Genomic DNA, 113,749 nt, shown 5'->3' on the forward strand with positions numbered 1-113,749 from the left:
GTGGGCGAAGTCGTCGACGAAGTGCACCCGCCGCGGGGTGCCGGTCTGCACGGTCATGGGTGCCGTACCTCTCTTCGTGGGTTGTGCCGGGCCGTTCGCGGGATCGGGGCGCGGCGCCCGGGGCTGCCCGGGCGGGGCTCAGTAGTTGCCCAGGCCGCCGCAGACGTTCAGGGCCTGCGCGGTGACGGCTGCCGCGTCGTCGCCGACCAGGTACTCGACCATCGCGGCGACCTCGCGGGTCTCCACATAGCGGCCCAGCGGCACCCGGCCGGTGATGCGGTCGAAGGTCTCCTCCTCGCTGACCTGCCAGATCCCGGCGTAGTGGGTGCGCACCCGTTCGGCCATGGGCGTCTCGACGAAGCCGGGGCAGACGGCGTTGACGGTGATGCCGGTACGGGCCAGTTCCAGGCCCAGCGCCTTGGTGAAGCCGACCACGCCGTGCTTGGAGGCGGAGTAGGGGGCGGCGTGCACGACGCCCTGCTTGCCGCCGGTGGAGGCGATGTTGACGATCCGGCCGCGCTCCTTCGCGAGCATCCCGCCGGTGGTCAGGACCTCCTTCGTCATCAGGAAGACGCTGTTGAGGTTGGTGTTGACGACGTCGAACCACAGCTCGTCGGGGATTTCGTGGGTGGCGCCGCCGCCGCTGCGGCCGGCGTTGTTCACGAGGATGTCCACCGGTCCGTAGCGCTCCACCGCGGCGCGCACGAAGGCGCGGATCTGCGCGGGGTCGGACACGTCGCACACCGTGCCGTCGGCGTCGTAGCCCTGCTCCTGAAGCGACTTGACGGTCTCGGTCAGCTGCTCCTGGCCGCGGGCACACAGGTACACGCGGGCGCCGAGACCGGCGAGTCGGCTCGCCACCTCCAGGCCGATCCCGCTGGTCGCGCCGGTGACCAGGGCCACCGGCCGCGCGGACTCACTCATGCTGCCTCCTCGTGTGCGGTCTGCGGTCCGAGCCTGCGCAGGTGTTCTCGAAGGGGGCTCGAAGCGGCCTTGACCGCCGTTCCTCGAGCCGGGTTCTAGGGGCGGGGGCGAACGTGAGTGGCCGTTCGTGCCCACCACTTGCCTCCGGGAGACAGCCATGACCAGCACGGAGACCGCCATGACCAGCGGCCACTCGCCGGCCGAGCGGGCCGCGCGGGTGACGCCGGAGCTGTACGCACGCGTGCAGCACTTCTACGCCCATCAGATGCAGGCACTCGACTCGCTGCGGTTCGAGGACTATGCGGCGACCTTCACCGAGGACGGCACCTTCCAGCACTCGCCCGGCGTGGAACCGGCGCGCACCCGGCCCGGGATCGTGGCCGAACTGGTCGAGTTCCACAAGCGGTTCGACGGCGACCCGGTGCAGCGGCGGCACTGGTTCGGACACGTCGCGCTGGTACCGGGCCCGGACGGCGAGCTCCTGTCCACCACCTACGCCCTCGTGGTCACCGTCCGTCCCGGCGGCAAGCCGGAGATCGCCCCGAGCTGCGTCGTGCACGACGTACTGGTCGAGACGGAAGACGGCACGATCCGCACCCGCTCGCGGCGGATCACACACGACCAGATGTTCTGAGGAGGAGGCCCGGTGCGGCCCGGAGGGCGGGGACGGGGTGTGAGGGTGGAGGCCGGGCCGGAGCGGCCGGAACCGGTCTCGGTGGGTTCCGGGGGCGGGCCGGTACGGGTCGGCGTCCCGGCCCGGTGGGTACGCGCGGTGGCGCGGCGGGACGGCCGCGCGGCCGTCACCCGGGGCGTCGGTCCCGCCGTCGCGCTCGCCGCCGTGGAGGAGCACGGCACGCCGGAGCAGCGCGCGATCGCGACCCGGGCCGTCCTCGCGGGCGGCCGCCTCACGCTGCTCCTGCCCGAGGCACCGGTGGGCGGAAGCGATCTCGAGGGAACCGCCGGGTATGTGGAGTTCGCCCCGGCCGGGCCCGCCCTCGCGGGCGCCTCGCTCACGGCGCGCCTGGTGGTCCGCGGCGCCGCGGAGGGCTCCTTCCTGGGGGCGCCGGAGCACGGTGCCCAGGTGTTGCTGGACGCTCTGCGTTTCGGCTGGCCCTTGTTCGTGTCGGCGGGCATCGGCACCGCCGACACCGTGCTCCGCGAGGTCGTCGACGCCGCCGGGGCCGCCGGTGTGCGTCCGCTGGAGTCCTCGCTCACCCGGCGTGCGGTGACGGCCGCTTTCCTCGAACTGCTCGTCGTGGACTGCCTGGTGACGACGGCCGAACGCGCCCTGGAGCTCGCGCCGGCGCAGGCGACGGCGCTGTCGGCCGTGGCCGGACATCTGGGGCCGCGGCTGCTGCGGGACGGCGCCGAGGGCCTCGTACCGGTGCTGGGCCGGCACGCCCACACCGCGTACGGCGCGTTCGGCACGATACGCGCCCGGCTGCGGGGGCTCGCCGCGCCGTCGCGCCACGGGCCGGGAAGTCTGGGTGTGCTCACCGCGCTGTCGGCCCGCGGGGAGCACCACGCGGCCGTTCTGCCGGAGGCCGTGCACGCGCCGGACGGCCCGCCGACTCCGCCGGGGGTCCGACCGGTCACGGCCCCCGCAGCCTGGTTCGATCCGCGGTTGCCCGCCGAGGGCCTGTCCGGCCCGCTCGGCGCACTCGTACGGCTGCTGGCCCGCGAAGCCTCCGTGGTACGCGCGGAGTTCGCCGGCGCGCGGGCATTGGGGTCCGCACCGGCCCTGCGCGCGGCCGCCGACCGCTACGCCCTGCTGCACGCGGCGGCCTGCTGCCTCGGCGTGGCACGCAACGCGCCCCCGGGCTTCCTCGCCGACCCGGCGTGGCTCACCGCCGCCCTGGCCCGTATCGCGCACCGCCTCGCCCTCCCCCCGGCGCCCGGCAGCGGCCGACGGGACGACACCGTCCTCCAGGAGGTCCTGACCCGGTGCCGCGACGACACGACCCTCGACCTGTACGCCTCCCCTCTGTCCGGCACCGGGAGGCGGCCGTGACCGGCGACCGCACGCACGCCGGCACCGCCGCGCACCCCGGGGCCGCGGTCGCCGCCGGGCCCGTGCCGGGGCCGGCCCGAGTCGCCGGGCCGGACGCCCCGTGGGAGGAACTCGGCGCCGCCCTCGAAAGGTTCGGGCATACCGTGCTGTGGAGCCGGACACCGGACTGGCAGGTCGGGGACGAGCGCGAACTCGGACTTTCCCAGCGGGAGTTCACGCGGGCCGCAGCGCTGTCCGGGCGCAGGCGGCCGGCGTTCGTGACCTCCCGGCTGCTGCTGCGCCACGCCGCGGCGCACGCGCTCGGTGCCGCGCCCGCGGACATCGACGTGGCGCGCGCGCCGGAGGGCCGGCCCTTCCTGCGCGGCTGCGAGGAGCTCGACGTGAGCGTGAGTCACACCGGCGACCTGGCCGTGGTCGCGCTGAGCCGCTCAGGACGGGTCGGCGTCGATGTGGAGTCCGCGACGCGCCCGGTCGCCGGACTCGGCGCCGAGGTCCTGACGGCGCACGAACTGGCGGCGCTGGCCCAGCTGCCGGACCCGCACCGCGCCCGGGCCCTGCTGCGCCTGTGGACCCTCAAGGAGGCCTACGCCAAGGCCCTGGGCCACGGCCTCAGACTGCCCTTCGCGTCCTTCGGGTTCGCCCCGCTCCCCCAGGAGCGGGCCACCGCGTCCGCGTCCGCGGACGCGGACGGCCCCGTTCGGCTGGTCACCGCCGACGGGGCTCTCGTCGATGCACCGGGCTGGCGGTTCCGTACCCGCGGTGTGGCCGGTGATCACCTGCTGGCCCTGGCCCTCGGGCCCGGTCCGCACCCGTCGTCACCGGGGCTCGACGCCGCCCTGGCCGCGGCCGTGCTCAGTGCGCCGCGGCCAGCGGCGGTTCGAGGGACGGGTCCGCGGACAGCATCGCCCGGTACAGCCGCTGCAGCCGCGGCGACGGCTCGATCCCGAGCTCCTCGATGAGCGTGCCGCGCATCCGCTGGAACGCCTCCAGCGCCCGCCAGGCGTTGCCCGAGCGGTACAGCGCCAGCATGAACTGGGCGCACAGGCTCTCCTTCATGGGATACCTGGCCGCCAGCATCCCCAGCTCGGACAGCAGCGCCGCGTGCCGCCCCAGCCGCAGATCCGCCTCGATGCGCTGTTCGAGGACCCGCAGCCGGGACTCCTCCATGCCGATCAGCTCGACGGACAGCACCTCGCCGGTGGGCACGTCCACCAGGCCGGGACCGCGCCACAGTTCGAGCGCCCCGGCCAGCAGCACCGACGCGGCCGCCGCGTCCCCGGCCTCCAGCTCCTCCCCGCCCCGGGCCGCCTTGTGCTCGAACTCGGCGAAGTCGGAGCACAACTCGGCGGCGTCCAGGCGGTAACCGCCGTAGCAGGTCCTCAGTACGTCCTTGGCGCCACGGCCCGCATCGCGACCGAGCGCCGACGCTATCTTGCGGCGCAGCTGGAGTATGTAGGTCTGCAGCGTGGTGGTCGCGCTGCGCGGCAGCTGGTCGCCCCAGATCTCCTCCATCAGCACGGGCGCCGGCACGACACGGCCCGCGCGCAGGGCGAGCAGTGCGAGGATCTGCCGGGGTTTGCCGGCGCTGGGCACGATCGACACACCGTGCTCCTGGACGAGCAACGGGCCAAGGACCTTGATCTCCACGTGGATCTCCCCTGTTCTCCTGACGGACCTGTGAGGTCGGGCGTCCGGAAACGCATCCATCTTGCCGGGAGCCTCGCACCGATCGGCATCCCGGCCGTAGACCGTTCCTCATGATCTGCGACGGGAATTGCTCATATGAGGAATTCACACCCGGAGGCTGAACGGCTCACTGCCCCCGCGGCACGCTCTGATCCACACTCGTCGGACTTGGGCGCCCGACTAGGAGATGACATGCCCGACATCACCGAGACCCGGACGTCCGACGCCTTGACGCTCCCCCTGTGGTCCCTGCTCGACGAGGTCGTCGTGGAGGGCCGCGCCGACGGGTCCGTCGTGCTGCGCCGCGGCACGGAGGTCAGGAGCCTGTACCGGCCCGGGCTGCTGGTGCGCAACGCGCTGGACCGGATGACACTGGGGCCGGTGCGGCTGGACAACCTCACCGGAGTGCCGGTGCGGCCGGGCGACAGCGGCAGCTGCGGCGAAGTGGCCGAACTGATGTGGTCGTTGCGGTGCATCGCGGAACTCGTGGTGCACACCCTGGGCTACGACGACCCGCGCGGCCCGCTGCTGTCCGTGTACTGCTCGGCCGGTTCCGCCGCGTTCCGTCCGGCGCGGCCGTCCGGCGAGGTCCGGGTGCGGCTCGCGCCCGGCGTCGTGTGCCGCCGGGAACACGGCGAGCCGGTCCTGGCCTCCCCGCGCTCCGCGCACCGCGTGCGACTGCACCGCCCGGAGGCCACGGCCCTGGTGGCCACTCTGCACCGGCCGCTGGACGTCCGGGAGGCAGCCGCGGCCGTCTCCCTGCGCCGCGACGTGACCGAGGAGATCCTGGCCTACCTGGTGGGTGCCGACGTGGTCTGCTGAACCGGCCCGCGCCCGCCCGGCGGCCACCGGGCCCCGTCAGATGAGCCACCCCGCGTCCCGCGCGATCCGCACGGCGTCGAGGCGGTTGCGTGCGTTGAGCTTGGTCACCGCGGCGGTGATGTAGTTGCGGACGGTGCCCACCGAGAGATGGAGCCGGGCCGCGATCTCCGCCGCCTCCGCGCCCTCGGCGACGAGCCTCAGCACCTCCGACTCCCGTGCCGTCAGCGGGTCCTCCGAGGCGCCCCAGGCGGCCAGGGCGAGCTTGGGGTCGATGACCCGGTGCCCGGCGTGCACCCGGCGCACTCCCTCGGCGAGGTCCCGGGGCGGCGCGTCCTTGAGGAGGAAGCCGGAGACCTGGGCGTCCAGGGCCCGCCGCAGGGTCCCCGGGCGACCGAGGCTGGTGAGGATCAGCACCCGGCACCCGGGCAGTGCCGAGCGCAGCTCGCGCGCGGCCGTCAGACCGTCGACGCCGGGCAGGTCGATGTCGACGATCGCCACGTCGGGCCGCTGCCGCATCGCCTGCGGCACGATCTCGTCCCCTCGCTCCACTTCGCTGACCAGCTCGAAATCCGGTTCCAGACTGAGCAGTGCGGCCAGGGCGCCACGCACCATGTGCATGTCCTCGGCCAACAGTAGTCGTATCTTGCCCGCCTTCATGCTCCCCCATTTCATGATCGCAAGCGTGACCCGAATCCTACTCAAGTCAGTTTTCCGGTCGTACTCGACTGTGCGTGTGCAGTGTGAGGTACCCGACAGTCCACACACGTCTGGAGTTCTGATGACCGCGCCTGTCCAGCGGCTCGCGCCGCCCCGTACGCAGGAGGTCGCCGACCGGGTCTTCGCCTATGTGCAGCCGGACGGTGGGTGGTGTCTGAACAACGCCGGCATCCTGGCCGGGGAGGGGGTGACGGCCCTGGTGGACACCGCGGCGACCGAACGCCGCTCGCTCGCACTGCGGGACGCCGTGCGCTCCGTCACCCCGCACGCTCCGCGCTACGTCGTCAACACCCACTTCCACGGCGACCACACCTTCGGCAACTACGTGTTCACCCCCGGCGCGGTGGTCGTGGGCCACGAACGCACGCGTACGGAGATGACGGAGGCGGGGCTGCACCTGACCGGGCTGTGGCCGGACGTCGAGTGGGGCGACCTGGTGCTCGATCCGCCCTCGGTGACCTACCGGGACCGGTTGACGCTCCATGTGGGCGGGATCGAGGCCGAGCTGGTGCATGTGGGGCCGGCCCACACGACGAACGACACCGTGGTGTGGCTGCCCGCGCAGCGGGTGCTGTTCACCGGCGACCTGGTGATGGCCGGGGTCACCCCGTTCTGCCCGATGGGCTCGGTGGCCGGTTCGCTGGAGGCGATCGTGCGGCTGCGCGGGTTCGGCGCCGAGACCCTGGTCACCGGGCACGGCCCGGTGTGCGGTCCGGAGGTGTTCGACGTCGCCGAGTCGTACCTGCGCTGGGTGCACGAGCTGGCCGTCGAAGGCGACGCGGCGGGCCTGAGCCCGCTGGAGGTGGCACGCGAGACGGACCTGGGCGAGTACGCCGAACTGCTCGACTCCGAGCGTCTGGTGCCGAACCTGCACCGCGCCTACGCCGAGGTGCGCGGTGCCCGGCGCGGCGCACCGATGGACATCGGCGCGCTCTTCGAGGAGATGATCGAGCACCACGGCCGGCTGCCGGCCTGTCACGCCTGACCCGGGCAGCCGGCCCGCCCCGCACGACCGGGCCCCGCCGACCACCGGCGGGGCCCTCGGCAGGTCCGTCGGCTAGCCGTGCGTCGCCGCCAGTTCGGTCTCCTGGTGCCAGACGCTGTAGGTGCCGCGCTGGTAGAGCAGGGGCCTGCGCCGGTACACCTCGGCCGCCTCCACCCGTGCCACGAGGATCCAGTGGTCACCCGCCTCGACATGCTGCACGATGCGGCACTCGGCGTGGGCGAGCGCGACGTCCGCCAGCACGGGCGCGCCGCCGGCCAGTGCCGCGGGGCGCCAGCGCAGTCCCTCGAACTTGGCGTCGGCCTTGCTCGCGAACACGTCGGAGGCCGTACGGCCGTTCTCCGCGAGGACGTGCACCACGAAGGCGCCGGAGTGCCGGAGCGCCGACAGGGACTGGGAGTTGCGGTCCACGCACACCAGGAGCATCGGGGGCGCGGCCGAGACCGCCGTCATCGCGTTGCAGGTGAGGCCGCGGGGCGTACCGTCCGCGTCCACTGTCGTGACGACGGAGACCGAGGTGGGATAGGAACCGAAGAGCTCGCGGAAGCGCTGGGCGTCCACCGCCATTCCACTGCACCGCCAATCGGGATCGGGTTGTCTGCGGCCCTGGCTGAGAGCCCTTCGCAGCTTCCGTGTCCCGGGTGGAGCCCCGCTGGACGGGAGCTCGACCCGGGCGCCGGCGGTGTTCAGCCGACCCGGTGCACCGCCGCGACCCCGGCCGGGCGGGCGGGGATGACGGCCTCCAGCCGGAACCGCCCGTCGTCCAGACGGTCGGCCGCCAGGGTGCCGCCCACCGCGCCCAGCCGGGTGCCGAGGTTGTCGAGGCCGCTGCCGCTGTCCGGGGAGGAGTCCCGGCGGTGGGTGTCGGCACCGTCGTTGAGCACGGACAGCCGTACGGCTCCGTCGGCCATGCGCGCGGATATCTCGCAGTTGCGCACCTTGCTGTGGCGCAGCACGTTGGTGACGGCCTCCCGCAGGACGGTCGCGAGGACGGTCTCCACCCGGACGTCGAGGTCGGCGACGGCGACCATGACGTCCACGCTGACGTCGGCCGCGGCCAGCACCGACCGCGCGGAGGCCGCCTCGTCGGCCAGGGAGAGCCTGCGGTAGCCGCTGGCGACGGTGCGGACGTCGGCCAGGGCCTGGCGGGAGATCTCCAGCATTCCGGTGATCTCGGACTGGGCGCGCTCCGAGTGGGCCGGTACCAGGCGGTGGATGAGCTCGCCCTTGAGGGTGATGGCGGACAGGCTGTAGCCGAGCAGGTCGTGCAGGTCGCGGGAGAACCGCATGCGCTCCTCGATCACGGCCATCCGCGCGAGTTCCTGACGGGCCGTGTGCATCCTGACCACGAGTTCGGCGAGGCTGGTCAGGGCGAAGACCACCAGCCCGGTCAGGAGCGTCGACTCGCACAGGTAGACGCTGTCGAGCAGGGACCTGCCCACCAGCACCGGCTGCACGAGCATGCTCAGCCCGACCAGGCCGTACGCCGCCCAGTTGTACGGCCCGGGCAGCAGGAGCAGCAGCGATCCGGCCAGGAATCCCGCCATGCCGCCCCATTCCGACGCGTAGACGAGCAGCGGCAGATAGGTGACCAGGCCCTGCAGGCTCAGCGTGAGCGCTCTGCGCCGGGCGGACCGCTGCCGGGCCGAGGGCGCCGAGTGCCAGAGCTGGAGCACGAAGACCGCCGCCAGTCCGGCGACGCCGCCCGCCTCGTCGCTCGCGGGAATGTCCTGCCGGAACAGGTTGAGCACCGTGATCAACAGGTACGACAGCAGCACGGCGACCAGGATGCCGCGGGCCACGCGTGGCGCGGGGATGTCCCCGATACCCGGCTGCACGGCCGTCGCCTGCTGTAAGAGCGGGTTGCCTGTAGATGCCGAGGACCCTTGCGTCGAGTCCGTGCCGGTTCGACGAGGATCAACGCTGTGCGACACGGCACCCCTCCCCCAGGTGGTCGAACCATTTCGGCCTGCAACTATAGGCAGCCTTTGTGGCGTGCATGCAACACGCTTTCCCAAGGCCTGAGTTCAGACGAAGAGGGGCACCGGGTTGAGGTCCTCGTATGCGGTCGGCGTGTCCAGCCGGCCCAGCGTGACGGGGACGTCGTACAGGCGTCCGGGCGCGAACCGGGCCCAGAAGTGGCGCAGTCCGGGCACGAGGACCTTGACGACGGGCAGGCCGATGTCGGGCCGGGTCTGGTCCAGGACGAGCAGTTCCATGCCCCGCTCGGCCACCAGCGCCTCCGCTGCCGCGACGTCGTCGCGCAGATCGGTGCGCGGGGTGTAGGGCCAGGAGGCGGGCGTGCGGGCCGCGGCGGCCGGATCCGGGCGCAGGAACGGCCGGCCCTCGACCGTGGCCGTGCGCCACCAGGTGCGCGGCTCGGGGTCGTCGACGGCGTATCCGGTGCCGTCGGGGCGCGCCCCGGCCACCGCGGGCAGCATCTGGCCGAGTTCGGTCAGGGCGCGCCGCAGGGCGACGGCCGGGTCGAAGTGGGCGCCGAATCCGAACAGGATGTCCTCGGCGGGCTTGTCGACGCGCCGGGAGACGGCCGCGAGGGCGGGCACGCCGAGGTCGGTCGTGAGGTCGAGGACCCAGGTCTCGCGGCCGAGGGCACGACAGCCGTCGATCACGCGCCGCACCCAGGGGGCGTCGAAGGCGTCGAGGTCGACGGCGGGCTGGCGGGTGCGGTTGTACCACCACAGGGCGACGGCGTCGCGTTCGACGAGTTCCATGAATCCCTGGAGGACGGCGTCCTCCAGGCTGCCGCCCGCGGCGTTGCCGTTCGAATCGGCGCGCAGTCCGTCCCCGTCGGAGTCCCTGGGATCGAAGTAGAGCAGGGAGGTGGGCAGGAGCCGGTGCCGGCCGGCGGTGAGCGACCAGACCGGGGTCCACTCGCCGGGCCGGTTCTCGTCGAAGGGCGCGGGCACGTACTGGAAGTGCGCGGCGCGGGCGTTCCAGCGGTCGCGGTCGCGGAACTGCCGTTCGTCGTAGAGCTGGCAGGCGTTGGGGTGGATCGCGTCGGCGCCGAGCGCCCGGTAGGTGTCGCGGACGACGGGCTCGTCGCCGTGCCGGGTGGCGCTGTACCGCTCGACGGCCTCGCACAACGCGCTCACCTGCGCCTCGGCCGGGTCGAGCCCCTTGCCCCCGCTGAGCGCGCGCAGTCCGGCGCGCAGCCCGGCCAGGGTGTGCGCCTCGGTGGCGAGGTTGTGGCCGGACAGATAGCAGTCGACGAAGCCGGGAGCGCGCGGGTCGCGCCGCAGCTCCTTGACCACACCGCTGACGGGTCCGATCAGGTGGCCGTACTTCTCCAGCATCCGGTGCGCCGTCAGTGCACGGTGGCCGTTGCCCTCGACGGCCGTCTTGGGACGCGGGTGCGGTACGTACGGCCGGCATACCTGTCGGGCCACCATGCCCGGGTCTCCGCAGTCGGGGCACTGCGGGCGTCTGCGCACCGGGTGCAGGGTGGTGCGGCGCGTGAGCGTGTCGTAGGCGAGGAGGTCCGGCAGGGCCGGGTCGCGCAGACCGGCGACCCGGTGGGCGGCTTCGAGGGCCGCCAGCTGGAAGCCGAGGGCCCTGGTGGCCGGGAGCGAGGCGCCGGGCCGGGCCGCCGGTGCGTCCGTGCCGAGGGCGCGCCTCAGCGGTGCCTCGGAGCGGCGGTGTGTGCGCAGCCGCTGTGCCAGACAGGACCAGCACGGGCCGGGTGCGCCGAGGACGGGACCGATCCACACCTCGGGCCCGTGCACCCGCACCGGGAGCCACGGCACGCCGTCCGAGCGCAGGCGCACGTCCAGTTCGCCCAGGCGCGGATCGAGATGGTCCTCGCACACCACGAGCACGAGGGCCTCGGTGTCCGACGCGTCGGCGGCCACCCGCAGCCCCGCACCGGCACAGGCCGCGGCGAGGGCGGCGCGGTCGGCGTCACCGACGGCGTCCGGCGCGTCCAGGACCTCGACGCGGACGGCTTCGGCGGTCAGTTTGGCTTCCGCGGTGCGGGCGTCGGGGACCGCGTGGTCCCAGTACGCCTGGGCGGCGGGGTCGAGGCGCGACGGGGTGTGGCCGCGCACGAGTCCCGCCTCGGTGAGGGCGCGCACCGCCCGGGCACTCTGCTCGGGAGCGAGCTCCGGCGCGGCGGCGCGCTGGAGGTCGGGGAGGGTGCGGGTGCCGTCGAGGAGGGGCGCCACCACCTCGGCCGCCGGCCCGCGGACGGCGACCACACTCTCGGAGGAGAGCAGATAGACGGCCTCCCCCGGTACGACCACGCTGCGCAGATGACGCTTGAAACCGACGGGTGCCTCCTCGTCGGCCGTGTGCGCCCGCTCCGCCCCCCGTACCTCGCTCACGCCCGGATCACTCCGTGTGCCCGGCCGCCGCGGCTCCGTCGACCGCGGGCAGGGCGCGGACGCATACGCCGAACAGGGCGACGCCCCCGAGGTCGGGGCGGTCGAGGTTCTCGACCGTCAGCACGGCTTCCGTTGCCTGGAGTTGGTTCTCGGCGCCGTGGGAAGTGCGCGGAGAGTGCTGCATGGTTGCTTTCCTTTCCGACCGGATGACGGCCTCGCCGACCGGATGACGGTCGCGCGACGCCTTTGACAGGGATTCTGCGAAGCCTTGGCGGCAGAAGGCAGTGGCGCCGTCACGTCTTGGACCATGAACTTCTCACGTCTTCGCGCAACGCCGGAGTCCCGCACGTCCCGCGGGGCCATTCTCCCTACGGGCCTTGGCCGTTCGGCGCGTGGCGACATCCGTCCGTTGCACTTGCGAGGACATCGACAGCGATCGTACTGTTCGATGACTACCAACCTGATCGATGAACATCGAACCGATGAGAACGGACGAGGTGAGCACGATGTCCGCCACGGAGACGCGGGACACACCGAGTGCCACGGACCGGCACAACTGGCGCATGCTGCCGGTGATCCTGGCCGCCTTCTTCATGTACGGCTTCGACGGCAACGTCGTGAACGTGACGATCCCTTCGCTCCAGGCGGACCTCCACGCCGGCGAGGCGGCCCTGGAACTGGTCGTCGGCGGTTACGTCTTCACCTACGCGGCCGGCCTGGTGCTCGGCGGCCGCATGGGCGACCTCTTCGGCTACCGGCGCATGTTCCTGGTCGGCATGGCGAGCTTCACCGTCGCCTCCGTGCTCTGCGGCCTGGCACAGAACCCGACCCAGCTCGTCGTCTTCCGGATGCTGCAGGGGCTGACGGCAGCCGCCATGGTGCCGCAGGTGCTCGCCCTGATCACTTCCACGTTCCCGGCCGAGCAGCGGCCGCGCGCGCTGGCCTGGTTCGGTGTGACCGGCGGGCTCAGCGGCATCTGCGGACAGGTGCTGGGCGGTCTGCTGCTGGTCTCCGACCTGTTCGGCCTCGGCTGGCGCGTGATCTTCTTCGTGAACGTCCCGATCGGCATCGTCGTCATCGCCCTCGCCCTGCGGCTGCTCCCCACCACCGCCTCGGGCCGCCGCCCCGGCCTCGACGCCCTGGGCATCCTGGGCATCTCCGGATCGCTCGCCCTGGCACTGGTTCCGCTCGTCCTCGGCCGCGAGTACCACTGGCCGCTGTGGGCCTGGATCCTGCTGGTGGCCTCGGTGCCGGCGATGGCGGCCGCGCTGCTGTGGGAGCGCAGGCTCGCCCGGACCGGCGGACAGCCGCTGCTCGACCTGACGCTGTTCCGCAGCAAGGTGTTCAACGCCGGGCTCGCCATCAACGCGGCCTTCATGGCCTTCTTCACCAGCTACATCTTCGTGCTGAGCCTGATGCTCCAGACCGGCCTCGGCTTCAGCGCGCTCCACGCGGGCCTGGTCTTCGCCCCGACCGCCGTACTCGCCATGGTCGCCTCACTCAAGGGCAAGGGCCTGGTCGCCAAGCACGGCCTGCGGGTGCTCACCATCGGCTCGCTGATCACCGCCGTGAGCGTCCTGATCACCGCCGTCGGCCTGCAGGTCCAGGGCGGTGGCATCTCCCAGCCGGTGCTGCTGGTCTCCACGGCCCTGATGGGCATCGGCAACGGCCTCATCCTGCCCTCCCTGATCGGTGCCCCGATGGCCGGCGTCAAGCCCGCCCAGGCCGGCATCGCCTCCGGCATGCTGTCCACCACCCAGCAGTTCGCCAGCGTGACCGGCGTCGCCGTGCTGGGCGCGATCTTCTTCGCCAAGCTCGGCGATCGCGCCGGTGCCGGCGCGTACGCCGGCGCCACCGAGCTGGCCGCCTGGATCGCGCTCGGTCTGATCCTGGTGATGACGGCCCTGGTCACCGTGCTGGTGCGGGCCGCGGCGGCATCGGCGGCCGAGGCCCGGGCGGCGAGCGACGCGTCCCCCGGGGACGTCGCCCCCGCGAAGGCCTGACCGTGCGCGGTTTCGTCACCGACCCCACGGCCCCCGGCGGCCTCCGGCTGACCGACGGTCTGCCGGAGCCCGACCCGGCCCCGCACGAGGCCGTGGTGGAGGTCCGCGCGTTCTCCCTCAACCACGACGAGGCCAACCTCGTCCGGCGCAGGCCGCACGGCTGGCGCCCCGGCCAGGACACCGCCGGTGTCGTGGTGCGGGCCGCCGCCGACGGCACCGGTCCGCACGTGGGCGAGCGGGTGGTCGCCTACATGGACTGGGAGGGCTGGTGCGAGCGCATCCCGATCGCCGGCCACCGGACCGCCGTACTGCCCGACGAGGTCTCCTTCGAGCAGGCGGCGACCCTTCCGGTCGCGGGTCTGACCGCGCTGCGGGCGCTGCGGGCGGGCGGTGCGCTCCTCGGCCGGGACGTGCTGGTCACCGGGGCGAGCGGCGGCGTCGGACAGTTCGCGGTGCAGCTCGCGGTGGCGTCGGGGGCGCGGGTGACCGCGCACGTGACCCGCCCCGAGCGGGCCGAGGAGGTGCGCGCACTCGGCGCCCACCGCGCGGTGACCTCGCTCGCCGAGCACGCCGAAGGGGTTCCCGGCCCCTTCCACCTCGCCCTCGACGGCATCGGGGGGCCGCTCCTCCCGCAGGTGCTGCACCGCATGGCGCCGGGCGCGACGACCGTGCTGTACGGCAACATCGGCGGCCCGTCCCAGGTGCGCATCCTCGACTTCGCCGGATACGCGCCCAACAGCAAGGTGATGGGGCTGGTCAGTCCGATCCCGGACCACACCAAGGGTGAGGACCTGGCCATCCTCGTCGGCCTGATCGCCGACGGGCGCCTGGTACCGCGCATCGGTCTGCGCGACACGTGGGAGCGGACCGCCGAGGCGTTCGCGGCCCTGGCGGCACGCTCCTTCCGGGGCAAGGCGGTACTGGTCCTGCCGTGACCGCCTGTCCTCCTCCGACGCGGGCGGGGCGCCTACTTCCCCCGGGGCGCCCCGCCCGTTCCGCTGTGCCTCCACCGCTCAGCCGGTCGCCCCGAACCACTTCGTCAGCGCCGGCTCCAGGCCCTCACCGGTCACCTCGCCGGCCGGGGCCGCCCAGGCGACATAGCCGTCGGGGCGGATCAGCAGGGCACCGGCGCCGAGTTCGTCGGCCCGGGCGCGCACGGTGTCGACCGCGGCCCGACGCGACCCGGCCGCAAGGGCCGGTGCACCGTCGGAGAGGTCGAGCAGGACGCCGTGCCCGCCGTGCAGCAGCTCGTGGACACGGCGTTCGCCGTCCTCGGTCTTCAGCACCGCGTTGGGCACCCGGCGACCCGCCAGCGGGTGGTCGCCGGACGCCGGGTAGACCACGTCGAGGCCGTTGACCATGCCGGTGAGGAAGTCGCGCACCTCGTCGAAGTCCAGCAGCACGTCGAAGAGTTCGCGCAGCGCGCCCACCTTGTCGCCCGGCTCCATGAGGGCGACCTGGGCCCGGGTGTTGTGCAGCACGGCGGCGGCGACCGGGTGCCGCTCCTCGTGGTAGGTGTCCAGCAGTTCCTCTCCCGCGCGCCCCGCGAGGACGGCCGCGAGCTTCCAGCCGAGGTTCGCCGCGTCCTGGATGCCGAGGTTGAGCCCCTGGCCGCTGGCCGGGAAGTGGATGTGCGCGGCGTCCCCGGCCAGGAACACCCGGCCCACCCGGTACTGCGCCGCCTCGCGGGTCGCGTCCCCGAACCGGGACAGCCAACGGGCGCCGCGCATGCCGTAGTCCGTGCCGGCGATCGACCGGTAGGCGGTGCGCAGCACATCGATGTCGAGGGGTGCGTCCCGGTCCGTGACCTTGTCGAACTCGACGGTGACCACCCGGTAGAGGCCCGGCCCGAGCGGGAACTGCATGGCCACGCCGTTCGTGTGCCGGGGCATGGATCCGGTCACCGGCTGGTCCAGGCCGGGCAGTTCGACGTCGCCGACCATCGCGGTCAGCGTGGTGGGCGTGCCGGGGAAGCCGACGCCGAGCAGCTCGCGCACGGTGCTGTGCCCGCCGTCGCAGCCTGCCGCGTAGGCCGCCGGCAGGACGTACGCCCCCTCGGCTCCCTCGACCGTCAGCGCGACCCCTGCCGCATCCTGCGCAAGGCCCGTCACCCGGGCGTCGAAGCGGAGTTCGACACCGAGTTCCAGCGCCCACTGCTCCAGCAGGCGCTCCGTGTCCGCCTGCGGGATGCGCAGCATGTACGGGTGGTCGCCGGCGAATCGTCCGAAGTCGAGCTTGCGGATTCCCGCGAAGTGCCCGACCGGCACCTTGGGATGCCCCTCGGCCAGGAACCGCTCCACGATCCCGCGCTGGGCCAGGACCTCCAGCGAACGGGCGTGCAGCCCGAGCGCCTTGGAGTGCCCCGTGCGTTCCGGCAGCGCCTCGAGCACGACCACCTCGGCACCGGCCAGGCGCAGTTCGCACGCCAGCATCAGTCCGGTCGGCCCCGCACCCACGATCGCCACGTCCGTCATCCGTCACCCTCCCGAGGACCGCCCGCCCGACGGCGCCGGCCCCTGATTCGGAACCTCCCATGACACGTGCTCACGCAGCGTCCCGGGGCCCGCTGGAGACTGACTTGAGGCGGGTCGAGCCGGAGTTCGAAACGACTTCCCGCGCCGGGGCGACCGCGGACGGGGGCGGCCGCCGCCGGGCCCGACATTGCCGAGCGCGGTCAGCAGGTCCTCCTCGTCGGCGAGCAGCGGGGGTCAACTGACCGTGGTCACGGTCGCCGTCCCCGAGCCGCGACCGAGCCGTCACGTGCCTGTCGTCGAGCCGGGGCGGACGATCATCAGGACCACCACGACGAGCCAGACGAGGGCGAACATGCCGGTGATCATCGACAGCCTGGGCAGCCTGGCGATCAGGGACTCCGTGACGGTCGACGCCCGTTCGGGCCTGTCGAGCTGGGTGACCACGGCGTCCTGGGTGCCGAGCACCGCGATGCCCAGCAGGACGGCGGCCACCGCCGTCAGCGCCATGGAGGCGATGAGCCAGGCGCTGCCCATCACGCCCATCACCTGGGCGGTGCCGACACCGAGGATCGGGACGGAGATGCCGGCCACCGCGTAGACCCGGCAGATCCGGTGCAGCAGCTGGACCGAGCCCGTGGCCGACTGCCGCTCGGGTCCGTCGGCCAGTGCCTGGCGCGCGTAACGCGGAAACAGGCTCGCCGCGATGGTGACCGGCCCGATGAGCAGGATCGCCGCCAGCACGTGGACGCTGAGCAGGAATGTGGCCATGGCGGTGTCTCCTCTTGTCGCGCGCACGCCGGGTGGGGCATCGGGCGCACAGTTTCAGTCTGCCTTAAACTCGCCCGACGATAGCATTCCTCTTTCGAGAGCCCAGAGCTGCCGGTTGCCGGCATCCGGCCCTGGAAGGTGGGACAGGTGACGAGTGACCCGGCCGAGCGCCCTCCCCCGGGGCGCCCCGCGCTGCTGCTGATCGCCCTGGGGCGGATCGTGCGGGAGGAGGTCGAGCGCGCCCTCGAGGCCCAGGATCTGTCGCTGCGGCATCTGAGCGCCCTGGGACACCTCTCGCGCGAACCCGGGCTCTCCTACAGCGCGTTGGGGCGCCGCGCGGGAGTCACCGCGCAGAGCATGCAGGCCACCGTGCGACAGCTCGAGCAGGCCGGCGCCGTCCACCGCGTGACTCCGGCAGGACGCGGCCGCACCGCCGAACTGCGCGTCACCGACACGGGCCGCCGGTTGCTGCACGAGATGGACCATGCCGTCAGCTCGGTCGAAACCCCGCTGCTCGACGGGCTCACGGCCGAGGAGCAGGCCGACCTCGGCACACTGCTGCACCGTCTCCTGGCCAGAAACCTGCGCGCCGACGCGCCGAGCCGCTCCTGAACGGCTCCTCGCCTACGCCCACCAGCAGGACAGGGAGCACCGGCCCGCATGGACGGCGTTCAACCGACGAGCACGCGCCGGGAAGGGGCACGTGGGTATCTGGCACGAGACGTTCATCGTCCCGGCGGGCTCCTGCGAATCGGTGTACGTCGACATGCCCGCATACGGCCTCGGCGCCGCGACAGGCGTCGTACCGGTCGGCCGACGCGGGGACACGGCGGCCCAGCGCCTGAAGGCGGCAGAGAGGTAGGCGTCCGTCCCGCGGGGACCGCTCACGCTGAACCAGCGCCGACTGCACACAACGACGTCGCCCTGTCCACGCCGGACAGGGCGACGTCGTCTCACGCGGCGATCGTCAACGGCGCGCAGAGCGTCTGGCGAGCGTCATTTCCGGCTGGGGGTGTTTCGTGCTCACTGCCACCCTCCGGCGGCGAAGGTGGCGGGGAGCAACGGTGCGATGACCACAGGGTCGCCCGGGGAAGCCACAGACCACAGTCCACCATCGAGCTCCACGGCCGGCCTGCTGCTCGACGGCGCAGCCGGTACGACCCGAGCGCTTACGAACTCCCCCGTCCGGGGAACGGTGAGGCCGAGCTGACGGGCAACCTCCTGGTGCGCACGGTTGTCGCCCATGATGATGATTCCCTCGTTCCGAAGTACCGAGCGGGCCCCGCCGTTCCCACGGACGCGCTTCATGTAGTCCTGCTGCTGAACCACGGTGCGGAGCGCGTTGCGTCCGATCGGACGCTGCTGGACTCGGCGGAACAGTTCGTTGATCCGGGCCTGGCCGGAAGAACTCCCGAAAACCGCGTCTCGGTCAGCGGCAGGCATGTGCAGCAGGATGTTCTCCGGAAGATCCACGTCACGCCAGAGCCAGCGGATCTCTTTGCGGCGTTCGGCCTTGATCGTCAGCTTCACATCCCGGTTCCTACCGGAGGTGAGCCATTCCCTCCTGATGCGCACCAGGCCAGCACTCCAGCGGCTCGTGTGGTCGTCCGCCCAGACCAGCAGGCACACATGTCCCTGGGCTTCGGGCGGGATCATCCAGCCACCGAACTGCTGCGAGTACTTGCAATCCACCTCCACGCCGCCGATCAGGTAGTCCATCTCGGTTCCGTCAGGGAATCCGAACTCGCGCTGGATGGCGATCTCCACCAGGGTTCCGAAGTGCACCTTCTCCGTTTTGAGAAGGGTCGTCCAGTCGTAACGGCCCGTATGGGGGCCATCGAGCGCCGCATCGATGGTGCCCCTCAGGACATCGGCCATGCGGGTGCCCCCCGGGTCCAGAGCCAGCACGGCTTGGGCGACCGCGGTGAGCTCCTCGTCGTCCGCACTGGTGCCCACCAGTCTGTTGAGCACGTCTTCCGCGTCGGCCGGCCGGTCCGTGGGATTGACGGCGAGCAGTTCGGTGACGAGCGCGTCGAACGCGTCAGGAAGACCCGACCGGAGCTCCGGACGGAGGTGCCGCATGCCGTGCGCCCACGCATTGCGCAGTGCGCGGGCGTCCGGGGCGGGTGGGGCGCCGGTGGCCATCGCGTAGAGCAGGCAGCCGAGCGAGTACAGGTCACTGCGATGGTCGGCCGACGCGCCGAAAAGCTGCTCGGGCGCCCGATAAACGGGGAGTGGGCCGGACAGGTCGAAGGTGCTCCTCCGGTAGTCGCCACCGTCCACATCCGGCAGAACGTGGATGCCCAGGCCGGGATCGGTGACGGCCACTGTCCCGTCCCGGTGCACTACCAGGGCCGACGGGCTGAGGTCGAGGTGCAGCAGGCCGTTCAGGTGCAGCTCCGCAAGCGTCCCGGCGATCTGGCCGCCGATCGCCGTGACCGTCTCCGGGGGCAGTCCCCCGGGGGCGAGCTTCAGCCGTTGCTCAAGGCTCTCTCCGTCGACCGGATCCGTCACGACGTAGGGACGGCCGTCGTGGAACCCGAAGCCATTCACCCGTGCCAGCCCCTGGATTTCCAGCCCGGCCAGTCGATCCGCGTCGCCAAGGAACCCGCGCCTCCTGGCGCCATCCGTGATCGGTACGTGGAAGAGCTTGAGGGTTACGCCCCGGTCCAGTTGCTCGTCCGTCGCCCGCCAGGTCTCGGACGTCGGTCCGGCGTAGCCTCGCTCGTCCAACCGGTAGCGTCCGTCAACGAGGGTGCTCGTGCCGCCGGCGGCCGAGTCTGTCTCGTCTGTTCTCCTGCCGGAGCCGCCGCCCAGCCTCCGCAGGGTCTCCTCGGTCACCACCGCCAAGGGCTCCCCGGAGGGACGGCTCCCCGATCCTTCGAAGCCCCCGGTCGGCACTACGACAGGGAGCTCCCCCGGCCGGGACCCTGCGTGGTGCTGAATGACGGCGCCGATGCGGGCGACCGTCGAGCGGGGCAGAGCACGCAAGAGCACGTCTCGCACGCCCGGGCGGAACGCGTAGTGGCCTGAGGCGGCTGCCTTCCCGGGGACTGTCGTGAGCAGGCCGCTGAGCACCACCTCGGCCAGGTGCTGCGGCTCCGGCCGTTCCTCCGTGGCAGCCTGGATCAACCGCATGACAGGGAGGCTCGGTTCGCCCGCGGCCAAGTGCGCGGCGAGACGAAGCGCTTGTGGTGAAGCGTGGGCGCGAAAGTTGAGGACCAGCTCCTCCGACGAGAACGACCGGGGCGTGCTTCCCGCGGGTTCGAGAGGGGCTGTCGACAGATCTGCGGACAGTGTCGCGGCCACCCCCGGCACCTTGGCACCAGGACGGCCCGCCACGAGCTCCGCCCAGTGTGTGAACCAGCGAGCGGAGGGCGCCAGCAGCGGCAGCGGCAGCCCGGTCACCTCTGCTTCAGGTGTGTCGTACGGCGTGAAGCGCAGGGCCGAGTTGGCTGCGGCAGGTCCGCGCGCCGTCAGCAGACCCGCCGAACCGGGAAGTGCGGTACGCCGCCAGAGCCGCTCCGGCAGTGGCTGGACGATCGCCACCGGCATCGTGCGGGCCCAGCGGTCCAGCACTCGGTACCAGTGCGCGGTCGCCTCGCTGCCGGGGTACCAGTGGGGGCCGCTGCAGTCGCTGAGGACGAGCGTCACGGCACGGCCGTCACGCGGGGGCAGAGCAGCCGGCCGTCCGCCGGGGGACTTCCGCAACTGCCCCTCCTGGGTGAGGGTCAGCAGCCTGATCTCGCGGAATGCGCCTGCCTGGCCGATGACGCGGTGCAGCTCCCGCCACAGCGGGTGCCAGATGGGCATCGTCGGCCCCGCGTCGTAAACGAGGTACAGGGTGAGCCAGCGCTCGGGCTTCGCCCGGAGTACGGGTAGCCAGGTGCCTGGCAACGCTCCGTGCCGGGCGATCCGGTACGCCGTGCTCCGCTCGTCCAGCTCCGTCTTCCGGTACGACGGCACCCGTCGTCGCAGCGGACGCAGGGCCCGCTGGAGCGGGAGCGGGTGCGCCAGCATGGGTGGCAGCGGGGCCAGCAGCGACGCGTACGGGCCACGCTCCAGCGACTCGGCATCGGACCGATGAGACAGCGGAAGGCCAGGGCGTCCCGGCGCCGGTGGCGGGTCCGGATGGCTGACGGGCGGCGCGGACTGCGCGGCGTCAGCAGATACGGAGGGGGATGCTTCACTCGCCTGCTGTGCAGCACGCACGGGCGTGCTGCTGTGCCGCGCCAGCCAGATCAGCTCGGCAAGCTCCGTCGCGTTCGTCTCGCCATCGCCCGCCCGGCCAAGGACGTCGAGGAGACGCTTCACTTCAGAGGGGGACGACGGCTGCGCCGGATCAGAAGTCATGGAACTCCGCGACCGGGCCGAGATGGGTCATGAGGCTGGCGGCCAACGCGTCGCGGGATCCGGCCTCCAAACCGGGGATCCTCGAGAGGTAGATGGCGTTGAGCAGCTGGTCGGTTGCCAGCTCTCCGGTGCTGCTGCGCTCCAGGAACGTCGTGATCATCCGCTTCGTGTCCTCATCCAGCTCGCCGAGGTGCGCTCGCACGATCGCTTCCAGGTGGTCCGGCTCGGGCCGGCGAAGGTGCAGGGGCACGCATCGGCGCAGGAACGCGGGCGGAAACTCCCGCTCGCCGTTGCTGGTCAGCACAATGAACGGGAACGCGCGGCAGCGTACGAGCCCCCGGTCGACAGTGGCCCGGTCCGCGCTGCCTGAGACCATCAACCGCGCCGCGGGCGCATGCTCGGCGGAGCGGACCAGCTCCGGGATCTCGAACTGCCCTTCCTCCAGTACGTTCAGCAAGTCGTTCGGTAGGTCGAGGTCACTCTTGTCGATCTCGTCGATGAGCAGTACGCGAGGCCGCTCGTAGGGAAGCAGCGCGGTCCCCAACGGGCCGAGCCGCAGGTGGTCCTCGATGGCGTCGCCGGCGGATGCCCCCTCGCCGACCTCCTCCGGCCGCTTGTGCCCCGCACCCTTACTGGCCGCGTAGAGGCGGGCCATCGGGTCGTACTGGTACAGGCCGTCCTGGAGAGTGCTGCGGCTGGTGATGTTCCAGCGCAGGACGGGGCCCAGCTTCAGCTCTCTGGCCACGGCATACGGCAGCGACGACTTACCACTGCCCGGAGGACCGGTGACCAGCAGCGGCCTGCGCAGGACCAGGGCGGCATTCACCAACTCGACGCTTTCCCCAGTTGCCTGGTACGTGCCCGCCCGGTGTTTCCGGTCGGGCGACGCGGAGCCGTCCTCCTGCGGCGGCAGGGGCAGTGGCGGTCCGCCGTCGAAGGCCCGCCAAGGCGGGGGGTCGGGCAGGTGGGCCACGCCGTCGTGTGGCCCTTCCGTACCGGTGTACACAGGCCACATGGGCATGGGAGTTCTCCAGATCATTCAACTGCCGCTCAATCGACCGGGGACCGCGCGTAGATGCTCGCTGCCGGAAACCATCGCGGGTCCTCCCAGATCAGTGCCAGGCCGGCGGCCCAGTGCGGTTCCTCGGTCAGATACGCCTCGCTCCGCAAGTCACGGACATAAAGCGGGAGATTCGCCAGAGGCAGCGACGCCAGACGCCCTTTCAGGGCGTCGAGGAAGCGAGCACCAGCGCAGGAGTGGTCGGCCGTGCCGTCATCGTCATGCCGGCTCGAACAGCCCGACCGCGGCCAGACGATGACCGGCGCCGCCGCGTTGAGGCCGGCCTGCAGCAGCCCGCGCGCCTGGTCCGTCTCAGGGGACGACCCGTATCCCACGGCCGTTTCCAGCCCCTTGAGCCGGACGGTGAGCTTGGCCGGGTCCTCAGGACTGCCGCACGCGACCAAGTGCCAGTCGATGTCCGACCGGCCGTCGAGCTTCTGCCAGACCTTCTCAAGTTTGAACTGGAGCCTTGACTCCCGACGTCGAGCGAGATCCATCACCACGACGGGGGAGGAACATCCGAGCGGAGTGGCGTCGTCCACACCGGCGTGCCATTCGTCGACCGGTTCGCCAAGCCAGTCTCTCGGCAGCGCGAAGGCTATGAGCTCGTCGCCGCTGCGATCGATCTGCCGGAAGGCATGGTCGAGGCGCTCTCTCACGTACTCCTGCAGGTGCTGCCTCGCGAGGGTGGTGCCGGCCACGAGCTGCGCGCGCCCGTCGCGGATTGCGAAGACCGAGACCAGGTAAGCATCACGGTCGGCTCCGCTGCGTTCGATCTCGACGAGGATCGGGGACCACTTCGTGACTCCGTCCGGTACCGGCCGGGTCTCCGGCCTCTGTCGTGTCGTTCCCGGCCTCTGGTCTCCCGCCCACGCGTACAGCGCACGCCGGACGGCCGCGTCCTGGGCACGGTCGGCGAGGTATGCGGCGAAATCGGCCCAAGGCGCGGTGCCCGGCATCGGGTCGACCTCTGTCAGCAGGAACCAGGCCACGTCCCACAAGGACAGGAAACCGCCGGCAGGCGGGAGCGGGGGCAGCGGAGTCAGTGGTTCCATGACACTGCGATACACGTCCTCCGGGGTGCAGTCGTCCGCGTATCGCTGGACGAGGTCACGCAGCCGGGCCACCGTGCCAGAGCCGTGCTCGGGTACCGGCACCAGGTCCGCCGCATCCGGCCAGTATCGGACCAGCGCCCGGGAGGGGAGCATCCTCCCGCCCCCGCCTGCCGAGTACCTGGCGGTGACCATGCCCACCACCTCACCGGTGTCCTCCCGTACGACCGCCGCACCGCTGAACCCCTCTTCCAAGGGCGAGCCGTGGCTCGTCCATGCCTCCAGCTGCAGCCACTCGCCCGCGATCAGCTGGTCGCTGGTGCTCCGGAACTCACCGAGGATCCCCTCGTCGTAGCCGCGGGGAAAGCCGTACGCGGTCAGCTTGGCCGCCGGATGCGCGTACGACGCGTCGACGGCGGCGAACCTGGCCGGCGGTACGCCCACGGGTCTGTCGAGCTCAAGCACTGCGACATCGCCCCGGCCCTGATCGGCTCGGCTCCAGCCGCCTCCGGCGATCACAGTCGCTTCGAGCGGGCCGAGATCCGGGTACTGGGCGAACGTCACCTCAGCGCGCTCCGCACCGTCCACGACATGGGCGCAGGTCATCACATGACGGTCGGTCACCAGGAAGCCGGAACCGACGCCGTGCGCGGAAACCCGGACCTGCCAGGACTGGGAGCCCATCAGACGGCCGAGGTCCCCCCAGCAGCGTTCGGCGTCCAACTGAGCTTCACCACGAGGTGGCCTTCCATCGAGGTCTTGGCGATGACCGCCCCTGCCTCGGCGGTGAGTTTCACGCCGAACTCGATCTCGACGGCGTCGGGCTTGAGCTGACCGTCACGAAAGACACGAAGTGCCGACTCGGCCGCGGCGTGGATGCTCTCCAGGGCGCCGTCGAAAGTCTGCCCCGCCTGTCGCAGGACCCCGTCCCCGCGAGACACGGGCTGGGCACCGCGACGCTCTTCGTCAACGGCGACCACGACAGAAGCACCGCTGCCCGTCTTGAACTCGACCAGTTCGTCCATGGATCCCCCCGTGCCCCTCTTCGGTACCGCAGCGTCAGTCTAGGACCTCCGCCACCAGGCAAGAGCCGAGCGCTCCCCCACCGGCTGCCGGGACGGGAGTTGCCGAGCCTGACGGCAGGCAGGTCGGCCGGGCCGTGGGCGCTGCCGCTGACCTGGTGATTCCGGACGTCCACGGGCCGCCGCGGGGCCTCGGATCAGCCGGCCGCTGTCAACGGCCGCTCGGCGAGCGCCTGGGCGACTCCGCAGAGGTTGTCGGCCATCGTGCGGCCGGGGATCGTGCAGCCGATGTCCGCGAGCGCGCCGGAGATCTCGCTGATGACGTGGTGGGCGCCGTCCTCGTTCCCGGTGACGACCACGCCCGCGACCCGGTTGCAGGCGACGGGGCGGTCCTCGTCGTCGGTTTCGGACATCATCGCGTCCATGCGCTCCAGCACCCGCTGCGCCACGGAGGAGGGTCGGCCCAGCCAGGTCGGTGAGGCGCTGACCAGGGCTTTCACGGGGCTGTTCCCACACTGGTGGGGGAATGGGGGCGTGCCGGACGCCGTCGGCGGTGCCCCACGGGCACCCCTGGGGCAGCTGCCGTGACGACGGAGCCTCCCGCGGACGTCAGGGCAACTGGACGTCGCGCTTTTCCAGTGGCCGTACGGCCGGGCCCTGCAGGATGCTGCCGTCGGGGGCGAAGCGGGAGCCGTGGCAGGGGCATTCCCATGCCTGTTCCGCGCGGTTGAAGGCGACGAGGCAGCCGAGGTGGGTGCAGCGGGCCGAGACGGCGTGGAGCTGGCCGCTGTCGTCCCGGTGGACGGCGCACCGGTGTCCGCCGACCCGGATGACGACACCGTCCCCGGGGGTGAGGTCATCGGCTGCGGGGGCCGTGACGGGTGGGAGCCGGTCGCCCACGAAGTGCTTGACCACATGAGCCTGGTGCTTGAGGAACGACCCGCCTTCACGGACCACGGAGCCCAGTCGGCGGGGGTCGTAGAGCCTCGCCCATTCGACTTCCCGGCCCTCGATGAGGTCGCTGATCAGCCGGCCCGCCATGATGCCGCCGCTCAGGCCCCAACCCCCGAAGCCGGTGGCCACGTAGGTGTGATGGCTGCCGGGGTGGAGGGGGCCGACGAGGGGGACGGAGTCCGTGGAGTCGTTGTCCTGGGTGGCCCACCGGTGGGTGATGGTCAGTCCGGGGAAGCGGTCGGCGGCCCAGGCCGTCAGCCGGGCGAGGCGTTCCTCGACGTCGGCGGTACCGGGGGCACCGGGGGTGAAGTGCTCGCCCGTGACGATCAGCAGACGCTGCCCGTCGGTGAAGGGGGCGCTGCGCACGGACCGGGTGTTCTGCTCGGGCGTGATGTACATGTCGCGGGGCGCCACGTTCGCGTCGATGGGTCCCGCGACGACCAGTTCGCGGCGTGGGGAGAGCCGGGTGAAGAGCAGCGCCCGGTCGAAGACGGGGTAGTGCGTGGCGACCACGACCTCGCGCGCCCGCACCTCGATGCCGGCGTCGGTGGACAGGACGCAGGGTTCGCCCTCGGTGAGGCCGGTGACCCGGGTCCCTTCGTGGACGGTGCCGCCGCGGCCGCGCAGATCTGCGGCCAGGGCGTGCAGGTACCTCACGGGGTGGAACTGGGCCTGGCCGGTCACCCGCACCGCTCCGGCCACCGGATACGGCAGCTCCGTCCCGTTGACGAACTCGGCCGGCAGGCCCGCCTCACGCGCGGCCTCGGCCTCCGCGCGCACCTGTGCGACGCCCCGTTCGTTCTCGGCATACGTGCAGGCGGCCGCTTCCTCCCAGTCGCAGTCGATGCCGAGGTCAGCGACGGTCTCGGCGGCCCGGCGGATCGCCGCCGACTGCGACTCGGCGTACAGGCGCGCGCCCTCCCGCCCTCGGGTGCGGCGCAGGTGGTCGTAGACGAGGGTGTGGAGCGCGGTCAGCTTGGCCGTCGTGTATCCAGTGACCCCGCCGGCGATCCGCCCCGCCTCCAGCACGGCCACCTCGCGTCCGCGCCGGGTCAGCTCCCAGGCGGTGCTGAGCCCTGCCACGCCGCCGCCGACCACGGCGACGTCGACAGAGATGTCCGTGGCCGGCGGAGGGGCGGGCTCGCCACCCGGCGCGGTCTCGATCCAGTACGACTCCCCGAGTCCTCCCTGGGCGTTCATGGCCGCCGAGTTCCCTCTCTGTCGAGGCGGCACACGCGCGGTGGTCCGAATGCGCGCCTGGCCCCCGACCGGGCGAGCCGGTTGCCCGACCTCTCGCACAGGTCGTGTTCGCCGGGGAGACCGACCTGCTCGGCCTCGCCGCCACCTGCCACCCCCGGGCCCCGCGCCGACCACGCTGGACCAAGACCATGATCAAAACGCTGTCATCGCAGCTGCTCACCAGCCTGTGAGCCGGTGCGGGAAGCGGAACCGGCCCGCACAGGAAGCGGCGGCCGTGTGGATCGCTTTCTCGCTGCCGTCACCGGGAAACCGTGGGTGACATGGAAAGACCAGGCAAGCAGGTGAAGGCGGGCGACGGTGTCTGCCCGCCGTGGGTGCTGCGCGGCTACGCGGTCCTCGCCGACGGGGAACGCGGAGCCGTGGTGGATCCGGAGGGACGCGTCGTCTGGTTGTGCGCGCCGCGGTGGCACAGTGCCGCGGTGTTCTCCGCGCTCATCGGCGGCGGTGGCCACTTCGGTGTCCAGCCCGAAGACCCCTGGCATGTGGTCGGGCGGCCACTACGAGGACGGCACCCTGATCCAGGTGAGCCGCTGGCTGACCGGTGACGCCGTGATCGAGTGCCGCGACGCACCGGCGATGCCGGCGTCCGCCGATCGTCTCGTGCTGCTGCGCCGGATGCGGGTGGAGAGCGGCGCGGCGCGTCTCGGACTCACGCTCGATACGCGCCCCGGATTCGGTGCCGTCCGGGTGCCGGACGTTGCTGCGGCACGCCGGGCTCGGGTGCCGGGACGAGGTGGACGTCGCCGAGTCGGGCCTCGTCGCGGGTCATGCCAGGGTGCCCTCCTCACAGACCCGGCGGGCGACCTCGTGGAGCTTGACGTTGTTCGCCTGGGAGTAACGGCGCAGCACGTCGAACGCCTCGTCCTCGGTGAGGTGGTGGCTGCCCATGACGATGCCCATGGCCTCGCCGATGGTGTGGCGGGTGGCGAGGGCCCTTTCCAGCTGGGCATGGGTACGGGCGGCGGAGAAGGCGACCGCCGCATGGGAGGCCAGCAACCATCCGGCCACCTCACTGACCTCGGTGAACGCGCCGGGATCGCGGGAGTAGAAGTTCAGCGCGCCGAGGTCTTCCCTCTCGGTGAACAGCAAAAAGCCCATCATGCTGCCGATACCGAGCTTGTGTGCCTGAGGGGCGTAGGTCGGCCAGCGCTGCTGCTCGGCGGTGAGGTCGGCGATGCGGAAGACCCGCTGACCCTGCGACGTCCGGGCCGCGTCGAAGCACGGCCCCTCCCCCAGCCGCTGCTGCAGCCGGTCGCTGTCGGTGACCAGTTCGTCGGTGGGGGCGAGTGTCTCCACCTGCGAGTCGTGCAGCACGAGGATGCCGGCCGCGTCACAGCCGTCGACCAGTTCCGTGGCCGACGCGGTGATCCGCCGCAGTGTCGCATCGACCGAGTCATGTGCCAGAAGATCCCGCGCCATCGAAGCCAGCTGCTCCGCGAACCGACCCCAGTCCACCTCGTCCTCCGCTGCTCGTCAGGCCCGGACGAGCCTCACCCCCGGTCTCGGGCGGGGCTCGCCATCACATCGCAGACAGATACCCGTGGCGGGCCGGAAGATGGCTCCGGGTGCTCTCGGCCGCCCCCGTGGCGGAGCGAACGGCAGACAGACGGGCTGTCGACCCGAAGACCCAGTCCTTCTTGTCGACAGTCCGAATGAAGTGCGAACGGGCCCCCCGGGGGGTGCCCTGGGGGTGCCCTGGGGCTCGGCTTCCAGGGACCTTGCTGCCGGCCGTCGGCGGATTGAGCCGTGTGCACCGGGCGAGAATCCCGCCCGCCTGGAATCAGCCGGTCAAGCGGCTGCGCAGCGGTTCCTGGCCCAGGTCTGCGCCCTTACGGCTGTCAGCCTGCGCCTTGCCGAACAACTCGACCAGTTGCTCGCCCTTCGCGTGGTCCTGGCCGCCACGCTGCCGGGCGGCGTCGGCGAGTCCGTTCAGGACATCTCGGTCGGCTCGGTGTTCGCACTGGTGGTGCCGCCTCACCTCCGGTCACGGACCCGGGGTGCGTACCAGACCGTCAGTTTCGGCCTCCGGCCGCTGGGTTCGGTCGCCGGTGCCCTCAGCGCCGCGACAGCAGGAATCCCCGTGGCGCTGCGGGCCGGCACGATCGGCGGAACACTCGCCTGCCTCCGGCTCCTTCCCTCACGCCTGCTGTCGTTCCGCGGTCAGGACGACCCGTCCGAGCAGCCGGAAACCGCCACCGCTCTTGCGCAATGCTGCAGGGAACGCGGTACCGCCATCCCGCAATTGAGACGGGCGCCGTCGTCCACCACGGTCACGCCCTCGCCGTACCGGCACCGGACGGGCGGCCGCGATGATCCCCTGCCGGTACCGGCCGGCAGACACCGGGGCCCTGACGCAGGGCGGGCTCTGCTCAGGCAGACGGCTGAGTCCGCCTTTGCCGGCCCCATCTCAGTTGCTCGCGCCGAGAGTCTGCGCCAGTGCGCCGAGGGTCACGTCGACGATGGCGCGCAGCTGTTCCGTGCTCGTGCCGGCTCTGCTCATGACGGCGAGGGACTGGTTCACGGCCGCAAGGTGGGTCGCGAAGGACTCAGCTGCCTCGTCGTGCAGGCGGCCGGCCTTGAGTGCGGCGCGTAGCCGGGTGCGCTGGAAGCCGATCGCCTCCCGTGCACGCGCCGCGACGCTCGCGCTCAGCACCGGGGTCGCCATGACGGTTTGGGCCACCAGGCATCCGTCGGGCAGAGCGGGGTCCGCGATGCGTTCCAGGGTGATGTCGAAGAAGGCCCGCGCGGCCGCCAGGGGCCGGTCGGCGGCGCAGGACAACGCGGCGTCGTACTTGTCGCCGTAACGCGTGGTGTAGCGCTCCAGGCAGCGCAGGAAGAGCGTGTCCTTGTCGCCGAGGGAGGAGTAGATGGAGCTGCGGTTGAGCCCGGTCGCCCGGGACAGGTCGTCCACCGACGTGTCCGCGTAGCCGTCGCGCCAGAACTGGATCATCGCGGCATCGAGCGCCGTGGCCACGTCGAACTGCTTCTTGCCCGCCATGCCGCACCTCCCACCTGCTCTGCCTGCTTGGTGGAGATCACCCTAACTCGTCTTGAACCAGTCAGTTCAAGATGAGTTAGGGTGAAGGCGTGATCACGGCCGGACACTCCGCGGACCGCACGGCGCAGCGACACGCCCACCTCGTGCCCGACCTGCCCGAGACACTGCTCACCGGCCGCGAACGGGAGTACGTGGGCTGGTTCCTGAAGGTCAAGACCCTCTCCTCCGACACCTTCGACGACGCCGAAATCGAGCAGTACGCCGCGTCCGTGGCCGCCGACGGCGGTCTCCGTGCATCCCTGGCCTACTACCGGGACGCCGCCGCCCCGGCGCAGAAGAACCACGAAGCGCTGGAACAACAGCGCCTGACGGTCCCGGTTCTCGGGATCTCCAGCAGCCACGGCTCCATCCCCGACATGGCGGCTTCCATCAGGCCGTGGGCCGACCACACCACCGGGATCGTCGTGCCGGACGCAGGACACTTCATCCCCGACGAACAGCCCGATGCCGTCGCTGCCGCGCTGACCGGCTTCATCACCGAAGACGATTGAGACTCGCCGGAGGCAAGCGTCAGAGCCGGCACCCGCACCCCTGACCGACTCAGCACGAGCGTGAACAGCGCCGGGCCCACCGGGCTCCCGCCCGGGCCGAACCGGCCGCCGAGGTTCTCGGCGAACTCATCGACGAATGATCCGGCTCCGTCCGCTTCACCGCGTCCGCCCCGCACGAAGGGCTGGGTGCCCCGCGCGGTCCGGACGCGGTCGGCCTCGACGGTGATCACGACGGTGGTGAGAACGTACGGTCGCCGGTCCGGCGGGTGCGTCTTCAGCGCTGTCCGCGATCGAGGGCGGCCACCTCGCGTACGGCCTCGGCGACGGCCGTGAAGTCCTTCTTCAGGATCGCGTCGTGGTTGCTGGCGACCTTCGCGCCGAGCCGGAGGTTCGGGTTTCGCTCGAATACCTCGGCGAGGCCGGCGCGGATGCGTTCCTGCTCGTCACCCTTGCTTCCGAGGGACGCCCCGGAGGCCAGCACGTACCGCACCGGAACGGTGACGTCGTCCAGTACGGGACCCAGTGCGCGTTCGCGGGAGATCTTGCCCAGCTCGATATTGCAGTCCGCCATCTGGGCGGGGGTCATCCGCGGGGTCAGGCCCGTCGGGCGCAGCAGCGGCAGGAACCAGCCCATCCGCCGGAACATCTTCCGGATCCGCTGCTCCATGGCCTCGTCCAGCCAGTCGTACGGCTGCGCGCCGTCGACCAGGACCGCGCCCAGGCAACGCTCCGGGTTCCGGTGGGCCCAGTGCGCCCCGACGAACGCGCCGTACGACCAGCCCACCACCAGCGCCCGATCGACGCCCCGGGCCGCGAGCACGGCGTCGACGTCCCGGACGGCGGCCTCGAAGGAGTAGTCCGCCGAGCGCTGCGACTTCCTGCCGCGGGCCCGCTCGTCGTAGGTGATGTGCCGCCACCCCGTCCCCAGTTCGGCGAGGACCCGCCGCCAGTACCCCTGCGTGGCGAACTGGCCGTTGAGGTAGACCACCGGGGTGCCGGCACCGCCGGTGTCGGTGACGGCCAGGGCCGTGTCGTCGACCGGCACCATGCCCGTCCACGCCGAACCCTTCGAGGAAGTGCTGTTCTTCGTCATGTCGTCGTTCCCCCTGATCGTGTGGGCTGTCGGGTACGGCTACTGCGGACCGGGCCCTGCACGTGGCTCGCGGCGGGCCCGGCCGGGGCGGTTCTGGTGCCGCTTCTTCAGAGGCTGCGGGCGGTGATGTCGCCGCGGGAGGTGGTGGCGCGGACGTCCAGTTCGGTGCTGCCGTCGTTCTTGAGGGCGTTGCTGACGCGGCCGTAGTCGGTACCGGCGTCCAGGGCGGCCGAGACACCGGCGGCCGCGGCGACCGAGATGTCGCCGTCCTGGGTGCGGAGGACCACCGTGCCGCGGCCGGCTTCGTCGATCCGGATGTCGCCCCGTGCGGTGCTGATCTCCGCGGAGCCACCCAGCCGGCCGACCTCGACATCGCCGTCCAGCGCAACGAGGCGGACACTCGCGGCCTCGTCGATCTTGATCTCGCGGTATGCGCCTTCGAAAGCGACGTCGCCGAGGCGTCCGACGCCGCGCAGCTCCGCGCCGGCGGCCTTGCCCTCGACGCGGGAGCCGGCGGGCAGCTGGACAGTGACCTGAAGGGACCCGGAGGGGCCGAAGAGCTGGTTGCCGGGGGCCGACGTCGTGATCCGCAGCACGCCGTCGGCGTAGGTGACGGTGGTCTGCTCGGCGGCCTTGGTGTCGCGGTTCTTGGAAGGGTTCGAGGGGAGGACCTCGACGGTGGTGTCGGCGCGGTCCGCGGCGAAGAACTGGACGCGTCCGGCGGGGATGTCCACGACGGCGGTGATCGGGGCGGGGGTGGCGAACTTCTGCATCACTGTCTCCCATGACTCGCTGTTTCCGATGAATGAAAAGCTACGTTGCGTTCACGGATCCAGCAACACTACAGCTGCACGCAATCCCTATTCATGCAGCTAGATAGCGGGAAAGTGTTGCGCTGACCATCGAGGTTAACGCAACGAAGACCACTCGTCCGTTGCAATAGATTGAGAATGAACGCTACTCTGAAGACAGCAGGGACCACCGAGGGGCACGAAGGAGACCGCCATGCCGGGAGGCAGGCTCACCCAGCAGGAGCGCCAGCAGATCGCACTGGGACTGGCCGACGACCTCGCCTACGCCGAGATCGCCCGCCGCCTCGACCGTCCGACCTCGACGGTCACCCGTGAGGTGATGCGCAACGGCGGCCCCACCGCCTACCGCGCCGACCTGGCCCACCGCGCCACCGAACGCCGCGCCCACCGGCGCGGGCAGACCGCGCGCCGAGGGACCGAGACACCCCTGCCGGCCTACGGACGCGATCCCGAGGCCGTGCGGGAGTACGAGGAGGCGCTGACCGCCGTCATGATGGCTTCGGGCATGACCGCGATGCCGGCCCGGGTGATGGCGTCCATCACCCTCACCGACACCGGCAGCCTCACCGCGTCCGAACTCGTCGAGCGCCTGAAGGTCAGCCCGGCGTCCGTCTCCAAGGCGATCGCGTTCCTGGAGAGCCAGAGCCTCGCCCGCCGGGAACAGGGCGAAGGCCGCCGTGAGCGTTACATCGTCGACGACGACATCTGGTACCAGTCGATGATGGCAAGCGTCCGGGCCAACGCCCGGGTCGTCGAGATCGCACGGCAGGGCGTCGACGTCCTCGTCCCCGGCACCCCGGCCGCCAACCGCCTGGAGAACGTCGCCCGCTTCCTCGACTTCGTCAGCGAGAGCCTCGCCCGCGCCGCGGAACAGGCCCGCGAGATCCTCCACACGAAACCCGGAACAACCTCGAACGGCACCGACCGACCGAGTCCGGACAACGGACAGACAGGCGTCTCGGCCCACGGCCGCGACCGTTCTCCTCGACCGCCGCTGCACTGATGGCCCCCAAGGCCGGAGTCACCCCACCGTCGCGAAGTCACGCGCTCGCAGGAGCCGGTCCAGCCGATCATGAGGCCTTTGCGCATGCCAGGGGGCACATCCGTGCCGAGGTCCTCCGTAGGGGTGCGCTGGGAGTGGCGCAAGGCCGTGGGGCGTGAGGCTCGTGGTGAGGGGAAGCCAGCAGGATTCGGAGCGGTCCTGTGCGTTGCACCCGCGGACCGGGATGCCGGGCCAGGGGTCGCCCAATAAGGCGCCGGCCCAGCAGAACGACATGGACGCGCGCGGATCACCGGCAGCCGTGCGACGCGTCGCACGCGGCGCCGGCGTCCACGCGAGGCGTCCACGAAGACGGGCCGTGCCCGGTCGTTCTCGGCTGAACCGGCTCCCGGTGACCACTCCATGCGGCTGTGGAACGTGATCCTCTGGCGGGCACCGCGAGAGGAGCCGCTCGTCGCGTCGATACGCACACAGCCGGTTCAGGACAAGCTGCGCGAGCGCTGGTACGACCAGATGTTCGCCTCTGACCGGGCCGGCCACTTCTTCGTGGGCAACATAGCGGCCCATCCCAGGACCTTCATGCTTCTGAGTGTCTTCTGTCCGAAGGCGAACGTCGTCCAGTGCGTCCAGTGCGTCCAGGACAGCCCGTTCGGTGATTGATCCGCGCGCATCCCCGCGGGCATCCCGGCTCCGCGCCCGGCTACAGGCCCACGTCGCGGCTGCGGATGTCCTCCAGGGACTCGCGGCGGACCAGGAGGCGGGCGATGCCGTCGCGTACGGCGGCCACCGGCGGGCGCCCGACCAGGTTGTAGCCCGAGGCCATGGACACGTGATAGGCGCCGGCCACGGGTACGGCGAGCAGGTCGCCGGGGCGTACGTCGGCGGGGAGTCGGGCGTCGGCGGCGACGATGTCGCCCGCCTCTGGCCGTCAGAAGGGCGCCAAGAAGTGGCGCGAGGGGTGTTCGGAAGCCATGGAACAGAGGTGGGATGGAAGCGTTCCGAGGAGGATCAGATGTCCGAGTCCCACCCGCCCTCGACCGCTCGCCTCGTCGTGGGAGTGAGCGGTTCGCCGGGCAGTCTCACCGCCCTGGTGCGGGCCGCCGACGAGGCTCGGCGCCGCGGCGCCGAGCTCTGGCCGGTGCATGCCTGGGTACCGCCCGGCGGGGATCTCGCCGCCCGTAGGTCCCCGGCCGCGGCCCTCATGGTCCCGGAGTGGGAGCGGCTGGCGCGGGAGAGGCTGCTCAAGGTGCTGCATGACGTGTTCGGCGGCGCGGGCTCCGGGCTGCCCGGGCAGGCACTCGTCGCCCGGGGCACCCCGGGGCCGGCGCTGGTGGAGATCGCCGGCCGGGAGGACGACGTCATCGTGGTCGGCGCCGGACGGCGAGGGCCGCTGCACCGCGCGTTGCAGCCGTCGGTCGGCCGCTACTGCCTCGCCCACGCCTGCTGCCCCGTTCTCGCGGTGCCGCCGTCCCCGCTTCAGGCCGCGCTGGAGGCCGCGCACCGCCGGAACGTTCTGCGGCTGCGGCTGGACACCGCGCGTCTTGAGCGGGAGTTCGACACTGTGCCGCCCGGCGCCTGAGCGCCTCAGGACGTGGTCGAGGCCGGCACATCCGGCTGCTGTGTCAGCCGCTCGGGAGCCGTCGGTACGGCGAGCACCATGGTGAGGCCGCCCCCGGGCGTGTCCTCGGCGTGGATCGTGCCGCCGACGGCCTCGGTGAAACCGCGCGCGACCGCCAGGCCGAGGCCGACGCCGGCGCCGCGAGGTGAGTCGCCGTAGCGCTGGAAGGGTTCGAAGATGCGGTCCTTGGCCTCGTCCGGGACACCGGGGCCGCGGTCGACGACCCGTACCTCGACCCGGTCGGCGATGGCGCTCGCCGACACCAGGACCTTCTCGCCGGGCGGGCTGTACTTGACGGCGTTCTCGACGACGTTGGCGACGGCCCGCTCCAGCAGCCCCCGGTCGACGTCGACCATGGGCAGCGTCTCGGGGATGTCCAGTTCCACGCTGTCCTCGGGGACCCCGCCGAGTGCCATGGGCACGACCTCGTCGAGGTCGGTCTCGCGGATGATGGGGGTGACGGTGCCGGTCTGGAGGCGGGACATGTCCAGGAGGTTGCCGACCAGGAGGTCGAGCCGGTCGGCGCCTCCCTCTATGGCCTGGAGCAGTTCCGTCCGGTCCTCTTCGGACCACTCGACGTCGTCGGAGCGCAGCGAGGACACGGCGGCCTTGATGCCGGCGAGCGGGGTGCGCAGGTCGTGGCTGACGGCGGCGAGCAGCGCGGTCCTGATGCGGTTGCCCTCGGCCAGTTCCTTGGCGCGGTCGGCCTCGCGCTGGAGGCGCTGGCGGTCCAGGACGACGGCGGCCTGGGCGGCGAACGCGGCCAGTACCCGGCGGTCGGAGGCCGGCAGCACGCGGCCGCGCAGGGACAGGGCCATGTGGTCGCCGACCGGAACGTCCACATCCGCGTCCTCCGGATGCTCGGCGGGCTGGGACCCCACACTGCCCGCGCAGGTCCAGGGAGCCGTCTCGCCTGTGCGCTCCAGCAGGGCCACCGACTCCATGCCGAAGGTCTCGCGGACCCGTTCCAGCAGCGCCTCCAGCGAGGTCTCGCCGCGCAGGACGTTCCCCGCGAGGTAGGACAGGATCTCCGACTCGGCCCGCAGCCGTGCCGCCTGGTGGGTGCGGCGGGCCGCGAGGTCCACCACCGAGGCCACCGACACGGCGACGCCGACGAAGATCGCGATGGCGACGATGTTCTCCGGGTCGGCGATCGTCAGGGTGTGGACGGGCGGCGTGAAGAACCAGTTCAGCAGCAGGGACCCCACCACCGCGGAGGCCAACGCCGGGAAGAGACCGCCCAGCAGGGCCGCCGCCACCGTCAGCGTCAGGAACAGCAGCATGTCGTTGGCCAGGCCGACGTCCGGAGTGGCGCTGGTGAGGAGCCAGGTGAGGAGGACGGGCCCCAGCACGCCGGCGAGCCAGCCCCAGATGACCCGGGAACGTCCCAGGCGTGCTCCGCTCGCCGTGGGCAGTCCGCGGCCCTTGCCCACCTCGTCGTGGGTGATCAGGTGGACGTCGAGGTCCGGGCCGGAGTCCCGGGCCACCGTCGCGCCGACACCCGGCCCGAAGACGTTCTGCCAGCTTCTGCGCCGGGAGACGCCGAGGACGATCTGGGTGGCGTTGACCCCGCGCGCGAAGTCCAGCAGGGCCACCGGTATGTCGTCGCCGACGACCTGGTGGAAAGTGCCGCCGAGGTCCTCGACCAGCGTGCGCTGGACGGCGAGTTCCTTCGGGGAGGCGGCGGTGAGCCCGTCGCTGCGGGAGATGTAGACGGCGAGCACCTCGCCGCCGGCGCCCTTCTCCGCAAGCCGCACGGCCCGCCGGATCAGCGTCCGTCCCTCGGGGCCGCCGGTCAGTCCGACGACGATCCGCTCGCGCGAACCCCAGATGGCCGAGACCCGGTGCTCGCTGCGGTACTCGGTGAGATACGCGTCGACCCGGTCGGCCACCCAGAGCAGGGCGAGTTCGCGCAGGGCGGTGAGGTTGCCGGGCCGGAAGTAGTTGGACAGGGCCGCGTCGACCTTGTCCGACTTGTAGATGTTGCCGTGCGCCATCCGGCGGCGCAGGGCCTGCGGGGACATGTCGACCAGCTCGATCTGGTCGGCCCGCCGCACCACCTCGTCCGGCACGGTCTCCCGCTGCCGTACGCCGGTGATCGACTCGACGATGTCGCCCAGTGACTCCAGGTGCTGGATGTTGACGGTGGAGATCACGTCGATCCCGGCGGCCAGCAGTTCCTCGACGTCCTGCCAGCGCTTGGCGTTGCGTGAGCCGGGGATGTTCGTGTGGGCCAGTTCGTCGACCAGGGCCACCTGGGGCCTGCGGGCCAGGACGGCGTCCACGTCCATCTCGCTGAAGACGCTGTCCCGGTACTCCAGTTCCTTGCGCGGAATCTGTTCCAGGCCGTGCAGCATCACCTCGGTGCGCGGCCGGTGGTGGTGTTCCACGAAGGCGACCACGCAGTCGGTGCCTCGCTCGATCCGCCGGTGTGCCTCGGAGAGCATGGCGTAGGTCTTGCCGACGCCGGGTGCCGCGCCGAGGTAGATCCGGAGCTTGCCGCGTGCCATGTCATCCCTCGAAGCGATAGCCCATGCCGGGCTCGGTGATCAGATAGCGGGGGTGGGACGGGTCCGTCTCCAGTTTGCGACGCAGCTGGGCCATGTAGACGCGCAGGTAGTTGGTCTTGTTGCTCTGCGAGACGCCCCAGACCTCCTGGAGGAGGTGCTTCTGCGTGATCAGCCGGCCGGGATTGGTCACCAGGATCTCCAGCAGGTGCCACTCGGTCGGAGTCAAGCGCACGTCCCGCCCGCCGCGGACGACCTTCTTGGCCAGCAGATCGATGCTGAAGTCCCCGGTCTCGACAAGCGTCGTATCGGGCACCAATGGCGTGTCCTCGGTGCGGCGGACCGCGGCCCGCAGCCGGGCGAGGAGTTCGTCCATGCTGAACGGCTTGGTGATGTAGTCGTCGGCACCGGCGTCGAGCGCGGCGACCTTCTCGTCGGACCCCTGCCGGGCGGAGAGGACCAGGATCGGTACGCGGGTCCAGCCCCGCAGGCCCTTGATGATGTCGACGCCGTCCATGTCGGGCAGACCGAGGTCGAGCAGGACCACGTCGGGCTGACGCGCGGCGGCGAGCCGGAGGGCCGTGGCGCCGTCGGGGGCGGCGTCCACTCCGTACTTGCGTGCCTGCAAGTTGATGACGAGGGCCCGTACGAGCTGCGGGTCGTCCTCCACCACGAGCACCCGGGTCATGGGTGTGTGCCTCTCCTGTCGCACGTCGGGCCGTGCCCGCGGGAAGCGGGGCGGCCGACGTCATGACGGTGGGAGTCGGCGGACCCGGGATACTCCCCCGGCCGCCGACTCCCGTGTGGGTCGCGTAAGGCCATCACTTCTTCGCTACGAGGTCCTTGAGCGCGATGTTGAGCTCCAGGACGTTCACCCGGGGCTCGCCGATGAAGCCGAGGGTGCGGCCGTCGGTGTGCTCGTCGACCAGCTTCTGGACCTGGGCGACGGACAGACCGTTCTTCTCGGCGATCCGGTGGACCTGGAGGTCGGCGTAGGCCGGGGAGATGTCCGGGTCCAGGCCGGAGCCCGAGGAGGTGACCGCGTCCGCGGGAACGTCCGACGGCTTGACGGTGTAGCCGGGCACGGAGTTGTCGTTGATGACCGCGGCCTTGGCGTCCTTCACCTGCTGGATCAGCACCTTGCTGTCGGCGGACAGGTTCGTGGCACCGGACAGGATCAGCTTGTACTGGGTGTTGATGCTGTTGCTGCCGAGGCCGTTGGCCGGACGGCCCTGGAACCACTGCAGGGCGGCGTCCGGGGTCTGCTGGCCCTTCTTCAGCGGCAGGTTGTACGACTGCCCGATCAGGGACGAGCCGACGACCTTGCCGTCCGACTTGATCTCGGAGCCGTTCGCCTTGTCGTGGAACAGCGCCTGCGCCACACCGGTGACGACCAGCGGGTAGATCACGCCGGTGACCAGGGTCAGCACGAGCAGCGCCCGCAGGCCCGCCCCGAGCAACCGGGCTGTGTTCGTGATGGAGTTGTTCATGGCGATCAGCCGATTCCGGGGATGAGGGAGATGAGCAGGTCGATGATCTTGATGCCGATGAACGGGACGATCAGCCCGCCGATGCCGTAGATCGTCAGGTTGCGCCGCAGCATCTTGTCCGCGCTCACCGGCCGGTACTGCACGCCCTTCAGGGACAGCGGCACCAGCGCGATGATGACCAGCGCGTTGAAGATGACCGCGGACAGGATCGCGGAGTCCGGCGAGGACAGACCCATGATGTTGAGCTTGTCCAGACCCGGGTAGACCGCCGCGAACAGCGCCGGGATGATCGCGAAGTACTTCGCGACGTCGTTGGCGATGGAGAACGTCGTCAACGCGCCCCGGGTGATGAGGAGTTGCTTGCCGATCTCGACGATCTCGATGAGCTTGGTCGGGTTGGAATCGAGGTCGACCATGTTGCCGGCCTCCTTCGCGGCCGACGTACCCGTGTTCATCGCCACGCCGACGTCGGCCTGCGCGAGCGCGGGCGCGTCGTTCGTGCCGTCACCGGTCATCGCGACCAGCTTGCCGCCCGCCTGCTCCCGCTTGATCAGGGCCATCTTGTCCTCAGGGGTGGCCTCGGCGAGGAAGTCGTCGACGCCCGCCTCCTCGGCGATCGCCTTGGCGGTCAGCGGGTTGTCACCCGTGATCATGACGGTCTTGATGCCCATGCGGCGCAGTTCCTCGAACCGCTCGCGCATGCCCTCCTTGACGACGTCCTTGAGGTGGATGACGCCCAGGACCCGGGCGCCCTCGGCATCCTCGACCGCGACGAGCAGCGGGGTGCCGCCCGCCTGGGAGATGGCGTCGGCGAGGGTGCCGGCGTCCTCGGCGACGGTGCCGCCCTGCTCGCGGACCCAGGCGATGACCGAACCGGCCGCGCCCTTGCGGATCTTCCGGCCGTCGACATCCACACCCGACATGCGCGTCTGGGCGGTGAAGGCGATCCACTCGGCGTGCGCCAGCTCGCCCTGGTGCCGCTCGCGCAGCCCGTACTTCTCCTTCGCCAGGACGACGATGGAACGCCCCTCGGGGGTCTCGTCGGCCAGCGACGACAGCTGGGCCGCGTCGGCGACCTCGGCCTCGGTGACCCCGCGCACCGGCACGAACTCGGAGGCCTGGCGGTTGCCGAGGGTGATGGTGCCGGTCTTGTCGAGCAGCAGGGTGGAGACGTCACCGGCGGCCTCGACCGCGCGGCCGGACATGGCGAGCACGTTGCGCTGCACCAGACGGTCCATGCCCGCGATGCCGATCGCGGAGAGCAGCGCGCCGATCGTGGTCGGGATCAGGCAGACCAGCAGGGCGACCAGCACGACCATCGTCAGGTGGGTGCCCGCGTAGTCCGCGAACGGCGGCAGGGTGGCGACGGCCAGCAGGAAGACGATGGTCAGCGAGGCGAGCAGGATGTTGAGCGCGATCTCGTTCGGCGTCTTCTGCCGGGCCGCGCCCTCGACGAGGCTGATCATCCGGTCGATGAAGGTCTCGCCCGGCTTCGTCGTGATCTTGATGACGATCCGGTCGGACAGCACCTTCGTACCGCCGGTCACCGCGCTGCGGTCACCGCCGGACTCCCGGATGACCGGGGCCGACTCACCGGTGATCGCCGACTCGTCCACCGACGCGACACCCTCGACGACGTCACCGTCACCGGGGATGATGTCGCCGGCCTCGCAGACCACCAGGTCACCGATCCTCAGCTCGGTTCCCGGGACCTGCTCCTCGGTGTCACCGACGAGCCGGCGCGCGATGGTGTCGGTCTTGGCCTTGCGCAGCGTGTCCGCCTGGGCCTTGCCGCGGCCCTCGGCGACGGCCTCCGCGAGGTTGGCGAAGATGACGGTCAGCCACAGCCAGGCGCTGATGGTCCAGCCGAACCAGTCGCTGGGGTCCTTGAAGGAGAAGAGGGTGGTCAGGACCGAGCCGACCCACACCACGAACATCACGGGCGACTTGACCATCACCCGCGGGTCGAGCTTGCGGCAGGCGTCCGGCAGCGACTTGACCAGCTGCTTCGGATCGAACAGGCCCGCGCCGACACGGCCCTCGGCCGGCTTGTGCCCGGTGGGGACGTCACTGTGCGGCGCCCGGGTCGGGGTGGCTGTGGACATGGAGTCCTCTGACTTCTCTATACGGGTCGTCATGACGCCAGCCCCTCGGCCAGCGGGCCCAGCGCCAGCGCCGGGAAGTAGGTCAGACCGGTGATGATCAGGATCGCGCCGACGAGCAGGCCGGTGAACAGCGGCTTCTCGGTGCGCAGGGTGCCGGCCGTGGCCGGGACCGGCTTCTGCTCGGCCAGCGAGCCGGCCAGCGCCAGCACGAACACCATCGGCAGGAAGCGGCCCAGCAGCATCGCGAGTCCGGTCATGGTGTTGAACCAGTCGGTGTTCGCGTTCAGACCGGCGAAGGCCGAGCCGTTGTTGTTCGCCGCGGAGCTGAAGGCGTACAGGACCTCGGAGAACCCGTGCGCCCCGGAGTTGAGCATGGAGTGCGGCGGGGTCGGCAGCGCCATGGAAGCAGCCGTGAAGATCAGCACCAGGGCCGGTGTGATCAGGATGTAGCAGGCCGCCAGCTTGATCTCACGGGAGCCGATCTTCTTGCCCAGGTACTCGGGTGTACGGCCGACCATCAGACCGGCGATGAACACCGCGATGACCGCCATGATCAGCATGCCGTAGAGACCGGAACCGGTACCACCGGGGGCGATCTCGCCCAGCTGCATGCCCAGGATGGTGACGCCGCCGCCGAGGCCGGTGAAGGAGGAGTGGAAGGAGTCCACCGCGCCGGTCGAGGTGAGCGTGGTCGACACCGCGAAGATCGACGAGGAGCCGACCCCGAAGCGGACCTCCTTGCCCTCGTACGCCCCGCCCGCGGCCTGGAGCGCCGCACCGTGATGGGCGAACTCCGTCCACATCATCAGGGCGACGAAGCCGACCCAGATGGTGGCCATGGTGGCGAGGATCGCGTAACCCTGCTTCACCGAGCCGACCATCACACCGAAGGTGCGGGTCAGCGAGAACGGGATCACCAGCAGAAGGAAGATCTCGAACAGGTTGGTGAAGGGCGTGGGGTTCTCGAAGGGGTGGGCACTGTTGGCGTTGAAGTAACCGCCGCCGTTCGTGCCGAACTCCTTGATGGCCTCCTGTGAGGCGACCGCACCGCCGTTCCACTGCTGCGAACCGCCCATGAACTGGCCGACCTCGTGGATACCGGAGAAGTTCTGGATCGCACCGCACGCCACGAGCACGATCGCAGCGATCGCCGCGCCGGGAACCAGAATGCGGATGGTGCCGCGCACCAGGTCGGACCAGAAATTGCCCAGCTCACCGGTGCGCGAGCGCGCGAAGCCCCGTACGAGGGCGACCGCGACGGCGATGCCGACGGCGGCGGAGACGAAGTTCTGGACGGCAAGACCGGCGGTCTGCACGACGTGGCCCATGGTCTGCTCGCCGTAGTACGACTGCCAGTTCGTGTTGGTCACGAACGAGACGGCCGTGTTGAACGACTGCGCCGGGTTGACCGAGTCGAAGCCGAGCGAACCGGGCAGGATGCCCTGGAGCCGCTGGAGCAGATAGAGAAAGAGGACGCTGACGGCCGAGAACGCGAGGACCCCGCGCAGGTAGGCGGGCCAGGTCATCTCGGTGTCGGGGTTGGCACCGATGCCCTTGTAGATCCACTTCTCGACGCGCAGGTGCTTGTCGGAGGAGTAGACCCTGGCCATGTAGTTACCGAGGGGAATGTAGGCGAGCGCCAGCGCGCCTATGAGCGCGAGGAGCTGGAGAAAGCCGGCAAGGACGGGACCCATGTCGTGTCTCAGAACCTCTCCGGGAAGATCAGGGCGAGGACGAGATAGCCCAGCAGGGCGACGGCCACGACGAGGCCGACGATGTTCTCGGCGGTCACAGCTTGGTCACCCCCTTGGCGACGAGGGCCACCAGCGCGAAACCCGCGAGCACGGTGACGACGAAGGCCAGATCGGCCATCGCGAACTCCTGGAGTGAGGTTCGACAGAAACGGACGAGTAGAGGAAAGCGTCTTTCTGGCCGGATCAGGTCACCCGTTTACGGCTCTCATACGGCGGCACCCACGGCTTTGACGGAACTCTTACGACTCTTGATCCATACCGGTGAGCAAGCGTGGTGACGTTCGGTGACCCGACTCACGGCAGCCGGAAGCGGAGCCGGCAGATCACCGCGTCCGTCTCCCGGCGTACGGCGTGCGCGACCACCGCGCCCCGCTGGTTCTGGAGCAGCCGCTGCCACAGCCGCTCCGGTTCGGTCTCCGGGATGAGTACGGTCACCTGGGTGCCCGGCTCGGCGGCGGTCACCTCGCGGACGTACGCGGCGATCGGACGGCCCAGAGTGCGCCGCTCGCACGCCAGCCGGACCAGCGGCACCCCAGGGTTCCACTCGGCCCAGGCGCGCTCCAGGGCGTGCAGGGCGGCCCGCTCCTCGGGGTCCGGATAGCACACGGTCACCGCGCGGACCTCGTCGCCGAGCGAGGCAGCGGCCGTGAGAGCCTCCGAGGTCAGCCTGGACAGGGACGAGACGGGGACGAGCACCAGCGAGCGCTCGCGGTGCGGGGGCTCGGGTATGCGGCCGAGACCGAGCCGCTCACCGATCCGGCCGTAGGCGCGGTGCACGGCGCCGAAGGCGGCCACGAGCAGCGGAAGCATCACGACGACGAGCCAGGCGCCTTCGGTGAACTTGGCGGCGGTGACGACGACGGTGGCCACCGCGGTGAGCACGGCCCCGAACCCGTTGAGCAGCGCCTTCCCGCGCCAGCCGGTCCCCCGCTGCAGCCGCCAGTGCCGCACCATGCCCACCTGGGCGATGGTGAACCCGACGAAGACCCCGATGGCGAACAGCGGCACCAGCGTGTTGGTGTCACCGCCGGAGAACACCAGCAGCGCGGCCGAGACCAGCGCCAGGGCGAGCACACCGTGCCGGTGGACCTGGCGGTCGGCCTTCAGGGCGAAGACGTGCGGCGCGTAGTTGTCCCGGGCCAGCAGCTTCAGCAGCACGGGCAGGCCGCCGAAGCTGGTGTTCGCGGACAGCGCCAGCAGGATCATCGTCGCGAACTGGATGACGTAGAAAGCCCAGTTGTGGCCGAAGGAGGCGTCCGCCAGCTGGGCGAGGACGGTGACGCCCTCGACCGGCTGGAGGTGGAAGCGGCCGATCAGTACCGACAGGCCGATGAGCATCAGGCCGAGGACCGCGCCGAGGGCGACCTCCGCGCGCTGGGCCCGCTTGACCCGCGGCGTCCGGAAGGAGGGCACGGCGTTGGCGATGGCCTCGACACCTGTCAGCGCGGCACAGCCGGAAGCGAAAGCTTTCAGCAGGAGCAGGGCCCCCACGCTCGTGGCGTTGTCGGCGAGCACCGAGGCGTGACCGGCGGCGGTCGCCGTGCTCACGGGGTGGGAGCGGAAGAGACCGACGGCGATGAGGACGAAGATCGAGCCGACGAAGACGATCGTCGGCATGATGAACGCCTTGGCGGACTCCACGATCCCGCGCAGGTTGACGCCCGTGATGAGGGCGAGCACCGCCAGGCACAGCCACAGCCGGTCGTCGTAGAGGGCGGGGAAGCCGGAGGTCAGCGCCGCCACTCCGGCCGTGACGGCCACGGCGACGTTGAGGACGTAGTCCAGCACCAGGGATGCCGCCGCCACCAGGCTGGTGCGTGCGCCCAGGTGGGTCTTGGCGACCGCGTAGGAGCCGCCGCCGTCCGGAAAGGCCGCGATGACCTGCCGGTACGACGCCACCAGCACTGCCAGCAGGGCGGCGATGGCCAGCGTGACCGGCATCGTGAAGCCCAGGCCGTGGGCGCCCGCGGCCGCCAGGACGAGGACGATCGCCTCGGGGCCGTAGGCCACCGACGCCATCGCGTCCAGCGACAGCGCGGCAAGGCCCGTGACAGCGGTCAGCCGGTGGCGTTCACCGGTATCGGGAGGCTCCTCGCCGGCGGGGACGGCGTTCGGCTCGGTGGTCAGGACGGACATGGATGCGGGCTCCTTCTTGCCTCGGCCGCGCACGCGGGCTGATGCGCGCGGCGGCATCCAGGTTCTGTCCGTTTCCGGCCGTGTCCGACGGTTCCTTGCGGCATCTTCACGCCCAACAGGCCGACCTTGACGAGACCTTGGCGGGCGTGTGACCTGGGCGACTGTCATGTGCCCGCGTCGGGCGACGCGTTCCATGGTCAAGAGGCGGTGCGGCGCTGGACAGCCGTCAGGGTCGTGTCAAGACGGACCGATCAGGCTCCGGCGGTCACTACCGTCGACACCATGGGACGCCGTGACGACGACGTGCGCGGAGGGCCGCTCGACGCAAACGCGGAGAGGCCCGAGGGATCCGGCGACGCGACGAACGCCCCCGAGTGGGTGCAGGAGTTGTGGGCCACCGTCCGCTGCGCGGGCGTGCTGCTCGCGCTCGTTCTCCTGGTCGACTGGGGCTCCGGCCGGCTCACCCTGTGGCGCGCCGCGCTGTGGTTCGCTCTCGCCGGGCTGCTGTTCGTCGTGCTGTATCCCGCCCGGGTCTCCGCGGGCGGGAACTGGCTGGCCTCGCGCCGACTGGTGCGTGAGCACCGGGTGCGGACGGACCTGCTGGTGTCGGTCCGCTGCCTGGACGGCATCTCTCCCCGGATCCTGCTGCGGGACGCGCTCGGCGGCCGTGTCGAGATCGACCCCGAGATCCTGGTGCGCAACCCGCAGCTGTGGTTCCGACTGCACGAGGGCGCGCGGAAGGCCACTGCCGACGGGCTCCTGCGGTGCGGTGCGACGGTCTTGGGACACATCGCCCGCCGCGTGGACGACGAAGACGCGCAGGCCGTGTTCAAAGCCTCCGGCCTGGAGTGAGTGTCAGCCCGTCCCGACCGGTCCGGCCGTGTCCAGCGCCGATCCGGCCTGGTCGGCCAGTGTCACCGCCACGAGCCGGGCCTGGAGCGGGGGTACCGGCCCCGGGCCGGGAGTGAGCATGAAGCGGCCGAGGTAGCGCCCGTTGCCGTAGGCACGCAGCTCGATGTCGCCCTCGGGCCAGCCGGCGGTGTCCACGTTCCACGAGCGTCTGCCCGCCGTCACGCCGCCGTCGTTGTGCAGCCGGGGCGGCTGCCCCAGGAGGGTGCCGTACTCGAAGCGGCACGCGCGCAGCCCGAGGAGGTCGGTGAGCTCCCGGCGGACGTGGTCGACCACGGTGTTCGCCGAGCCCGACGAATGCGCCAGTTCGGCCGTCCGGTGGATACGGGAGAGGTACGCCGCGTCCGTGACCGTGATGACCTCCAGACGGCGCGCGCGGGCCGCCAGTTGGGACACGATCACGCCGACGACCAGCAGGAGCACCGCCGTTTCGATGTCGGCGGACGCGGTGATGTCGAAGGTCTCGTACGGCCTGGTCAGGAAGAAGTCGAACCAGGCCGCCGCCGACAGCGCCGCGAGCACGCCCGCCGTGCGGCTGCCCAGCGTGGCCACCGCGACGACCACGACGACGAGGACGAGTGCGGCGTTCGTGTGCGACAGGCCGGTACGGAACGGGACGAGTGCGAGGGCCGCCAGGAAGGGGCCGGCGAGGCCCGCCGTCAGGGCGAGCCGGTCCCGCAACGGCCAGGTCCGGGGCGTGGTCCGGGTCCTGCTCCGGTGCTGTTTCCACGCGCTGGTCATCGTGCTCATCACGCACCTCCCACGGTGTGCTCCGTCGGTTCGGCACCCACGCTCTGCGCGGCGAGCGGCAGCGACACGACCATCGTGAGACCGCCGCCGGGAGTGTCCTCGGGGGTGAGGGTGCCGTTCATGGCCTCGGTCAGGCCCCGGGCGAGGGCCAGTCCGAGGCCGAGGCCGGTGGTGTTGTCGGTGTCGCCGAGCCGCTGGAAGGGCTCGAAGAGCCGCTCCCGGCCGTCGGCGGGCAGGCCGGGCCCCCGGTCCACGACCCGCAGCTCCACCCGGCCCGCCAGGGCGCTGGCGGTGACCAGCACCTTCTTCCCGTGCGGTGTGTGGCGCTCGGCGTTGCCCGCCAGGTTGGCGATCACCCGTTCCAGCAGCGGCGGGTCGGCGAGCACCTGCGGGATCTCCTCCACGTCCGCCACGTCCACGCCGGAGACCTCCGCCAGTGCCATGGGCAGGACCTCCTCCAGAGAGGTGGGACGCAGGTTCAGCGGGAGGGCGCCCGCCTCCAGGCGGCTGAGGTCGAGAAGGTTCTCCACCAGACGGTTGAGTTTGGCCATGGACTCGTCGGCGGTGGCGAGGAGTTCGTCCCGGTCCTCCGGGGAGAACTCGACGTCCCGGCTGCGCAGCGAGGTGACCGCCGCCCAGCCCGCGGCGAGCGGGGTGCGCAGGTCGTGGCCGACGGCCCGCAGGAGCGCGGTACGCAGCCGGTCGGCGGCCTTCACCGGCTCGACCTCGGCCGCGGCTTCGGCGAGCCGGGCCCGCTCCACCGCGGAACCGACGTGCGCGGCGAACGCGGCCAGCACCCGCCGCTCGGACGACGACAGCGTGCGGCCGCTCAGGGCGAGGAAAGCACCGGGGCCCGCCGGTACGGCCGTCACACCGGCCGCGTCGGGAGGCTCCTCCACCAGGTCCGCCGACTCCATGCCGAAGGTCTCACGGGTCCGCTCCAGCAGCGCCGGAATCGGCGCCTCGCCCCTGACGATGCTGCCGGCCAGGGACGACATGGTCTCCGCCTCGGCCGTCGCCCGGGCGGAACGGCGCGAAAGGCGCAGGGACCGGTCCACGACCGCGGCCACGGTGGCCGCCACCACCGCGAAGACCGCCAGGGCCAGCAGGGCGTTCGGGTCGTCCAGCGTGAACTGCCCGATGGGCGGAACGAACCAGTAGTTGAGCAGCAGGGACGCCGTCACCGATGCGATCACCGCGGAGGCCACCCCGCCTATGCAGGCCACACCCACCACGGCGAGCAGGAACAGCAGTGCCTCGCTGGTCAGGTTCAGCGTGCCCCGCAGCTGGGCGAGGCCGATCGTGAGGAGTACCGGCAGCACCAGCCCGGCCACCGGGCCGGCGATCAGCCGGGCCGTCGACAGCGTGCGCCGCCGCGACGGCAGGAGGGTGCCGCGGCCGGCCCGCTCGTGGGTGACCCGGTGGACGTCGATGTCACCGGACAGCTCGGTCACGGTCTCTCCCGTGCCGGGGCCGGTCAGGAACCGTGCCAGCCGGCCGCGGCGGCTCGTGCCCAGCACGAGCTGCGTGGCGTTCTCGGCGCGGGCGAACTCCACCAGCGTGGTGGCGACGTCGTCGCCGACCACCGAGTGGTAGCTGCCGCCCAGGTCCTCCACCAGCCGGCGCTGCCGGGCCAGCGAGGCGTGGGAGACGCCTGCGGCCAGGCCGTCGCTGCGGGCCACGTGCACGGCGAGCAGGTCGCCGCCGGCGGACCGGTCGGCGATGCGCGCGGCCCGCCGGATCAGGGTGTCTCCCTCGGGCCCGCCGGTGAGCGCGACGATCACCCGCTCCCTGGTCTCCCACACCCTGCCGATGCCGTGCTGCGAGCGGTACTCCTGCAGTGCCTCGTCGACCCGGTCGGCCACCCACAGCAGTGCCAGCTGCCGCAGCGCGGTGAGGTTGCCGGGGCGGAAGTAGTTGGCGAGGGCCGCGTCGACCTTCTCGGGGGCGTAGATGTTGCCGTGGGCCATCCGGCGGCGCAGCCCCTCGGGTGGCATGTCGACCAGCTCGATCTGGTGGGCACGGCGGACGACCTCGTCCGGGACCCTCTCGTGCTGCGGCACCCCCGTGATCTTCTCGACCACGTCGTTGAGGGACTCCAGGTGCTGGATGTTCAGCGCGGTGACGACGTCGATGCCGGCGTCGAGCAAGGTCTCGATGTCCTGCCAGCGCTTGGGGTTGCGGCCGTCGCCGGGGATGTTGCTGTGGGCGAACTCGTCGACGATCACGACGTGGGGACGGCGCGCGAGGACCGCGGCCAGGTCCATCTCCTCGAACCGTCCGCCGCGGTAGGTGCAGGACACCCGGGGGACGGTCTCCAGTCCGTCGAGCATCGCCTCCGTACACGGACGCCCGTGGCACTCCGCGAACCCCACCACCACATCCGCCCCGCGCGCGGCACGGCGCCGCCCCTCGTCGAGCATCCGGTAGGTCTTGCCGACCCCCGGAGCCGCCCCGAGGTATACCTTCAGTTGTCCGGGCCGTACGTCACTCATCGCCGCCGACGCGCTCCGCTCACTGGTGCAACTCTCCTGTGCACAAGGGTTTCTCCTCCCAAGGAAGCCGCTTCGCGAGGCCGTCGGCGGGGTTGTTAGCGGTTCCTTGTCGCGGGGCCCGGGGACCTTGACACTGTCTTGACGTGACCTGGGCCCGATAGGGTGAGGGCTGGTGTGCCGGGAAGTCTGGTCGGCCGGGGAGCCACAGGGTTCGCCGAAAGCCCCAGGGGGACGGCATGCGCAGCGTCGGTACGGTTCTGGCCCTCGTGGTCCTCGCCACGGTGGTCGCCACCTTCGCGCGCCGGTGGCGCATCCCCGCCCCCTCCCTGCTGGTGGTCGCCGGTCTGGCGGTGGCGCTGCTGCCCGGAACCCCGCGGATCGAGATCAGCCCCGAGATCATCGGGCTGGTGGTGCTGCCACCCCTGCTGTATGCGAGCGCGGAGGACATGCCCTGGCGGGAGCTGCGCGCGGTGTGGAAACCGGTCGGGATCCTCGCCATCGGCCTGGTGCTGGCCTCCGCGGCGGCCGTGGCGGCGGTGGCCGCGCTGGTCACTCCCCTGTCCTGGCAGATGGCGTTCGTGCTGGGCGCGATCCTGGCCAGCACCGACCCGGTGGCGGTCACCGCGCTCGGCCGACGGCTCGCCCTGCCGCCCCGGGTGCAGGTCCTGGTGCAGGCGGAGAGCCTGTTCAACGACGCGACCTCGCTGGTGCTGGTGCGGGTGGCGGCCGGCGTCGCGGTGGCGTCCGCCGCCGCGAACTGGGGTGCGGCGGGGGGCGAGTTCCTGGTGCTCGCGGGCGGCGGCACGGTGATCGGGGCCGCGGTCGCCGGAGTGGTCACACTGATCCGGCGCCGTACCGAGGACCCGGTGCTGGAGACGGTGATCGCCCTGGTCACCCCGTACGCCGCCTACCTGCTGGCGGAGGTCGCGCACACCTCCGGAGTGACGTCCTGCGTGGTGGCCGGCGTGGTCCTCGGCGGCCGGGGCGAGAAGCTCACCACCGCCCGTATCCGCCTCCAGCTCCACGCCGTCTACGGCACGGTCGTCTTCCTTCTGGAGAGCGTGGTGTTCAGCCTCATAGGGCTGGCCCTCCCGACCCAGGTGCAGGCCCTGGCCCACGGTGACCGGGCCTGGCCGCTGTACGCGCTCGCCGTCGCCGCCACGGTCGTCGCCGTACGCATGCTGTGGGTCGCGCCCCTGTCGGCGGTCGTGCAGCGCAAGGGCGGCCTGGGCCGGGTGAACTGGCGGGTGCCGATGGTGCTGACGTGGGCCGGTACCCGCGGGGTGATGCCGCTGGCCGCCGCGTTGTCCATCCCGGAGGTCATGAAGGACGGCACGCCACTCGCCGACCGGCCACTGGTCCTGGTCCTGACCACCTCGGTCGTGGTCGTCACCCTCGTCGTCCAGGGCTTCACCCTCGCCCCGGTCGTCCGCCGCTCCGGCATCGCGCTGGAGCCCGCGCACACCGCGCGCGAGGAGGCCGAGGCCCGCGCACACCTCGCCCATGCCGGCCTCGCACGCCTGGAGGAACTCGCGGAGCTGGAGGTCGTTCCCGACGTCGTCCTCGACCGGCTCCGCCGCGGCCTGGCGGCCCGCCTGGACGACGCCGACGTGGGCACCGAGTCCGCCGACCAGGTCTACCGGCAGCTCCGTCGGGACCTGATCGTCGTCGAGAGCGCGGCACTCCAGCGCCTCTACGACGATCACACCATCAGCGACACGACGCGACGGCGGCTACAGCGGGGGCTGGATCTGGAGGAGGCGCGATTGGCGGATGCGTAGCGCTCCGCGGGGGCCGTTTTCGTCTGCGGGTGAGTGGGGGCCGATCGCACAGTTCCCCGCGCCCCCTGGGCAGGTTTCAGCGGAACTCCGCCAGTCGGGGCCGTAGCCCCAGCGCGGCCAGGACGATCGCCGCGCACAGCAGCCCGCACGCCCACGGCAACAGGCCGTCCACCTCCGACCGGCCCTCCTCGACCGACGACGTGAAGTGGGCGCGGTTGATGTCCGCCACCTTGTCCAGCGCGGACATCCACGCCCCGAAGTGCGCGTTGGACGTGCCCGGCTCCCACCCCATGCAGAACTCCACCGCCTCCTGTTCCTTCCCGGCGGCGAGCAGTGCGCGGATCTTGCGGTCGTCCCGCTGGTAGACGGCGTACGTCTGGACCGTCTTCTCCGCCGCGGCCCGTTCGCCGGGGAAGGTGATGTTGTCCAGCTCGCGGCGGAAGTCGCCGGTGAAGCGCAGGTCGTGGTGGTCGGTCTCGTACGCCTGCCAGGTGGTGGCCAGTTCCGAGTCGTACGTGGCCAGCGTGGCGCCCTTCAGGCCGTACAGCTGCTGGGACTTGGCGAGGAAGGAGTCGGCGTACTGCTCGCGGCGCTGCGGATCGAGCAGATAGCGGCTCTCGTCGGCGTTGGCGTCGTAGGCGATGGCGCGGGCGGTGGAGAGGGCGACGACGGAGTCGAAGGCGTCGCGCCGGGCCACCCGCAGCTGTTCCGCGGAGGCGGACAGCATCTGCGCCCCGAGGAGCACCGCGAGCAGCGTGCAGACGGTGGCGGCCAGCACCGCTGGGTTCAGGGTGCGCTGGAAGCGGCGGGCCAGGTACCACTGGAGGACGCCGAGCACGGCCAGCAGCAGCACGCCGAGGACGAGGACGAGGGCGAGCTGGGTGCGCAAGCCGGAGCGGGCCGCGGAGTACTCGGTGTCGAAGGCCGCGTTGTTCGAGGCCAGCAGCCTGCTTGCGGCGGGCAGGAGTTGTGTGCGCAGCAGATCGGTGGCGCGGCGGTAGTCGGTCAGGGCGCCTGACCTGCCGCCCTGGTGGCCGTCGTTCTCCAGGGCCCTGCCGATCAGCTCCTGGTACTCGGCGAAGCCGTCGGTCAGTGACTCCACCGTCTTCTCGTCGGCCCGGCTGCCCTGCGCGGCGACGGCAAGGGTGCTCAGATCGTGCCCGATCTCGCGCCGGGCGTCGTCGTAGTGTCCGACCGCCTTTTCGTACGGCGTCCGCAGGCGGCCCTGTCCCGCGTCTCCGTTGGACAGCAGGATGTTGGCGGCCTGGGCGTCCATGTCGTTCAGGGCCAGGTCGAGATCGGCCGCGCTGGTGGTGCGGGGCGCGTCGTGGCCGGCGACGCTGCTCCACGTGCCCAGGGCGGTGAGCCCGGCCACCAGCAGCAGCACGGCGAGTGTGCCGGCGAGCAGGGCCGTGGCCGCGCGCAGAAGGCGCAGCCGCGCGGGCACGGATGCCCAGTAACGGCGGCGCAGAGCGGCCCGCGCGGCCACGGCCTGCTGCCTCGGGGGGCGCCCAGGACCGCCCGGCCGCGACACCCCTCCCCGCCGCGGTCCGGGGCTGCCTCCGGGCGGGGTGACCGCCGGTTGCGGCAGCTGCTCGCCGACCTCCGGCTGAGGTCTGTGCGATGTACCGGCCGTGATGGTCACGGTCCCTCCCCGTCACGCTACGGACGGTCGCCCGTCCCCCGTTGACGCTCAGTCTGCGACCGGATCCGGCCGTGGACGGTCGGCGTTGACGGCCTTCTGACGGCGCGCCAGGTCGGTTTGACGGGACCTTGACGGCGCTCGGGCCGGACCCGTATGAAAGCCGCAAATTCCGCGCTGAACAGGGTTGTTCCGCCTCCGTTCGCGGATAGGTTCCTGTGGTCCGCCGCCGAGGCCGGTGCGTCAACGGCCTCACCGGCTCCGGAGTCCTCAATCCGGGCGCGGCTCGCGGCGGCCTGGTGTGTGTCCCGAAGACAGGCACCAGCGTGTGGCGTCCCGTCGTCTTCCCGCGCCGACGTCCGCACGTCCGTGCGGTGCCGGGGCCCCGGCACCGCACGGACCCGGCTCTTCCGTCCACCGATCAGTCCCCCGACCAGTCCGTCGGCATGCCCTGACGCATGCCGCGCCGAACCACGAAGGTCTCATGCATCCCGCCGCGCCCGAGCAGGCCCCGCCGTCCCGCCCTCAGCGCACCACCGGACCCGCACCGGGAGGAGGGGCCCGACGCCGCGGGCGATGAACACGGGTACGTCGGCCGCCAAGGAGGCCGGCAACATGGTCGACCTCGACTCCAACCCGACCAAGCTCATCGAGATCGTCGAGATCGGCAAGCAACTCCTCACCACCCGGGGCGCGTTGACGACGTTCTCCATCACGAACGACGTCGCGAAGTACTTCGCGATCATCCCGGCGATGTTCGCGGGCTCGTACCCGGGGCTGGAGTCCCTGAACGTCATGGGCCTGCACAGCCCCACCTCCGCCATCACGTCCGCGATCATCTTCAACGCGCTGATCATCGTCGCCCTGATCCCCCTCGCCCTGCGCGGCGTGCGCTACACCCCCGCCTCCGCCCATGACCTGCTGCGCCGCAACCTGCTCGTCTACGGTCTCGGCGGCCTGGTGCTGCCCTTCGTCGGCATCAAGCTGATCGACCTGCTGATCTCGGGGATACCCGGCCTCGGCTGAACCGCGCCCCTGCCGCCCGGATTCCCCGTCAGGGACCCGTATGCGCACGTCAGAGCCCCGTCAGAGAAGGCGACTCAGGCTTGCCCGGGGCGTGCGGCACGGCTTCCATGGACGATGTGAACAGCGCCTGGCTCCTCTTCGACCGGCCGCCGAGCCCCTCCCCCAGCCTTCGGCCGGGGGGACCCCCATCTCGCTTCGCTCGGCCGCCCCGTCGTGCGCCGCGCAACCCGGAAACGCCCGCGTCCCTCTGACGCGCTTTCCGTGACCGCAGGGGCGCCGTGCCACGACACGGCGCCCCGTCTCATCCCATCACCGCACGTCCACCGCCGCCCCGTCGCCGGGCCGCCCTACGTGCCCGCATCCTCCGGATTGGATCATGTCCGACTCCACCCTTTCCTCTCGTACCGTCCTGGTCACCGGCGCCGCCTCCGGCATCGGCTACGAGACCGCGCGCCAGCTCGCCGAGCGCGGTGCCACCGTGCTGGTGCACGGCCGTACCACCGAGGAGGCACAGGCGGCCACGGCCCGCCTGGTCGCCACGGCAGGCGTCCAGAGCGCCCAACTGCATCCGTACGGCGCGGACTTCTCCCACCTCGACGAGGTCGAAGCGCTCGCCCGCGCTGTCGTCTCCGCCCGCCCGCACCTGGACGTCCTGGTCAACAACGCGGGCATCGCCGCGCCCGAGCGGCACACCGTCACCGCGGACGGCAACGAGATCGCCTTCCAGGTCAACTTCCTCGCCCACTACCTGCTGACCTGCCTGCTGGAGCCGGCCCTGACGAGCGACCCGGGCGGCCGCGTCGTCAACGTCTCGTCGGCCCTGCACCGCACGGCCTCCATCCAGTGGTCCGACCCCAACCGCTCGCGCGGCTACTCCCGGCTGGCCGCGTACGCCCAGTCCCAGCTGGCCCTCACCGTGTTCGCCGCCGACCCGCGCGTCACCGCGGTCTCCGTACACCCCGGCGTCTGCGACACCACGCTGCTCCCCCTGTACGCCCACGAGGGCAGCTCCCCCGCCGAGGGCGCCGCGCACGTGGTCCGGCTCTGTGACCCGGCCGTCGAGATCGTCAACGGCGCCTACTACGACCTGGACGTACGCGTCGAACCGGCTCCGGCGGCGACGGAGGACCGCACCGTCAAGCGCCTGAACAAGCTGGCGGACCTGCTGGTCGGCCGCAGCGCTTGAAGGCCCGCTACCGGCAGAGGAGTTGACGTACGTGTCCAAGCGCGCCCGCAAGAAGAAGGCTCGCCGGAAGAAGAAGGCCAACCACGGCCGCAAGGCCGGTCAGAACTGATCGACGCCATACGCCACAGGGGCGGGCGACGAGGACCAGCGAACCCTCGGTCGCCCGCCCCACTCGTGCCGCTCCCCGTGGAACGCCGCCCCGCGTCAACCCGGTGCCAGAAGACGCTTCCAGCCGATCAAGCAGGCATGCCGGCGCGGACCACGGGCGGAACCCTCCCGAAGGGCCCCCGGCTCGGCCGCCGGCAGGCAGGAAATGGCGCACGTGTCCGGCCGCTCTCAACGGAGCCGAGTCGGCCTCCATCCCCAACACCCTCGCCGCACTCCTGCTCCACGTCCGCGACGAGACCGGCCGCATCCCCCACATCTACTTCGAACGGACCGAGGGCACCCCGTTCGCCAACTTCGTGCGCTTCTTCCTCTTCGGCCAGGGCGAGGTCGCCCCCGTCACCCGTGAAGTGCTGCGCGAGGCGGACCCGGACCCTGCACGCCGCCCGCGTGTGCACACTGGCCGAGCTCCAGCGACCGCGTCAGAATCCCGTCAAGATTCGCCCGCACGGCGTTAGGACCCCATCAGCGACGGCAGCCGGCGGCCGTTGGCCGCCTAGCGTCGGGGACATGGAACGGAGCGGACCGGCGGCCCCGGCCGGCGACCGCCACTGGCGCGGCAGCGCCCGCCTCGCGGTGGGCTGCGCCCTGGTTTTCTGCGCCATGGCCTTCCTGGTCGACTGGGACGCGGGAAGCCTGACGCCCCTCCGCGCCCTGCTCTGGTTCACCTTGTCGGCCGCCGTGTGCGCCCTCCTGCTGCCGCCACGGGTGAGCGCGGGCCCGGGCTGGCTCGCGGTCCGCACTCCCTGGCGCCGGCGCATCGTCCACACCGACGCACTGACGGCCGTACGACAGTACGACGGCGTCTCCTCCCACCTGGTCCTCCGCGACACCTTCGGCAACCGGCTGGAACTCGATCCCCGGATCCTCGCGGCCAGCCCCTTGCTCTGGCACGAACTCGACACGGGCGTCCGGCACTCCCTGGACCGCGGAACGCTGCGCCTGGGAGCGGACGTCATGGAGCGACTGGGGCATCGCATCGACGACGAGACGGTCCAAGCGGTGCTTCGGGCATCGGGACTTTCCTGACCGCAGAGAGCACCCTCGCTCATCTCCTGTGCGCCCTGCCCACCGCCAGTACCTCTTAGATGACAGAAATAAATGTCATCTCAGTGATAGATGCTAGATTGCCGATGTGCCGCAGGACGCCCAGCTGATCTTCGCCGACCATGTCGGCCGCTTCTACTCTCGCCACTACGCTTTCCCGCCCATGGCCGGACGTCTGCTCGGATATCTGCTCGTCTGCGATCCGGCCCAGCAGACGATCGACGAGCTGAGCGACGCACTGCTGGCGAGCAGAAGCGCGATCACGGGTGCGGTCAAGCTGCTGGAGAGCCACGACCTGGCACGACGCACCAGGTCGGCCGGCGAACGGATGGACCGGGTGAGCCTGAACCCGACCGGCCGACAGCCGCAGAACTTCGACGCAACCCTCCACCTGGAGCACGCGGCACTGTTCCGGGAGGGCCTGGGCCTGCTCACCGACGCAGCGCCGGCGCGCCGGGCCCCGCTCGAAGAGATGGTCGCGCTGGCGGAGTTCCTCGCCGAGCGCCTGCCCGCACTGCGGGACGAGTGGCACGCACACCGCGAGGGCCTACGCGCCTCCGGGAAGCTGCCGCCTTCCGGCTCATAGCCCCTCACAACACCGACGGCACGGAGAGTCCCATGACGACCGGGTCAGACCCGTCCTACCAGTCCGATGTGGCCGCCCTGCGCGAACGCGTCGATCGCGGAGACGCGGACGCCGCCGACGAGTTGATCGAACTGGCTGCGGAACAAGGCGACATGGAGGAACTGCGGCGTCTCGCGGAGACCGGCAACTCCACCGCGACAGACCAGCTCATCGAACTTGCCGCCGAACAGGGCGACCTCGTCGAACTGCGACGTCTGGCGGACCAGGGCAACACCACCGCCGCCGAGGTGCTCGGCGAACTCATGGACGAATGAGCCGAGTCCGACTGCTTCAGCGCGCGGCGATGACGGCGGTGGCGAGCATCGCCGCAGCCCCCCGGCGCTCGTCTACACCTCGATGTGCGAGCCCATGATGACCGTCCGGTCGCGGGGCAGGCCGAAGTACTCGGCGGCATCGGCCGTGATGTAGGACGTGGCGATGAACAGGCGCTTGCGCCAGGGCGCCATCGTCGGCGCCGCTCCACGGCGGAGCTCGATCGTGGACAGGAAGTAGGACGCCTCGTCGAGTTGCAGCGGCCCCTCGGTCGAGGCCGGGTCCAGCGCCGCCAGGATGCCGGGCACGTCCGGTGTCTCCATGTAACCGACGTGGGCGGTGACGTGGACGATCCCGTCGTCGGCGTAGCCGAGGCCGTCGACGGTGATCCGCTGGTCGGCCGGAACGCGGGGAACGGGTTCGGTCGTGATGGCCAGGATCACGACCTGGTCGTGCCGTACGTGGTTGTGTTCGAGGTTGGCCCGCATCGCCAAGGGCGCGGTCTCCTTGCCCCGGTTGAGGAAGACGGCCGTGCCGGGCACGCGGAGCGTCGTCGCCTCCTTGGCACGGAGTTCCTCGATGAACTCATCCAGCGGGCCCTCGCGCCGTGCCCGTTCGGCGGTGACGAGCTCGCGGCCGCGCTGCCAGGTCGTCATGACGGTGAACACGGTGAGGCCGATCAGCAGCGGCAGCCACGCGCCGTGGACCAGCTTGGTCAGGTTGGCGGCGACGAACAGCAGGTCCACCGTCAGCAGCAGCGCCGCGCCGACCCCGATCAGCCAGCGCGGGGTGCCCCACTTGGCGCGGGCGATGTAGAAGAACAGCAGGGTCGTGATGGTGATGGTGCCGGTGACCGCCATGCCGAAGGCGAAGGCCAGCGCCGCGGAACTGCGGAACGCGAAGACGAGGGTGAGGACCGAGACCATCAGCAGCCAGTTGATCCAGGGGACGTAGATCTGGCCCACGGTGGACTCGGAGGTGTGCGCGATCCGCAGCCTCGGCAGGTAGCCCAGCTGTGCCGCCTGGGAGGTCACCGAGTACGCGCCGGTGATCACCGCCTGGGAGGCGATCACCGTGGCGGCCGTGGCCAGCAGGACCATCGGCCAGCGTCCCCAGCCCGGCACGAGCAGGAAGAACGGGCTGCTGATGTTGTGCGGGTCGGCGAGGATCAGCGCGCCCTGGCCGAGGTAGCTGAGGACGCACGCCGGGAAGACGAGGAACAGCCAGGAGCGCGTGATCGGACGGCGTCCGAAGTGCCCCATGTCGGCGTAGAGCGCCTCGGCTCCGGTGACCGCGAGCACGACCGCGGCCAGGGCGAAGAAGGCGGTGCCGAAGTGGCCGAACAGAAAGCCCGCCGCATAGGTCGGCGACAGTGCCTTGAGGATCTCCGGATGGTCGGTGATGCCGATGACGCCGCAGGCGCCGATGGCCAGGAACCAGGCGATCATGATCGGCCCGAACACCCGGCCCACCGCCGCGGTTCCTCTCCGTTGCACCAGGAACAGCACCACGATGATCACCGCGGTGATCGGTACGACCGCCTCGCCCAGCGACGGTTGGACGACCTTCAGTCCCTCCACCGCGGACAGCACGGAGATCGCCGGTGTGATCATGCTGTCGCCGAAGAACAGGGACGCGCCGAAGATGCCCAGGGCCGCCAGGATGCCGGCGGCCCGCGCCCCACGCTGTCCGCTCCACCGGCGCAGCAGGGTGATCAGCGCCATGATGCCGCCCTCGCCGTCGTTGTCGGCGCGCATCGCGAGCAGCACATAGGTGACCGTGACGATGATCATCACCGACCAGAACACCAGGGACACCACCCCGTACACGTTCTGGGTGCTGACCGGGACGGGGTGCGGGTCGCCCGGGTTGAACACCGTCTGGAGGGTGTAGATCGGGCTGGTCCCGATGTCGCCGAACACCACACCGAGCGCCCCGACCATCAGCGAGAGGCGGACTGCGGCCCGCGCATCCGGAGCATGGGGCCCTGACAGCCCCGTTGATGATCCTTCGTCCGAGCCGGCCGGGTTCCGATGGCTGGTCATGTCGATCCTCCGCGGCGCAGGCCGGTTACCGGGCGTGTCGTGCGGGACGATACAGGTCCGTTGATCGCCTCTCGGCAGCACACCCCGCATGCCGGTTCCCGACCCGGCACGGCGCAGAGGTCCACGAGCGGTAGGGGTGAGCGACCCTCAGGTACTGCCTCCGAAGCCAAGAAGTGCTGGTGGATGTTCGGCGGCGTTGGGCTGGTCCGACAGGTTGCGGGATTCACGATGCGCCGGAACCCGAATCTGCAGCAAAGCGACCCGCCGCCCACGGAACGGCCGGGGACCACAGCGGTGCCGGCAACGGAGTGCCAACAGGGCCCTCTGCTTCGCGAGCACCGCAGCAGCGTTCCCCACCTCCGCGCCGCCGAACTGCTCCTGGGGAACCCCGGGAGTATGAGCGGCGCTCGGGAGCGCCTGGGGAAGGATCGACTGCGCGACGCACGCATGCCCCCGAAAGACACGGAAGGGGTCATCCGTGCCGGCCAGAGGCGAGTGCGCCCTACCACCGCCGACCAGCGCCCTCGGGAAGACAACTTCAAGAAGGTCTCTTCGCACTCAGCCAGGACGACTCGCGGCCCCTTTGCCCAGGGGAACCACGTCCACTCTTGGCCGCTACAAGCGGCCTGAGCAGCACCTCAATTCGCCTGACAGGCCATCAGAACGAGTGTCGAATGAGTGTCAAGATACCCCGGAGAGCGTCATTTCAGGGTCAAGACATCGCCCGTGACGCCCACACCGCGCACCATCCAAGCCCGCAGGTCAGGCGCCCTTCCCGACCGGCTCAAGAATCGCCACGCACTCCACATGATGCGTCATCGGAAACAGGTCGAACGCCCGCAGCGTCCGCACCCGGTAACCCCCGTCCCGGAAGTACGCCAGGTCGCGGGCGAGTGCCGCCGGGTCGCAGGCCACGTACGCGATCCTGCGGGCGCCCAGTGACGACAGGTGCTCCACCGTCCTGCGGCCCGCGCCCGCGCGGGGCGGGTCGAGGACGATGAGGTCGACCTCGGTGATGCCCGTGCGCGGGAGGACGGACTCGACCTTGCCCTGTTCGACGCGGACGCGCGGGAAGTCCGCGAGGTTGTGGCGGGCGTCCTCGACCGCGCGCTTGCCGGACTCGATGCCGAGGACCGCGCCCTTCTCGCCGAGGCGGTCGGCGAGGGCGCCGGCGAAGAGTCCGACGCCGCAGTAGAGGTCCAGCGCCATCTCGCCCTTGCGCGGGAGGAGGCCCTGCATGACCGCCGTGACCAGGGTGTCCGCGGCCTTCGGGTGGACCTGCCAGAAGCCGCCGCTGCCGACCCGGTGGGTACGGCCGTCGGCGCGTTCGCGGACGAAGGCGCGGCCGTGGACGCGGTGGATGCCGCCGTCGTGCTCGTCGACCCGCATGACCGAGACGGGCCGGTCGAGTTCGACGAGGGGCAGACGGGCGCCCGGGCGCGGCTCCAGGATGACCATGCGGTCCTGGGAGCCCGTCGCGGCGATCGCGTCGATCGAGACCATGCCCGACCAGTCGCGCTCCTCGATGCCCAGCTCGCTGACGCCCGGCGCCGCGATCATGCAGTGCTCGATCGGCTCCACCTCGTGCGAGCGGTGCCGGCGCAGTCCCGCGTTGCCGTCGGCGTCGACGGCGTACTGCACCCGGGTCCGCCACTGCGGCACCTCGCCCGCGGGGAGCTTGTCGCCCTCGGCGGGCATGACCGTGCCGTCCCAGCCGACGTCCTCGGGGGTGAGGCCGGCCAGCCGGCGCAGCTGTTCGGCGATCACCTCGCCCTTGAGCCGGCGCTGGGCGCCCGGCTTGGCGTGCTGCCAGTCGCAGCCGCCGCAGCGGCCGGGGCCGGCGTAGGGGCAGGGGGCCTCGACCCGGTCCTTGGACGCGTCGAGGATCTCGACCGCGTCGGCGCGCAGGAAGCGGGCACCCTCCTCGCCCTCGGTCACCTTGGCCACGACCCGCTCGCCGGGCAGCGCGTGCCGGACGAACAGCACCTGGCCCTCGGCGGTCCTGGCGATGCAGTGCCCGCCGTGCGCGACCGGGCCGACCTCGACCTCGTACTCCGTCCCCACCAGCGATTTCTTCGGTTCTGCCTGCATGGCGGGGTGACTCCAGATCAAGGGGGAGGGAAACGGCCCGGGCGAGGGCCGACGACAGCCCACCAGTCTACGGGGTCGCCGGCCCTCCCCGCCCCGCTCAGCCCCCGCTGTGCTCCTTGGGCCGGTGCTCGGCCGGACCGCGCCGTACCGCACCCGGTGCGTTCCACTCCTGGCGCTTGCGGGCCCGGATCTTGGCCGCCTCGGAGGACGCCAGCTGGTAGGGCACGGAGGTCACCATCACGCCGGGCGTGAACAGCAGCCGGCCCTTGAGCCGCAGCGCGCTCTGGTTGTGCAGGATGTGCTCGTACCAGCGGCCGACGACGTACTCCGGGATGATCACGGAGACCGCGTCCCGCGGGGACTGGGCGCGCAGGCCCTTGACGTACTCGATGATCGGCCGGGTGATCTCGCGGTACGGCGAGTCGAGGACCTTCAGGGGTACGTCTATGCCCCGCCGCTCCCACTCCTCGCGCAGCGCCTTCGTCTCGGCCGGGTCGACGTTGACGGTGAGCGCCTCCAGGGTGTCCGAGCGCATCAGCTTGGCGTAGGCCAGGGCGCGCAGGGTGGGGCGGTGGATCTTGGAGATCAGTACGACGGAGTGCACGCGGGACGGCCGTACCAGGTCGTCGTCGGGCTCCTCGGGGGCCGAGATCTCCTCGGAGACGCGGTCGTAGTGCTTACGGATCGCGGTCATCGTGGCGTAGAAGATGCACATGCCGAGCAGCGCCACCCAGGCGCCGTGGGTGAACTTCGTGACCAGGACGACGACCAGCACCAGGCCGGTGAAGAAGGCGCCGAACGCGTTGATCGCGCGGGAGCGGATCATGTGGCTGCGCTTGGCCGGGTCCTTCTCCACCGCCAGGTGGCGGTTCCAGTGCCGGACCATGCCGGTCTGGCTGAGCGTGAAGGAGACGAACACGCCGACGATGTACAGCTGGATCAGGCGGGTCGAGTCGGCGCCGTAGATCACCGTGAGCAGGGCGGCCGCGCCGGCGAGCAGCACGATGCCGTTGGAGAAGGCGAGGCGGTCGCCGCGGGTGTGCAGCTGGCGCGGCAGGTAGCGGTCCTGGGCGAGGATCGAGCCGAGGAGGGGGAAGCCGTTGTACGCGGTGTTCGCGGCCAGGAAGAGGACGAGGGCGGTGGCGGCGGCGAGCACGATGAACAGGAAGCTGCCCTTGCCGAAGACGGCCTCGGCGACCTGGGAGATCACCGGGTTCTGGACGTAGCCGGAGCCGATCGGGACGCCGCCCCGGATCAGGTCGGTGGCCGGGTTCTCTGCCATGCGGACCTTGGTGACCGCGGCGAGCGCGATGATGCCGCAGAACATGGTGACGGCCAGCAGGCCCATCATGGCCAGCGTGGTCGCCGCGTTCTTCGACTTCGGCTTGCGGAAGGCCGGGACGCCGTTGGAGATGGCCTCGACGCCGGTGAGCGCGGCACAGCCGGAGGAGAAGGCCCGCAGGAGGAGGAAGACCAGGGCGAAGCCGGCCAGGCCCTGGTGCTCGGCCTTGATGTGGTAACCGGCGGTCGGGGCGCGCATCGTGTCCCCGAGGACCAGGCCCCTGAACGCACCCCACGCGATCATGATGAAGACGCCGCCGACGAACACGTACGTCGGGATCGCGAAGAGCTTGCCGGACTCCTTCACACCGCGCAGGTTCATCAGCGTCAGCAGCACGATCACGGTGACCGCGCAGAGCACCTTGTGCTCGACCACGAAGGGGACCGCGGAGCCGAGGTTCTCGATGCCGGAGGCGATGGAGACGGCGACGGTCAGGACGTAGTCGACGAGCAGCGCGCTCGCGACGGTGAGGCCCGCCTTGGAGCCGAGGTTCGTGGTGGCGACCTCGTAGTCGCCGCCGCCGCTCGGGTAGGCGTGCACGTTCTGCCGGTATGAGGCGACCACCGTGAACATCAGCACGACGACCGCGACCGCGATCCAGGGGCTGAAGTGGTACGCCGACACGCCCGCGATGGACAGGACCAGCAGGACCTCCCCCGGCGCGTAGGCGACGGAGGACAGCGGGTCGGAAGCGAAGACGGGGAGTGCGATGCGCTTCGGCAGGAGCGTTTCGCCCAGCCGGTCACTGCGCAGAGCGCGCCCGATCAGGATCCGTTTGGGCACGTCGGTCAGTTTGGACACGAGAGAGGATCGTAGGCCTTCCACCTGCCAGGTCTCCAGCCGCAGTGCGGGATCTGCCTCCCGAGTGAAAAAGGTGACGGCTGGAACTGCGGATTCCGCGGCTTACGCCCGATCCGTGCCTAGATGGCAGATCCCGCCTGTCTTCGCACTTCGGAGGTCCCATGCCCGCGACCGCAGAGCTGATCGGCGCCACGGCCGCCCTCGTCGGCCTCGGAATCCTCACCGCGTGGAGCGTGCGCAGCATCACTCGGCGATGAGCGCGGCACAGGGGTGCCCGCCCGGGTCGGTGCGTGTGTAGCTTGGGCCTCGGTCTGAGAACCTGATGGGGCTGAGCAGTAACTTTTGAACACCGGAAGGACGGTCGTGCACATCGTCATCATGGGCTGCGGCAGAGTGGGTTCCGCTCTCGCCCAGACCCTGGAGCAACAGGGGCACACGGTCGCCGTGATCGACCAGGACCCCACCGCCTTCCGCAGGCTGGGCCCGGGCTTCGGCGGCCGCCGGGTCACCGGAGTCGGCTTCGACCAGGACACCCTGCGCGAGGCGGGCATCGAGGAGGCCGGCGCCTTCGCCGCCGTCTCCAGCGGTGACAACTCGAACATCATCTCCGCGCGGGTCGCCCGCGAGATGTTCGGCGTGGAGAACGTGGCCGCCCGGATCTACGACCCCCGGCGTGCCGAGGTCTACCAGCGCCTCGGCATCCCGACCGTGGCCACGGTCCGCTGGACCGCCGACCAGATGCTGCGCCGGCTGCTGCCCTCGGGCGCCGAGCCGCTGTGGCGCGACCCCACCGGCGGGGTCCAGCTCGCCGAGGTGCACGCCTCCCCGAAGTGGGTCGGCCACAAGATCAGCAAGCTCCAGGAGGAGACCGGGGTCCGGGTCGCGTTCCTGACCCGGCTCGGCGAGGCGATGCTGCCCACCTCGCAGACGGTCCTGCAGGAGGGCGACCTGGTGCACGTGATGATGCGGACGGACGACGTCGACAAGGTCGAGGCCGCCTTCGCCGGGGGTCCGGAAGAGGAGGGCGGTCACTGATGAGGGTCGCCATTGCCGGGGCCGGTGCCGTCGGCCGCTCCATCGCGGGCGAGCTGCTGGAGAACGGCCACGAGGTCCTGCTGATCGACAAGGCCCCGACCGCCATCTCGGTGGAACGGGTCCCCCAGGCGGAGTGGCTCCTGGCCGACGCCTGTGAGATCACCTCCCTCGACGAGGCGGCGCTGCAGCGCTGCAACGTCGTGATCGCCGCGACCGGCGACGACAAGGTGAACCTGGTCGTCTCGCTGCTCGCGAAGACGGAGTACGGCGTTCCGCGTGTCGTCGCCCGGGTCAACAACCCCAAGAACGAGTGGCTGTTCAACGAGGCCTGGGGCGTGGACGTCGCCGTCTCCACCCCGCGCCTGATGTCGGCCCTGGTGGAGGAGGCGGTGTCGGTCGGCGACCTGGTCCGCCTGCTGCGCTTCAGCCACGGCGACGCGAACCTGGTGGAGCTGACGCTGCCCGAGGAGTCGGCCCTGGCCGGCACCCAGGTCGGCGACGTGGAGTGGCCCGAGGACACCTCGCTGGTCACGATCATCCGCGGCACCCGGGTTCTCACCCCGTCCAAGGAGGACTCCCTGGAAGCGGGCGACGAGCTGCTGTTCGTGGCGGCCCAGGCCCGCGAGGAGCAGCTGGAGGACCTGCTGTCGGTACGGCGCGAAGACAGCTGACGACACGCACGGGAGAAGGGCGCCCTCCGCTGCGGAGGGCGCCCTTCTCCCGTGACCGGACTACTTGCGGTGGCGGCCGCCGGAGGCGTCAGCGCTCTCCGCGGCCAGCGCCGCCTTGCGCTCTTCCTCGGCCTTCTCGGCCGCCTCCATCTCCGCGAACACGTCGATCGGCGCCGGCGCCTTCGCCAGGAAGACCCAGGTGAGCCAGACCGCGAGCAGGAAGGGCGGGATCTTCAGGGCGACGAGCACCCAGCCGAGCTGGGCGGTGTTGGCCCACCAGTAGAGCGGGAAGAGGATCGCGCACTTGGCGAGCAGGATCAGACCCCACGCCCAGCTGGCCTTGGCGTACGCCTTCTTGCGGCCGGGGTTGCGGGTGCGCCAGGAGAGGTTCTCCTTGAAGACCGGGCCGAGGATCAGGCCGATCAGCGGGACCCCGCACAGGGTCGTGACGATGTAGGCCAGCGCCAGGCCCAGCGTGTAGAGCATGCCGGGGAGGTAGAAGTCCTTGGCGTTGCCGGTCATCATCGCGAAGACGACGCCGAAGGCGACGCCGAAGACCCCGCTGAAGGCGTGCTTGACGGTGTCCCGCATGGCGAGGCGGACCACGACCAGCACCACGGAGACCGCCAGCGCGGCGATCGCCGACCAGTGCAGGTCCTTGTTGATGGTGAAGATCGTGACGAAGAGCAGGCCGGGCAGGACCGTCTCGACCATGCCCCGGACACCGCCGAACGCCTCGAAGAGCGCGGCCTCGGTCACCGCCCGCGCGTCTTCCGCCCGGGCGTCCTCCGCCTGTGTGTCTTCGGTCGGCTTGTCGAGCGACGTCACCGGCTACTCCCTACCGAGGGGTCTCAGTTCGTACTTGGGATTGAACAGCACCCGGCGGCCCCGGCTCAGCGAGATCCGGCCCGATGCGATGAGCCTGCGTCCCGGTTCTATGCCGACGATGGAACGCCTGCCGAGCCACACCACGTCCAGCGCGGCGGAGCCGTCGAACAGCTCGGCCTCCAGGGCCGGGACTCCGGCGCGCGGCCGCAGGGTGACCGTGCGCAAGGTACCAGTTACCGTGACGATCTGCCGGTCGTGGCAGTCGCCGATCCGGGTGCAGCCCGCGGTGTCGGCGTCCTCGCGCAGCTCCTCCGACTCCAGGTCCTCCTGGGACGAGGAGAGCCGGTCGAGCATGCGCCGGAACCGGCCGGCCGGCTTCTCGGAACGAGGAACAGCACTCATGTCTGAAGCGTACCGGGGCACACCGACACCGCCGTAGTCCAGCTCACTTCGCGACCCGCCTCACTTCTCGAACCGTCCTATCTCTCGAACCGGTACCCCATCCCGGGTTCGGTGATGAAGTGCTTCGGGTGCGAGGGATCCGACTCCAGCTTCCGGCGCAGCTGTGCCATGTACACCCGCAGGTAGTTGGTCTCCGTCCCGTACGACGGCCCCCACACCTCCTGCAGCAGCTGCTTCTGGCTGACCAGCCGCCCGGTGTTGCGGACCAGCACCTCGAGCAGGTGCCACTCGGTCGGGGTGAGCCGGACGTCCCGGCCGGCCCGGTTGACCTTCTTCGCGGCCAGGTCGACGGTGAACCCCTCGGTCTCCACCAGGACGTCGTCCTCACCGCCCCCCGCGACGGGCTCGGCGCGGCGTACGGAGGCCCGCAGCCGGGCCAGCAGCTCGTCCATGCCGAAGGGCTTGGTGACGTAGTCGTCGGCGCCCGCGTCGAGCGCCTCGACCTTCTCGTCGGAGGAGTGCCGGGCGGAGAGGACCAGGATCGGCACCCGGGTCCAGCCGCGCAGCCCCTTGATCACCTCGACGCCGTCCATGTCGGGCAGGCCGAGGTCGAGGACGACCACGTCGGGATGGCGGGAGGCGGCCAGTTCGAGGGCGGTACGGCCGTCGGGGGCCGCGTCGACCTCGTACTTGCGCGCCTTGAGGTTGATCACGAGGGCGCGCACGATCTGCGGCTCGTCGTCGACCACGAGCACACGGGTCATGAGGCCTGCCTTTCCGGTTCTGCCAAGGGTTCTGCCACGGCTTGCGCCGCTTCGGTGACCGATCCTGCCGCGCGGAGGCTGAGGACCATGGTGAGCCCGCCGCCGGGCGTGTCCTCGGCGTTCAGGGTGCCGCCCATCGCCTCCGCGAAGCCCCGGGCGACCGCGAGTCCGAGTCCGACCCCGGCGCCGCGCGGAGCGTCACCGTAGCGCTGGAAGGGCTCGAATATGCGTTCCTTGGCCTCGTCGGGCACGCCGGGCCCGCGGTCCACGATCCGTACCTCCACGCGGTCCGCGATGGCGCTGGCGGAGACCAGCACGGGCCGTTCGGAGGGGCTGTACTTGACGGCGTTCTCGACCAGGTTGGCCACCGACCGCTCCAGGAGCCCGGCGTCGGCCTCCACCATCGGCAGGGTCTCGGGGACGTCGAGGTCCACGCTGCCGTCCGGCACCCCGACCAGCGCCATCGGGACCACCTCGTCGAGGTCGGTCTCGTGGATGATCGCGGTGACGGTGCCGGTCTGCAGCCGGGACATGTCGAGCAGGTTGCCGACGAGGTGGTCCAGCCGGTCGGCGCCCTCCTCGATGCCCTCCAGCAGCTCCGCCCGGTCCTCCTCGGACCAGTCCACGTCGTCCGAGCGCAGCGACGTGACCGCCGCCTTGATGCCGGCCAGCGGGGTGCGCAGATCGTGGCTGACGGCGGCCAGCAGGGCCGTACGGATCCGGTTGCCCTCGGCGAGCGCGCGGGCCTGCTCGGCTTCCTCCTGCAGGCGCCTGCGGTCCAGGACGACGACCGCCTGGGCGGCGAAGGCGGCCAGCACCCGGCGGTCCTCGGCGGGCAGCACCCGGCCGGTCAGCGCGAGGGCCATGTGGTCGCCTATCGGCATGTCGACGTCGCCGTCCTCGGGCCGTTCCAGGGCGGGCCCGAAACCGGCGCGCCCGGCGCAGCTCCACGGCTCGACGTCGCTCGCCCGCTCCAGGAGGGCGGCGGACTCCATGCCGAAGGTCTCCCGGACCCGTTCGAGCAGTTCCTCCAGGCTCGTCTCGCCGCGCAGCACGTTGCCGGCGAGGAAGGAGAGGATCTCCGACTCGGCGCGCAGCCGGGCCGCCTGGTGGGTGCGGCGGGCCGCGAGGTCCACGACCGAGGCGACGGACAGCGCGACCCCGAAGAAGATCACGATGGCCACGATGTTCTTCGGGTCGGCGATGGTCAGCCGGTGCAGGGGCGGGGTGTAGAAGTAGTTCAGCAGGAGCGACCCGAAGGCCGCCGAGGCCAGCGCCGGGAAGAGCCCGCCGAGCAGCGCGGCCGCGACCGTGAGGGTCAGGAAGAGCAGCATGTCGTTGGCGAGGCCGAGGTCGACGGTGTTGAGCAGCACCGCCATGACGGCGGGGCCGACCAGGCCGACCAGCCAGCCCGCGATGATCCGGCCCCGCCCGAGCCGGGCGCCCCGGGCCACCGGCAGCCCGCGGCCCTTGCCGGCCTCGCCGTGGGTGACGATGTGGACGTCCAGGTCGGGTCCGGACTCGCGGGCGACGGTGGCGCCGACGCCGGGTCCGAGGACGTACTGCCAGGCCTTGCGGCGTGAGGAGCCGAGCACGATCTGGGTGGCGTTGACGCCGCGCGCGAAGTCGAGCAGGGCCGCGGGTATGTCCTCGCCGACGACGTGGTGGAAGGTGCCGCCCAGGTCCTCGACCAGGGTGCGCTGGACGGCGAGTTCCTTCGGGGAGGCCGAGGTCAGGCCGTCGCTGCGGGAGATGTAGACGGCGAGCACCTCGCCGCCCGCGCCCTTCTCGGCGAGCCGTGCGGCCCGCCGGATCAGGGTCCGCCCCTCCGGTCCGCCGGTGAGCCCGACGACGATCCGCTCCCGGGAGCCCCATATCGCCGAGACCTGGTGCTCGCTGCGGTACTGCTTCAGGTACTCGTCGACCCGGTCGGCCACCCACAGCAGCGCCAGCTCGCGCAGGGCGGTGAGGTTGCCCGGCCGGAAGTAGTTGGACAGGGCCGCGTCGACCTTGTCGGACTTGTAGATGTTGCCGTGCGCCATGCGCCGGCGCAGCGCCTGGGGCGACATGTCGACCAGCTCTATCTGGTCCGCGCGCCGTACCACCTCGTCGGGCACCGTCTCGCGCTGGCGCACGCCGGTGATGGACTCGACGACGTCGCCGAGGGATTCGAGGTGCTGGATGTTGACGGTCGAGATCACGTCGATGCCGGCGGCCAGCAGTTCTTCCACGTCCTGCCAGCGCTTGGCGTTGCGGGAGCCGGGGACGTTGGTGTGGGCGAGCTCGTCCACCAGGGCGACGGCGGGGGCCCGGCGCAGGACGGCGTCCACGTCCATCTCCGTGAACACGGCGCCCCGGTAGTCCAGTTCCCTGCGCCGGATCCGCTCCAGGCCGTGCAGCATCACCTCGGTGCGCTGCCGTTCGTGGTGCTCGACGAAGGCGACCACGCAGTCGGTGCCCCGCTCCACCCGCCGGTGCGCCTCGGAGAGCATGGCGTAGGTCTTGCCCACGCCCGGTGCCGCACCGAGATAGATCCGAAGCCTGCCGCGTGCCATGGTCCTATTGTCTTCCTGCGACTGCCGTCAACGCAGCGTCGACCTTACGGCCAACAATCCCGGCGAATGGTGCAGGGGGCCCGGCAGCGGGCATCTTTGACGCAACCCTGATGGGCGCCGGTGCCGCGGCTCCGGCGCCCGTACCGGCGGCTCAGTTGGGGTTGTCGCCGTGGGTGAGGGTCTCCCAGGCCACGAAGAGGTTGTTGGTGCCGGCGGGGCGGTTGTTCTGGGTGAGCGTCTGGGTGTTGGTCATGGCGATGCCGAGTCGGTTGTGGAGGGCGTTGTAGCCGACCTCGGTGACGGGCCCGAGCCCCAGGTTCAGGGAGCCGCCGCAGAGCCAGCTGGGGACGGCGGTGCCCAGCTGGTACTTGGCCTGGAAGCCGAGCGCCTGCCGCAGCCGCTCGCCGACGTCCGTGCCGTACAGGTCCTCGCCCTGGATCCGGCTGGTCTCGGCGACGTGCGAGATCGCGGAGATGCCGTACCCGGTGTGCGTGAAGTCCCGGCAGGTCTCCTGGGTGAGGCCGGTGACGAAGGTGGACTGACCCTGCCAGTAGGAGACGATCTTCGCGGTGGTGTCCAGGTTCTGGCTGGGCACGGTCTTCGGCACCGACCCGTCGGAGGCCAGGTAGACGTAGGCGGCGGCGCGGGTGCGGAACTTGGCCATGGCCGTGTCGTACGACGCCTTGTCCTCCAGGAAGACGGAGATGCCGACGGCGGCCTCCATCATCGACAGCTCCCAGTTGCCGTTGGAGTTGGAGCCCTTGATCACGGTGGGGAGGTAGACGTTGCGCAGCATGGTGGCGAAGCGGGCCTCGTTCGCCCAGGTGCCGGTGTACGTGTACCTGATGATCTCGGCGGCCTTGGGCCAGGAGGAGCCCGCCCAGCCGGTCTGCAGGGGCGCGTTGCTGTTGGTGTGGCTGGTGATGGTGGCCGACCAGGCGTCCATGATCTGGATGGCCTTCTGGGCGTAGCGCGCGTCCTTGGTGATGTACCAGGCGAGGGCGTCGGTGTAGGCGGCGATCGCGTCCTCGCGCTCGTCGGTGCAGCCGTAGTCGGGGTTCGAGTACGAGCCGCACTCGACGGTCGCCCAGGGGGTCGGCGTGCGGTTCAGGTCGGCGTACTTGCTCGCCATCATCTGGTCGTAGGCCGCCTTCCAGGGCTGGGCGCCGGCCAGCACCTCGGTGCGGGCGAAGTCCAGCTGGCTCCTGGAGACGGTGACCCCGGGGTGCACGAAGGTGCTGGGGGCGGCCTGCGCCGGCCAGGAGAGGGCTCCGGCGAGGAGGGCGACGACGGCCACGAGGAGTCCGGTTCTGCGCATACCTGAAGGCCTTTCGTTCATATAAGTGAACGCGAGGCGCCTTTATGAACGGCGCGTTGAGCCGTGACCGTAGGTACAGACCAATTCGCCGTCAAGGGGTCGTGCACGCAAAAGAGCCGCACCCCGAAGGGTGCGGCTCTCGGACGGTTCTCCCCGCAGAGCTCCTAGCGGACCTCGGTGATCTCCGGTCCGCGCTGGAGCTGGCCCATGCCGCCGGAGAAGCGCGAGGACTCCTCCTGCTGGACGCCCTCGGGGACCATCTGGGCATCGTTGGGCAGCTTCAGGACGATCGGGTCGCGGGGCGCCATCGGGCCCTCGCCGCGGACCACGACGGTGTCCCGGAAGATCTGCTCGAGGAGACCGGCCGCCTGCGGCTGCACCGCCCCCTGCCCGGAGATCACCCCGCGCAGGAACCAGCGGGGACCGTCCACACCGACGAACCGCACCACCTGGAAGCCGCCTGTGCCGTCCGGCAGCTGTACCGGCACCTGTGCGCGCAGCTCCCAGCCCAGCGGACCCTCGACCTCGTCGACGATGCCGCCCTGCTGGGTGATGCCGGTCGCGATCTCCTCGCGGACCTCGCCCCAGATGCCCTCGCGCTTGGGTGCGGCGAAGGCCTGCAGCTGGACGGCGCTGTCGCGCAGCACGACGGTCGCCGCGACGATCGCGTCGCCCGCGACCTCGACCCGGAGCTCCATGCCGTCCACGCCCGGCACGAACAGACCGCCCAGGTCCACCCGGCCCTCGCCGGGCTCGCGCACCTCGGTGTCGTCCCACGGCCCGTCGGGCCGGGGCTCCGGCTCCAGACGAACGCGCTCGCGCTCGCCCTCAGCTTCCTCGTCCGCCTCGGTGTCGACGCTGTCGACGACCTGCTCGGCCTCGCCGGCCGCGTCCTCGGCGGCACCCTTCTTCTTGCGACGTCCGAACACGTCACTGTCCTTCCCGGTCGGATACGACCGAAGCGTATCGATTCCCACCCGTCCGACCGCCCTCGGCGGCCTGACCGCTTGTGCCGCTCACGTCGCCCACCGCGGCATGACCGCCGGTGGACCCGAAGCCCCCCTCGGCCCGCGCCGAGTCGGGAAGTTCCGCCACCTCGTGGAAGCGGACCCTCTCGACCTGCTGGACGACCAGTTGGGCGATCCGGTCGAAGCGCTCGAACCGCACCGCCTCGCGCGGGTCGAGATTCACCACGATCACCTTGATCTCCCCACGGTACCCGGCATCAATCGTCCCCGGGGCATTCACGAGGGCCACACCGCACCGGGCGGCGAGCCCCGAACGAGGGTGTACGAAGGCCGCGTACCCCTCCGGGAGGGCGATCGACACCCCCGTGGGCAGTACGGCCCGTTCCCCGGGCTTCAGCTCGCACGCCTCGGTGGTGCGCAGATCGGCACCCGCGTCACCGGGGTGCTCGTACGCCGGAAGCGGTACGTCGGGGTCGACACGGCGGACGAGGACGCCGAGCGGGGCCGCCGAGCGGGCCGGGGCCGGGAATTCTGCAGGGTTCACGGATTCACCTCGAAGGCGCGGGCGCGCCGGGCCTGGTCCGGGTCCTTCATCGCGGCCCGGATCTCTTCCTCGCGGCCGTTGTCGACGAAGTGCTCGACCGGGACCTCGACGAAGAGGGCGTCGGCGCGGACGGCGACGGGCCCCTCGGGGCCGTCCACGCGCCCGGTGGCGGTCGAGTAGATCTTCCGGCCGGCCACGGCGACCACCTCGGCCTCCAGGTGGAGCGTGGTGCCCACGGGCACGGGCCGCACGAAGTCGGTCTCCAGCCGTCCGGTCACGGCGATCTTCCGCAGCAGCCAGTTGAGCGAGCCCAGCGTCTCGTCCAGGGCGGTGGCGAGCACCCCGCCGTGCGCGAGGCCCGGGGCGCCCTGGTGCGCGGGGCGCACGGCGAACTCGGCGGTGAGGGAGACACCCTCGCCGGCCCGTACCTCCAGGTGCAGCCCGTGGGACTGCTCATGGCCACACCCGAAACACTGTTCGTAGTGTGCACCGATGAGCTCGCCGGGCGCGGGTGCGTCGGGGTGCCGCTCCGGTTTCCGGGCACTGGCAGGAGGCTGAAGAGCTGCGGAACTACCACTCACAGCCGCAGACCTTACCCGCGCGTCCGGTGAATCCGGACACCGTGCCAAGCTTGGCTCCATGCAGCTCTCCGCCACCCCGTACGAAGAACGCCTCACCGCCCCCCGGTCCTGGTGGTTCATCAGCTTCCTGGTCGGCGTCTCGTTCGCCCTGATCCTGCTGCCGTTCGGCACCCTGCCGATGCTGGGCGGCCTGGCCGGCGGCACCGCGGCGGCGGCGGTGGTGGCCAGTTCGTACGGCTCCCCGCGCATCCGGGTCGTCGGCGACTCGCTGATCGCGGGCGAGGCGAAGATCCCGGTGTCGGCCCTCGGCCCGGCGGAGATCCTGGACCCGGACGAGGCGCGCGCCTGGCGCACGTACAAGGCCGACGTCCGCGCCTTCCTGCTGCTGCGCTCCTACATCCCGAGGGCCCTGCGGGTGGAGGTCACGGACCCGGAGGACCCGACCCCGTACCTGTACCTGTCGACCCGGGAGCCGGAAGCCCTGGCGGCGGCGATCGAGGCGGCGAAGAGCAGCACGAAGGCCTGAGCGGGGCTGCGCCCCCGAAGGGGCGCCGGGGGTCCCCCGGCCGAAGGCTGGGGGAGGAACTGCGCGACCAGCCACGACGGCGCGGCAGACGGCATATCGCGGCACTCCCAGCGGCGCGCTCGGCGCCGTGCCGGCCCCGCCGGGGGGCCGCGCCGACTTCCAAGGTGTCCGGTGTCCGCCGGGACGGCCGTCAGCCTCCGAAGTCCTCCGGCAGCTCGGCGATCGGCAGCGGCTCCGCCGGCTTCTCCAGCGGCGGCAGCTCCGGCAGTTCCTCCCACGGCACCTGGATCTTTCTCAGGTCCGCCCGGATCCGCGCGGCGAGCTTTCTGGTGTCCCGGCGGTTCATGACCGCCCCCACCGCCGCGCCCACCATGAACGGCATCAGGTTGGGCAGGTCCCGCACCATCCGCTTCATGATCTGCTGGCGCAGCTCGCGCTTCATCGGCCCGCCGAGGGCGTTGTTGACCGTCGACGGCTTCATCATGTCGATCCCGCGCTCCCCCGACCAGGAGGACAGATACGCGGTGCTGCGGGCCTTCAGGTTCCCCGGCGGCCGCACGCCGTACACCTCGTGGAGCTCGGCGATCATCTTCAGCTCGATCGCCGCGACCCCGGTGATCTCCGCGGCCAGTTCGGTCGGCATCGCCGGCGGCACCGGCAGCATCGCCGCCGCTCCGACACCGGCCCCGACCGCCGAGGTCGCGCCCGCCGCGCCCGCCACCAGTTTGTCGGCCAGTTGCTCGGGCCCGAGGCCCGGGAACTGCCGACGCAGGGTCCCGAGGTCACGTACGGGGACACGCGGGGCGATCTCGATGATCCGGTCCGCGAGGTACGCCAGCCCCGCTTTCGCCCGGCTGCCGCCCTTACGGGCCCCTTCCCGGGCCATGTCCACGGCCTTGTCACGGATGGCCGCGGCCCTCCCCCGCTCTCGACTTCGCTCGAGCGGGGGGACCCCCGTCCGGGCGACGGGTGCGGCCCTGTCCGCCGGCGCCGGGAGGTCACCCCGGCCGGCCGCCGGTTCGAGCGAGGCTCCCGCATCGGGTGAGCCCCGCTCGTCATCACGCGCGCGTGGGCCGTCGGACGGCCCAGAGTCCGCTCCCGGCAAAGGGAAGCGGCGCTTCCGAGGTGGGGTCGAGCCGGTCATGCCCGACCCGTCCTCAGTCGCAGTCGCGGCAGATCGGCTGACCGTTCTTCTCCCGGGCCAGCTGGCTGCGGTGGTGTACCAGGAAGCAGCTCATGCAGGTGAACTCGTCCTGCTGCTTGGGCAGCACCCGGACGGCCAGCTCCTCGTTCGAGAGGTCCGCGCCGGGCAGCTCCAGGCCTTCGGCGGCCTCGAACTCGTCGACGTCCACCGAGGACGTCGACTTGTCGTTCCGCCTGGCCTTCAGCTCTTCAAGGCTGTCCGAGTCGACGTCGTCGTCGGTCTTGCGTGGAGTGTCGTAATCGGTTGCCATGTCGCTCTCCCCCTCTGGGTGTCTGCGGTGTCTCCAGCGCACGTAACGCGTGAGAGGCCGGACTTGTGCCCGACCCGAGGCGGAGATTTTGCCTCACATCAAGGTCTGTTACTCAATCGACACCCAACCGGACCCCTCGAGAGTGATCAGGTTGAATGGCGATGGGGACCGTACACGGTCCTGTCGAGACACTTCAAAGGCGCCTCACCCTGTACTTCCCGTGATCAAGACCCCTGAAAACAGGGATTTTCCCGGCTTTATTCCCCTGGCCATGATCACGGAGAGTAGATGGCCGGAAATCCGCCCTTGTGATCGATCACACAGAGGGGAACGTGCCGCGCCGCTGGAAAATTCAGCGCAAAGCGAACATCCCCCGCGTGTGTCGCGATCTTGTAACGGCGTCAGACCGGCAACGTGACCCGCATCACGAGACCGCCGCCCTCCCGGGGCTGGGCCACGATGTGCCCGCCGTGCGCCCGGGCCACGGACCGCACGATGGACAGGCCGAGGCCCACCCCCTTGTCGCTGCCCGTCCGCTCGGTACGGAGCCGCCTGAACGGCTCGAAGAGGTTGTCGATCTCGTATGCCGGGACCACCGGACCGGTGTTCGCGACGTAGAGCACCGCCTGCCCGTGCTGGACCTCGGTGTTGACCTCGACCCACCCGTCCTCGGGCACGTTGTAGCGCACCGCGTTCTGCAGCAGGTTCAGGGCGATCCGCTCCAGGAGCACACCGTTGCCCTGGACCACGGCGGGTTTCCGTACGCCCCGGATCGTCACGCCCTTGGCCTCCGCCTCGGTGTACACCTGGTCGACGGCCTGGGAGGCCACCTCGGCCAGGTCGACCGGTTTGCGCTCGACGATCTGGTTGTCGCTGCGGGCGAGCAGCAGCAGGCCCTCCACGAGCTGCTCGCTGCGCTCGTTGGTGGCCAGCAGCGTCTTGCCGAGCTGCTGCAGCTCCACGGGCGCGCCCGGGTCCGAGAGATGCACCTCCAGGAGCGTGCGGTTGATCGCCAGGGGCGTGCGCAGCTCGTGCGAGGCGTTGCCGACGAACCGCTGCTGGGCGGTGAAGGCCCGCTGCAACCGCTCCAGCATGTCGTCGAAGGTGTCCGCGAGCTCCTTCAGCTCGTCGTCCGGGCCGTCCAGCTCGATCCGGCGGGACAGGTCCGAGCCGGCCACCGCGCGGGCGGTGCGGGTGATGCGGCCGAGCGGGGAGAGCACGCGGCCGGCCATCGCGTAGCCGAACGCGAAGGCGATCACGGCCAGGCCCAGCAGGGCGAGGAGCGAGCGGCTCAGCAGGTCGTCGAGCGCAGCCTGGCGCTGGTGGTCCACGCACTGGGCGATCGCGTTGTTGAAGTCCCCCAGGGACACGGAGCTGGCCGTGCCGGCCATGTTGATCGCGGGGCAGTTGTCGCTGGAGACCGACAGCTTGTCGAAGCCGACGATCTTGAAAAGCGGCTGGTTGCCGGTGCTGATCGCCTGGGCGGCGAGCAGGTAGATGATCGACAGCAGCAGGATGCCGGCGATCAGGAACATGCCGCCGTACAGCAGGGTGAGCCGTATGCGGATGGTCGGGCGCAGCCACGGCAGGACGGGCTGCGGCCTTCGGGGGTCCCAGGTGGGCTTGGGGGGTGCCTGTGGGGGTGCGGGGGTGGCGGCCACGGTCATCAGATCCGGTAACCCGAGCCGGGGACGGTGACGATCACCGGGGGCTCGCCCAGCTTGCGGCGCAGGGTCATCACGGTCACGCGTACGACGTTGGTGAAGGGGTCGGTGTTCTCGTCCCACGCCTTCTCCAGGAGCTGCTCGGCCGAGACCACGGCGCCCTCGCTGCGCATCAGCACCTCCAGCACCGCGAACTCCTTGGGCGCGAGCTGGACTTCCTTGCCGTCGCGGAAGACCTCCCGGCGGTTCGGGTCCAGCTTGATGCCGGCGCGCTCCAGGACGGGCGGCAGCGGCACGCTGGTACGGCGGCCGAGGGCGCGCACGCGCGCGATCAGCTCGCTGAAGGCGAAGGGCTTGGGGAGGTAGTCGTCGGCGCCGATCTCCAGGCCCTCGACGCGGTCGCTGACGTCACCGGACGCGGTGAGCATCAGCACGCGGGTGGGCATGCCGAGCTCGACGATCTTGCGGCAGACGTCGTCGCCGTGCACGAGGGGGAGGTCGCGGTCGAGGACGATCACGTCGTAGTCGTTGACGCCGATGCGCTCCAGGGCGGCCGCACCGTCGTACACGACGTCGACTGCCATGGCCTCCCGGCGCAGTCCGGTGGCCACCGCATCGGCGAGCAGCTGCTCGTCCTCGACGACGAGTACGCGCACGTCGCTTGTCCTTCCTCTGTCCACCCGCGTAGCGCGCACCGGCGCACCCGGGCAGGGGTCTTCTTGGGATGTGTGACCTCCATCCTGCCCTTTTCGGCCATAAGTCGGCAGTAAGACAGGGGCCTGGGCGGCCGGATCCGAGGCCGTCGGGCGGGAATGCGGGATTTTCTCCTGCGGTTGAGGTTTCCACGGAGAGGAGCGGGGGGAGGACGGCATGTACACCCCGCGATCACGCTCTGCATGTGCCGCAGCACCATGCGGTACGTACACCGCCGCTACAGCAGAGTGGACGATGGGGGTGTCCGGCACCGTCGCCGCCCAGCAGGGCAGCGCTGGGCACCCGCGAGAGACGTGATCGCCCCTTCCGAACGGCACACCCCCGTGCCACCGACCCACGACCCAGGACGAGGGGGCGCAGCATGGACGCATTCACCGCAGGACTTCTGCAGCGCATAAAGGCGACCGAGTCCGACATCACCCGGGCTCGTGACGAGGGTGACGACTTCCTCGTCGAAGTGGAGCAGGCCGAGCTCGACGACCTGCGCCGCCTCGCAGCCGAACACGGTGTGGAAGTCGGCGCGACCAGCGTCTGACAGTCCCGCAACACCGCACCACGAGCAGGGCCCCGGCGAATCCAGCGCCGGGGCCCTGCTCGTACCTGATCCTTTCCCACCGCAACAGCGTTCGATTCCTGCCGCCGGAAAGGAGCGGGATCTTTCCGCGCCGCAACGGCGCCCGGCCGTCATGCCGGTGACCGGCGGTGACCGGCGGTGCCGTGCCCGCCTCAGCTCCGGCGGGCAGCGTCCCTCAGTCGTGCCATGCCCCGAAGTCCTCCAGGAGGCGCTGGAGGGGCTCGAAGACGCCCGGGGTGCCGGCGACCGTCAGGGCGCGTGCGGGGCCTTCTCCGGGGCGGCCGCCGGTCAGGGCGCCGGCCTCACGGGCGATGAGGTCACCCGCGCCCCAGTCCCACGCGTTCAGCCCGCGCTCGTAGTAGCCGTCCAGCCGGCCGCAGGCCACGTCGCACAGGTCGATCGCGGCCGACCCGCTGCGCCGGATGTCGCGGAGCAGCGGGATCAGCCGGGCCGCGACCTCGGCCTGGTGGGTGCGGACGGCGGTGACGTAGTTGAAACCGGTCGACACCAGCGCCTGGTCCAGCGGCGGCGCCGGACGGCAGCGCAGCTCACGCTCGCCCTCCCACGCCCCGGTCGCCCAGGCCCCGCCGCCGCGCACCGCGTGGTACGTCTCACCGCGCATCGGGGCCGCCACGACGCCGACCACGGTCTCCCCGTCCTGCTCGGCGGCGATGGAGACCGCCCAGGTCGGCAGTCCGTACAGGTAGTTGACCGTGCCGTCGAGCGGGTCGATCACCCAGCGGACGCCGCTCGTGCCCTCCGTCGACGCGCCCTCCTCGCCGAGGAAGCCGTCGTCGGGACGGTGGCCGGCGATCAGGTCGGTGATCAGCTTCTCCGCCGCGATGTCCATCTCGGTCACGACGTCGATCGGGCTGGACTTGGTCCGGGCCACGGCGAGGTCGGCCGGGCGGCCGTCCCGCAGCAGCTCGCCCGCGCGGGCGGCCGCCTCCCGGGCGAGGTCCAGCAGGTCCGTGTGCAGGGCGTCGGTCACGGGGTTCCTCACGCGTAGGGGCTGTCGGCGCCGGCCGCGGCCGGACGGGGGGCGCGGGCCGGGCAGCAGCCGACCGGGCAGACGTCGTGGCTCGCGCCTAGCGCGCCCAGGGCGCACGGCGTGACCTCGCGCCCGCTCTCCGCGGCGGCGCGCTCCAGGACCAGCTCGCGGATCGCGGCGGCGAACCGCGGGTCGTCCCCGACGGTCGCGGACCGCCGTACCGGCAGACCGAGCTCCCCGGCCTTGGCCGTGGCCTCCGTGTCGAGGTCGTAGAGGACCTCCATGTGGTCGGAGACGAAGCCGATGGGGGCCATGACGACGGCCGGTACCCCGGCGCCGTGCAGCGCCTCCAGGTGGTCGCAGATGTCCGGCTCCAGCCACGGGACGGTCGGGGCGCCGGAGCGGGACTGGTAGACGAGCCGCCAGGGGTGGTCGATGCCGGTGCGCTCCCGGACCGCGTCGGCGATCAGCTCGGCCACGTCCAGATGCTCCTCGACGTACGCGCCGCCCTCGCCGTGCGTCTCGACCGGGCCCGAGGTGTCGGCGCTCGCGGTCGGGATGGAGTGGGTGGTGAAGGCGATGTGGGCGCCCGCGCGGACGTCCTCGGGGAGGTCGGCGAGGGATGCCAGCACTCCGTCGATCATCGGGTCGAGGAAGCCGGGGTGGTTGAAGTAGTGCCGCAGCTTGTCGACCTTGGGGAGTGCGAGCCCCTCGGCCTCCAGCGCGGCCAGCGAGTCCGCGAGGTTCTCGCGGTACTGGCGGCAGCCCGAGTAGGAGGCGTAGGCGCTGGTGGCGAGCACCAGGATGCGGCGGCGGCCGTCGGCGACCATCTCGCGCAGGGTGTCCGTCAGGTACGGCGCCCAGTTGCGGTTGCCCCAGTAGATCGGCAGGTCCAGGCCGTGCTCGGCGAAGTCCTTGCGCAGGGCGTCCAGCAGGGCGCGGTTCTGGTCGTTGATCGGGCTGACCCCGCCGAACAGGAAGTAGTGCTGCCCGACTTCCTTGAGACGTTCCTTCGGGATACCGCGCCCGCGCGTCACGTTCTCCAGGAACGGGACCACGTCGTCCGGGCCTTCCGGGCCGCCGAAGGAGAGCAGGAGCAGGGCGTCGTAGGGGGTGGCATCGAGCGCGTCTGACATGAGCCGATCCTGCCACCCGGCACTGACGGCCCGGAAACAGGAGCGTGAAGAGTCGGATTCGGGAGGTTTATTCCCCGGCACCCAGCGGGTGCATCCGGGTGACCGCACTCGTAAGCTGTATCAGCCGCAGTCGCGCCTTACCCAGCTCAGTCGTCGGAGATCCCCGTGCCCAGCCCCTATCGTGCTCTGTTCGCCGCCCCCGGCAGCAAGGGCTTCTCCGCCGCGGGCTTCGTCGGCCGGATGCCGCTGTCCATGATGGGCATCGGCGTGGTCACGATGATCTCCCAGCTCAGCGGGCGGTACGGGCTCGCGGGCGCGCTGTCGGCCACCATCGCGCTGTCCGCCGCGGCGATCGGGCCGCAGGTGTCCCGGCTGGTCGACCTGCACGGCCAGCGCCGCGTCCTGCGCCCCGCGACCCTGCTCGCGCTCGCCGCGGCGGCCGGGCTGCTGTTCGCCGCGCACTACGGGTGGCCGGACTGGGTGCTGTTCGTGTGCGCCGCCGGGATCGGCGCGGTGCCGAGCCTGGGCGCGATGATCCGGGCCCGCTGGGCCGCCCTCTACGGGGGCACCCCGCAGCTGCACACCGCCTACTCGTTCGAGTCCGTCGTCGACGAGGTCTGCTTCATCTTCGGGCCGATCCTCTCCATCGGCCTGTCCACGACCTGGTTCCCGGAGGCGGGTCCGCTGCTGGCCGCCGGTTTCCTCGCCGCCGGCGTCTTCTGGCTGACCGCCCAGCGGGCCACCGAGCCCGAGCCGCACCCGCGCGGGCACCACGGCGGCGGTTCGGCGCTGCGCGCGCCCGGCCTCCAGGTGCTGGTGGCGACCTTCGTGGCCACCGGGGCGATCTTCGGGGCGGTCGACGTGGTGACCGTCGCCTTCGCCGACGAACGCGGCCACAAGGGCGCTTCCAGCGTCGTCCTGGCGCTGTACGCGGCGGGCTCCTGCGTCGCCGGAGCGGTCTTCGGGCTCATGAGGTTCGCGGGGAAGCCGGAACGCAGGTGGCTGCTGGGCATATGCGCAATGGCCGTGAGTATGATCCCCCTCCTACTGGTCGGAAACTTGCCGCTTCTGGCCGTGGCGCTGTTCGTTGCGGGCCTGTCCATCGCACCGACGATGATCACGACGATGTCCCTCATCGAAAAGCACGTACCTCGCGCGAAACTCACCGAGGGCATGACCTGGGTGAGCACCGGCCTCGCGGTCGGGGTGGCGCTCGGCTCCTCGGTCGCCGGCTGGGTGATCGACGCGGCCGGCGCCCGTGCCGGGTACGGGGTTCCGGCCGTGTCCGGTGCCGTCGCGGTCGCGGTCGGTTTCCTCGGGTACCGCCGGCTCAGCAGGCCGGTCACGGGTCGGGGAGGCACCGTTGAGCAGTACAGCGAGCGGGAAGAGCGGCACGTGGCGTAACTGGGGAGGGAATGTCACCGTCCGCCCCGCGCGGGAGGTCGTGCCCGCCTCCGTGGACGAGCTGGCGGCGGCCGTACGGCAGGCGGCCGAGGACGGCCTGAAGGTGAAGGCGGTCGGCAGCGGCCACTCCTTCACCTCGATCGCCGCGACCGACGGTGTCTCGGTCCGCCCGCAGCTGTTGACCGGCATACGCAACATCGACCGCAAGGCCATGACGGTCACGGTCGAGGCCGGCACCCCGCTCAAGAGACTCAACGTGGCCCTGGCCCGTGAGGGCCTGTCGCTGACCAACATGGGCGACATCATGGAGCAGACGGTCTCCGGGGCCACCAGCACCGGCACCCACGGCACCGGCCGCGAGTCCGCCTCGCTCGCCGCCCAGATCAGGGAACTCGAACTGGTCACGGCGGACGGCTCGGTGCTCACCTGCTCCGAGAAGGAGAACCCGGAGGTCTTCGCGGCGGCGCGGGTCGGCCTCGGCGCGCTGGGCATCGTCACCGCGATCACGTTCGCGGTGGAGCCGGTCTTCCTGCTCACCGCGCGCGAGGAGCCGATGCCCCTGGACCGGGTACTCGCCGAGTTCGACCAGCTCCGGACCGAGAACGAGCACTTCGAGTTCTACTGGTTCCCGCACACCGGCAACACCAACACCAAGCGCAACAACCGCAGTGCGGGCCCGCCGCAGCCGGTGGGGCAGCTGGCCGGCTGGTTCGAGGACGAGTTCCTCTCCAACGGGGTCTTCCACGCCGCGCAGCTGCTCGGCCGCGCGGTGCCCGCCGTCGTCCCGACGGTCGCCCGGATCTCCAGCACGGCGCTGTCCGCGCGGTCGTACACGGACATTCCGTACAAGGTCTTCACGTCCCCGCGCCGGGTGCGGTTCGTGGAGATGGAGTACGCGGTGCCCCGCGAGGCGCTGGTGGACACGCTGCGGGAACTCAGGGCGATGGTCGACCGTTCCGGCCTCAGGGTGAACTTCCCGGTCGAGGTCCGCACCGCCCCCGCCGACGACATCGCCCTGTCCACCGCCTCCGCCCGGGACAGCGCCTACGTCGCCGTGCACATGTTCCGGGGTACGCCCTACCAGGCGTACTTCACCGCCGCCGAGCGCATCTTCACCGCGCACGAGGGCCGTCCGCACTGGGGCAAGGTGCACACCCGGGACGCGGACTACTTCGCCGAGGTCTACCCGCGCTTCGGCGAGTTCACGGCGCTGCGGGATCGGCTCGATCCGGACCGGCTGTTCCAGAACGACTATCTGCGGAGGGTTCTGGGGCAGTAGCCGAGGAGTCGTCGGGCGTGAGGGCCGTGCTCGGCCCCCCGCTCGCGGACCCGCTCGGGGTTGCCGACGGAGACGGGGTCGGCGAAGTGGCCGTGCCGACACCGGACTTCGAGCCGGAGGAGCCTGAAGCACCCGAAGTACCCGTGGAATCCGTAGATTCCGTGGCATCCGCAGGGGTCGGCGGGTCCGACGGGTCCGTGGAGTCGGACGACCCCGGCGATGTGGTGGTGCCGGTGACCGCCCCGCTCACCGTCGTACCGGAGCCGCCGCTGAAGCTGTTGCCGGAGACCAGTTCGTACGTCGTTACGCCGGCCATGGTCACCGCGAACACCAGAGCGGCCGCGACCAGCGGGCGGCGCCGGGTCCGCACTCGGGCGCGGTAGACGGTGCCCTCGGTGAACTCGCCGGAGGCCGGGGGCGCTTGCTCCCGGGGAGGCGGGGTTCTGGACCCGGTCACCGCCGCGTCGCGGAACTGTTCGCCGGTGCGCCTGAAGAAGTGCTGGAACACCGAGCCGCCGCAGGTGGCGATCACGCTGACGACTCCGGCGCCGAGGATCGTGCCGTACACCCCGAAGTAGGACGCGAGTTTGGCGGCCACCACCGCGGCCACCGCGCCGCCCGCGACCTGGGGCACGCTGAGGTCGATCCGCTTCGGACTTCCCTTCACCTCCTCCCCCGTACTGGTCGCGTCACCGGAACCGGGCCTTTCACGCATTCCCGAACCTTGCCTACCTTTCCCGCACTTGTTCGATCGACTGCAAAAGAAAGGGACGTACGGACGAAACCATTAGTTCCGTTTCTGTGGATTGCGTGAAGTACGCCACGTTCAAGATCGCCCGATAGGGGCAAACGGCGGCCGGGGGGCGGTTGTTGCCAGAAGTTGGACGGCGCGCCAATCCACGCACGTGGCCCGAATGGAGTACTGTTGCGAGCCCTGGGTCCGGTCTCCCGCCAGGGCGTCCGAGGCCTTGCAGGACCGCCGGGAGGGGGCTAGTTGCACAGGGTGACGGAGTTGGTCACTTAGCGTTGCGAATAGGTAACCGTGCCATAACGGCGGTGCAGGGCCCGTGCCCGACACGCCGGGCAACTCGGCAAGGTTGTGGCAGGCTGCACCCGGGCAGGCCACACTCGACTAGCGGAAGCAGCGACGCACGTGACGTCGGCAGGCACCACCCGGGAGGTCCCCATGCCCGAACTGCGTGTCGTGGCCGTCTCCAATGACGGCACACGGCTGGTGCTCAAGGCTGCCGACTCAACGGAGTACACCCTTCCGATCGACGAACGGCTCCGTGCCGCCGTACGCGGCGACCGGCCCCGGCTCGGTCAGATCGAGATCGAGGTCGAGAGCCATCTCCGGCCCCGAGACATCCAGGCGCGGATACGAGCGGGCGCGACGGCCGAAGAGGTCGCGCAACTCGCCGGGATCCCCGTCGACCGGGTGCGGCGCTTCGAGGGTCCGGTACTGGCCGAGCGCGCCTTCATGGCCGAGCGGGCCCGCAAGACGCCGGTCCGCAGGCCCGGCGAGAACTCCGGGCCGCTGCTCGGCGAGGCCGTGCAGGAGCGGCTGGTGCTGCGCGGTGCCGAGAAGGACACCGTGCAGTGGGACTCCTGGCGCCGCGACGACGGCACCTGGGAGGTCCTGCTCGTCTACCGGGTCGCGGGCGAACCGCACTCGGCGAGCTGGACCTACGACCCGCCGCGGCGGCTCGTCCAGGCGGTCGACGACGAGGCGCGCTCGCTGATCGGCGAGTCCGACGACCTCGCCGTACCGGAGCCCAGCTTTCCGTTCGTGCCGCGCATCGCGCGGTTGCCGCGCGACCGTCCGCTGGACCGTTCCGGCGACCGGGACCGTGAGCGGCCGAGCCTGCCCGCGCAGTCGTCCGAACCGGTCGAGGAGACGACCGGCGAACGCGACTCGCTGACCAGCCTGCTGGAGGCGGTGCCGAGCTTCCGGGGCGACATGGTGGTCCCGGAGCGCCCGGTGGAGGTGCCGGAGGAGCCCGCTCCGGAACCGGCCGCGGAGGAGCCCCCGGCGCCGGCGGCCTCGGCGGGCTCCGCCTACGCGGACGTCCTCATGCCCCGCTCCGTCGGCAGCCATCGCGACCGGCTGATCGGTGCCACCGACCGCCAGGCCGAGGCGGACGGCGTCCGGCCCGGCCGCCGGGCCGCGGTGCCGAGCTGGGACGAGATCGTCTTCGGGACGCGGCGCAAGAAGCAGGAGTAAGAGGCTGAAGCAGAAGGGAGGGGGGCACGCACGCGTGCCCCCCTCCCTTCGTTGCGCTACTGCGGGTCGGGGCCGACCGCCACCGGACGGGACGGGTCGGCGGACCACTCCGACCACGAACCGACGTACAGCGCCGCCGGAATGCCCGCGACGGCCAGCGCCAGCACCTCGTGGGCACCGGAGACGCCCGAGCCGCAGTACACGCCCACCTCGGCCCCCTCCGAGGCGCCCAGGCCCTTGAAGCGGTCACGGAGTTCGGCCGCGGGCAGGAAGCGGCCGTCCGGGCCGACGTTCTCCGTGGTCGGCGCCGACAGGGCGCCCGGGATGTGGCCGCCGACCCGGTCGATCGGCTCCACGTCACCCCGGTACCGTTCCCCCGCACGGGCGTCGAACAGCACACCTGAACGAGCCACCGCCGCCGCCCCGTCCGCGTCGAGCAACTGCCCGGCACCGGGGGCCGGTTCGAAGTCACCCTCGGCCGGCTCGGTGACGTCGGCCGAAAGAGCGCCGGTCCAGGACGGCAACCCGCCGTCGAGGACCCGCACGTCCGGGTGACCCGTCCAGCGCAGCAGCCACCAGGCGCGCGCCGCCGCCCAGCCCTGTCCGCCGTCGTACACCACGACCGGACGGTCCGCCGACACCCCCGCGCGGCGCATCGCCGCACCGAAGACCGTCAGGTCGGGCAGCGGATGCCGGCCGTTCCCGCCGGGCGGCGAGGCGAGTTCGCCGTCCAGGTGCACGTAGACGGCGCCCGGCAGGTGCCCGGCCGCGTAGGCCGCCCGGCCGTCGAAGGGCGGGGTGCCGGGCGGGGTCAGCTGCCAGCGGACGTCCAGCAGGACGGGCGGAGTCGGCCCGGTCAGAACGTCGGCGAGTTCGGTTGCGGTGATGATGGCTTCCATGGCCCCATCCTTACGCCAGGGGTGGCCGCATCGTCCAGGTCCGACTACTCTGCTCGGCCGGACAGGCTCGATCACCGGGCGTACGGGATCGGGCACATGCTGTACAGCTGATGGACACCCGACGGCAATCGACCGGAAACGGGCGAGAAGCGGCAGACCAGGCATCCTCGCGGCGAAGCCGCCCCACGGTCGTGCACGCAGAGCGCCACGGAGGGTGCGAGCATCGGCACGGGGCGTGCCCGCGGCTGCGGCACAGCCGGTCCGGAGAGCGGAAGCGACACGGCCACCGTGAGGGGCCGAGGAGAGAGTGACGATGACCGAGGTACGGGGATCGGCGGGCGCGAACGGCGGCACGCACGCTCGGCGCGCGCCCGGCACCCCCTGCTGGGTGAGTCTGATGGTGCACGGCTTGACCGCGACCGAGGAGTTCTACGGAACCCTGTTCGGCTGGGAGTTCGAGCCCGGCCCCCAGCAGCTCGGCCCGTATGTCCGGGCGCTGCTCGACGGGCAGGAGGTCGCGGGGATCGGGCAGCTGTCGCCGGACCTGCGTCTGCCGATCGCGTGGACGCCGTACTTCGCCTCGGACGACGTGGACCTGACGGCCGAGACGGCCCGGCTGTGCGGCGGCACGGTGGGCGTCGGCCCGCTGGACGCGGCCGAGGCCGGGCGGATGGCGATCGCCTCCGACCCCTCGGGCGCGGTGTTCGGCATCTGGCAGGGATCGGCCCATCTCGGCACGACCCTGACCGGCGTCCCGGGCACACCGGTCTGGGACGAGCTGCTCACCTTCGAGACGTCGAGCGTCGCCAAGTTCTACGAGACGGTGTTCGGTTACGAGGAGGAGCCGGTGGTGTCCGCCGACTTCGACTACGTGACCCTGCATGTCGGGGGCCGCCCGGTGGCCGGCATCCACGGCGTCGGCCTCTCGCTGCCCCGGGACCGGGGGCCGCACTGGCTGACGTACTTCGAGGTGGCCGACGCGGACGCGACCCTGCGGGAGGTCGCCGAGCTGGGCGGGCAGGTGCTGAAGCCGGCCCGGGACAGCGCACACGGGCGGGTCGCGACGGTGGCCGACCCGGAGGGCGCGGTCTTCTCGGTGGTCCAGGGGCCGCGCTGAGCCACCGCCGGGGGGGGGGGGGGGGGGGGGCCCCCCCCCCCCCCCCCCCCGGGCGGGGGGGGGGGGGGGGGGCCGCGCGCCCCCCCCCCCCCCCCCCCCCCCCGCCCCCCCCCCACCCCACCCCCGGCCCCCCCGGGGGGGGGGGGGTGTTCGGGGGGGGGGGGGGGGGGGGGTGGCCCCGCGGGGGGGGGGGGGGGGGGGGCCCCCCCCCCGCCCCACGCCGCGGAGACGTCGCTCAGTGCTTACGGCACTTGCTGACGTCGATCCGTACGATCTGCGGGTCGTGGTCACTGGCCTGGTCGGCGAACTCGGCGTTGATGTGCACCACGTCGTAGTCGACGTGGGTCACCGCCGGGCTGGTCAGGATGTGGTCCAGGGTCTGCGAGTTGCCGTCGTAGACGTAGGTGTAGCGCTCGGCGGCCGGCAGGGTGGTGATCAGCGGGGTCAGGACGCCGCCGTCCGTCAGGTCGCTCACCGTCTGCGAGAACTCGTAGTCGTTCAGGTCGCCGAGGACGACGGCCTTGGCGTCCTCGTCCGCCTTGAGCAGCGACCTGACGAAGGTGTTGACCTCGGTGGCCTGGGCCGCGCGCTGGGTCTCCGAGCCGCGGGCCGGCGGCTGGTAGCGGCCGTGCAGGGGCTGGTCACCGCCCTTGGAGACGAAGTGGTTGGCGACGACGAATACGGTCTGACCGTGGAAGACGAACTCGCCCACCAGCGGCTTGCGGCTGTCGTCCCAGGCGTCGCTGGTCGGGTCGATCCGGCCGGGAGAGTAGGTGAGCCGGGCCCCCTTGTGCGTCGTGACGACACCCGTGCCCGTGGTGGCGTCGCCGCCGGGACGGTCGGTGAAGGAGACCCGCTTCGGGTTGAAGAGGAAGACCTGGCGGATGTTGCCGCCGGGCTCGCCGCCGTCCTTGTCGTTCTCCGGTGAGATGTAGCGCCAGGAGTAACGCGGGCCGCCGGCCGCGCGGATGGCGTCGGTGAACCGCTTGAGCGTCGCCTCGGCGGTGACGGTGCCGTCGTCCGTCGCGCCGTTGTCGTCCTGGATCTCCTCCAGGGCCACGATGTCGGGCGAGTTGAGGTTGACCGCGACGCCCTCGGCGAGCCGGTCGAACTTCTCGTGGTCGTCCAGCGCGTCCAGGTTCTCCACGTTGTAGGTGGCGACCGCGAGCTCGTCGCCCTTCTGGCGGCGGGTGACCTCCCGCTTCAGGCCGTTGTCGACGAGGGTGCCGAGCTGGGTGGCCTGGACGTTGTAGCCGCCGTAGGTGGAGTAGTCGAGCGGGCCGGTCGTGGTGCCGGACAGCTCGTCGCCCACGTCGGCGGCCGGGAAGGCGGTGGCGGTGTCCAGGGACATCACCTCGACGCGGCCGGTGTTGGGCTGGTCGTAGGAGGAGTAGAGGGTGCCGCCGCGGGGGGTCGGGTTCTCGTCGGGCTTGACGGTGACCCACAGCTCGCCGTACGCGTCGCTCGCGCCGACCACCCGGGCGTCGGCGAACGTCGTCCGCATGCCCTCCAGGGACTCGTAGAAGTCCTGGGCGTAGACGGCCGGCTGGAGGGCGAGAGACTCGATGCTGCCGCCGTCGGCGGTGGGGACGTACGCGTCCGGTACGGAGGCCGCGTCCAGGGTGACGGCCGCGGGCAGCGCGTTGCCGCTGGAGAGCACGGTCGCGGTCGGTCCGTCGATCTCGGTGACCGACTGGCTGGTACTGCTCGGGTAGTACTCGCTGACCTTGCCGCTGACCAGCACCGAGTCGCCGACCGCCACGGTGGGGGCGGCCGAGCCGGTGTAGACGAAGACGCCCTCGCTGGTGCGCGGGTCGGCGTCCGGCGTCGGGTCCTGGATCCAGTAGCCCTTGGAGCCGGACGTACGGACGCCGGTGACGATGCCCGGCACCTTGGCGACGGTCTGCCCGGCGAGCGGGGACCTGCGGGTGCTGCCCTGGATGTCGTGGACGCGGACGGTGCCCGGCTGGGTCGGGTCGTCGTCCCCTCCCCCGCCGCCGTCACCCGAACCCGGTGTCTGTCCAGCCGAGTTGACCGGCGAGGGCGTGCCGGCGGTGAGGTCCGCCGCGTTGTCGTCCGTGTCGGCCGGCGTCTCGGACCGGGCCACGGAGGCGGTGTTGGAGGCGCCGGTGACCGGGCCGCTGCCCTCGCGGACCACCGCGGTGCCGTAGCCGACCAGGTCGACGATACGGCTGTCGGCCGCGCAGTCGGCGGCGGTCTTGCAGGTCAGCGCGGTGGTGCCGGAGACGAGGGCGATGGTGCCGGTGGTCGCGCTCATCGCGATCGAGCCGGTCGCGTCCGGGGTCGGCAGGGCCGTGGTGCCGCCGCTGCCCTGCGACTCGGCGACCAGGAAACGGCCGCCGGGCGCGACGGACCCGCCGAGTGCGGTCACCTGCCACTGCGAGGACGCCGACGGCGACCCGGGCAGGTACTGCACGCTGTAGCCGGCCAGGCTGTAGGCCACGGACCCGGCGTTGCCGAGCTCCACGAAGTCCCGGGTCAGGGTCGCGCCGGAGTTGCCGCCACCGCCGTACACCTCGGCGATCACCGCCGAGGCGGACGGTGTGGCGTACGCGGCGGGAAGGGCGGTCATCGCGAACGCGCTCGCCACGCTCACGGAAATCAGCGGGTAGGCGGCGCGGCGCATGCGGGATCTGCTCCCTGCGGGTCTGGACACGCTTGCGGTCTCCTCGGACGTCGGATGCTTCAACGCGCCGCGGGTGGGCGGCGCTTGAACCGGGCGCGTGGGGGGAGGCCGACCCAAGTTACGCGTGTAGATGGGGTGTCGCCAAGGAGTCCCGGGTTAAATCCAGGGAACGGACGGGTGGTTGGCGGGGCGCCCTGGTCAACGCTGTTCTCCCGACCCGCCGATGCGCGCCCCGTGCAGCCACTCGACCTTGTCGTACAGCTCGTCGACCGTGAGGCCGGACAGCATGGTGTTGCGGGCGGCAGCGGCGTCTCCGGCCGGGTGGTAGAGCTGTTCGCCTATGGCACGGGACACCGACTGGGCCCTGGCGGCACGCTCGTACCGCTCGGCGTTGTACTTCTCCAGGCGTTGCGGGACGTCCCCCGCCGCGCCCGCGAGCAGTTGGCCGATGAGGACGGCGTCCTCAAGGGCCATGCAGGCGCCCTGGGCCGCGTACTGGAGCATCGGGTGCGCGGCGTCGCCGAGGAGGGCGACGCGGCCGTCCGTCCAGCGTTCGACCGGGTCGCGGTCGCACAGGACCCACTCCTTCCAGTCGGTCCCCAGTTCCAGCAGTTGCCGGGCGGTGTCGCTCAGTCCGGGGAACTCGGACAGGACGTGCGTCCGCTCCGCGGGCCTGCCGACCACGACGTCCCGGGCGCCGTCGTCGCGGGTGACCGCCAGGTTGAGGAGCTTCCCGCTGCCGATGGGGTAGTGGACGAAGTGCCACTTGGGGCCGGCCCACACGGTGACGGTGTTCCAGCGCAGTTCCCGCGGGACCCGCTCCATGGGGATGACGGACCGGTAGATCGTGTGGCCGGACACGCGAGGCGCGCCGTCTCCGACGAGTTGGCCGCGCACGGCGGAGCGGATGCCGTCGGCGCCGACGAGCGCGGAGCCGGTGAATCGCCGCCCGGTGTCGGTGATCGCCGTGACGCCGGCCGGGTCTTGTTCGTACCGGGTCACGGAGCAGTTGGTGTGGAGCGTGATGTTCCGCTCGGCTGCACAGCCGTCCAGGAGCGTCTGGTAGATGTCGCCGCGGTGCACGACGGCGTAGGGGTTCCCGAAGCGGGTGCGGTATGCGCTGGTGAGCGGCATGCTCGCGACCCGCTGTCCGGTGGTGCCGTCCATGAACCTCAGCTCGTCGGTGTACACCGCGTGCCGACGGGCCGCCGCGCCGACGCCGAGACGGTCCAGGGCGTGGAAGGCGTTCGGGCCCAGCTGGATGCCCGCGCCCAGTTCGCCGAAGGCGTCCCTGCGTTCCAGTACGACGACCTGGTGGTGGCGCGCGATGCTCAGCGCCGCCGCGAGGCCGCCGATACCGCCCCCGGCAATGAGTACCTTCATCGTCATCCTTGTCGTTGTGGGGAAGCTGGTCGGGAGGTCGGGGGAAGGATCCGTCGCGGTTGCGACGGGAGCGCGGGCTCAGCCGGCGAAGGCGAGGCCCAGGCGGGCCAGCCGCACGGTGTCGTACGTGCCCTCCGTGGTGGCCTCGACGTCGAAGGCGTGCCGTTCGGTGGGCGGGTAGCCGATGAGTTCGGCGGCCCGGGCCGGCAGGGGTGCGGCCGCGGCCTCAGCCGATTCCCACAGGAAGACGGCGCCCCACCGGTCGGTGCGCTCGTCCGAGATCCACACCTTCAGGCGCAGCCCCGGCACCCGGGAGAAGCGGTCCACGGCCTCGTCGCGCAGGAAGTTCCGGAGCGAGGCGATGGTCTGCGCGGACCGGTCGAGCTGCCACCAGGCGATCACCACGTGCACGTGCGCAGCACCCCTTCGAGCGCGTCCCCGACGATGCGTACGCCGTCCTGGGTGAGCACGGACTCGGCGTGGAACTGCATGGAGGCGAAACCCGGCCCGCGCAGCGCGTGGATCTCCTGGGTGGCGCCGTCCCGGCTCGCCTCGACGATCCCCGTGCCCGGAACCTCGAACTCGTCCTGTGTGCCGCGGGCGGCGAACGTGTTGTAGAAGCCCACCCGTTCCCGCGCCCCGAACAGGTCGATCTCCCGCTGGACCCCCTGGTTGGGCACCGGACGGCGCACCAGTTCCAGGCCGAGCAGGGTGCTGAGCACCTGATGGCTCAGGCAGACGGCGAGGAAGGGCCGACGCTGGTCCAGCAGCGCGCGGATCGCGGACCGCAGGTGTGCGATCTTGGGGTGCCCGGTGTCGCGCGGATCACCGGGGCCGGGGCCCATGACGACGAGTTCGTGGCCGTCGAAGGAGTAGGGCTCGTCGAAGCGCCGCACGGTCGGCTTCAGCCCCATGGCCCGCAGCTGCTGGCCGATCATGGAGGTGAAGGCGTCCTCCGCGTCCACCACGAGGACCCGGCGGCCGGCCAGTTCGGACCTGGGGCCGGCCCGGTGGGCGCGCTCGCCGACCCAGAACCCGGCGATCGAGTCGTTGCGCCGGCCGAGGGCCTGGCGTACCCGCGGGTGGTCGGCGAGGCGCGTGGGGTCCTCGGCGCCCAGGGCGGCGAGGAGGCCGGCCGCCTTGGCCCGCGTCTCGTCGACCTCCGAGCCCGGGTCCGAGTGCCGTACCAGGGTGGCACCGACGCCGATGCTCAGCCGGCCCGTGTCGTCGATGTCGGCGGTGCGGATCAGGATCGCGGAGTCGAGCGTGCGCCGTCCCTGCTCGTCCTGCCCGATCAGGGCGGCCACGCCGCTGTAGTAGCCGCGCCCGCGGGGCTCGTAACGGTTGATCACCCGGCAGGCGCTCTCCAGCGGACTGCCCGTCACCGTCGGGGCGAACAGGGTCTCCCGCAGGATGGTGCGGGGATCGTGGTCGCTCGCGCCCTCGATGAAGTACTCGGTGTGGGCGAGCCGCGCCATCTCCTTCAGATACGGCCCCACGACCCGGGGAGCGGGGTCGCAGACGCGGGCCATCATCTTGAGCTCCTCGTCGACGACCATGTACAGCTCGTCGGTCTCCTTGCGGTCGGCGAGGAACTCCATCACCCCCGGCAGGGTGGGACCGGAGGGCGGGTAGCGGTAGGTGCCGCTGATCGGGTTCATCACGGCGCGGCCGGCCCGCAGGCTCACGTGCCGCTCGGGGGAGGCGCCGACGAAGGTGCGGTCGCCGGTGTGCACGACGAACGTCCAGTACGCGCCCTGCTCCCGCTCCAGCAGCCGCCGGAAGAACGCCAGGGCGCTGTGCACGGTGTAGCCGGTGATGTCGGCGACGAACGACCGCTTGATGACGAAGTTTGCTCCCTCGCCCGTGCCGATCTCGTCCGTGATCACCTTGCGGACGATTCCGGCGTATTCGTCGTCGTCCAGGTCGAAGTCGCCGCCGCCGAGCACGACCGGCTCGTCCGGCAGCCGCCGCAGGGCGTCGCCCAGCGGGACAGAGGTCTGCTCCGCCACGGTGATCGCGATCAGCGGTTCGCCGTCGTCGGCGCAGGCGTAGCCGCGCTCGGCGACCTGGCGGTAGGGGATCAGCGCCAGGACCTCGTGGCGCGCCCCGGCATCGGGATCGGGCGCCTCGCTCAGGGGTATCCGGGCGACGGCGTCCACCGTCGACGTCGTACCCCACAGGACCTCCAGGGTGTCCGCGCCGCCGGCTTCGGGACGGTGCAGCAGCGCGAAGGCGGGCGGCCGCGGCCCGAGGATCCGGTCGAGCGGGTCGGGTGCCATACGGGGGGTCTCCTCGTTCATCGGCTCGTTGATCGGCGCGTTCATCGGCCGAGCTCCTCGATCACTTCCGTCGTCGTGGTGACCAGGGCACAGCGCTCGGCGGCGTAGTCGAGGGCCAGCCGGTGGTAGGCCTCGGTGAAGTCGGCGACGGCGTCGGCCACCAGGAACGTCTCGATGTCGTTGGTGAAGGCCTCCACCGCGGTGGACAGGACGCCGATGTGCGCGTACACGCCGCAGAGGACGAGCTGGTCGCGTCCGTGGGCGCGCATCCGGTCCAGCAGGTCGGACCGGAAGAACGCGCTGTAGCGCCACTTGGTGAGCAGCCAGTCGTCCGGTCCGGGGGTGAGGGGCGCCACGATCTCCCGGTCGGCGGGAGCGACGTCCATGCCCGGCCCCCAGAAGTCCTTGAGCAGTCCGCGCTGTTCGTCGGTCATGCCACCCGGCTGCGCGGTGTACGCGACGGGCATGCCGGAGGCGAGCGCCTGTTCGCGGAGCCGGGTCGCGTTCCGCACCAGGTCGGCGCCGGGAGCCCGGTCCTCGGGGAACTGCCGGAGGAAGTACCGCTGCATGTCGTGGACGAGCAGGACCGCGCGGTCCGGATCGGCTTTCCAGACCGCCGTGTTGGCGGGCAGGTCGCCGGCCCGGGGCAGCGGATAGGGCTGGATGGGGGGTATGCCTGGCATGGCCTTCCTCGTATCGCTGAATCGATGTGCCGATGTGCCGATGTGCCGATGTGCCCCTGGCTCGGTGGGGCGGCGGGGCGAGGGGTCGACGGGTCCGTCAGACGCCGAGGCTCGCGCCGCCGTCGACGGTGAGGTCGTGCATCGTGATGTGCGCGGCCTGGTCCGAGAGGAGGAACGCCACCGCCTCGGCCACGTCCGAGGGACGGGCCAGCCTGCCGAGCGGGATGCCGACCCGGTAGGCGTCGGGCGATCCGTCGAGGGTCGCGGTGCGCCCGTGGTCGTCCTTCCACATGGACGTGAGCATCGGCGTCTCGGTGGAGCCGGGCGCGACCACGTTGCACCGGATGCCGTACCGGGCGACCTCCAGGCCGAGGCACTTGGTGAACATGGTCGCGGCGGCCTTGGACGCCGCGTACGCGGCCATGTCCACGCGTGCCGTGCCGGCCGCGTTGGAGGCGATGGTGACGACGGACCCCGAGCGCCGCGGGACCATGCGGTCGACCGCGGCGCGCGACATGAAGAACACACCGGTGGTGTTGACGGCGAAGGTCGCCGCCCAGTCCTCGTCGGTGAGGTCCCGGGCCTTGCCCAGGCGCAGTACGCCCGCCCCGTTGACCAGGTGGTCGAGCGGCCCCAGGGTGTCCTCGACGTCCGCGACCAGGCGCTCGGCCGCCGCACTCGTGGCGACGTCGGCGGGGAACGCCCGTACCCGGAGCCCGGCGGCGGCCAGTTTGCCGGTCACCTCGCTCAGCCGGCCGGCGTCCTTGTCCACCGCGGCCACCGAGGCCCCGCGTTCGCCGAGGGTGCGGACGACGGCCTCGCCTATTCCGCCTGCGGCTCCCGTGACCAGCGCGATCTTTTCCTGCATGGCGAACAGGTCTCCTTTCAGCGGCGCCAGGCCGAGGCGACTTCCACGGCCTGCCGGGGATTGAGCCGCGGGTCGCAGAAGCTCGTGTACTTGTCTCCGACCGAATCCAGGTGAGTTGCGTCGGCGACGCATTCCGTGACCTGGTCCGGAGTGGTTTCCAGGTGCAGGCCGCCGGGAATTCCGCCGGCGGCCGCCACGGATTCCTGGAATTCCTCGACCTCGCGTACGAGGCTCTTCACGAAACGCGTCTTCAGGCCGTCGGGACCGCACTCGGTGTTGCCGTGCATCGGGTCGGACAGCCAGATCACCGGGTGCCCGGCGGCGCGGACGGCGGCGACCAGGGCGGGGAGCCTGTGGGGTGCCGTGCCGGCGCCCATCCGTGCGATGAGCGTCAGCCGCCCGGGGACCCGGCCGGGGTCCAGTCGCTCGCACAGGCGCAGCAGGTCCTCCGGTGTCATGGTCGGCCCCACCTTGCAGGCCACCGGGTTGCGCACGGCCGCCAGCAGCGCCACGTGGGCGCCGTCCGCCTGCCGGGTGCGTTCGCCGATCCACGGCCAGTGCGTCGAGGTGAGCAGCAGGCCGCCGTCGTCCTGCCGGCGCAGCATGGGCAGTTCGTAGTCGAGGAGGAGAGCCTCGTGGCTGGTCCAGACGGGGGCCTGCGCGCGCCGGGCGCTGCCGGCCCAGCCGAGATGTGCCATGACCTCGGCGGCGGCCCGGTGGCCGGTCAGCAGGCGCCGGGGGTCGGGACGGCGCAGTACCGGGTCGGGGTTCGGATCGTTGACCATGTGCCCGCGGTAGACGGGCAGTTCGACACCCTGGACGGCTTCGGTGGGCCTGGAGCGCGGCTTGGCGTACTGACCGGCGAGCCGGCCCACGCGTACCACGGGGCGGCCCGTGTTGACGCGCATGACACCCGCCAGGAGGTCGAGCACCGCGGCCTTGCGGGCGACGTCCACGCGGCCGTTCTCCGCCCAGTCCTCGGCGCAGTCCCCGGCCTGGATGACCTGGGCGTTCCCCTGGGCGACCGTCCCGAGGTGGTCGTGCAGCAGGGTCACGTCCGCGGCCTCGACGAGCGGCGGCAGCGCGCTCAGTTCCCGCCTCGCCCGCTCCGTTTCGGGACGGCCTCGCCAGTCGGGCTGCTGGAGAGCGGGGAGCGATTCGATGTAAGCGAGCTCGCTGTCCAACTCGGTTCCTCTCATGGGATGCAGAAGGATTTATTCGGCTGAACTCGTGAGTTGCTTTCACCGATTCTGCGGAATCGTGGAACCTCCGTAAAGCGGAGAACCGTTACTTCGTCATGTCCCGGCGGCTCGGGACGAATTCACCCAGGGGTCAAGGCGAATTCATGCGACCGGGCGCGAGAATTCCCGGAAAGCACGGCGTCCCGCTTTCGTGACCCTATGGGCCACGAAACCGGGACGCCGTGAATCGGGTGCGGGGACCCGGTGGCGGGATCAGGTGGTGACGCCGCCGTCGACGACGAGGTCGTGGCCGACGACGAAGCTCGACTCGTCGGACGCCAGCCACAGCACCGCGTTGACGATCTCGTCGGTCGCCGCGACGCGCGCGATCGGAACCGTCGTGGCCAGCCGGGCCGCACGGTCGGCGTCGGTCTCCCCGGGACGCAGCGACATGCTGGTGTCCGTCGCGCCGGGGCTCACCGCGTTGATGCGCACGTTGTCCTTGATGTGGTCCAGGGCGGCGACGCGGGTGAGGGTGCTCACGGCGGCCTTGGACGCGGCGTAGGCGGCCATGCCGGGGCGGCGCCCGTGGTAGCCGATGTTGGACGCGGTGTTGACGATGACGCCGCCGCCGTGCGCCCGCATGTGCCTGATCTCCTGCTGCATGCCGATCAGGACGCCGTTGAGGTTGACGTCCAGTACGGACTGCCACGCCGCCAGGTCCAGGTCGCCGACCGGGGTGGGCTTGCCGAAGACACCCGCGTTGTTGTGCGCGACGTGCAGGCCGCCGTGGCGCTCCACCGTGGTGCGCACCAGGCGTTCCATGTCCTCGGGCCGGGTGACGTCGGCGACGACGGCGTCGGCCGTGCCACCGTCCTCTTCGACGAGACGCACGGTCTCCTCGATGGATTCCGGCCGGGCTCCGGCAGCGACCACGGTGGCGCCCTCGCGGGCGAAGGCCCTGGCGCTGGCCCGGCCGATGCCGGCTCCGGCCCCGGTGACGATGACGACCTTGTCCTTGAAACGGGCGGTCATGGGGGGTGCTCCTCGGTACATGTCGTGATGGATGGGAAATCAGGGTGCCCCAGGGGGACGACGGAAGGAGCGGGGTCCTTCCGTCCGGCAGGCGGAGGGAGCGGGTTCCTTCAGCTTCCGTCCCGAAGCGGGCGCGGGCGCAGCAGGACGAGCACGCAGCCCCCGGCGGCACCGAAGGCCACGGCCGCGACGGTGAAGGCGAAGCCGTAGCCAGAGGTCAGGGCGGACGCCGCGCTCGCGCCCTTGTGCACCAGGTCCGTGGTGCGTCCGGTGGCCAGGGTCACCAGGACGGCGAGCCCGATGGCCGGCCCGGCCTCCAGCGCGGTGTTGACCACGGCGCCGGCGAGACCGGCCTGCTCCTGCGGGACGTCGGTGGTCGCGGTGACGGTGGATCCGGCGAAGACGAGCGCCACCCCCGCCGGAAAGAGCACCAGTCCGGCCAGTACCGTGCCCGCGTACGGCGTGTCCGTGCCGATCCGGCCCAGTGCCGCCAGCCCCAGTCCGGCGAGCACCAGCCCCGTGACCAGCACCGCGCGCGCCCCGAAGCGCTGCACCAGCCTGCCCACGCTCAGTCCGCTGACGACGAGGGTCAGCCCGAACGGCAGGAACGCCGCCGACGTCTCCAGCGCGGAGTAGCCCCGGACCTCCTGGAAGTACAGCGCGAGCATGAAGAAGATCGTGGTGATCCCGGCGGCGCCCAGGAAGACCGCCAGCAGCGCCATCGCCCTGCGAGGGGAGGCGGGGAACGACAGCGGCAGGAGCGGCTGGGGCACCCGCGCCTCGGTGACGACGAACGCCAGCAGCAGCGCACCGCCGCCGATCAGGGTGGAGAGCGCCACCGGGGAGGTCCAGCCGCGTTCCGGTGCCTCCACCAGGCCGTAGCTGAGCAGCGCGATCCCCGTGGTGACCAGGACGGCCCCGAGGACGTCCAGCCGGCCGCCGCGCGGGGCCGCGCCCTCGGGGACCAGACGGGGGGCGGCCACGAGGGTCACCGCCGACACCGCGACGGGCACGACGAACGCCCAGCGCCAGGAGTTCGACGAGGCCACCACCCCGGACAGCAACATCCCGGCGGTCCCGCCGGAGGCCGCGAGCCCGCCCCAGACGGCCATGGCTCGGGCGTGCCGCGCGGGTTCGGGGTGCACGACGCTGACCAGCGCCATCGCGGCCGGTACGGCGAGTGCGGCACCGGCGCCCTGGGCGAAGCGCGCGGCCAGCAGGGTCCACAGGCCCGGGGACAGCGCCGCCAGTACCGAGCTCGCCCCGAAGATCCCGGTACCGAGGAGGAACATCCGCCGGCTGCCGTACAGGTCGGACAGCCGGCCGCCCAGGAGCAGCAGTCCGCTGAACGACATGCCGTAGGAGGCGGAGAGCAGGGCGAGTTCCGCCCGGTCGAGCCCGAACTCGTGCTGGATGTCAGGGAGTACGACGTTGAGCACGCTCATGGCGAGGATGAGTACGAACTGGACCGACGCCAGCAGCGCGAAGGCCACGCCTCGTCTCCTGCCGGGTGCCGCTTCGGCGGCCGTCCGGGGCGGCTCCGTCCGCTCGGCCGCGGCGACGTCATGCTGCTGCACAGCTCGCCTCACGTGTGGTCGGGAAGGGTGACGGACTGCGAGTGCCGGAAGGTGTTCCGGGGGTCGTACGCGGCCTTGATCTGCTGCAGCCGCGGATAGTTGCCCTTGTAGTAGAGCGTGTACCAGGGCACGCCGGTGGTGTTGACCTTCGAGTCGGTGATGTCGGCGTCCGGGTAGTTGATGTAGCAACCGTCCGTGGCCGCGCCCGGCACGGGATAGCCCCCGGTGGCCGAGAAGACCTCGCCGTACACGTCACGCACCCAGCCGATGTTCGCGGCGTCGTCGTCGGCGTCCGACCAGAAGCTCTGGAACAGCCCCTTGAAGATCGAGTCCCGCTGCGCCGACACGGTGTCGCCGGAGCCCACGGTGTTGATCTTCCCGCCGTAGGAGAGGAGGACGACCATGGACGCGGGGTTCTCCTGGTCGGTGCGCGTCAGGTGCCGGTACATCGCCGCGGCCTGCGCCGTGGTGACGTTCTTGCGCAGGTAGGCGGACTTGTGGTGGCCGCGCAGCGTCGGATTGGTCAGGGTCGGGTTGCTGGTGCCCAGCAGCTTGACGGAGTGCAGCCACGGAAGTCGCTGCGGTGTGAACAGGTCGGGCAGCGCCGCCAGTTCGCCGACCGGCTCGGACATCGGGCGTACGGCCGTGTCGGACAGCGCGGAGGTGACCTCGGTGAGGAAGTCGTCGAGCACCTTCTCGGCGTCGGGGACGGTGGCGTCGATCTGGGTGAGCAGGCCGATGCTGCCGTTCGCCCGGTGGTTCATCATCAGGAAGCTGCACAGCGAGGCCGCGGCGGAGTCGGCGGAGCCGTTCTTCTCGTGCCAGGCGCCGAACTTCTGCACGAGCGACGTGAAGGCGTCCTTGTCCAGCTCGCTCCAGGGCAGGGCGAGCGCGCTGACGAGAACCTCCTTCGGGGGCTTGGGCAGGAGCGCGGAGGGGTCGGTGCCGGTGGCGCCGGGGCTGCGGAACCAGTACCGGGTGATGACGCCGAAGTTGCCGCCGCCACCACCGGTGTGCGCCCACCACAGGTCGCGGTTGGGGTCGGCGGCCTCGCGCGTGGCCACCACGCTGCGGGCCCTGCCGCTCGCGTCCACGACGACCACCTCGACCGCGTACAGGTGGTCGACGGTCAGGCCGTGCCGCCGGGAGAGCATTCCGTAGCCGCCACCGCTGATGTGTCCGCCCGCCCCCACGGAGTAGCACATGCCGCCGGGGATGGTGACGCCCCAGCCCTTGAAGAGGGAGTCGTAGACATGGAGCAGCGTCGCTCCCGCGCCCACTTCGAAGGCGTTGAGCTTCTCGTCGTAGGCGACGGTGTCGAGCAGGGAGGTGTCGATGACGACCCGGACCTCGGGGTTGAAGACGAAGTCCGCGTAGCAGTGGCCGCCGCTGCGCACCGAGATCCGCTTGTTGCCGTCCACGGCCTCCTGAACGGCGCGCACCACCTGCCCGGTGGTCCGCACCAGCCGGACGGAGTCGGGCCGGGCCACCCAGCGGGAGTTGTTGCCGACGACGAGGTCGGCGTAGCGGGGGTCGCCCGGAAGGACGGTGACAGCGTCGGGGGCGGCGGAGGCAGCGGTGTCGGCCGTCGCCGTCGGGGCGGTCTCCAGGGTCGTGGCGGCTATCGCGGCGGCCGTGCCGGCCAGGACACTTCGTCTTTTCATGGAACCGCGTTCTCTTTCTGTGTCGGTGCAAGCTTGTGGACAGCCGTACAGGGTCGGGTGGACGGCCGTACCGGGTCCGGGAATTGCCGGGTGGTCAGTCGCCCCAGATCAGGCCGAGTCCGAGACGCTCCGAGAATTCCGCGGTGCGGTCGGCCGACCACGCGTCGCCGACCGGTGCCGAACCGCGCAGTCGAATCGGATAGCCGGTCTCCGAGAAGAACCTCTCGAATCCACCGGGAGTGGTGATGACGTAGAAACGGGCGGTTTCGCTCTCCACCAGGTAGGAATGCGGCACGCCACGCGGAAGAAACAGCACGCCGGCGCCGTTGACGATTTCGGTGCGGTCGCCGACGGTGAGGACGACTTCCCCTCCCTCGACGATGAAGATCTCGTCCTCCAGCGTGTGGGTGTGGCGCGGTGCGCGCTCCCCCATCACCGCGCTGAAGTGCGTGATCCCCACCGCGCCGCCGGTCTCCTCGGCGGCGAGTTTGGTGGTGACCACCGACCCCTTTCCCCAGAGCCGGGAAATCCCCTCGCCGTCGCGGCGAATCACCGGCGACCGTCCGTCGAGCTCTGCGGTCAAGGCCCCTCCAGAGAACACTGCGATTACTCGCTCACCAGTCCTCCGGGAGCCTCACACGCCGCCCTCACCGCCTGCAACGCACCCGGACTTAGTTTGTCAGGTGTCACCCGACGGCCCGGGGCGCGGCACATGACGAGCCGTCACGCAAATCGTGACGCATACTTTGTCAGGTCGCCGCGACGTGATCACGCAGTAACTCGGCCTTATCGCCGCATGCACAAAAGAGAAATGCCAGGGCCTAGAATCGCGGCTGCCCTTTGCATCCTGTTCGGCTGCTGGAACGGAGGCAGTCATTGACCACGTGGCCGCGCTCGCAACGCAGTGGCGTCCCGGACCAGCTCGCGGCGGAGGGGGTCACCCTCTGGCTGGACGACTACCACCGCGGCCGGCTGGCCGACGGCAGCCTGCAGCGGCTGGTGGCCGACGGGCTGGTCGGCGGGGTCATCTCCAGGCCCGCGGCCGTCGCCCGCGCCGTCTCGGACACCACCGCCTACCAGGACCAGCTGACCGGACTCTCCGGCGCCGCCGCCCCGGCCGAGGACCGCGTCTACGCACTCATCGCCGAGGACGCCCGTGCAGCCTGCGCTGCGCTGGAACCGGTGTTCCGGGCGACGAAGGGCATGCACGGCTGGGTCTCCCTGGGCATCTCGCCCCGGCTGGCCGGGAACGCCCGGGCCATGGCCGACCACTCCAGGCGGCTCGCGGAGATGGTCGACCGCCCCAACGTACTGATCCGGATTCCCGTCGTGGGCAGGGGACTTGCGGCCGCCGGTGACGTGCTCGCCCACGGGGTCGGCGTGCACCTCAGCTCCGTGTACTCCGTGCAGCGGTACGCCCAGGCGGTGGACGTCTACTTCCGCGGCCTGGAGCGCGCCACGGCCGACGGTCACCCCGCGTCCGCCGTCGCCTCCCTCGTCTCCCTGGACGTCGGCCATCTGAACGCCCGCGTCGACGCCGTGCTGGACGGCTCGGCGGACCCCCGCGCCGCCGCGCTGCGCGGACAGGCCGGCGTGGCCGTCGCGCGGCTCGTCTACCGCCGTTACGAGGAGAGCCTCGGCGGTCCGCACTGGCGCTCCCTGGTGGCCGGCGGCGCCCGTCCCCAACGCCTGCTCTGGACGTCGGAGAACGCGCCGGAGTCCCCACGGGCCGCGGTGACCCGCGTCGAACGGCTCATCGCCTGGATGACCTCGCACGCCGTGCCCCGGCAGGGGCTCGAAGCGCTGGAACGCCACGAGGGGTTCCACGGCGACACCCTGTCGGGTGAACACGGCCCGGCCTGCCGGGTGCTGGACGCGTACGGCTGGGTCGGCATCGCCTTCGACTCGCTCGCGCACGAACTGGAGACCGCCGCGATCGAGAGCGAACGTGCCGCGTGGAACCGGCTCCTGACGGCAACTCAGACGAGCTGAGTCACCGTCCGGGCGGGCCGGCCACGAGCCCGGCCCGGTGCACGGCACTGCCGTACCGCTCCGGACGGGACTCGCCGGAACGTATCTCCACCAGGAAGTGCTCGACCGCGTCCCCCCGGTCGACGACGACGTGCCGGGCGAGCACCCTCAGTTGCCGTCCCGCTTCCTCGGCGATCCGGTGCAGTCCGTCCGCGTCTCCCCTGCTGCTGAAGTGCAGCAGGGCCCGGCCGTCGTCCGTCAGCCGGCGCGGTGCCTCGTCCACATACCTGCGGTGCGCTTCGTATCCGGGGTCCACATAGGCGCGTTCCAGGGGAGTGACGAACCGGTAGTCCTCCGGTGCACGGACGTACGGCGAACTCCAGACGATGGTGTCGAAGCGCTGCCCGGCGGGGAGCGCTTCGAAGAGGTCGCTGTGCACGGCCAGGACCCGGTCGGCGACGCCGTGCCGACGCGCGTTGAGCACGGTGTTCGTCACGGCCTCGGCGTTGATGTCGCAGGCGAGGACCCGCTCGCAGCCCGCGAGGGCGGCGGTCACGGCGACGACTCCGGTGCCGCAGCCGACCTCCAGGAACGAGCCGCGCCAGGGGCGGCGGCCGGAATCGGAGAGGCCGAGCAGGTCCAGGACGATCTCGGTGGTGCCCGCGTGCACGGGGGCGAAGACCGTGTCGAGCAGGTCCCACTCCCTGCCGCGCAACGAGAACTCCCCGCGCCGGTGCTCCGCTCGCATGGAGTCACGGCTGCGTTCGAGCGAACGTAGATAACTCTTGATCTCGGACATCCGTCCCCCGACGTTCCCCTCTGTGTGACGGGCACCGCCTTCGACGTGCCCCGTCACCGTTCGTATCCCCGTGATCACGGGCCCCGGCACGATCCTTCCGTGCCGTCCCCGACGGGCGACAGGTGATCAGACCACACATCCGGCCGGGGAGAGAGGTGGCTCGGCCACCACCCGTGCGCGCGCGGGCGAGCGCGGACGGTGGTTGCCGCCGCAGGTCCCCAAGCTTAGGCTCTCTAAGGAGCTACTTGCTTGATCACGGGGGAAGATGATGAAGGGACTGGTGTCGGCCACGTCGCCCGATGCGATGTCCGTGCTGGAACTGCTCGCCGAAGGGGCACCGGCGGCGCGGTTCGAGGAACTGCTGCGCACCGCCCGGCAGGAGGAGGTGTCCGACGACACCCTCGCCGAGCTCGACCAGGCCGTCCGCCTGGCCTCGTCCGTCCAGTCCCGGATCGGCCATGCGCAGCAGCGGGAGGCCGGGCTCGCCGCGCTCGTGGACACCGCCCACGACCTCACCCTGGTGCACGGCATGGACGCGCTGCTGCACGAGATCGCACGCCGGGCACGCCGGCTGCTGAACTTCGACATGGCCTACATCGGACTGCGCGACGCGGACGCCGAGGGCCGAGCGTCCTCCATCCGCGCCGCGGAGGGCGAGACCACCTCGCGCAGCGTGGGCCTGCAGACCTCGGACGACTCCGGCCTCGGCGGTCTCGTCCAGCGGAGCGGGGCACCCGCCTGGAGCCCCGACTACCTGACCGACAGGGACATTCCGCACTCCCCGGACATCGATGCCGTCGTTCGGGCCGAGGGTCTGCACGCCATCCTGGCGGTTCCACTCGGCTACGGCACCAAGGTCTTCGGCACCCTCTACGGCGCCGACCGGAAGGTGCGGTACTTCACGCCGGACGAGATCAGCCTCCTGCGGTCGCTCGGCAAGCTCGCGGGCGTCGCCATCGAACGCGCGCGGCTGCTGGAGGAGACCCGCGCCGAGGTGACCGAGCTGGAACTGGACACCTCCCGCGCCCGGAGCAGTCTCGACGTGCAGCGCCGCGTCGAGGCCGCCTACATCCGGCTGATCGACCTGGTGCTCAGCGGCTGCGACCCGCAGACCCTCGCCGAGGCGGCGGTCAGGGAGCTGTCGGGGGCGATGGTCGTCAGGGACTGCCTCGGACGCAAGGTCGTCGTGACCGGCACACCGCCCGAGCTCGCCGAGGCCGACGTGCTCAGGTGGACCTACGACGCCCACGCGGCCGGCTGCCCGGTGCCGATGACCGAGGGCGGCTGGGTCGCGCCGGTCACGGCCGGCGGCGAGAACCTCGGCGCCGTCCTGCTGGTCCCCGACGAACCGCTCACGGACGGCTTCGGAGTGCGGTTGCTCCAGCTCACCGCGCGGGCGGTCGCCCTCATCCTGTTGCTGCAGCGCACCTCGACCGTGGCCCACGACCAGATCCGTGACGAGCTGTTGGAGGAGTTGCTCGGCGACGTCGGGCCGCAGCCGCGCCATCTGGTGACGCAGGCCCGCCGGCTCGGCATCTCCATCGACGAACCGCATGTGATGGTGGTGGCCCGGCCCGAGGGAGGCCCGGGCGGCCGGGCCGCCGCGTGGGCGTCGTCGTACGCCCATCGCATGTCCGGGCTCACGAAGTTCCGGGACGGCTGTGTGACGCTGCTGGTCCCCGGCGCGGACCCGCTCGCCGCGGCCACCGCCGTGTCGGCGGAGCTCGCGCCGGTGGTCGGACATCCCGTCACGGTCGGGGCTGCCGGGCCGGTCTCGGGCCCGGGCCACGTCGCGCAGGCCCACCGCGAGGCCCTCAGCTGCCTGGAGGCGCTCACCGAACTGGGCAACCTCGGTGGTGTCGCCACCCCGCAGCAGATGGGCTTCCTCGGCGTCCTGCTCTCCGAGACCCACGGCATCGGCGACTACATCGAGGCCGTGATCGGTCCCGTACTGGACTACGACACCCAGCGCTTCACCGAGCTGACCCGCACCCTCGACGCCTATTTCGCCTCCTCCGCCAGCCCGACGCGCGCGGCGGCGAGTCTGCACGTCCACCCCAACACGGTGTCCAGGCGGCTGGAGCGCATCGCCGAACTCCTCGGAGCCGACTGGCTGGAACCCGAGCGGGCACTGGAGATCCAGCTGGCTCTGCGGCTGCACCGCACCCGGCGGACCCTGCAGCACCGGCAGGCGAACTCCGGGGCGGCGGGGAACACCGGTGGCCAGGCTCCGCAAGGGGCGGCGGACTAGGGGCCGGTGGCGCAAGGAAGGTCAGGCGGAGGGCCGCAGCTCGCAAAGACGCGGCCGGTCCGGTTCGTCCGCCCCGGACTCCAGTACCGACACGGCGTGCGCGACGGAGGCCAGGGTCATGTGACGGTGCCAGCCCCTGAACGAGCGCCCCTCGAAGTCGCGGACGCCCACCCGCTCGCCGATCTGCTTCTCGTCCTGGGCCACGCGCCGGGCAAGCCAGGTCAACCGCACGAGATCACCGAGCGGTGCCGTCGCCGGAGCCGCGAGCCACAGCGCCGTCGGCGCCTTTCCGCGTTCGTGCCACTCGCCGATCAGCGACAGCTCGGGCCCGGAGTCCGGCCGGGGCAGCCGTACCCGGACCGCCGCCGCGAGCGTGGTGCCCCGCACCGGCCCCGGGGCGGCACCCACCGGACGGCGCAGGCCCCGCGCGGACTCCATGATGCGGCCGGCCGGCAGCGTTCCCGCGCGGTACCCGGGCATGGCGCGGTCCGCCACGGTCAGCCGGGTACTCGCCGTCACCCGGATGAGAAGGGGGATCCGCGCTTCGGCGAAGGGCCGGACGACCCCGCCGAGACCCGTCACGTGGGTGTCCAGCACGACGGGACGCCTCGGCACACCCCACCGGTCCGGCAAGGTCAGCGCCGCGGCCGTCGCACACTCGTCCGGTGTCTCCGCCTCGGCGCTGTCGGGAATCTCCGCCCTGCGACGCATGCTCGCGTTTCCGAGCCAGGACTCGGGAAGGTGCAGCCGCCACTGGAGGGGGACGCTGGTCCCCTCGGTCGCGGCCCAGGCCCCGAAGGCCAGCTGGCCGTTGAGCACCTGTCCGTGCTCCGGGGCGAACTGCCGTTCCACCCCGACCGAGTGCCCGCCCGCCTTCGCGATGAACAGCGGCCGTACGACCCAGGCGCGTGGTGCCAGCGCCTGCGTGACGTGGCCGGCGAGGGCCTCGCGGATGGGCGACCAGTCCCAGGTGGAGCTGCTGATGAAGTGGTGCAGGCTCTGCTCGGCCGCGGGGCCGCCGACGGATGCGGCGATGTTCCGGATCGACTTGCGTCCCTTCGCCGCCAGCAGCCCGCTCAGATAGTGCCGCGCCTTCAGCCGCTGATCACTGCGGCGGAACGACGCGAAGAGCGCCGCGCTGAACTCGTCACCCAGGCCGGTGACGTCCCGATCGCCTGATCGTATTCGGTGGCTGGAGACAACCTGTGCGTTCATGTTTCCCCCGTTCGCCAGCTCCGTGGCTGTGCCACAAGACTGGCCGCCCACGCCCGGCAACGGGAGGTAGACCGGGCACACACCTGCGGGCGACGACGGTTGCCCGGCCACACCCCGGGGGCCGGCCGGGCCCCCTCGACCGGAGGCCCGTCGGAGGCAAGCCCAAGATCAGTCGGAGGTCACCGGCAGAACGTCCGGCGAGAGCGCGCCGGCATGGGCGGAAGCGCTTGTCACACGGCGGCGGTGGTGGCGCCGGCACAACACCTCGTAGCCGACCTCCGCCGCGGGGCTGCTCACGTCACCGACGACGACCTGCTCGCCCTCCACCACCATCTCGCCGCCCACCGTGCGGGCGTTGTGCGTGGCACGCGCCCCGCACCAGCACATCGCCTCCACCTGGAGGGTCTCCAGGCGGTCCGCCAGCTCGATCAGCCGCCGCGAGCCGGGGAAGAGCTTGGTGCGGAAGTCGGTGGTGATACCGAAGGAGAAGACGTCCAGGCCGAGGTCGTCGACGACCCGCGCCAGCTGGTCGATCTGCTCCGGCTCCAGGAACTGCGCCTCGTCCACGATCAGGTAGTCGACCCTGCCGCCCTGCGACACCCGGTCGACGACGTGGGCGTACAGGTCCATGCCCGGCACCGCCTCGACCGCGTCGGTCACCAGCCCGAGCCGCGACGAGAGCTTCCCCTCCCCCGCCCGGTCGTCCCGGGTGAAGATCAGACCCTGCAGCCCCCTCGCGGACCGGTTGTGCGCGATCTGCAGCGCCAGCGTCGACTTCCCGCAGTCCATCGTTCCGGAGAAGAACACCAGCTCGGGCATGAGAAGTTGAGCACCTTTCGGCGAATCGTGGGGGCAGGGTGTCAGGAGCGTACTTCGAGCAGCGGCACGAGCTGCTCGGCGGGGGTCATCGAACCGTGGTTGCCGACCATCGCCGACTCCTTGGGCTCCCGCTCGGAGGCGATGATCAGGACGTCGTCGTGCGCGGCCGCGACCACGTCGCCGATCCGGTCGTACACCCGCTCCTCGAACCGGTCCGGCGGGCCGAACCAGCCGGCCGCGATGGCCTCGTCCCGCGAGGCCACCCAGAACTGCTCGCCGAGCACCTCGCGCCAGCAGGTCAGGACGTCGTTCGCGGCGCCGGGCACCGCGTAGACGTGCCGGGCCCGGCCCTCGCCGCCGAGCAGGGCGACGCCTGCCTTCAGCTCCCAGTCCTCGTCGAAGTCGATGCGGTGCTGTTCGTCGAAGGGGATGTCGACCATGCCGTGGTCGGCGGTGACGTACAGCGCGCTGCGCGCCGGGAGCTGCTCGGCGAGCCGCTGCACGAGCCGGTCGACGTGCATGAGCTGGCCCCGCCAGGTGTCGGAGTCCACGCCGTAGCGGTGCCCGGCCCCGTCCAGTTCGGCGTAGTACGTGTAGACCAGGGCACGGTCGGCGGCGGCGAGTTGCTCCGCCGCGAGGTCCATCCGCTCCTCGCCGGTCAGCCGCCCGTGAAACGTTCCGCCGCTGAGCGCGACCTTGGTGAGCGGGGTGTGCTCGAAGTGCGGGGAGGAGACCTGGGCCGCGTGCACGCCGGCGTCCTGGGCGAGCTGGAAGACGGTGGGGTACGGCTGCCAGGCGGCCGGGTCGGTCCAGGGCTGCCAGCGCAGCTGGTTCATCAGCTCCCGGGTCTGCGGGTTGCGGACCGTGTAGCCGGGCAGGCCGTGCGCGCCCGGGGGCAGGCCGGTGCCGACGGAGGCGAGGGAGGTCGCGGTGGTCGCCGGGTAGCCGGCGGTGAGGGGCCGTCCCGTGCCACCGCGCGAGCTGCCGAGCAGCGAGGTGAGGAAGGGCGCCTCGTCCGGGTGGGCCTTGATCTGCTCCCATCCCAGACCGTCGATCAGGAAGACGCAGTTGCGGTCGGCGGGCGTCAGCTCCGCGATCGACGCGGTCATTCCGGGTACGGCCATGCCCGCGGCCAGGGTGGGCAGCAGGTCGGCGAGGGAACCGCTGCCGTACTCGGGCAGCGGCGCGGAGCCGAGGGCGAGGGGTTCCGGATGGTCCCAGGCGGCGTAGGCCATCAGCGGGTGACGTCCGCGGTCGCCTCGGAGATGGCCTGCGCGAAGGCGAGCGCCTGGCGCACCGTCTCCGGGCCGTCCCCGGCCTCACTGACCCGCAGGCTGAGGTCGTCCGCCGTGGAGTTGCCGGTGTAGCCGTGGTCGGCCTCGCAGTTGGGGTCGCCGCAGGCGGCGGGCTCCAGGTCGATGCGGGAGACGGCGCCCCAGCCGATGGTCAGCACGATCTCGCGGGGCAGGGTGCCCGGCGTGTACTGCTCCGGGTTGGCCACGACCCGGCTCACCACGACCGACGAGATCCGGCCGAGCTTGACCGACTCGGTCGAGGTGGTCGCGTACGGCGTCGGGGAGGTGCTGTCGGCGGCCTGCTCGTCGGTGTGGCTGACGATGAAGCGGTTGCCGGTGAGGACGAGCACGGTCACGTGCCGCCGCACCTCGTTCTGGTCGAACGTCGTCTCCTGGTGGACCAGGTACGACCGGATCGGCTCGCCGCCGATGGCGGCCTCCACCGCCTCGGCCACGAGGGCCGGGTAGTAGCCGCTGCGCTCGATCGCGACACGCAGCCCCTGGGTCGTCGTACTGGTCTTGGCCATGGCGTCCATCCTAATCCGTGGGCAAGGGGACCCGGGCCAGTCGTGCGCGGCCGCGTCCGGCGCCACCGCGGTCGCCCGCGGCCGCGTCGAACGCCGCCGAGGAGTGCGGGCGTTCGTCCCGGTCGGCGGGCGGTCAGTAGGCGGGCAGGGTGCGGGGCCCGAGATCGTCGCGGGCCGGCGGAGGCGCGAGGCGCACGGTGGCCCCGAGGACGCTCACGCCCTGCCGGGCGACCACGACCGGCTCGAGGGTGACCGCGACGACCTCGGGGTGGTCGTCGACCAGCCGGGAGACCCTGAGCAGCAGCTCCTCCAGGGCGGGCGTGTCGACGGGGGCCGAGCCGCGCCAGCCGAACAGCAGGGGCGCGGTCCGGATCGAACGCACCAGTGAGGTGGCGTCCCGGTCGGTGACCGGAACCAGTCGGTGCGCCATGTCCCCGAGCAGCTGCGAGGCGGCCCCGGCGAGGCCGAAGGACACCACGGCTCCGGCGGCCGGGTCGATCACGGCGCGTACGACGGTGTCGACGCCCCGGGGAGCCATCCGCTGCACCACCGGCCGCAGCTCCTCGGGCCGGCCGAACAGCTCACTCAACTCCTCGTAGGCCCGGCGCAGTTGCTCCTCGTCCGCCAGGTCGAGCCGCACCCCGCCCAGGTCGGCGCGGTGGCGCAGGTGGGGGGCGGTGGCCTTGAGGGCGACGGGGTAGCCGAGGTCGCGGGCGGCTGCGACGGCGGCATCGGGGGTGGGGGCGGGCAGCGCGCGGTGCACGTCGATGCCGTACTTGCCGAGCAGCCGGCAGGTCTCCTCGACGCCGATGGTGAGCCCTTCGCCGCGTTCGAGCAGCCCGCCGATCAGCTCGGCGGCGCCCTGCTCGTCGATGTCGTCGAACTCGGGCACCTTCCCGGGCTCGGCGGCCTCCCGCTGCCACTGCGCGTACTTCACGGCTTCGGCAAGCGCTCGAACGGCCCGCTCGGCGGCGGGGTAGGCGGGGATGAGACGGGAGTAGGGGAGTTTCGCCGGTACCGCGGTGGGCAGGCGTTCCGCAGGGCGATGGGGGTCCCCCCGCTCGAGCGAAGCCGAGAGTGGGGGAGGGTGGGCACCGCCACCACCACCGCCACCGGGTGCCGGTGCAGCCGCTTGCGGTGCGGTACGGCCCGCAGCCGACAGCGCCTCCGCCAGCCCCCCGAGCTCCACGTGCACCACAAGCACCGGCTTCCCGGGAACCCCCTCCGCCGCCGACCTGAGCGCCTCCGCCAGCTCCGCGTCCCCCACCGTCCCCTCCCCGATCGTCGGAATCGCCGTGACGACCACCGCGTCGCACGACTCGTCCGCCAGCGCCCGCGACAGCGCCCGGTGGAAGTCCGCCGCGGACGCCCCGGTCGTCAGGTCCAGCGGCCGCGCCGGGCGCAGCCCCTCCGCCAGGCACCGGTCGTACGTCAGCAGCCCGAGCGACTCCGAGTTGCCGAGGATCGCCACCCGCGGCCCCGCCGGCAGCGGCTGCCGTGCGAGCAGCAGCCCCGCGTCGACCAGCTCGGTGATGGTGTCGACGCGGATCACCCCGGCCTGCCTGAGCAGCGCGGACACCGTGGCGTGCGGCAGCCGCGTCGCCCGTACCGCGTGGCCCGGCGGCGCCTGCCCCGCCCCCTGCACCACGACCAGCGGCTTCGCCGCCCCCGTCCGCCGGGCGAGACGCGTGAACTTGCGCGGGTTGCCGATGGACTCCAGGTACATGAGGACGACGTCCGTCTCGGGGTCGTCGTACCAGTACTGGAGGACGTCGTTGCCGGAGACGTCCGCGCGGTTGCCGGAGGAGACGAAGGTGGAGACGCCCGTGGTGCCGGTGACGCCGCCGCCGCGCCGGTGCAGCCGGGAGAGCAGGGCGATGCCGATGGCGCCGGACTGGGCGAACAGGCCGATGCGGCCGGGGCGGGGCATCTCGGGTGCGAGGGAGGCGTTCAGCCGGACGTCGGCCGCGGTGTTGATGATCCCGAAGGCGTTGGGGCCGATGATGCGCATGCCGTACGTGCGGGCCTGCCGCACGAGCGCGCGCTGGCGCTCCCTGCCGTCGGGACCGCTCTCCGCGTACCCGGCGGCCAGGACGACGAGACCCTGGACGCCGTGCTCGCCGCACTCGGTGACGACCTCGGGGACGTGCTCGGCCGGTACGGCGACCACGGCGAGGTCGACAGGCCCGTCGATGTCCCGCACGGAGCGGTGCGCGGGCACCCCGTCGACCTCCTTGAGGTCGTCCGGGAAGGCCTGATTCACGGCGTGCAGGCGGCCGGTGAAGCCGGCGTCCCGCAGGTTGCCGAGGACGCTGCGGCCGACCCCGCCGGGCGCGCGGCCGACGCCGATCACGGCCACGGACCCCGGTGCCAGCAGGCGTCGTACCGAACGGGCCTCCGCACGCTGCTCGCGGGCGCGCTGCACGGCGAGGGAGCGGTCCGTGGGCTCCAGGTCGAACTCAAGACGCACGACGCCGTCCTCGAAGCTGCGCTTCTGGGTGTAGCCGGCGTCCATGAACACCTTGATCATCTTGGTGTTGGCGGGCAGCACCTCGGCGGCGAAGCGGCGGATCCCGCGCTCGCGGGCGACGGCCGCGATGTGCTCAAGGAGGGCGGAGGCGACGCCCCGGCCCTGGTGGGCGTCCTGGACGAGGAAGGCGACCTCGGCCTCGTCGGCGGGCGCGGAGGCGGGCGTCCCGTCGGCGCCAATGCGGTCATAGCGTACGGTTGCGATGAACTCGCCGCCGATGGTGGCCGCGAGTCCCACCCTGTCCACAAAGTCGTGGTGCGTGAAGCGGTGGACGTCCTTGGCGGAGAGCCTGGGGTAGGGCGCGAAGAAGCGGTAGTACTTCGACTCGTCCGAGACCTGCTCGTAGAAGCTGACCAGGCGCTCGGCGTCATCAACGGTGATGGGCCGGATGCGCGCGGTACCCCCGTCGCGCAGCACCACGTCAGCCTCCCAGTGGGACGGGTACTCGTGCCGGTCCTGCGGGTCCGCCGGGGTCTGCATGGGCCCCAGAGTACGGCTCGCGTCCGACAACGGCGCGAGGCAGTCTGTGGAGGACGGACGTCGGACCGAGGCCGCGGTCCGACGACACACCCGGAGGGGTTCACGCCCCCTCCGGGCATGCTTCACGATATGGGAAACTGGTCTAGACAACCCTGAACACCGAAGGGCAGCATCACATGGCTGAGCGCCGCGTCAACGTCGGCTGGGCCGAGGGCCTCCACGCCCGCCCCGCTTCCATCTTCGTCCGGGCCGCCACGGCCGCAGGTATCCCGGTGACGATCGCCAAGGCCGACGGCAACCCCGTCAACGCGGCCTCCATGCTGGCTGTCCTGGGGCTGGGCGCCCAGGGCGGCGAGGAGATCGTCCTCGCCTCCGACGCCGAGGGCGCCGACGCCGCCCTCGACCGCCTGGCCAAGCTGGTCGCCGAGGGTCTCGAGGAGCTCCCCGAGACCGTCTGAGCACCCGCCGCCCGCACGGTCCGAGGCCGCGCCACCCCCTCGGGGGTGGCGCGGCCTCGCCGCGTTCCCGCCGCCCCACCCGGGCCGGCCGTCACATGCCGCAATTCCATGACAGCCGCACATGACTTCACGACGGGACCGCCCACGGCTTTACGACGACCCCGTCCCGGAGTTTGTGAAGACCCGGACGCCCGGCTTTACCGCGCGCACACGAAAGAAGCGCGACCGCTAATTCCTGACGCGCGTGAATTCGGGCACGGAAAACAGCCCCCGCCGAATAACACCCCTTTGTATACGGCGCGCGTGTTAATGCCGCAGGCCCGACACGTTTACGGGATGTTGCGAAGTCCTCACACCGTTCGCCCGTTCGGTGGCGCCGGGAAAGCGCAGCCGGTGGGAGACCGCCGAGCGCTCGGTGTGCAGGGCCGTGATCGCCCGGGCGCGGTCGCCGTCGCCGCGCGCCACGGCGTCCACGATGGCGCCGTGCTCCGTCCAGGACTCCACGGGGTTGGCCGGCGTCTCCACGGTGTACATCCAGGCGATCTTGTGGCGGAGCTGGGTGAGCGTCGAGGTCAGGGCGTGGCTGCCGGAGGCCTGCGCAAGGGTCTCGTGGAACCAGCCGCCCAGCGAGCGCAGGTCCTCGCTGTTGCCCCGCCTGGCCCGCTCCTGCCCCAGCCTGACCAGTCCGCGCAGCACCTTGAGGTGGGCCTCGGTGCGGCGCTGGGCGGCCCGGGAGGCACCGAGCGGCTCCAGGAGCATGCGCATCTCCAGCAGGTCGGCGGCCTCCTGCTCGGTCGGTTCGGCCACGCACGCGCCCGCGTGCCGGCGCGTCACGACGAAGCCCTCGGCCTCCAGGGTGCGCAGGGCCTCGCGGACGGGGACGCGCGAGACCCCGTAACGGCGGGCCAGGAGTTCCTCGGTGAGCCGGCTGCCGCGCTCGTAGACACCCGCGACGATGTCGTCCCGGATCGCCGTGCATACCGAGTGCGCCGGAATACGCATGTCCGACCTCCGCCTTAATCCCCGTGAAACGCCGCCGAGTGGCGCCCGTTCCGTGACTCTATTGCAATGAGCCGGAATTTCCGACGGGGGGCCGGAATCCAGGGATATATTTTGGACAGCGGGGGCACGAAAACGACGAAAGCCCCGGCGTGGGGGCCGGGGCTCCGGAACATCTCACGAGTTGTTGTCGCCGGACTGGCAGCGGTCCGCCTCGGTGGTCGGGTGCGGGTGCGTGGGGGTTGCTCGCGCAGTTCCCCGCGCCCCTTCCAGGGGCGTCAGGCGCAGCACCCCTTCGGGGGCGCGGGGAACTGCGCGACCAGCCACGACGCACCCGCACGCATCGCGACCACGTCGGTCCCGGCGCGGCGCTCCTGTCCGGCTCTCGTCAGACGTTCACGCCGTGCTTGCGGAGGTAGGCGACCGGGTCGACGTCGGAGCCGTACTCGGGGGTCGTACGGGCCTCGAAGTGGAGGTGGGGGCCGGTCGTGTTGCCGGTCGCGCCGGAGAGACCTATCTGCTGGCCCGGGGTGACCTTCTGGCCCACCGAGACGCCGATGGACGACAGGTGGCCGTACTGGGTGTACATGCCGTCGGCCATCTTGATGACGATCTCGTTGCCGTACGCCCCGCCCCAGCCCGTGGAGACGACCGTGCCGGTGCCGACGGCGTGCACGACCGTACCGCTCGCGGCGTGGAAGTCGATGCCGGTGTGGGCGCCCGAGGACCACAGGGAGCCGCCGGTC

Annotated in this window: 98 protein-coding genes and 6 pseudogenes (2 of these 104 cut by a window edge); 34 read left to right on the forward strand and 70 right to left on the reverse strand. The window is 71.5% G+C overall.

From position 1 onward, the window contains the following. Together ACFY6U_RS04275 and ACFY6U_RS04280 are read right to left on the reverse strand one after the other, a co-directional pair. Positions 1-57: the beginning of a DUF6081 family protein gene (locus tag ACFY6U_RS04275; RefSeq protein WP_390034988.1), read on the reverse strand. The gene continues 780 nt to the left of window position 1, outside the view; the window shows 57 of its 837 coding nt (coding positions 1-57); the start codon lies at positions 55-57; its stop codon lies beyond the left edge, outside the window. Positions 58-138: 81 nt separating this feature from the next. Beyond that, entirely contained in the window at positions 139-924 is a 786-nt protein-coding gene (locus ACFY6U_RS04280; RefSeq protein ID WP_390034989.1) for an SDR family NAD(P)-dependent oxidoreductase, read from the reverse strand. Between the two features lie 157 nt (positions 925-1,081). On the opposite strand from ACFY6U_RS04280, the gene ACFY6U_RS04285 reads away from it, so the two are divergent. The 3 genes from ACFY6U_RS04285 to ACFY6U_RS04295 are packed head-to-tail and all read left to right on the forward strand — an operon-like array spanning position 1,082 to position 3,894. Then, positions 1,082-1,558, forward strand: coding sequence for a nuclear transport factor 2 family protein (locus ACFY6U_RS04285; protein WP_390034990.1), 477 nt, complete (start codon positions 1,082-1,084; stop codon positions 1,556-1,558). Between the two features lie 39 nt (positions 1,559-1,597). Next, the gene (locus ACFY6U_RS04290; RefSeq protein ID WP_390034991.1) at positions 1,598-2,935 is read left to right on the forward strand and encodes a hypothetical protein; all 1,338 of its coding nucleotides are present in this window, start codon (positions 1,598-1,600) and stop codon (positions 2,933-2,935) included. Beyond that, complete coding sequence (locus tag ACFY6U_RS04295; protein ID WP_390034992.1) at positions 2,932-3,894, forward strand: 4'-phosphopantetheinyl transferase family protein; 963 nt, start codon at positions 2,932-2,934, stop codon at positions 3,892-3,894. Before ACFY6U_RS04290 ends, ACFY6U_RS04295 begins: the two co-directional genes overlap by 4 nt. Here ACFY6U_RS04295 and ACFY6U_RS04300 read toward each other — a convergent pair. Continuing rightward, the gene (locus ACFY6U_RS04300; protein ID WP_390034993.1) at positions 3,788-4,582 is read right to left on the reverse strand and encodes a BTAD domain-containing putative transcriptional regulator; all 795 of its coding nucleotides are present in this window, start codon (positions 4,580-4,582) and stop codon (positions 3,788-3,790) included. The two genes, ACFY6U_RS04295 and ACFY6U_RS04300, sit on opposite strands and share 107 nt — an antisense overlap. A gap of 231 nt (positions 4,583-4,813) precedes the next feature. Here ACFY6U_RS04300 and ACFY6U_RS04305 point away from each other — a divergent pair, with 231 nt between their 5' ends. Then, entirely contained in the window at positions 4,814-5,443 is a 630-nt protein-coding gene (locus ACFY6U_RS04305) for a hypothetical protein (RefSeq protein ID WP_390034994.1), read from the forward strand. A 36-nt stretch (positions 5,444-5,479) separates the two neighbouring features. Here the strand turns inward: ACFY6U_RS04305 and ACFY6U_RS04310 are convergent, their stop codons facing one another. Continuing rightward, on the reverse strand, positions 5,480-6,115 hold the full coding sequence (locus ACFY6U_RS04310) for a response regulator transcription factor (protein WP_351498608.1): 636 nt from the start codon (positions 6,113-6,115) through the stop codon (positions 5,480-5,482). A gap of 106 nt (positions 6,116-6,221) precedes the next feature. Between ACFY6U_RS04310 and ACFY6U_RS04315 the strand changes: the two genes are divergently transcribed. Beyond that, positions 6,222-7,145 carry an MBL fold metallo-hydrolase gene (locus ACFY6U_RS04315; RefSeq protein WP_390034995.1) on the forward strand — a complete coding sequence of 308 codons (924 nt, stop codon included), beginning with the start codon at positions 6,222-6,224 and terminating at the stop codon, positions 7,143-7,145. 72 nt (positions 7,146-7,217) lie between these two features. Here the strand turns inward: ACFY6U_RS04315 and ACFY6U_RS04320 are convergent, their stop codons facing one another. From ACFY6U_RS04320 to ACFY6U_RS04335, 4 genes are all read right to left on the reverse strand, one after another. Continuing rightward, positions 7,218-7,730, reverse strand: coding sequence for a flavin reductase family protein (locus tag ACFY6U_RS04320; RefSeq protein WP_390034996.1), 513 nt, complete (start codon positions 7,728-7,730; stop codon positions 7,218-7,220). A 119-nt stretch (positions 7,731-7,849) separates the two neighbouring features. Next, complete coding sequence (locus tag ACFY6U_RS04325; RefSeq protein WP_390034997.1) at positions 7,850-9,001, reverse strand: sensor histidine kinase; 1,152 nt, start codon at positions 8,999-9,001, stop codon at positions 7,850-7,852. A gap of 189 nt (positions 9,002-9,190) precedes the next feature. Continuing rightward, entirely contained in the window at positions 9,191-11,503 is a 2,313-nt protein-coding gene (locus ACFY6U_RS04330) for a TOMM precursor leader peptide-binding protein (RefSeq protein WP_390034998.1), read from the reverse strand. Positions 11,504-11,510: 7 nt separating this feature from the next. Then, on the reverse strand, positions 11,511-11,687 hold the full coding sequence (locus tag ACFY6U_RS04335; RefSeq protein WP_390034999.1) for a hypothetical protein: 177 nt from the start codon (positions 11,685-11,687) through the stop codon (positions 11,511-11,513). A 298-nt stretch (positions 11,688-11,985) separates the two neighbouring features. Between ACFY6U_RS04335 and ACFY6U_RS04340 the strand changes: the two genes are divergently transcribed. Beyond that, positions 11,986-13,506, forward strand: coding sequence for an MFS transporter (locus ACFY6U_RS04340; protein WP_390035000.1), 1,521 nt, complete (start codon positions 11,986-11,988; stop codon positions 13,504-13,506). A 2-nt stretch (positions 13,507-13,508) separates the two neighbouring features. Then, positions 13,509-14,441: a zinc-binding dehydrogenase gene (locus ACFY6U_RS04345; protein WP_390035001.1), complete on the forward strand. Its 933-nt coding sequence runs from the start codon at positions 13,509-13,511 to the stop codon at positions 14,439-14,441. 78 nt (positions 14,442-14,519) lie between these two features. Here ACFY6U_RS04345 and ACFY6U_RS04350 read toward each other — a convergent pair whose 3' ends face one another. After that, a complete protein-coding gene (locus ACFY6U_RS04350) occupies positions 14,520-15,980 on the reverse strand; it encodes an FAD-dependent monooxygenase (RefSeq protein WP_390035002.1) in 1,461 nt (486 codons plus the stop codon). 282 nt (positions 15,981-16,262) lie between these two features. Next, positions 16,263-16,748: a DUF2269 family protein gene (locus tag ACFY6U_RS04355; protein WP_390035003.1), complete on the reverse strand. Its 486-nt coding sequence runs from the start codon at positions 16,746-16,748 to the stop codon at positions 16,263-16,265. A gap of 147 nt (positions 16,749-16,895) precedes the next feature. Between ACFY6U_RS04355 and ACFY6U_RS04360 the strand changes: the two genes are divergently transcribed. Further along, positions 16,896-17,360: a MarR family winged helix-turn-helix transcriptional regulator gene (locus ACFY6U_RS04360; protein ID WP_390035004.1), complete on the forward strand. Its 465-nt coding sequence runs from the start codon at positions 16,896-16,898 to the stop codon at positions 17,358-17,360. Beyond that, positions 17,359-17,610, forward strand: a pseudogene (locus ACFY6U_RS04365) (monooxygenase family protein); the annotation flags it as partial. The gene ACFY6U_RS04360 and the pseudogene ACFY6U_RS04365, both read left to right, overlap by 2 nt. A gap of 161 nt (positions 17,611-17,771) precedes the next feature. Here the strand turns inward: ACFY6U_RS04365 and ACFY6U_RS04370 are convergent. The 6 genes and pseudogenes from ACFY6U_RS04370 to ACFY6U_RS04395 form a co-directional block, all read right to left on the reverse strand. Continuing rightward, the gene (locus tag ACFY6U_RS04370) at positions 17,772-21,101 is read right to left on the reverse strand and encodes a NaeI family type II restriction endonuclease (RefSeq protein WP_390035005.1); all 3,330 of its coding nucleotides are present in this window, start codon (positions 21,099-21,101) and stop codon (positions 17,772-17,774) included. After that, on the reverse strand, positions 21,091-22,122 hold the full coding sequence (locus ACFY6U_RS04375; RefSeq protein WP_390035006.1) for an AAA family ATPase: 1,032 nt from the start codon (positions 22,120-22,122) through the stop codon (positions 21,091-21,093). Before ACFY6U_RS04375 ends, ACFY6U_RS04370 begins: the two co-directional genes overlap by 11 nt. A gap of 29 nt (positions 22,123-22,151) precedes the next feature. Then, positions 22,152-23,936, reverse strand: coding sequence for a trypsin-like peptidase domain-containing protein (locus tag ACFY6U_RS04380; protein WP_390035007.1), 1,785 nt, complete (start codon positions 23,934-23,936; stop codon positions 22,152-22,154). Continuing rightward, positions 23,897-24,238 (reverse strand): CU044_2847 family protein, encoded by a 342-nt coding sequence (locus tag ACFY6U_RS04385; RefSeq protein WP_390035008.1) that lies wholly within the window; start codon positions 24,236-24,238, stop codon positions 23,897-23,899. Before ACFY6U_RS04385 ends, ACFY6U_RS04380 begins: the two co-directional genes overlap by 40 nt. A gap of 194 nt (positions 24,239-24,432) precedes the next feature. Beyond that, positions 24,433-24,726, reverse strand: a pseudogene (locus ACFY6U_RS04390) (flavodoxin family protein); the annotation flags it as partial. A gap of 118 nt (positions 24,727-24,844) precedes the next feature. Then, complete coding sequence (locus tag ACFY6U_RS04395) at positions 24,845-26,389, reverse strand: FAD-dependent oxidoreductase (RefSeq protein WP_390035009.1); 1,545 nt, start codon at positions 26,387-26,389, stop codon at positions 24,845-24,847. A gap of 104 nt (positions 26,390-26,493) precedes the next feature. Between ACFY6U_RS04395 and ACFY6U_RS04400 the strand changes: the two genes are divergently transcribed. Both ACFY6U_RS04400 and ACFY6U_RS04405 read left to right on the forward strand, forming a co-directional pair. Continuing rightward, on the forward strand, positions 26,494-26,619 hold the full coding sequence (locus tag ACFY6U_RS04400) for a hypothetical protein (RefSeq protein ID WP_390035010.1): 126 nt from the start codon (positions 26,494-26,496) through the stop codon (positions 26,617-26,619). 90 nt (positions 26,620-26,709) lie between these two features. Next, positions 26,710-26,994 carry a trehalase-like domain-containing protein gene (locus tag ACFY6U_RS04405; RefSeq protein ID WP_390035011.1) on the forward strand — a complete coding sequence of 95 codons (285 nt, stop codon included), beginning with the start codon at positions 26,710-26,712 and terminating at the stop codon, positions 26,992-26,994. A 220-nt stretch (positions 26,995-27,214) separates the two neighbouring features. On the opposite strand, the gene ACFY6U_RS04410 is transcribed toward ACFY6U_RS04405, so the two are convergent. The 3 genes from ACFY6U_RS04410 to ACFY6U_RS04420 form a co-directional block, all read right to left on the reverse strand. After that, the gene (locus ACFY6U_RS04410; RefSeq protein WP_390035012.1) at positions 27,215-27,904 is read right to left on the reverse strand and encodes a GAF and ANTAR domain-containing protein; all 690 of its coding nucleotides are present in this window, start codon (positions 27,902-27,904) and stop codon (positions 27,215-27,217) included. Positions 27,905-28,229: 325 nt separating this feature from the next. Beyond that, positions 28,230-28,427, reverse strand: coding sequence for a hypothetical protein (locus ACFY6U_RS04415; RefSeq protein ID WP_390035013.1), 198 nt, complete (start codon positions 28,425-28,427; stop codon positions 28,230-28,232). Positions 28,428-28,856: 429 nt separating this feature from the next. Then, complete coding sequence (locus ACFY6U_RS04420) at positions 28,857-29,447, reverse strand: TetR/AcrR family transcriptional regulator (RefSeq protein ID WP_390035014.1); 591 nt, start codon at positions 29,445-29,447, stop codon at positions 28,857-28,859. A gap of 137 nt (positions 29,448-29,584) precedes the next feature. On the opposite strand from ACFY6U_RS04420, the pseudogene ACFY6U_RS04425 reads away from it, so the two are divergent. Then, a pseudogene (locus ACFY6U_RS04425) lies at positions 29,585-29,998 on the forward strand (alpha/beta fold hydrolase); the annotation flags it as partial. A gap of 274 nt (positions 29,999-30,272) precedes the next feature. Here the strand turns inward: ACFY6U_RS04425 and ACFY6U_RS04430 are convergent. Together ACFY6U_RS04430 and ACFY6U_RS04435 are read right to left on the reverse strand one after the other, a co-directional pair. After that, on the reverse strand, positions 30,273-31,091 hold the full coding sequence (locus ACFY6U_RS04430; protein WP_390035015.1) for an alpha/beta fold hydrolase: 819 nt from the start codon (positions 31,089-31,091) through the stop codon (positions 30,273-30,275). Positions 31,092-31,198: 107 nt separating this feature from the next. Further along, the gene (locus tag ACFY6U_RS04435; protein WP_390035016.1) at positions 31,199-31,864 is read right to left on the reverse strand and encodes a DUF4097 family beta strand repeat-containing protein; all 666 of its coding nucleotides are present in this window, start codon (positions 31,862-31,864) and stop codon (positions 31,199-31,201) included. A gap of 232 nt (positions 31,865-32,096) precedes the next feature. Between ACFY6U_RS04435 and ACFY6U_RS04440 the strand changes: the two genes are divergently transcribed. Then, entirely contained in the window at positions 32,097-32,906 is an 810-nt protein-coding gene (locus ACFY6U_RS04440) for a helix-turn-helix domain-containing protein (protein WP_390035017.1), read from the forward strand. A 399-nt stretch (positions 32,907-33,305) separates the two neighbouring features. After that, positions 33,306-33,563 (forward strand): hypothetical protein, encoded by a 258-nt coding sequence (locus ACFY6U_RS04445; RefSeq protein WP_390035018.1) that lies wholly within the window; start codon positions 33,306-33,308, stop codon positions 33,561-33,563. Positions 33,564-33,603: 40 nt separating this feature from the next. Here the strand turns inward: ACFY6U_RS04445 and ACFY6U_RS04450 are convergent. After that, a pseudogene (locus tag ACFY6U_RS04450) lies at positions 33,604-33,825 on the reverse strand (diaminopimelate decarboxylase); the annotation flags it as partial. Between the two features lie 90 nt (positions 33,826-33,915). On the opposite strand from ACFY6U_RS04450, the gene ACFY6U_RS04455 reads away from it, so the two are divergent. Continuing rightward, positions 33,916-34,482: a universal stress protein gene (locus tag ACFY6U_RS04455; RefSeq protein ID WP_390035019.1), complete on the forward strand. Its 567-nt coding sequence runs from the start codon at positions 33,916-33,918 to the stop codon at positions 34,480-34,482. 5 nt (positions 34,483-34,487) lie between these two features. Here the strand turns inward: ACFY6U_RS04455 and ACFY6U_RS04460 are convergent, their stop codons facing one another. From ACFY6U_RS04460 to ACFY6U_RS04490, 7 genes are all read right to left on the reverse strand, one after another. Next, positions 34,488-37,031 carry a DUF4118 domain-containing protein gene (locus tag ACFY6U_RS04460; RefSeq protein WP_390035020.1) on the reverse strand — a complete coding sequence of 848 codons (2,544 nt, stop codon included), beginning with the start codon at positions 37,029-37,031 and terminating at the stop codon, positions 34,488-34,490. Between the two features lies 1 nt (position 37,032). Further along, entirely contained in the window at positions 37,033-37,716 is a 684-nt protein-coding gene (locus ACFY6U_RS04465) for a response regulator (protein WP_390035021.1), read from the reverse strand. Between the two features lie 133 nt (positions 37,717-37,849). Next, positions 37,850-38,518, reverse strand: a complete 669-nt coding sequence (locus ACFY6U_RS04470; RefSeq protein WP_390035022.1) for a potassium-transporting ATPase subunit C — start codon at positions 38,516-38,518, stop codon at positions 37,850-37,852. A gap of 5 nt (positions 38,519-38,523) precedes the next feature. Next, complete coding sequence (gene kdpB, locus ACFY6U_RS04475; protein ID WP_390035023.1) at positions 38,524-40,656, reverse strand: potassium-transporting ATPase subunit KdpB; 2,133 nt, start codon at positions 40,654-40,656, stop codon at positions 38,524-38,526. Beyond that, entirely contained in the window at positions 40,653-42,317 is a 1,665-nt protein-coding gene (gene kdpA / locus ACFY6U_RS04480; RefSeq protein WP_390035024.1) for a potassium-transporting ATPase subunit KdpA, read from the reverse strand. Before kdpA ends, kdpB begins: the two co-directional genes overlap by 4 nt. A gap of 8 nt (positions 42,318-42,325) precedes the next feature. Continuing rightward, positions 42,326-42,415, reverse strand: a complete 90-nt coding sequence (kdpF, locus tag ACFY6U_RS04485; RefSeq protein ID WP_016434100.1) for a K(+)-transporting ATPase subunit F — start codon at positions 42,413-42,415, stop codon at positions 42,326-42,328. A 256-nt stretch (positions 42,416-42,671) separates the two neighbouring features. Next, positions 42,672-44,513 carry an APC family permease gene (locus ACFY6U_RS04490; RefSeq protein WP_390035025.1) on the reverse strand — a complete coding sequence of 614 codons (1,842 nt, stop codon included), beginning with the start codon at positions 44,511-44,513 and terminating at the stop codon, positions 42,672-42,674. Between the two features lie 282 nt (positions 44,514-44,795). On the opposite strand from ACFY6U_RS04490, the gene ACFY6U_RS04495 reads away from it, so the two are divergent. Next, on the forward strand, positions 44,796-45,365 hold the full coding sequence (locus ACFY6U_RS04495; RefSeq protein ID WP_390035026.1) for a hypothetical protein: 570 nt from the start codon (positions 44,796-44,798) through the stop codon (positions 45,363-45,365). A gap of 3 nt (positions 45,366-45,368) precedes the next feature. Here the strand turns inward: ACFY6U_RS04495 and ACFY6U_RS04500 are convergent, their stop codons facing one another. Both ACFY6U_RS04500 and ACFY6U_RS04505 read right to left on the reverse strand, forming a co-directional pair. After that, positions 45,369-46,172 carry a DUF4118 domain-containing protein gene (locus ACFY6U_RS04500; RefSeq protein WP_390035027.1) on the reverse strand — a complete coding sequence of 268 codons (804 nt, stop codon included), beginning with the start codon at positions 46,170-46,172 and terminating at the stop codon, positions 45,369-45,371. Beyond that, positions 46,172-48,667, reverse strand: a complete 2,496-nt coding sequence (locus ACFY6U_RS04505; RefSeq protein ID WP_390035028.1) for an ATP-binding protein — start codon at positions 48,665-48,667, stop codon at positions 46,172-46,174. Before ACFY6U_RS04505 ends, ACFY6U_RS04500 begins: the two co-directional genes overlap by 1 nt. Positions 48,668-48,903: 236 nt before the next feature. On the opposite strand from ACFY6U_RS04505, the gene ACFY6U_RS04510 reads away from it, so the two are divergent. Continuing rightward, positions 48,904-50,448 carry a Na+/H+ antiporter gene (locus ACFY6U_RS04510; RefSeq protein ID WP_390035029.1) on the forward strand — a complete coding sequence of 515 codons (1,545 nt, stop codon included), beginning with the start codon at positions 48,904-48,906 and terminating at the stop codon, positions 50,446-50,448. A 76-nt stretch (positions 50,449-50,524) separates the two neighbouring features. Here the strand turns inward: ACFY6U_RS04510 and ACFY6U_RS04515 are convergent, their stop codons facing one another. Then, positions 50,525-51,937: a hypothetical protein gene (locus tag ACFY6U_RS04515; RefSeq protein WP_390035030.1), complete on the reverse strand. Its 1,413-nt coding sequence runs from the start codon at positions 51,935-51,937 to the stop codon at positions 50,525-50,527. A gap of 726 nt (positions 51,938-52,663) precedes the next feature. Between ACFY6U_RS04515 and ACFY6U_RS04520 the strand changes: the two are divergent. The 6 genes and pseudogenes from ACFY6U_RS04520 to ACFY6U_RS04545 form a co-directional block, all read left to right on the forward strand. Beyond that, positions 52,664-53,116 (forward strand): annotated as a pseudogene (locus ACFY6U_RS04520) (potassium-transporting ATPase subunit B); the annotation flags it as partial. Positions 53,117-53,492: 376 nt separating this feature from the next. Continuing rightward, the gene (locus ACFY6U_RS04525) at positions 53,493-54,302 is read left to right on the forward strand and encodes an SDR family NAD(P)-dependent oxidoreductase (RefSeq protein ID WP_390035031.1); all 810 of its coding nucleotides are present in this window, start codon (positions 53,493-53,495) and stop codon (positions 54,300-54,302) included. A gap of 347 nt (positions 54,303-54,649) precedes the next feature. Next, positions 54,650-54,925 (forward strand): annotated as a pseudogene (locus ACFY6U_RS04530) (hypothetical protein); the annotation flags it as partial. A 52-nt stretch (positions 54,926-54,977) separates the two neighbouring features. Next, positions 54,978-55,496 carry a hypothetical protein gene (locus ACFY6U_RS04535; protein ID WP_390035032.1) on the forward strand — a complete coding sequence of 173 codons (519 nt, stop codon included), beginning with the start codon at positions 54,978-54,980 and terminating at the stop codon, positions 55,494-55,496. A 106-nt stretch (positions 55,497-55,602) separates the two neighbouring features. Next, complete coding sequence (locus tag ACFY6U_RS04540; protein WP_390035033.1) at positions 55,603-56,100, forward strand: GbsR/MarR family transcriptional regulator; 498 nt, start codon at positions 55,603-55,605, stop codon at positions 56,098-56,100. Between the two features lie 32 nt (positions 56,101-56,132). Beyond that, a complete protein-coding gene (locus tag ACFY6U_RS04545; protein ID WP_390035034.1) occupies positions 56,133-56,414 on the forward strand; it encodes a hypothetical protein in 282 nt (93 codons plus the stop codon). A gap of 72 nt (positions 56,415-56,486) precedes the next feature. Here the strand turns inward: ACFY6U_RS04545 and ACFY6U_RS04550 are convergent, their stop codons facing one another. The 3 genes from ACFY6U_RS04550 to ACFY6U_RS04560 all read right to left on the reverse strand — a co-directional run bounded on the left by ACFY6U_RS04550 (position 56,487) and on the right by ACFY6U_RS04560 (position 62,691). Continuing rightward, positions 56,487-58,355 carry a potassium transporter Kup gene (locus ACFY6U_RS04550; RefSeq protein ID WP_390035035.1) on the reverse strand — a complete coding sequence of 623 codons (1,869 nt, stop codon included), beginning with the start codon at positions 58,353-58,355 and terminating at the stop codon, positions 56,487-56,489. Positions 58,356-59,219: 864 nt separating this feature from the next. After that, positions 59,220-60,548: a class I SAM-dependent RNA methyltransferase gene (locus ACFY6U_RS04555; RefSeq protein WP_390035036.1), complete on the reverse strand. Its 1,329-nt coding sequence runs from the start codon at positions 60,546-60,548 to the stop codon at positions 59,220-59,222. Positions 60,549-60,645: 97 nt separating this feature from the next. Beyond that, on the reverse strand, positions 60,646-62,691 hold the full coding sequence (locus tag ACFY6U_RS04560; RefSeq protein ID WP_390035037.1) for an APC family permease: 2,046 nt from the start codon (positions 62,689-62,691) through the stop codon (positions 60,646-60,648). Between the two features lie 363 nt (positions 62,692-63,054). On the opposite strand from ACFY6U_RS04560, the gene ACFY6U_RS04565 reads away from it, so the two are divergent. Together ACFY6U_RS04565 and ACFY6U_RS04570 are read left to right on the forward strand one after the other, a co-directional pair. Beyond that, the gene (locus ACFY6U_RS04565; RefSeq protein WP_089104280.1) at positions 63,055-63,726 is read left to right on the forward strand and encodes a TrkA family potassium uptake protein; all 672 of its coding nucleotides are present in this window, start codon (positions 63,055-63,057) and stop codon (positions 63,724-63,726) included. Continuing rightward, on the forward strand, positions 63,726-64,397 hold the full coding sequence (locus ACFY6U_RS04570) for a TrkA family potassium uptake protein (RefSeq protein ID WP_351491936.1): 672 nt from the start codon (positions 63,726-63,728) through the stop codon (positions 64,395-64,397). Before ACFY6U_RS04565 ends, ACFY6U_RS04570 begins: the two co-directional genes overlap by 1 nt. A gap of 60 nt (positions 64,398-64,457) precedes the next feature. Here the strand turns inward: ACFY6U_RS04570 and ACFY6U_RS04575 are convergent, their stop codons facing one another. The 8 genes from ACFY6U_RS04575 to ACFY6U_RS04610 form a co-directional block, all read right to left on the reverse strand. Continuing rightward, entirely contained in the window at positions 64,458-65,225 is a 768-nt protein-coding gene (locus ACFY6U_RS04575) for a DUF3159 domain-containing protein (RefSeq protein WP_390035038.1), read from the reverse strand. 3 nt (positions 65,226-65,228) lie between these two features. After that, entirely contained in the window at positions 65,229-65,627 is a 399-nt protein-coding gene (locus tag ACFY6U_RS04580; RefSeq protein WP_293992734.1) for an OB-fold nucleic acid binding domain-containing protein, read from the reverse strand. A 77-nt stretch (positions 65,628-65,704) separates the two neighbouring features. After that, positions 65,705-66,391 (reverse strand): response regulator, encoded by a 687-nt coding sequence (locus ACFY6U_RS04585; RefSeq protein WP_351491941.1) that lies wholly within the window; start codon positions 66,389-66,391, stop codon positions 65,705-65,707. Continuing rightward, on the reverse strand, positions 66,388-68,946 hold the full coding sequence (locus ACFY6U_RS04590; RefSeq protein WP_390035039.1) for an ATP-binding protein: 2,559 nt from the start codon (positions 68,944-68,946) through the stop codon (positions 66,388-66,390). Before ACFY6U_RS04590 ends, ACFY6U_RS04585 begins: the two co-directional genes overlap by 4 nt. A 151-nt stretch (positions 68,947-69,097) precedes the next feature. After that, positions 69,098-70,264 carry an alginate lyase family protein gene (locus ACFY6U_RS04595; RefSeq protein ID WP_390035040.1) on the reverse strand — a complete coding sequence of 389 codons (1,167 nt, stop codon included), beginning with the start codon at positions 70,262-70,264 and terminating at the stop codon, positions 69,098-69,100. Between the two features lie 164 nt (positions 70,265-70,428). After that, a complete protein-coding gene (locus ACFY6U_RS04600) occupies positions 70,429-71,193 on the reverse strand; it encodes a DUF3710 domain-containing protein (RefSeq protein ID WP_351491948.1) in 765 nt (254 codons plus the stop codon). 1 nt (position 71,194) lies between these two features. Beyond that, a complete protein-coding gene (gene dut, locus ACFY6U_RS04605) occupies positions 71,195-71,776 on the reverse strand; it encodes a dUTP diphosphatase (protein WP_351491951.1) in 582 nt (193 codons plus the stop codon). Then, entirely contained in the window at positions 71,773-72,357 is a 585-nt protein-coding gene (locus ACFY6U_RS04610; RefSeq protein WP_351491953.1) for a PaaI family thioesterase, read from the reverse strand. Before ACFY6U_RS04610 ends, dut begins: the two co-directional genes overlap by 4 nt. A gap of 58 nt (positions 72,358-72,415) precedes the next feature. On the opposite strand from ACFY6U_RS04610, the gene ACFY6U_RS04615 reads away from it, so the two are divergent. Continuing rightward, on the forward strand, positions 72,416-72,883 hold the full coding sequence (locus ACFY6U_RS04615) for a DUF3093 domain-containing protein (protein ID WP_351491955.1): 468 nt from the start codon (positions 72,416-72,418) through the stop codon (positions 72,881-72,883). A 190-nt stretch (positions 72,884-73,073) separates the two neighbouring features. On the opposite strand, the gene ACFY6U_RS04620 is transcribed toward ACFY6U_RS04615, so the two are convergent. From ACFY6U_RS04620 to ACFY6U_RS04635, 4 genes are all read right to left on the reverse strand, one after another. After that, entirely contained in the window at positions 73,074-74,027 is a 954-nt protein-coding gene (locus tag ACFY6U_RS04620) for a hypothetical protein (protein ID WP_390035041.1), read from the reverse strand. A gap of 13 nt (positions 74,028-74,040) precedes the next feature. Continuing rightward, on the reverse strand, positions 74,041-74,337 hold the full coding sequence (locus ACFY6U_RS04625; RefSeq protein ID WP_003997302.1) for a DUF4193 domain-containing protein: 297 nt from the start codon (positions 74,335-74,337) through the stop codon (positions 74,041-74,043). Positions 74,338-74,738: 401 nt separating this feature from the next. Beyond that, positions 74,739-75,998 (reverse strand): HAMP domain-containing sensor histidine kinase, encoded by a 1,260-nt coding sequence (locus ACFY6U_RS04630; protein WP_351491966.1) that lies wholly within the window; start codon positions 75,996-75,998, stop codon positions 74,739-74,741. A gap of 5 nt (positions 75,999-76,003) precedes the next feature. After that, positions 76,004-76,657 carry a response regulator transcription factor gene (locus ACFY6U_RS04635; RefSeq protein ID WP_356203304.1) on the reverse strand — a complete coding sequence of 218 codons (654 nt, stop codon included), beginning with the start codon at positions 76,655-76,657 and terminating at the stop codon, positions 76,004-76,006. 419 nt (positions 76,658-77,076) lie between these two features. Here ACFY6U_RS04635 and ACFY6U_RS04640 point away from each other — a divergent pair, with 419 nt between their 5' ends. Further along, positions 77,077-77,250, forward strand: a complete 174-nt coding sequence (locus tag ACFY6U_RS04640) for a hypothetical protein (RefSeq protein WP_167450044.1) — start codon at positions 77,077-77,079, stop codon at positions 77,248-77,250. A gap of 214 nt (positions 77,251-77,464) precedes the next feature. Here ACFY6U_RS04640 and ACFY6U_RS04645 read toward each other — a convergent pair whose 3' ends face one another. Continuing rightward, complete coding sequence (locus tag ACFY6U_RS04645; protein ID WP_390035042.1) at positions 77,465-78,280, reverse strand: inositol monophosphatase family protein; 816 nt, start codon at positions 78,278-78,280, stop codon at positions 77,465-77,467. Positions 78,281-78,288: 8 nt separating this feature from the next. Next, complete coding sequence (locus ACFY6U_RS04650) at positions 78,289-79,416, reverse strand: ferrochelatase (protein ID WP_390035043.1); 1,128 nt, start codon at positions 79,414-79,416, stop codon at positions 78,289-78,291. Positions 79,417-79,581: 165 nt separating this feature from the next. On the opposite strand from ACFY6U_RS04650, the gene ACFY6U_RS04655 reads away from it, so the two are divergent. After that, positions 79,582-80,820 carry an MFS transporter gene (locus ACFY6U_RS04655; protein WP_390035044.1) on the forward strand — a complete coding sequence of 413 codons (1,239 nt, stop codon included), beginning with the start codon at positions 79,582-79,584 and terminating at the stop codon, positions 80,818-80,820. After that, a complete protein-coding gene (locus ACFY6U_RS04660; protein WP_390035045.1) occupies positions 80,780-82,099 on the forward strand; it encodes a D-arabinono-1,4-lactone oxidase in 1,320 nt (439 codons plus the stop codon). The genes ACFY6U_RS04655 and ACFY6U_RS04660 overlap by 41 nt, the downstream gene beginning before the upstream one ends. Here the strand turns inward: ACFY6U_RS04660 and ACFY6U_RS04665 are convergent. Next, positions 82,023-82,814 carry a hypothetical protein gene (locus ACFY6U_RS04665; protein WP_390035046.1) on the reverse strand — a complete coding sequence of 264 codons (792 nt, stop codon included), beginning with the start codon at positions 82,812-82,814 and terminating at the stop codon, positions 82,023-82,025. The two genes, ACFY6U_RS04660 and ACFY6U_RS04665, sit on opposite strands and share 77 nt — an antisense overlap. Before the next feature lie 471 nt (positions 82,815-83,285). Here ACFY6U_RS04665 and sepH point away from each other — a divergent pair, with 471 nt between their 5' ends. Beyond that, positions 83,286-84,323: a septation protein SepH gene (gene sepH, locus ACFY6U_RS04670; protein WP_390035047.1), complete on the forward strand. Its 1,038-nt coding sequence runs from the start codon at positions 83,286-83,288 to the stop codon at positions 84,321-84,323. Positions 84,324-84,379: 56 nt separating this feature from the next. On the opposite strand, the gene ACFY6U_RS04675 is transcribed toward sepH, so the two are convergent. Continuing rightward, positions 84,380-85,222: a sulfurtransferase gene (locus tag ACFY6U_RS04675; RefSeq protein WP_390035048.1), complete on the reverse strand. Its 843-nt coding sequence runs from the start codon at positions 85,220-85,222 to the stop codon at positions 84,380-84,382. Between the two features lie 313 nt (positions 85,223-85,535). Here ACFY6U_RS04675 and ACFY6U_RS04680 point away from each other — a divergent pair, with 313 nt between their 5' ends. Continuing rightward, positions 85,536-86,339 (forward strand): VOC family protein, encoded by an 804-nt coding sequence (locus tag ACFY6U_RS04680; protein WP_351499047.1) that lies wholly within the window; start codon positions 85,536-85,538, stop codon positions 86,337-86,339. A gap of 235 nt (positions 86,340-86,574) precedes the next feature. Here ACFY6U_RS04680 and ACFY6U_RS04685 read toward each other — a convergent pair whose 3' ends face one another. From ACFY6U_RS04685 to ACFY6U_RS04735, 11 genes are all read right to left on the reverse strand, one after another. Then, positions 86,575-88,986, reverse strand: coding sequence for an endonuclease/exonuclease/phosphatase family protein (locus ACFY6U_RS04685; RefSeq protein ID WP_390035203.1), 2,412 nt, complete (start codon positions 88,984-88,986; stop codon positions 86,575-86,577). 198 nt (positions 88,987-89,184) lie between these two features. After that, entirely contained in the window at positions 89,185-90,369 is a 1,185-nt protein-coding gene (locus tag ACFY6U_RS04690; protein WP_390035049.1) for a 3-hydroxybenzoate 6-monooxygenase, read from the reverse strand. A gap of 78 nt (positions 90,370-90,447) precedes the next feature. Then, positions 90,448-90,780, reverse strand: coding sequence for a hypothetical protein (locus ACFY6U_RS04695; RefSeq protein WP_390035050.1), 333 nt, complete (start codon positions 90,778-90,780; stop codon positions 90,448-90,450). Then, on the reverse strand, positions 90,768-92,651 hold the full coding sequence (locus ACFY6U_RS04700) for an anthranilate synthase family protein (protein ID WP_390035204.1): 1,884 nt from the start codon (positions 92,649-92,651) through the stop codon (positions 90,768-90,770). The genes ACFY6U_RS04695 and ACFY6U_RS04700 overlap by 13 nt, the downstream gene beginning before the upstream one ends. A gap of 41 nt (positions 92,652-92,692) precedes the next feature. Then, entirely contained in the window at positions 92,693-93,334 is a 642-nt protein-coding gene (locus ACFY6U_RS04705) for an isochorismatase family protein (protein WP_390035051.1), read from the reverse strand. Positions 93,335-93,431: 97 nt separating this feature from the next. Next, positions 93,432-94,202 (reverse strand): 2,3-dihydro-2,3-dihydroxybenzoate dehydrogenase, encoded by a 771-nt coding sequence (locus tag ACFY6U_RS04710; RefSeq protein ID WP_390035052.1) that lies wholly within the window; start codon positions 94,200-94,202, stop codon positions 93,432-93,434. 17 nt (positions 94,203-94,219) lie between these two features. Further along, on the reverse strand, positions 94,220-95,386 hold the full coding sequence (locus tag ACFY6U_RS04715) for a 3-deoxy-7-phosphoheptulonate synthase (RefSeq protein ID WP_390035053.1): 1,167 nt from the start codon (positions 95,384-95,386) through the stop codon (positions 94,220-94,222). A gap of 270 nt (positions 95,387-95,656) precedes the next feature. Further along, positions 95,657-96,418 (reverse strand): SDR family NAD(P)-dependent oxidoreductase, encoded by a 762-nt coding sequence (locus tag ACFY6U_RS04720; protein WP_390035054.1) that lies wholly within the window; start codon positions 96,416-96,418, stop codon positions 95,657-95,659. A 110-nt stretch (positions 96,419-96,528) separates the two neighbouring features. After that, the gene (locus ACFY6U_RS04725) at positions 96,529-97,995 is read right to left on the reverse strand and encodes an MFS transporter (RefSeq protein WP_390035055.1); all 1,467 of its coding nucleotides are present in this window, start codon (positions 97,993-97,995) and stop codon (positions 96,529-96,531) included. 8 nt (positions 97,996-98,003) lie between these two features. Next, a complete protein-coding gene (locus ACFY6U_RS04730; RefSeq protein ID WP_390035056.1) occupies positions 98,004-99,659 on the reverse strand; it encodes an FAD-binding oxidoreductase in 1,656 nt (551 codons plus the stop codon). A 94-nt stretch (positions 99,660-99,753) separates the two neighbouring features. Continuing rightward, a complete protein-coding gene (locus tag ACFY6U_RS04735; RefSeq protein WP_390035057.1) occupies positions 99,754-100,242 on the reverse strand; it encodes a cupin domain-containing protein in 489 nt (162 codons plus the stop codon). Between the two features lie 293 nt (positions 100,243-100,535). Here ACFY6U_RS04735 and ACFY6U_RS04740 point away from each other — a divergent pair, with 293 nt between their 5' ends. Further along, positions 100,536-101,651 carry a transaldolase family protein gene (locus tag ACFY6U_RS04740; protein ID WP_390035058.1) on the forward strand — a complete coding sequence of 372 codons (1,116 nt, stop codon included), beginning with the start codon at positions 100,536-100,538 and terminating at the stop codon, positions 101,649-101,651. Between the two features lies 1 nt (position 101,652). On the opposite strand, the gene ACFY6U_RS04745 is transcribed toward ACFY6U_RS04740, so the two are convergent. After that, a complete protein-coding gene (locus ACFY6U_RS04745; RefSeq protein ID WP_390035059.1) occupies positions 101,653-102,429 on the reverse strand; it encodes a 50S ribosomal protein L11 methyltransferase in 777 nt (258 codons plus the stop codon). Positions 102,430-102,709: 280 nt separating this feature from the next. On the opposite strand from ACFY6U_RS04745, the gene ACFY6U_RS04750 reads away from it, so the two are divergent. Next, positions 102,710-104,680 carry a GAF domain-containing protein gene (locus ACFY6U_RS04750; RefSeq protein WP_390035060.1) on the forward strand — a complete coding sequence of 657 codons (1,971 nt, stop codon included), beginning with the start codon at positions 102,710-102,712 and terminating at the stop codon, positions 104,678-104,680. Between the two features lie 21 nt (positions 104,681-104,701). On the opposite strand, the gene ACFY6U_RS04755 is transcribed toward ACFY6U_RS04750, so the two are convergent. The 5 genes from ACFY6U_RS04755 to ACFY6U_RS04775 form a co-directional block, all read right to left on the reverse strand. After that, positions 104,702-105,895, reverse strand: coding sequence for an IS701 family transposase (locus ACFY6U_RS04755; RefSeq protein WP_390035061.1), 1,194 nt, complete (start codon positions 105,893-105,895; stop codon positions 104,702-104,704). Between the two features lie 168 nt (positions 105,896-106,063). Continuing rightward, positions 106,064-106,714, reverse strand: a complete 651-nt coding sequence (locus tag ACFY6U_RS04760; protein WP_351499019.1) for a thymidine kinase — start codon at positions 106,712-106,714, stop codon at positions 106,064-106,066. A 41-nt stretch (positions 106,715-106,755) separates the two neighbouring features. Then, a complete protein-coding gene (locus ACFY6U_RS04765; protein WP_390035062.1) occupies positions 106,756-107,949 on the reverse strand; it encodes an alkaline phosphatase family protein in 1,194 nt (397 codons plus the stop codon). Further along, positions 107,949-108,545 carry a DUF5998 family protein gene (locus ACFY6U_RS04770; RefSeq protein ID WP_093498645.1) on the reverse strand — a complete coding sequence of 199 codons (597 nt, stop codon included), beginning with the start codon at positions 108,543-108,545 and terminating at the stop codon, positions 107,949-107,951. Before ACFY6U_RS04770 ends, ACFY6U_RS04765 begins: the two co-directional genes overlap by 1 nt. A 124-nt stretch (positions 108,546-108,669) precedes the next feature. Then, a complete protein-coding gene (locus ACFY6U_RS04775) occupies positions 108,670-111,546 on the reverse strand; it encodes a GNAT family N-acetyltransferase (protein WP_390035063.1) in 2,877 nt (958 codons plus the stop codon). Between the two features lie 176 nt (positions 111,547-111,722). Between ACFY6U_RS04775 and ACFY6U_RS04780 the strand changes: the two genes are divergently transcribed. Further along, entirely contained in the window at positions 111,723-112,004 is a 282-nt protein-coding gene (locus ACFY6U_RS04780) for an HPr family phosphocarrier protein (protein ID WP_007385204.1), read from the forward strand. 306 nt (positions 112,005-112,310) lie between these two features. Here ACFY6U_RS04780 and ACFY6U_RS04785 read toward each other — a convergent pair whose 3' ends face one another. Beyond that, on the reverse strand, positions 112,311-113,006 hold the full coding sequence (locus ACFY6U_RS04785) for a GntR family transcriptional regulator (RefSeq protein ID WP_390035064.1): 696 nt from the start codon (positions 113,004-113,006) through the stop codon (positions 112,311-112,313). A 385-nt stretch (positions 113,007-113,391) separates the two neighbouring features. Then, on the reverse strand, positions 113,392-113,749 hold the end of the coding sequence (locus tag ACFY6U_RS04790) for a M23 family metallopeptidase (RefSeq protein ID WP_390035065.1). It continues 398 nt past the right edge of the window; the window shows 358 of its 756 coding nt (coding positions 399-756); the start codon falls outside the window, past its right edge; it ends in the stop codon at positions 113,392-113,394.

Origin of the sequence: Streptomyces sp. NPDC013157, assembly GCF_042899865.1 — a bacterium.
Taxonomy (GTDB): Bacteria; Actinomycetota; Actinomycetes; order Streptomycetales; family Streptomycetaceae; genus Streptomyces.

Bases quoted from the DNA above. Each gene is read 5' to 3' on its own strand.
- ACFY6U_RS04280 (WP_390034989.1), bottom strand. From the start codon at position 924: ATGAGTGAGTCCGCGCGGCCGGTGGCCCTGGTCACCGGCGCGACCAGC.
- ACFY6U_RS04285 (WP_390034990.1), top strand. From the start codon at position 1,082: ATGACCAGCACGGAGACCGCCATGACCAGCGGCCACTCGCCGGCCGAG.
- ACFY6U_RS04305 (WP_390034994.1), top strand. From the start codon at position 4,814: ATGCCCGACATCACCGAGACCCGGACGTCCGACGCCTTGACGCTCCCC.
- ACFY6U_RS04310 (WP_351498608.1), bottom strand. From the start codon at position 6,115: ATGAAATGGGGGAGCATGAAGGCGGGCAAGATACGACTACTGTTGGCC.
- ACFY6U_RS04315 (WP_390034995.1), top strand. From the start codon at position 6,222: ATGACCGCGCCTGTCCAGCGGCTCGCGCCGCCCCGTACGCAGGAGGTC.
- ACFY6U_RS04320 (WP_390034996.1), bottom strand. From the start codon at position 7,730: ATGGCGGTGGACGCCCAGCGCTTCCGCGAGCTCTTCGGTTCCTATCCC.
- ACFY6U_RS04335 (WP_390034999.1), bottom strand. From the start codon at position 11,687: ATGCAGCACTCTCCGCGCACTTCCCACGGCGCCGAGAACCAACTCCAG.
- ACFY6U_RS04340 (WP_390035000.1), top strand. From the start codon at position 11,986: ATGAGAACGGACGAGGTGAGCACGATGTCCGCCACGGAGACGCGGGAC.
- ACFY6U_RS04350 (WP_390035002.1), bottom strand. From the start codon at position 15,980: ATGACGGACGTGGCGATCGTGGGTGCGGGGCCGACCGGACTGATGCTG.
- ACFY6U_RS04355 (WP_390035003.1), bottom strand. From the start codon at position 16,748: ATGGCCACATTCCTGCTCAGCGTCCACGTGCTGGCGGCGATCCTGCTC.
- ACFY6U_RS04370 (WP_390035005.1), bottom strand. From the start codon at position 21,101: ATGACTTCTGATCCGGCGCAGCCGTCGTCCCCCTCTGAAGTGAAGCGT.
- ACFY6U_RS04375 (WP_390035006.1), bottom strand. From the start codon at position 22,122: ATGCCCATGTGGCCTGTGTACACCGGTACGGAAGGGCCACACGACGGC.
- ACFY6U_RS04385 (WP_390035008.1), bottom strand. From the start codon at position 24,238: ATGGACGAACTGGTCGAGTTCAAGACGGGCAGCGGTGCTTCTGTCGTG.
- ACFY6U_RS04395 (WP_390035009.1), bottom strand. From the start codon at position 26,389: ATGAACGCCCAGGGAGGACTCGGGGAGTCGTACTGGATCGAGACCGCG.
- ACFY6U_RS04405 (WP_390035011.1), top strand. From the start codon at position 26,710: ATGGAAAGACCAGGCAAGCAGGTGAAGGCGGGCGACGGTGTCTGCCCG.
- ACFY6U_RS04420 (WP_390035014.1), bottom strand. From the start codon at position 29,447: ATGGCGGGCAAGAAGCAGTTCGACGTGGCCACGGCGCTCGATGCCGCG.
- ACFY6U_RS04430 (WP_390035015.1), bottom strand. From the start codon at position 31,091: ATGACGAAGAACAGCACTTCCTCGAAGGGTTCGGCGTGGACGGGCATG.
- ACFY6U_RS04435 (WP_390035016.1), bottom strand. From the start codon at position 31,864: ATGCAGAAGTTCGCCACCCCCGCCCCGATCACCGCCGTCGTGGACATC.
- ACFY6U_RS04440 (WP_390035017.1), top strand. From the start codon at position 32,097: ATGCCGGGAGGCAGGCTCACCCAGCAGGAGCGCCAGCAGATCGCACTG.
- ACFY6U_RS04445 (WP_390035018.1), top strand. From the start codon at position 33,306: ATGCGGCTGTGGAACGTGATCCTCTGGCGGGCACCGCGAGAGGAGCCG.
- ACFY6U_RS04455 (WP_390035019.1), top strand. From the start codon at position 33,916: ATGTCCGAGTCCCACCCGCCCTCGACCGCTCGCCTCGTCGTGGGAGTG.
- ACFY6U_RS04460 (WP_390035020.1), bottom strand. From the start codon at position 37,031: ATGGCACGCGGCAAGCTCCGGATCTACCTCGGCGCGGCACCCGGCGTC.
- ACFY6U_RS04465 (WP_390035021.1), bottom strand. From the start codon at position 37,716: ATGACCCGGGTGCTCGTGGTGGAGGACGACCCGCAGCTCGTACGGGCC.
- ACFY6U_RS04470 (WP_390035022.1), bottom strand. From the start codon at position 38,518: ATGAACAACTCCATCACGAACACAGCCCGGTTGCTCGGGGCGGGCCTG.
- kdpB (WP_390035023.1), bottom strand. From the start codon at position 40,656: ATGACGACCCGTATAGAGAAGTCAGAGGACTCCATGTCCACAGCCACC.
- kdpA (WP_390035024.1), bottom strand. From the start codon at position 42,317: ATGGGTCCCGTCCTTGCCGGCTTTCTCCAGCTCCTCGCGCTCATAGGC.
- ACFY6U_RS04490 (WP_390035025.1), bottom strand. From the start codon at position 44,513: ATGTCCGTCCTGACCACCGAGCCGAACGCCGTCCCCGCCGGCGAGGAG.
- ACFY6U_RS04495 (WP_390035026.1), top strand. From the start codon at position 44,796: ATGGGACGCCGTGACGACGACGTGCGCGGAGGGCCGCTCGACGCAAAC.
- ACFY6U_RS04500 (WP_390035027.1), bottom strand. From the start codon at position 46,172: ATGAGCACGATGACCAGCGCGTGGAAACAGCACCGGAGCAGGACCCGG.
- ACFY6U_RS04505 (WP_390035028.1), bottom strand. From the start codon at position 48,667: ATGAGTGACGTACGGCCCGGACAACTGAAGGTATACCTCGGGGCGGCT.
- ACFY6U_RS04510 (WP_390035029.1), top strand. From the start codon at position 48,904: ATGCGCAGCGTCGGTACGGTTCTGGCCCTCGTGGTCCTCGCCACGGTG.
- ACFY6U_RS04525 (WP_390035031.1), top strand. From the start codon at position 53,493: ATGTCCGACTCCACCCTTTCCTCTCGTACCGTCCTGGTCACCGGCGCC.
- ACFY6U_RS04535 (WP_390035032.1), top strand. From the start codon at position 54,978: ATGGAACGGAGCGGACCGGCGGCCCCGGCCGGCGACCGCCACTGGCGC.
- ACFY6U_RS04545 (WP_390035034.1), top strand. From the start codon at position 56,133: ATGACGACCGGGTCAGACCCGTCCTACCAGTCCGATGTGGCCGCCCTG.
- ACFY6U_RS04550 (WP_390035035.1), bottom strand. From the start codon at position 58,355: ATGGTCGGGGCGCTCGGTGTGGTGTTCGGCGACATCGGGACCAGCCCG.
- ACFY6U_RS04555 (WP_390035036.1), bottom strand. From the start codon at position 60,548: ATGCAGGCAGAACCGAAGAAATCGCTGGTGGGGACGGAGTACGAGGTC.
- ACFY6U_RS04570 (WP_351491936.1), top strand. From the start codon at position 63,726: ATGAGGGTCGCCATTGCCGGGGCCGGTGCCGTCGGCCGCTCCATCGCG.
- ACFY6U_RS04580 (WP_293992734.1), bottom strand. From the start codon at position 65,627: ATGAGTGCTGTTCCTCGTTCCGAGAAGCCGGCCGGCCGGTTCCGGCGC.
- ACFY6U_RS04585 (WP_351491941.1), bottom strand. From the start codon at position 66,391: ATGACCCGTGTGCTCGTGGTCGACGACGAGCCGCAGATCGTGCGCGCC.
- ACFY6U_RS04590 (WP_390035039.1), bottom strand. From the start codon at position 68,946: ATGGCACGCGGCAGGCTTCGGATCTATCTCGGTGCGGCACCGGGCGTG.
- ACFY6U_RS04595 (WP_390035040.1), bottom strand. From the start codon at position 70,264: ATGCGCAGAACCGGACTCCTCGTGGCCGTCGTCGCCCTCCTCGCCGGA.
- ACFY6U_RS04615 (WP_351491955.1), top strand. From the start codon at position 72,416: ATGCAGCTCTCCGCCACCCCGTACGAAGAACGCCTCACCGCCCCCCGG.
- ACFY6U_RS04620 (WP_390035041.1), bottom strand. From the start codon at position 74,027: ATGACCGGCTCGACCCCACCTCGGAAGCGCCGCTTCCCTTTGCCGGGA.
- ACFY6U_RS04625 (WP_003997302.1), bottom strand. From the start codon at position 74,337: ATGGCAACCGATTACGACACTCCACGCAAGACCGACGACGACGTCGAC.
- ACFY6U_RS04640 (WP_167450044.1), top strand. From the start codon at position 77,077: ATGGACGCATTCACCGCAGGACTTCTGCAGCGCATAAAGGCGACCGAG.
- ACFY6U_RS04650 (WP_390035043.1), bottom strand. From the start codon at position 79,416: ATGTCAGACGCGCTCGATGCCACCCCCTACGACGCCCTGCTCCTGCTC.
- ACFY6U_RS04665 (WP_390035046.1), bottom strand. From the start codon at position 82,814: ATGCGTGAAAGGCCCGGTTCCGGTGACGCGACCAGTACGGGGGAGGAG.
- sepH (WP_390035047.1), top strand. From the start codon at position 83,286: ATGCCCGAACTGCGTGTCGTGGCCGTCTCCAATGACGGCACACGGCTG.
- ACFY6U_RS04675 (WP_390035048.1), bottom strand. From the start codon at position 85,222: ATGGAAGCCATCATCACCGCAACCGAACTCGCCGACGTTCTGACCGGG.
- ACFY6U_RS04680 (WP_351499047.1), top strand. From the start codon at position 85,536: ATGACCGAGGTACGGGGATCGGCGGGCGCGAACGGCGGCACGCACGCT.
- ACFY6U_RS04685 (WP_390035203.1), bottom strand. From the start codon at position 88,986: ATGCGCCGCGCCGCCTACCCGCTGATTTCCGTGAGCGTGGCGAGCGCG.
- ACFY6U_RS04690 (WP_390035049.1), bottom strand. From the start codon at position 90,369: ATGAAGGTACTCATTGCCGGGGGCGGTATCGGCGGCCTCGCGGCGGCG.
- ACFY6U_RS04700 (WP_390035204.1), bottom strand. From the start codon at position 92,651: ATGGCACCCGACCCGCTCGACCGGATCCTCGGGCCGCGGCCGCCCGCC.
- ACFY6U_RS04705 (WP_390035051.1), bottom strand. From the start codon at position 93,334: ATGCCAGGCATACCCCCCATCCAGCCCTATCCGCTGCCCCGGGCCGGC.
- ACFY6U_RS04710 (WP_390035052.1), bottom strand. From the start codon at position 94,202: ATGCAGGAAAAGATCGCGCTGGTCACGGGAGCCGCAGGCGGAATAGGC.
- ACFY6U_RS04720 (WP_390035054.1), bottom strand. From the start codon at position 96,418: ATGACCGCCCGTTTCAAGGACAAGGTCGTCATCGTCACCGGGGCCGGA.
- ACFY6U_RS04730 (WP_390035056.1), bottom strand. From the start codon at position 99,659: ATGAAAAGACGAAGTGTCCTGGCCGGCACGGCCGCCGCGATAGCCGCC.
- ACFY6U_RS04745 (WP_390035059.1), bottom strand. From the start codon at position 102,429: ATGTCCGAGATCAAGAGTTATCTACGTTCGCTCGAACGCAGCCGTGAC.
- ACFY6U_RS04755 (WP_390035061.1), bottom strand. From the start codon at position 105,895: ATGAACGCACAGGTTGTCTCCAGCCACCGAATACGATCAGGCGATCGG.
- ACFY6U_RS04760 (WP_351499019.1), bottom strand. From the start codon at position 106,714: ATGCCCGAGCTGGTGTTCTTCTCCGGAACGATGGACTGCGGGAAGTCG.
- ACFY6U_RS04765 (WP_390035062.1), bottom strand. From the start codon at position 107,949: ATGGCCTACGCCGCCTGGGACCATCCGGAACCCCTCGCCCTCGGCTCC.
- ACFY6U_RS04770 (WP_093498645.1), bottom strand. From the start codon at position 108,545: ATGGACGCCATGGCCAAGACCAGTACGACGACCCAGGGGCTGCGTGTC.
- ACFY6U_RS04775 (WP_390035063.1), bottom strand. From the start codon at position 111,546: ATGCAGACCCCGGCGGACCCGCAGGACCGGCACGAGTACCCGTCCCAC.
- ACFY6U_RS04780 (WP_007385204.1), top strand. From the start codon at position 111,723: ATGGCTGAGCGCCGCGTCAACGTCGGCTGGGCCGAGGGCCTCCACGCC.
- ACFY6U_RS04785 (WP_390035064.1), bottom strand. From the start codon at position 113,006: ATGCGTATTCCGGCGCACTCGGTATGCACGGCGATCCGGGACGACATC.